At 66.5% G+C, this 91485-nt stretch carries 84 protein-coding genes and 2 pseudogenes (1 of these 86 running past the window's edge); 44 read left to right on the forward strand and 42 right to left on the reverse strand.

The window, feature by feature from the left end:
- The 3 genes from astD to IEW98_RS07690 form a co-directional block, all read right to left on the reverse strand.
- Positions 1-253, reverse strand: the beginning of a protein-coding gene (gene astD, locus IEW98_RS07680) for a succinylglutamate-semialdehyde dehydrogenase (protein WP_188762342.1). 1154 nt of this gene lie to the left of the window's left edge; only the first 253 of its 1407 coding nucleotides appear in the window; its start codon is at positions 251-253; its stop codon lies beyond the left edge, outside the window.
- Between the two features lie 107 nt (positions 254-360).
- Positions 361-1401 carry an arginine N-succinyltransferase gene (locus IEW98_RS07685; RefSeq protein ID WP_188762343.1) on the reverse strand — a complete coding sequence of 347 codons (1041 nt, stop codon included), beginning with the start codon at positions 1399-1401 and terminating at the stop codon, positions 361-363.
- Complete coding sequence (locus tag IEW98_RS07690) at positions 1398-2642, reverse strand: hydrolase (RefSeq protein WP_188762344.1); 1245 nt, start codon at positions 2640-2642, stop codon at positions 1398-1400. Before IEW98_RS07690 ends, IEW98_RS07685 begins: the two co-directional genes overlap by 4 nt.
- Before the next feature lie 212 nt (positions 2643-2854).
- Between IEW98_RS07690 and IEW98_RS07695 the strand changes: the two genes are divergently transcribed.
- Positions 2855-4360 (forward strand): amino acid permease, encoded by a 1506-nt coding sequence (locus IEW98_RS07695; RefSeq protein WP_188762345.1) that lies wholly within the window; start codon positions 2855-2857, stop codon positions 4358-4360.
- Between the two features lie 110 nt (positions 4361-4470).
- On the opposite strand, the gene IEW98_RS07700 is transcribed toward IEW98_RS07695, so the two are convergent.
- A complete protein-coding gene (locus tag IEW98_RS07700) occupies positions 4471-5460 on the reverse strand; it encodes an adenosine kinase (RefSeq protein WP_188762346.1) in 990 nt (329 codons plus the stop codon).
- A gap of 115 nt (positions 5461-5575) precedes the next feature.
- Between IEW98_RS07700 and IEW98_RS07705 the strand changes: the two genes are divergently transcribed.
- Positions 5576-5953, forward strand: a complete 378-nt coding sequence (locus tag IEW98_RS07705) for a hypothetical protein (RefSeq protein WP_188762347.1) — start codon at positions 5576-5578, stop codon at positions 5951-5953.
- A 76-nt stretch (positions 5954-6029) separates the two neighbouring features.
- On the opposite strand, the gene IEW98_RS07710 is transcribed toward IEW98_RS07705, so the two are convergent.
- Entirely contained in the window at positions 6030-6251 is a 222-nt protein-coding gene (locus IEW98_RS07710; protein WP_188762348.1) for a hypothetical protein, read from the reverse strand.
- 133 nt (positions 6252-6384) lie between these two features.
- On the opposite strand from IEW98_RS07710, the gene IEW98_RS07715 reads away from it, so the two are divergent.
- The 5 genes from IEW98_RS07715 (at position 6385) to IEW98_RS07735 (ending at position 10921) form a co-directional block, all read left to right on the forward strand.
- Complete coding sequence (locus tag IEW98_RS07715; RefSeq protein WP_188762349.1) at positions 6385-7593, forward strand: acyl-CoA dehydrogenase family protein; 1209 nt, start codon at positions 6385-6387, stop codon at positions 7591-7593.
- Positions 7594-7695: 102 nt separating this feature from the next.
- The gene (locus IEW98_RS07720; RefSeq protein ID WP_188762350.1) at positions 7696-8826 is read left to right on the forward strand and encodes an acyl-CoA dehydrogenase family protein; all 1131 of its coding nucleotides are present in this window, start codon (positions 7696-7698) and stop codon (positions 8824-8826) included.
- A gap of 346 nt (positions 8827-9172) precedes the next feature.
- Positions 9173-9730 carry a PEPxxWA-CTERM sorting domain-containing protein gene (locus IEW98_RS16155; RefSeq protein ID WP_207792530.1) on the forward strand — a complete coding sequence of 186 codons (558 nt, stop codon included), beginning with the start codon at positions 9173-9175 and terminating at the stop codon, positions 9728-9730.
- Between the two features lie 146 nt (positions 9731-9876).
- Complete coding sequence (locus tag IEW98_RS07730; RefSeq protein WP_188762351.1) at positions 9877-10245, forward strand: hypothetical protein; 369 nt, start codon at positions 9877-9879, stop codon at positions 10243-10245.
- 7 nt (positions 10246-10252) lie between these two features.
- Positions 10253-10921 (forward strand): hypothetical protein, encoded by a 669-nt coding sequence (locus tag IEW98_RS07735; protein ID WP_188762352.1) that lies wholly within the window; start codon positions 10253-10255, stop codon positions 10919-10921.
- A gap of 34 nt (positions 10922-10955) precedes the next feature.
- Here the strand turns inward: IEW98_RS07735 and IEW98_RS07740 are convergent, their stop codons facing one another.
- From IEW98_RS07740 to IEW98_RS07755, 4 genes are all read right to left on the reverse strand, one after another.
- Entirely contained in the window at positions 10956-12062 is a 1107-nt protein-coding gene (locus IEW98_RS07740; RefSeq protein WP_188762353.1) for an SO2930 family diheme c-type cytochrome, read from the reverse strand.
- On the reverse strand, positions 12059-13285 hold the full coding sequence (locus tag IEW98_RS07745) for a parallel beta-helix domain-containing protein (RefSeq protein ID WP_188762354.1): 1227 nt from the start codon (positions 13283-13285) through the stop codon (positions 12059-12061). The genes IEW98_RS07740 and IEW98_RS07745 overlap by 4 nt, the downstream gene beginning before the upstream one ends.
- 70 nt (positions 13286-13355) lie before the next feature.
- Entirely contained in the window at positions 13356-14741 is a 1386-nt protein-coding gene (locus tag IEW98_RS07750) for a hypothetical protein (RefSeq protein WP_188762355.1), read from the reverse strand.
- Entirely contained in the window at positions 14738-15370 is a 633-nt protein-coding gene (locus tag IEW98_RS07755) for an ATP-binding cassette domain-containing protein (protein ID WP_188762356.1), read from the reverse strand. The genes IEW98_RS07750 and IEW98_RS07755 overlap by 4 nt, the downstream gene beginning before the upstream one ends.
- Before the next feature lie 95 nt (positions 15371-15465).
- Between IEW98_RS07755 and IEW98_RS16745 the strand changes: the two genes are divergently transcribed.
- Both IEW98_RS16745 and IEW98_RS07765 read left to right on the forward strand, forming a co-directional pair.
- A complete protein-coding gene (locus IEW98_RS16745; RefSeq protein ID WP_188762357.1) occupies positions 15466-16209 on the forward strand; it encodes an ABC transporter ATP-binding protein in 744 nt (247 codons plus the stop codon).
- On the forward strand, positions 16206-17699 hold the full coding sequence (locus tag IEW98_RS07765) for a hypothetical protein (RefSeq protein ID WP_188762358.1): 1494 nt from the start codon (positions 16206-16208) through the stop codon (positions 17697-17699). The genes IEW98_RS16745 and IEW98_RS07765 overlap by 4 nt, the downstream gene beginning before the upstream one ends.
- A gap of 158 nt (positions 17700-17857) precedes the next feature.
- On the opposite strand, the gene eda is transcribed toward IEW98_RS07765, so the two are convergent.
- From eda to IEW98_RS07790, 5 genes are all read right to left on the reverse strand, one after another.
- Complete coding sequence (gene eda / locus IEW98_RS07770) at positions 17858-18466, reverse strand: bifunctional 4-hydroxy-2-oxoglutarate aldolase/2-dehydro-3-deoxy-phosphogluconate aldolase (RefSeq protein ID WP_243450622.1); 609 nt, start codon at positions 18464-18466, stop codon at positions 17858-17860.
- Positions 18463-19434, reverse strand: a complete 972-nt coding sequence (glk, locus tag IEW98_RS07775; protein ID WP_188762359.1) for a glucokinase — start codon at positions 19432-19434, stop codon at positions 18463-18465. The genes eda and glk overlap by 4 nt, the downstream gene beginning before the upstream one ends.
- 72 nt (positions 19435-19506) lie before the next feature.
- Positions 19507-20955 carry a glucose-6-phosphate dehydrogenase gene (gene zwf, locus IEW98_RS07780; RefSeq protein ID WP_188762360.1) on the reverse strand — a complete coding sequence of 483 codons (1449 nt, stop codon included), beginning with the start codon at positions 20953-20955 and terminating at the stop codon, positions 19507-19509.
- Between the two features lie 53 nt (positions 20956-21008).
- Positions 21009-21317 carry a (2Fe-2S) ferredoxin domain-containing protein gene (locus IEW98_RS07785; RefSeq protein ID WP_188762361.1) on the reverse strand — a complete coding sequence of 103 codons (309 nt, stop codon included), beginning with the start codon at positions 21315-21317 and terminating at the stop codon, positions 21009-21011.
- Positions 21318-21376: 59 nt separating this feature from the next.
- A complete protein-coding gene (locus tag IEW98_RS07790) occupies positions 21377-22729 on the reverse strand; it encodes an MATE family efflux transporter (RefSeq protein WP_188762362.1) in 1353 nt (450 codons plus the stop codon).
- Positions 22730-22894: 165 nt separating this feature from the next.
- On the opposite strand from IEW98_RS07790, the gene IEW98_RS07795 reads away from it, so the two are divergent.
- The 3 genes and pseudogenes from IEW98_RS07795 to IEW98_RS07805 form a co-directional block, all read left to right on the forward strand.
- Positions 22895-23995, forward strand: a complete 1101-nt coding sequence (locus tag IEW98_RS07795; RefSeq protein ID WP_188762363.1) for an NADH:flavin oxidoreductase — start codon at positions 22895-22897, stop codon at positions 23993-23995.
- A gap of 183 nt (positions 23996-24178) precedes the next feature.
- The gene (locus IEW98_RS07800) at positions 24179-24862 is read left to right on the forward strand and encodes an NUDIX hydrolase (RefSeq protein WP_188762364.1); all 684 of its coding nucleotides are present in this window, start codon (positions 24179-24181) and stop codon (positions 24860-24862) included.
- A 118-nt stretch (positions 24863-24980) separates the two neighbouring features.
- Positions 24981-25970: pseudogene (locus tag IEW98_RS07805) on the forward strand (PAS domain-containing protein); the annotation flags it as partial.
- Between the two features lie 79 nt (positions 25971-26049).
- Here the strand turns inward: IEW98_RS07805 and IEW98_RS07810 are convergent.
- From IEW98_RS07810 to IEW98_RS07820, 3 genes are all read right to left on the reverse strand, one after another.
- Entirely contained in the window at positions 26050-26451 is a 402-nt protein-coding gene (locus IEW98_RS07810) for a response regulator (RefSeq protein ID WP_188762366.1), read from the reverse strand.
- Positions 26452-26562: 111 nt separating this feature from the next.
- Entirely contained in the window at positions 26563-28593 is a 2031-nt protein-coding gene (locus tag IEW98_RS07815; protein ID WP_188762367.1) for a transglycosylase domain-containing protein, read from the reverse strand.
- Positions 28590-30158, reverse strand: coding sequence for a peptide chain release factor 3 (locus IEW98_RS07820; RefSeq protein ID WP_188762368.1), 1569 nt, complete (start codon positions 30156-30158; stop codon positions 28590-28592). The genes IEW98_RS07815 and IEW98_RS07820 overlap by 4 nt, the downstream gene beginning before the upstream one ends.
- 176 nt (positions 30159-30334) lie before the next feature.
- Between IEW98_RS07820 and IEW98_RS07825 the strand changes: the two genes are divergently transcribed.
- The 3 genes from IEW98_RS07825 to IEW98_RS07835 all read left to right on the forward strand — a co-directional run bounded on the left by IEW98_RS07825 (position 30335) and on the right by IEW98_RS07835 (position 32902).
- Positions 30335-31333, forward strand: a complete 999-nt coding sequence (locus IEW98_RS07825; RefSeq protein ID WP_243450623.1) for a D-alanyl-D-alanine carboxypeptidase family protein — start codon at positions 30335-30337, stop codon at positions 31331-31333.
- A 115-nt stretch (positions 31334-31448) separates the two neighbouring features.
- A complete protein-coding gene (locus IEW98_RS07830) occupies positions 31449-31829 on the forward strand; it encodes a Rid family hydrolase (RefSeq protein ID WP_243450624.1) in 381 nt (126 codons plus the stop codon).
- Between the two features lie 458 nt (positions 31830-32287).
- Positions 32288-32902 (forward strand): PEPxxWA-CTERM sorting domain-containing protein, encoded by a 615-nt coding sequence (locus tag IEW98_RS07835; protein WP_188762369.1) that lies wholly within the window; start codon positions 32288-32290, stop codon positions 32900-32902.
- A 149-nt stretch (positions 32903-33051) separates the two neighbouring features.
- On the opposite strand, the gene IEW98_RS07840 is transcribed toward IEW98_RS07835, so the two are convergent.
- Complete coding sequence (locus IEW98_RS07840) at positions 33052-33663, reverse strand: Dps family protein (protein ID WP_188762370.1); 612 nt, start codon at positions 33661-33663, stop codon at positions 33052-33054.
- A gap of 112 nt (positions 33664-33775) precedes the next feature.
- On the opposite strand from IEW98_RS07840, the gene IEW98_RS07845 reads away from it, so the two are divergent.
- The 7 genes from IEW98_RS07845 to IEW98_RS07875 all read left to right on the forward strand — a co-directional run bounded on the left by IEW98_RS07845 (position 33776) and on the right by IEW98_RS07875 (position 39292).
- Positions 33776-34198 (forward strand): ABA4-like family protein, encoded by a 423-nt coding sequence (locus IEW98_RS07845; protein WP_188762371.1) that lies wholly within the window; start codon positions 33776-33778, stop codon positions 34196-34198.
- A gap of 32 nt (positions 34199-34230) precedes the next feature.
- Positions 34231-34419: a DUF1289 domain-containing protein gene (locus tag IEW98_RS07850; RefSeq protein WP_243450625.1), complete on the forward strand. Its 189-nt coding sequence runs from the start codon at positions 34231-34233 to the stop codon at positions 34417-34419.
- On the forward strand, positions 34406-35437 hold the full coding sequence (locus IEW98_RS07855) for an LLM class flavin-dependent oxidoreductase (RefSeq protein ID WP_243450626.1): 1032 nt from the start codon (positions 34406-34408) through the stop codon (positions 35435-35437). Before IEW98_RS07850 ends, IEW98_RS07855 begins: the two co-directional genes overlap by 14 nt.
- Before the next feature lie 46 nt (positions 35438-35483).
- Positions 35484-35936, forward strand: a complete 453-nt coding sequence (locus IEW98_RS07860) for a glycosyltransferase family protein (RefSeq protein ID WP_188762372.1) — start codon at positions 35484-35486, stop codon at positions 35934-35936.
- A 5-nt stretch (positions 35937-35941) separates the two neighbouring features.
- Positions 35942-36424: a glycosyltransferase gene (locus IEW98_RS07865; protein ID WP_243450635.1), complete on the forward strand. Its 483-nt coding sequence runs from the start codon at positions 35942-35944 to the stop codon at positions 36422-36424.
- The gene (locus IEW98_RS07870) at positions 36421-37227 is read left to right on the forward strand and encodes an acyl-CoA thioesterase (RefSeq protein WP_243450627.1); all 807 of its coding nucleotides are present in this window, start codon (positions 36421-36423) and stop codon (positions 37225-37227) included. Before IEW98_RS07865 ends, IEW98_RS07870 begins: the two co-directional genes overlap by 4 nt.
- 133 nt (positions 37228-37360) lie before the next feature.
- Positions 37361-39292, forward strand: coding sequence for an alkyl/aryl-sulfatase (locus tag IEW98_RS07875; RefSeq protein WP_188762374.1), 1932 nt, complete (start codon positions 37361-37363; stop codon positions 39290-39292).
- A 95-nt stretch (positions 39293-39387) separates the two neighbouring features.
- Here the strand turns inward: IEW98_RS07875 and IEW98_RS07880 are convergent, their stop codons facing one another.
- The 3 genes from IEW98_RS07880 to IEW98_RS07890 form a co-directional block, all read right to left on the reverse strand.
- Complete coding sequence (locus tag IEW98_RS07880; RefSeq protein WP_243450636.1) at positions 39388-40449, reverse strand: fatty acid desaturase family protein; 1062 nt, start codon at positions 40447-40449, stop codon at positions 39388-39390.
- Positions 40450-40542: 93 nt separating this feature from the next.
- Positions 40543-41298 (reverse strand): phosphatase PAP2 family protein, encoded by a 756-nt coding sequence (locus tag IEW98_RS07885; protein WP_188762376.1) that lies wholly within the window; start codon positions 41296-41298, stop codon positions 40543-40545.
- Positions 41298-42077 carry a phosphatase PAP2 family protein gene (locus tag IEW98_RS07890; RefSeq protein ID WP_188762377.1) on the reverse strand — a complete coding sequence of 260 codons (780 nt, stop codon included), beginning with the start codon at positions 42075-42077 and terminating at the stop codon, positions 41298-41300. The genes IEW98_RS07885 and IEW98_RS07890 overlap by 1 nt, the downstream gene beginning before the upstream one ends.
- Positions 42078-42354: 277 nt before the next feature.
- Here IEW98_RS07890 and clpA point away from each other — a divergent pair, with 277 nt between their 5' ends.
- Positions 42355-44727: an ATP-dependent Clp protease ATP-binding subunit ClpA gene (gene clpA, locus IEW98_RS07895; RefSeq protein WP_188762378.1), complete on the forward strand. Its 2373-nt coding sequence runs from the start codon at positions 42355-42357 to the stop codon at positions 44725-44727.
- Positions 44728-44896: 169 nt separating this feature from the next.
- Here the strand turns inward: clpA and IEW98_RS07900 are convergent, their stop codons facing one another.
- Positions 44897-45520, reverse strand: a complete 624-nt coding sequence (locus tag IEW98_RS07900) for a regulatory protein RecX (RefSeq protein ID WP_188762379.1) — start codon at positions 45518-45520, stop codon at positions 44897-44899.
- A gap of 130 nt (positions 45521-45650) precedes the next feature.
- On the opposite strand from IEW98_RS07900, the gene IEW98_RS07905 reads away from it, so the two are divergent.
- The 5 genes from IEW98_RS07905 to IEW98_RS07925 all read left to right on the forward strand — a co-directional run bounded on the left by IEW98_RS07905 (position 45651) and on the right by IEW98_RS07925 (position 51605).
- Positions 45651-47399 carry a fatty acyl-AMP ligase gene (locus IEW98_RS07905; protein ID WP_243450628.1) on the forward strand — a complete coding sequence of 583 codons (1749 nt, stop codon included), beginning with the start codon at positions 45651-45653 and terminating at the stop codon, positions 47397-47399.
- Positions 47400-47446: 47 nt separating this feature from the next.
- Entirely contained in the window at positions 47447-48310 is an 864-nt protein-coding gene (locus IEW98_RS07910; RefSeq protein WP_188762381.1) for an NAD-dependent epimerase/dehydratase family protein, read from the forward strand.
- A 57-nt stretch (positions 48311-48367) separates the two neighbouring features.
- On the forward strand, positions 48368-48613 hold the full coding sequence (locus IEW98_RS07915; RefSeq protein ID WP_188762382.1) for an acyl carrier protein: 246 nt from the start codon (positions 48368-48370) through the stop codon (positions 48611-48613).
- Complete coding sequence (gene spt, locus IEW98_RS07920; protein WP_188762383.1) at positions 48610-49824, forward strand: serine palmitoyltransferase; 1215 nt, start codon at positions 48610-48612, stop codon at positions 49822-49824. Before IEW98_RS07915 ends, spt begins: the two co-directional genes overlap by 4 nt.
- A 98-nt stretch (positions 49825-49922) precedes the next feature.
- Entirely contained in the window at positions 49923-51605 is a 1683-nt protein-coding gene (locus IEW98_RS07925) for a DUF885 family protein (protein WP_188762384.1), read from the forward strand.
- 45 nt (positions 51606-51650) lie between these two features.
- Here the strand turns inward: IEW98_RS07925 and IEW98_RS07930 are convergent, their stop codons facing one another.
- From IEW98_RS07930 to IEW98_RS07945, 4 genes are all read right to left on the reverse strand, one after another.
- A complete protein-coding gene (locus IEW98_RS07930) occupies positions 51651-52991 on the reverse strand; it encodes a L,D-transpeptidase scaffold domain-containing protein (RefSeq protein WP_188762385.1) in 1341 nt (446 codons plus the stop codon).
- A 17-nt stretch (positions 52992-53008) separates the two neighbouring features.
- Positions 53009-53257: a hypothetical protein gene (locus IEW98_RS07935; RefSeq protein ID WP_188762386.1), complete on the reverse strand. Its 249-nt coding sequence runs from the start codon at positions 53255-53257 to the stop codon at positions 53009-53011.
- Positions 53258-53402: 145 nt separating this feature from the next.
- Positions 53403-56267, reverse strand: coding sequence for a TonB-dependent receptor domain-containing protein (locus tag IEW98_RS07940; protein ID WP_188762387.1), 2865 nt, complete (start codon positions 56265-56267; stop codon positions 53403-53405).
- Between the two features lie 132 nt (positions 56268-56399).
- On the reverse strand, positions 56400-56975 hold the full coding sequence (locus tag IEW98_RS07945; protein ID WP_188762388.1) for a DUF2141 domain-containing protein: 576 nt from the start codon (positions 56973-56975) through the stop codon (positions 56400-56402).
- 146 nt (positions 56976-57121) lie between these two features.
- On the opposite strand from IEW98_RS07945, the gene IEW98_RS07950 reads away from it, so the two are divergent.
- The 5 genes from IEW98_RS07950 (at position 57122) to IEW98_RS07970 (ending at position 62807) form a co-directional block, all read left to right on the forward strand.
- The gene (locus IEW98_RS07950) at positions 57122-58345 is read left to right on the forward strand and encodes an LptF/LptG family permease (protein WP_243450637.1); all 1224 of its coding nucleotides are present in this window, start codon (positions 57122-57124) and stop codon (positions 58343-58345) included.
- Positions 58346-58349: 4 nt separating this feature from the next.
- A complete protein-coding gene (lptG, locus tag IEW98_RS07955) occupies positions 58350-59438 on the forward strand; it encodes an LPS export ABC transporter permease LptG (protein WP_188762390.1) in 1089 nt (362 codons plus the stop codon).
- Between the two features lie 74 nt (positions 59439-59512).
- Entirely contained in the window at positions 59513-60649 is a 1137-nt protein-coding gene (locus IEW98_RS07960; RefSeq protein WP_188762391.1) for an N-acetyltransferase, read from the forward strand.
- Positions 60650-60694: 45 nt separating this feature from the next.
- Positions 60695-61666, forward strand: coding sequence for a 2-hydroxyacid dehydrogenase (locus IEW98_RS07965; protein ID WP_188762392.1), 972 nt, complete (start codon positions 60695-60697; stop codon positions 61664-61666).
- A gap of 109 nt (positions 61667-61775) precedes the next feature.
- Positions 61776-62807, forward strand: a complete 1032-nt coding sequence (locus IEW98_RS07970; RefSeq protein ID WP_188762393.1) for an LLM class flavin-dependent oxidoreductase — start codon at positions 61776-61778, stop codon at positions 62805-62807.
- Positions 62808-62811: 4 nt separating this feature from the next.
- On the opposite strand, the gene hemA is transcribed toward IEW98_RS07970, so the two are convergent.
- Entirely contained in the window at positions 62812-64032 is a 1221-nt protein-coding gene (gene hemA, locus IEW98_RS07975) for a 5-aminolevulinate synthase (RefSeq protein WP_188762394.1), read from the reverse strand.
- Between the two features lie 514 nt (positions 64033-64546).
- Here hemA and IEW98_RS07980 point away from each other — a divergent pair.
- Positions 64547-65389, forward strand: a complete 843-nt coding sequence (locus tag IEW98_RS07980; RefSeq protein WP_188762395.1) for a helix-turn-helix domain-containing protein — start codon at positions 64547-64549, stop codon at positions 65387-65389.
- 69 nt (positions 65390-65458) lie between these two features.
- Here the strand turns inward: IEW98_RS07980 and purH are convergent, their stop codons facing one another.
- The 6 genes from purH to IEW98_RS08010 are packed head-to-tail and all read right to left on the reverse strand — an operon-like array spanning position 65459 to position 72338.
- Positions 65459-67048, reverse strand: coding sequence for a bifunctional phosphoribosylaminoimidazolecarboxamide formyltransferase/IMP cyclohydrolase (purH, locus tag IEW98_RS07985; RefSeq protein ID WP_188762396.1), 1590 nt, complete (start codon positions 67046-67048; stop codon positions 65459-65461).
- A gap of 10 nt (positions 67049-67058) precedes the next feature.
- On the reverse strand, positions 67059-68828 hold the full coding sequence (locus tag IEW98_RS07990; protein ID WP_188762397.1) for a heparinase II/III family protein: 1770 nt from the start codon (positions 68826-68828) through the stop codon (positions 67059-67061).
- Positions 68829-69488 (reverse strand): ribulose-phosphate 3-epimerase, encoded by a 660-nt coding sequence (rpe, locus tag IEW98_RS07995; protein WP_188762398.1) that lies wholly within the window; start codon positions 69486-69488, stop codon positions 68829-68831.
- A 47-nt stretch (positions 69489-69535) separates the two neighbouring features.
- Complete coding sequence (locus tag IEW98_RS08000; RefSeq protein WP_188762399.1) at positions 69536-70201, reverse strand: YoaK family protein; 666 nt, start codon at positions 70199-70201, stop codon at positions 69536-69538.
- 6 nt (positions 70202-70207) lie between these two features.
- Positions 70208-71530, reverse strand: a complete 1323-nt coding sequence (locus tag IEW98_RS08005) for an RsmB/NOP family class I SAM-dependent RNA methyltransferase (protein WP_371870760.1) — start codon at positions 71528-71530, stop codon at positions 70208-70210.
- On the reverse strand, positions 71511-72338 hold the full coding sequence (locus tag IEW98_RS08010) for an SDR family NAD(P)-dependent oxidoreductase (protein ID WP_188762400.1): 828 nt from the start codon (positions 72336-72338) through the stop codon (positions 71511-71513). The genes IEW98_RS08005 and IEW98_RS08010 overlap by 20 nt, the downstream gene beginning before the upstream one ends.
- A gap of 87 nt (positions 72339-72425) precedes the next feature.
- Between IEW98_RS08010 and IEW98_RS08015 the strand changes: the two genes are divergently transcribed.
- Positions 72426-72569, forward strand: coding sequence for a DUF1674 domain-containing protein (locus IEW98_RS08015; protein ID WP_188762401.1), 144 nt, complete (start codon positions 72426-72428; stop codon positions 72567-72569).
- Positions 72570-72693: 124 nt separating this feature from the next.
- A complete protein-coding gene (locus IEW98_RS08020; RefSeq protein ID WP_188762402.1) occupies positions 72694-73032 on the forward strand; it encodes a hypothetical protein in 339 nt (112 codons plus the stop codon).
- A 47-nt stretch (positions 73033-73079) separates the two neighbouring features.
- Here the strand turns inward: IEW98_RS08020 and IEW98_RS08025 are convergent, their stop codons facing one another.
- The 3 genes from IEW98_RS08025 to IEW98_RS08035 are packed head-to-tail and all read right to left on the reverse strand — an operon-like array spanning position 73080 to position 76564.
- Complete coding sequence (locus IEW98_RS08025) at positions 73080-74054, reverse strand: NAD(P)H-dependent glycerol-3-phosphate dehydrogenase (RefSeq protein WP_188762403.1); 975 nt, start codon at positions 74052-74054, stop codon at positions 73080-73082.
- Between the two features lie 30 nt (positions 74055-74084).
- Complete coding sequence (tsaD, locus tag IEW98_RS08030; RefSeq protein ID WP_188762404.1) at positions 74085-75161, reverse strand: tRNA (adenosine(37)-N6)-threonylcarbamoyltransferase complex transferase subunit TsaD; 1077 nt, start codon at positions 75159-75161, stop codon at positions 74085-74087.
- Positions 75158-76564 carry an MATE family efflux transporter gene (locus IEW98_RS08035; protein WP_188762405.1) on the reverse strand — a complete coding sequence of 469 codons (1407 nt, stop codon included), beginning with the start codon at positions 76562-76564 and terminating at the stop codon, positions 75158-75160. The genes tsaD and IEW98_RS08035 overlap by 4 nt, the downstream gene beginning before the upstream one ends.
- Positions 76565-76844: 280 nt before the next feature.
- On the opposite strand from IEW98_RS08035, the gene hemC reads away from it, so the two are divergent.
- Genes hemC through IEW98_RS08050 form a run of 3 tightly spaced genes read left to right on the forward strand, consistent with a single transcriptional unit; the run spans position 76845 to position 79477 of the window.
- On the forward strand, positions 76845-77774 hold the full coding sequence (gene hemC, locus IEW98_RS08040) for a hydroxymethylbilane synthase (protein ID WP_188762406.1): 930 nt from the start codon (positions 76845-76847) through the stop codon (positions 77772-77774).
- The gene (locus IEW98_RS08045) at positions 77774-78451 is read left to right on the forward strand and encodes a uroporphyrinogen-III synthase (RefSeq protein WP_188762407.1); all 678 of its coding nucleotides are present in this window, start codon (positions 77774-77776) and stop codon (positions 78449-78451) included. The genes hemC and IEW98_RS08045 overlap by 1 nt, the downstream gene beginning before the upstream one ends.
- A gap of 9 nt (positions 78452-78460) precedes the next feature.
- The gene (locus IEW98_RS08050) at positions 78461-79477 is read left to right on the forward strand and encodes a hypothetical protein (protein WP_188762408.1); all 1017 of its coding nucleotides are present in this window, start codon (positions 78461-78463) and stop codon (positions 79475-79477) included.
- Between the two features lies 1 nt (position 79478).
- Here the strand turns inward: IEW98_RS08050 and IEW98_RS08055 are convergent, their stop codons facing one another.
- Positions 79479-80156 (reverse strand): YggS family pyridoxal phosphate-dependent enzyme, encoded by a 678-nt coding sequence (locus tag IEW98_RS08055; RefSeq protein ID WP_188762409.1) that lies wholly within the window; start codon positions 80154-80156, stop codon positions 79479-79481.
- 5 nt (positions 80157-80161) lie between these two features.
- Positions 80162-80950: a hypothetical protein gene (locus IEW98_RS08060; protein ID WP_188762410.1), complete on the reverse strand. Its 789-nt coding sequence runs from the start codon at positions 80948-80950 to the stop codon at positions 80162-80164.
- A 241-nt stretch (positions 80951-81191) separates the two neighbouring features.
- Between IEW98_RS08060 and IEW98_RS08065 the strand changes: the two genes are divergently transcribed.
- The 4 genes from IEW98_RS08065 to holA are packed head-to-tail and all read left to right on the forward strand — an operon-like array spanning position 81192 to position 85681.
- Entirely contained in the window at positions 81192-81590 is a 399-nt protein-coding gene (locus IEW98_RS08065; RefSeq protein ID WP_188762411.1) for a DUF3576 domain-containing protein, read from the forward strand.
- A 10-nt stretch (positions 81591-81600) separates the two neighbouring features.
- On the forward strand, positions 81601-84138 hold the full coding sequence (gene leuS / locus IEW98_RS08070; RefSeq protein WP_188762412.1) for a leucine--tRNA ligase: 2538 nt from the start codon (positions 81601-81603) through the stop codon (positions 84136-84138).
- Positions 84128-84643, forward strand: a complete 516-nt coding sequence (gene lptE, locus IEW98_RS08075; RefSeq protein ID WP_243450630.1) for an LPS assembly lipoprotein LptE — start codon at positions 84128-84130, stop codon at positions 84641-84643. Before leuS ends, lptE begins: the two co-directional genes overlap by 11 nt.
- A 3-nt stretch (positions 84644-84646) precedes the next feature.
- Positions 84647-85681 (forward strand): DNA polymerase III subunit delta, encoded by a 1035-nt coding sequence (gene holA / locus IEW98_RS08080; RefSeq protein ID WP_188762413.1) that lies wholly within the window; start codon positions 84647-84649, stop codon positions 85679-85681.
- 2 nt (positions 85682-85683) lie between these two features.
- On the opposite strand, the gene IEW98_RS08085 is transcribed toward holA, so the two are convergent.
- Entirely contained in the window at positions 85684-87060 is a 1377-nt protein-coding gene (locus tag IEW98_RS08085) for a M20/M25/M40 family metallo-hydrolase (RefSeq protein WP_188762414.1), read from the reverse strand.
- 106 nt (positions 87061-87166) lie between these two features.
- Between IEW98_RS08085 and IEW98_RS08090 the strand changes: the two genes are divergently transcribed.
- Complete coding sequence (locus IEW98_RS08090; RefSeq protein ID WP_188762415.1) at positions 87167-88483, forward strand: dicarboxylate/amino acid:cation symporter; 1317 nt, start codon at positions 87167-87169, stop codon at positions 88481-88483.
- On the opposite strand, the gene lysM is transcribed toward IEW98_RS08090, so the two are convergent.
- From lysM to IEW98_RS08105, 3 genes and pseudogenes are all read right to left on the reverse strand, one after another.
- On the reverse strand, positions 88484-88960 hold the full coding sequence (gene lysM, locus IEW98_RS08095) for a peptidoglycan-binding protein LysM (RefSeq protein WP_188762416.1): 477 nt from the start codon (positions 88958-88960) through the stop codon (positions 88484-88486).
- Positions 88961-89026: 66 nt separating this feature from the next.
- Positions 89027-89410: a DUF805 domain-containing protein gene (locus IEW98_RS08100; protein ID WP_188762417.1), complete on the reverse strand. Its 384-nt coding sequence runs from the start codon at positions 89408-89410 to the stop codon at positions 89027-89029.
- A 9-nt stretch (positions 89411-89419) separates the two neighbouring features.
- A pseudogene (locus IEW98_RS08105) lies at positions 89420-90301 on the reverse strand (YifB family Mg chelatase-like AAA ATPase); the annotation flags it as partial.
- Positions 90302-91485 lie beyond the last annotated feature (1184 nt).

Consider the following 91485-nt stretch of genomic DNA (forward strand, 5'->3'; position numbering starts at 1 on the left):
TGCTGGCGACTTCGGTGCGGGTTTCCCAGAGCGGTTTGCCGGTTTCGCGGGCGATGAGGTTGGCGAAAGCTTCGGCGCGCTCGGTGACGATCGATTTGTAGGTGCGGGCGATGGTGATGCGGGAGTCGAGGGGGGCTAGCGCCCAGTTGGGGAGGGCTTTGCGGGCGCGGGCGACGGCGGCGGGGACGTCGCCGGGGGCGCCTTGCCAGATTGTCTCGCCGGTGGCGGGGTTTTGGGATTCAAGGATGGGCATTGTTCGGTCTCATTGGGGTTTGGGAATTAGAAGGAAGAAGGAAGGCACCCGCCCCCGACCCCTCCCTAGAAGTAGGGAGGGGGGAAGTAAGCACCCCTACCGAAAAGTTAGAGGCTGACATGGCGGATCTCGTTGCCGATGGTGACGGCCATGGTTTCGGCTTCGCGAGTGGGGAGGGTGCAGGTGGCGGGGCCTGTGCCGGGGGCGATGTGGCCGATCCAGGCGCGGAATTCGGTAAGTTGGCCGGCGGCGATGAGGGCGGGGGCGAATTCCTGGCCCTCGGGGGTCGGGCCGGTTTCGCAGAGGCGGGTGACCGTCGCCGCGCGCGAATCGCGGACGCTGCGGAGCTGGTCGGTGCGCGCGGTGACGGTGGGGCCGCCATCGAAGATATCGACGTAGTTGTCGTAGGTGAAGCCCTCCGCCTCGAGCATGGCAAGGGCGCCGCGGCCGCAGGCATGGGGTTGGCCGATGACGGCGCGGGCGCTGTCGGGGAGCAAGGCCGTGTAGATCGGCTGGGTCGGCATCAGGTCGGCGATGAACTGGCTGCCATGGACGGCGTTGAAGCTGTCGGCCTCGGGGAAGGTCATGCCGAAGAACTTGCGGCCGAGCGCATCCCAGAACGGCGAGTTGCCGTCGTCGTCGAGGACGCCGCGGAGCTCGGCGAGCATCTTGTTGCCGAAGCGGGCGCGGTGGCCGGCGATGAACAGATAGCGCGAGCGGGAGAGCAGGCGACCGAGGCCGCCGGCGCGCAGATCCGGGTGGAGGAAGAGGCCGCCGACTTCGCTGGCGCCGTCGTGATCGGAAACCAGGCTGAGATACGGCATGGCGAAAGTGCGGCCGAGTTCGCGCGAGCTCTGGCTGAGGGTGCCGAGCTTGTAGCTGTAGAAGGGCCAGCGCGCGCCGATGCGGCTGAAGACCATGCCGCAGCCGGCGATCCGTTGCGTCGAGGTTTGCTCGAGGATGAGGATGTAGAGCTCGTCGTCGGGGGCTTCCTCGAGCCGGGCGAAGCTGGCTTCGGACTTGGCGAGGCGCGCGGCGAGGCTGTCGCGGTCGGCGGGAAGGTTGGTGAAGCCGCCGCCGGTGAGTTTGGCGAGATCGAGCAAAGCATCGATGTCGGCGGTGCGCGCGGCGCGGACTTGCCAGGTCATCGGACCCATCCGGATTGGGCGACACGCATGAGGATGAGGGCCGATAGTTGCGCGCGTTCGATGAGCGAATCAGCGCAGAGGAATTCCTGGGGGGAATGGATGGCGCCGCCGCGGGGGCCGAGGGTGTCGACGACCGCGAGGCCGGTGGCGGCGAGGTTGTTGCCGTCGCAGACGCCGCCGGTGTCGCGCCAGGCGATGGGCAGGCCGATGGCGGCGCCGCAAGTCCGGACGAGATCGAACAGGCGTTGCTGGTTGGCGTCGAGGGGTTTGGGCGGGCGGGCGAAGCTGCCGTGGATGTGGATGGCGACGTCGTGGGTGGCGGCTATTTCGGCGGCGAGCGTGTCGATGGCGGCGGCGGCGCGGGCCTGGGCGACGGGGTTCGACGGGCGCATGTTCCAGCGGAGCACGGCACTGTCGGGGACGATGTTGTTGGGGCCGCCGCCGTCGATCTTTGCCGGATTGACGCTGAGGTCGTCGGCGGTGAGGGCTTTCAGGCGCAAGGCGAGGTCGGCGGCGGCGAGAATGGCGTTGCGGCCTTTTTCGGGCTCGCGGCCGGCGTGGGCGGCGCGGCCGGTGACGATTGCGGAGAAATTGCCCGAGCCTTTGCGCGCGCCGGCGAGGGTGCCGTCGGGGAGGGCGGGTTCGTAGGTGAGGCCGAGGTGGCAGCGATTGGCGGCTTCGATGAGCAGCGGCGCGGAGCCGGGGGAGGAGACTTCCTCGTCGCTGACGATGACGATTTCCCAGCCGAGGAGGGGAGCGAAGGGCGAGGCTTCGAACGCGGATAGCGCGGCGAGCATGACGGCGAGACCGCCCTTCATGTCGGCGGTGCCGGGACCGTTCAAGGTGTCTGCGCCCAGCCATTGGCTGGTTTGGAAGGGGTGGTCGGCGGCGAAGACGGTGTCCATGTGGCCGGTGAGCAGGACGCGGACGGGGGCTTGGGAGCGCTTGGTGATGTGGAGGTTCTGGCCGTGGAGGAGCGGGCGTTCGGTGCCGGCGGTGTCGATGGCGGTTGCGGGGGCGGGATCGCGCAGGGTGGCGGTGCCGCCGAGGGGGGCGAAGGCGGCGAGGAGCTGGTCGGCGACGGCGACGAGGCCGGGGAGGTTGCGGCTGCCGCTGTTGATTGTGGACCAGGCCTCGACCTGGGCGAGCATGGTTTCGCGGTGGTGGGCGAGGCTGGCGACAGCCGCGGTCTCGCTGTCGCTGAGCGTGTTGCGGCTGGAAAGGACATCAAGCTGGGACACCGGGATGGCATAGCCGATGGGGCGCGAGGTCGCCAGCTGCAATGTGATTCAACGAACATCAGACATGCCATGTGATATATGAAACGCGAAAGCATGGTTTCGATACGCCGCATCACGGCTTGACCGCGGCGCGAAGTCCTGCCCTATGTTTAACAACAGGAACGGCCGTGACAGGGCGAACGCCCGCATGCGCCAACCGAAGGGGAAGTTTTTTGGCCAATTGGCGGATCAAGTCGCTCGATACGATTCTGGCGACGGCGGAGAAGAAACCACTGACCCGGTCGCTGGGGGCGTTTCAGCTGACCATGCTCGGCATCGGCGGCACTATCGGTACCGGCATCTTCGTCCTGACCGCCAGTGCCGCGACCAAGGCCGGTCCGGCGATGATGATCAGCTTTGCGATCGCCGGTTTCGTCTGTTTCCTGACCGCGCTGGCTTATGCCGAATTATGCGCGATGATCCCGGTTTCGGGGTCGGCCTATACTTTTACCTATGCCACATTCGGTGAAATCCTCGCCTGGATCGTCGGCTGGGCGTTGGTGCTCGAATATGCCATCGCCGCGAGTGCGGTCGCGGTGGGCTGGTCGGGCTATATGGTCGGCCTGGCGGAGCGCTTCCTGGGGGCGAATATCCCCGACGTGCTGGTTCATGGCCCATTCGACAAGGACCCGGGGCTGGTCAATTTGCCGGCGATGTTCATCGCGCTGGCGATGGCAGCGTTGCTGATCGTCGGGACCAAGGAAAGCGCGCGTTTCAACGCAGTGCTGGTGATGATCAAGATCGCGGCGCTGTTGATGTTCCTGGTGCTGGCAATGCCCGAGATGAACTTCGCGAATTTCTCGCCGTTCATGCCGCGCGGGTTCTTTGCGCACGAGATCGTCGATCCGCACAATGCCAAGCTGATGATCTCGGTGGGCGTGTCGGCGGCGGCGGCGACGATCTTTTTCGCCTTTGTCGGCTTCGATGCCGTGTCGACCGCAGCGGAGGAGACGATCAATCCGAACCGCAACATCCCGATCGGACTGATCGGCGCGCTGGGCGTATCGACCGTATTGTACATGCTGGTGGCGGCGGCGGCGACGGGTTCGGTCGGCGCCGACCCCATGGGCAATCTGGCGCGGTCGAACGAGGCGCTTGCCTATGTGCTGCAGGAGATCGGCTATGGCTGGGGCGGCAATCTGCTGGCGATCGCTGCGGGGCTGGCGCTGCCGTCGGTGATCCTGACGTTGATGTACGGCCAGACGCGCATCTTTTTCGTCATGGCGCGCGACGGCCTCCTGCCGCCGGTGCTGTCGAGGATCCATCCCAAATTCCAGACGCCGCATGTCATCACGGCGTTGACCGGGGGCTTCGTGGCGGTGTTCGCATCGTTCTTCCCGGTGGAATCGCTGGCGGAGATTTCCAATTCGGGCACGCTGCTGGCCTTTATGATGGTCGCGATCGGCGTCCTTGTGTTGCGTCGCCGCGATCCCGATCGCAATCGGCCGTTCCGCACGCCCGTGGTATGGGTCACGGCGCCGCTGGCAGCCGCGGGCTGTGCCTTCCTGTTCTTCTCTTTGTCAAACTATACGCTGATGCTCTTCGTCGGCTGGGTGATCATCGGGCTGGTGATTTATTTCAGCTACAGCCGCAGTCGTAGCCATCAGGGGCGCGGCTTGACCGAAGTTCATGAACTCGATGACGACGTGCCGACGCCGCCGGCACAACCGCTGGTTTGAGGCGGACGTAAAAAAGGGAGTGACTGCAGGATTTGCAGTCACTCCCTTTTTTTGTCGACGGCGGGACCCTCCCCCGACCCCTCCCTTGAAAAAGGGAGGGAGGAAGATGTTCAGCCGAGGCGGGCTTTTACCAGCGCCTTGAGGTCGGCTTCGGGACGGGCGCCGTAGTGGGTGATGACTTCGGCGGCGGTGATGCAGCCGACGCGGGCGCAATCGGGGAGCGAGCGGCCTTCGACGAGGGCGGCCATGAAGCCGCCGGCGAACATGTCGCCGGCGCCGGTGGAATCGACGACCTTGGCGACTTTTTCGCCCGAGATGACGTGGCGGTTGCCGCCTTCGAGGACGATGGCGCCTTCGCTCGAGCGGGTGATGACGGCAATGGCCGTGTGCTTGGCGAGCTCGGCCATGGCTTCTTCGAGGTTTTTCGTCTGGTAGAGCGCGCAGACTTCGTGCTCGTTGCCGAACATCAGGTCGACGTGGCTGGCAAGCAGCTCCTGGAAATCCGCGCGGTGACCTTCGACGCAGAAGACGTCGGAGAGGGTGAAGGCGACCTTGCGATTGTTGGCGCGGGCGACGGCGATGGCCTTTTTCATCGCGGCGCGCGGCACCAGTGGATCCCAGAGATAGCCTTCGAGGTAGAGGATCTCGCTGGCGGCGACGCTGTCGGCGTCGAGATCGGCTTCGCTGAGTTCCTGGCAGGCGCCGAGATAGGTGTTCATCGTGCGGTCGCCATCGGGGGTGACGACGATCAGGCAGCGGCCGGTGGGGGCGCCGCCGGTCGAGGCAGCGGTGGTGTAGGAGACGCCCGAAGCGCGGATGTCATGGGCGAAGACGGCGCCGAGCTGGTCGTCGGCGACGCGGCCGACGAAGGCCGGGCGGGCGCCGAGGGCGGCCATGCCGGCAACGGTGTTGGCGGCCGAGCCGCCGCTGATCTCGCGGCCCGAACCCATTGCGGCGTAGAGGGTCTCGGCTTCGTCCGCGGGAATCAGGCGCATCGAACCTTTGGCGATACAGCGTTCCGACAGGAATTCCGGCGGTGCGGTGGTGATGACATCGACGAGCGCGTTGCCGATGGCGATGACATGATTTCGGGCGGTCATTTGGCAGCCTTGGTTGGTTGGACGCGGTGTTTCTAGTCGCAACATCGCACCGCGTCATCCCCTTCGGCGGCTTGGGACGGCTTGCCCGCGTGCGGTGAGCGGTTATGGATGCGACATGGTAAAAATTTCTGCTCTGCCGCGCCGAATTTTTCTGTCGGTGATGGTCTCGGGGTTGGCGGCATGCGCGACGACACCGCCCCCGCCCCCGCCGCCGCCGATCGCGCCGCCGGCGCCGCCGCCGCCGGGGCTGGGGCTGATCATCGGCAGCGCGGCGCCGGGGGTGATCGCGTTGCTCGGCGCGGCTTCGCTCGATCGCAGCGAAGGCCCGGCGCGGCAGTTGCAGTTTGTCCGGCCGCCGTGCGTGCTCGATGTGTTTCTGTATCCGGGGGCGAATGGCGTGCCGTTGGTGCGCACGGCGGCGGCGCGCAAGGCGGATGGGAGCCGGATCGATCCGGGGGTTTGCCTGGGGTTGATTACGCCGGTTAGGCGGTAGGACTTTTCTGGACGCGGGGGACCCCCACCCCGCTCGGCGACGGCGCCGAGTCGCCCTCCCCGCAAGGGGGAGGGAATTAGAAGATGCCGCCGCCTAGCGTCAGGCGGAGGGCGCCGATGACGATGACGACGATGTTGAGGTTGCGGCCGACGTTGCTTTTCGACATCGCGCCGAGGGCGAGGCCGATCACGGCGACGGGGATGATCACCCAATTGGCCCAGCCGAGGAATGGCAGGAAGGCCGGGATGGCGAGCAGGAGCGCCGTGAGGCCGATGAGTATCGAGAGAATGTTGAGCATGGCAAATGATATGGCACGATTTGCCGGTGCGACAAGGGCGACACGTCGCGGTGGACTTGCCGGGGCGTCGAATCGGGGTTAACGTAAACGTCAACCGCTGCGAAAGTGGCCAGCGTTTCTGGGGAGATCGACGATGGATCTGAATTTTTCGGCTGAAGATGTTGCCTTTCGCGACGAGGTCCGCAGCTTCATCAAGGACAGCTATCCGGCCTCGCTCAACGGCAAGATCGACGAGGGCGAAGAGCTTTCGAAGGAAGATTTCCTGAGCTGGCACAAGGTGCTGGCCAAGAAGGGCTGGATCGCACCGGCGTGGCCGACGCAATATGGCGGCACCGGCTGGACCAGCGTGCAGCGCTATATCTGGTCGGAAGAAACCGCGCGCGCCGATGCCGTGCGTTTGATGCCGTTCGGGCTGAGCATGGTCGGGCCGGTGATCTATACTTTCGGCACGCCCGAGCAGAAGGAGCGTTTCCTGCCCGGTATCCTGTCGGGCGATGTCTGGTGGTGCCAGGGGTATTCGGAGCCGGGCGCTGGTTCGGATCTGGCGAATCTGCGGACTAAGGCCGAGCGTTTCACCGGCGACGACGGCAAGGAATATTACCGCGTCAATGGTCAGAAGACCTGGACGACGATGGCGCAGCATGCCGATTGGGGGTTCTTCCTGGTGCGCACCGATGCGACGGTGAAGGCGCAGGAAGGCATTTCGTTCCTGCTCATCGACATGAAGTCGCCGGGCATCACCGTGCGGCCGATCATCACGCTGGGCGGCGAGCATGAAGTCAACGAAGTCTGGTTGGAGGACGTGATCGTTCCTGTCGACCAGCGCATCCATGAAGAGAACAAGGGCTGGACCTGCGCCAAGTTCCTGCTGGCGCATGAGCGTACCGGGATTGCCGGTGTTGCGTCGTCGAAGCGCGGTGTCGAGCGGATCAAGAACATCGCGCGTGCCGAGCTCGACGAGGGCGAGGCGTTGCTGGCCAACCCGTTCTTCAAGCGCAAGATCGCCGAGCTCGAGGTCGATTTGTCGGCGCTCGAGTTCACCGAGTTGCGGACGTTGGCGGGCGAGTCTTCGGGCAAGGGGCCAGGGCCGGAATCGTCGCTTTTGAAGATCAAGGGCACGGAGATCCAGCAGCGGATCACCGAGCTGGCGCTCGAGGCGGCCGGACATTACGGCGCGCCTTATTATCGCGGTTTCGGCGAGGGCGACAACGAGCACCCGATCGGCCCCGATTATTCGCATCGCACCGCGCCGACGTATTTCAACATGCGCAAGACCAGCATTTACGGCGGATCGAACGAAATCCAGCGCAACATCATCGCGAAGATGGTGCTGGGACTCTAAACTAGAACAACAGGTTGTGCCGGCGCAGGGGTGCGACTCCCCTTCGCCGGCATTTTGCGTAATGATGTGGCGCCTGCACGGCGCGCCCCGGGGAGATTGACCATGGATTTCAACACCACCGACGAACAGACGATGCTGCGCGACACGGTTTCGCGCTATCTCGCCGATACCTACAGCTTCGATGCGCGGATGAAGACGGTACACTCGGGCGCCGGCTGGAACCCGGCAGTGTGGAAGGCCTTTGCCGAGGAGCTCGGCATCCTGGGAGCGCCTTTTGCCGAAGCGCATGGCGGGCTTGGTGGCGGCGCGATCGAGAACATGATCGTCATGGAAGAGTTCGGCCGGGCGCTGGTCATCGAGCCTTATTTGCCGACCGTGGTCATCGCCGGCGGGGCGTTGAAGGCGACGGGCGGCGCGCTGGCCGATGCGGTGATTCCGGAAATCATTGCGGGCAATGCGATCATCGCCTTTGCCTATGCCGAGCCGCAGGGGCGCTACAATCTCGCCGATCTGCGGACGACGGCGAAGAAGGACGGCGGCGGCTATGTGCTCAACGGGCACAAGTCGGTGGTCTATTCGGCGCCCTATGCGACGCATTTGCTGGTGACGGCGCGCACGGGTGGCTCGCAGCGTGAGACCGCCGGCGTGTCGCTGTTCCTCATCCCGGCCGATACCAAGGGTGTCGTGCGGCGTGATTATCCGACCGTCGATGGCTCGGCAGCGTCGGAAATCTATTTCGAGAATGCCGCGATCGGCGCCGACATGCTGATCGGCGCCGAGGGCGAGGCGTTTGCGCTGGTCGAGCAGATCGTCGACGAAGCGACGGCAGCCGTGTGCGCCGAAGCCTGCGGCGTGACCCGCGTGCTGCACGCGACGACGCTCGATTATGCCAAGCAGCGCAAACAGTTCGGCAAGGCGATCGGCGAGTTCCAGGTTATCCAGCATCGCCTCGTCGACATGTTCATGGAAGTCGAGCAGGCGGTGTCGATCACGCTGATGGCGACGTTGAAGCTGGATACGGCGGAACGTGCGCAGGCGGTCTCGGCAGCGAAGTCCAAGGTCGGCAAGGCGTGCAAGTTCACCGGTCAGAACGCAGTGCAGATCCATGGCGGGATCGGGATTTCGAACGAGTTGGCAGTCGGGCATTATTTCAAGCGCTCGACGATGATCGAGAGCCAGTTCGGGTCGGTTGATCATCATTTGCGCCGGTATGAGCGGATTTCGATCGGGTAGAAGGGCCTCCGGCGGCTGGGCCTTGGCCCCAGACCCCAGTTTCAAGGGTCGCTGAAATTGGGTCGTCTGGTCCGGCGGTTTTGGCGGTGCGCGCGCCTTGACCGTCGTTTGGTAAACTCGTGCAATCGCCCTGCGTCCGGTACTGCCTGCTGTTGTGCCGGGTTGTCCTCAGTCCGATCCTGACCGTCGCAGAATGTCAAATTTCTTTACACTTCCGGGTCTTGTGCGAAGCGCAGTATGTGAATTTGTTGTTTCATAACAACGAATTCGAAAGACCGGATCAAGTCGGCATAAATCTTGCTTTATAAGTGTTGGGGCGGCTTTGCGCTCAGCAGGGGTAATATTCATGAAACTCAAACTTCTTGCGGCGGTTGCCGCGCTGGCCGTTTCGGCACCATCGCTCGCCGTGGAACTCGTCGCCAACGGTGGATTCGAGACCGGCGACATTGCGCCGTTCACACTTTCCGGCTATACGGGTTACTCCGATGTCAGCACCTCTGCTGCGCATAGCGGTTCGTTTGGATACAGTAACGGCGCTGTCGGATCGCAAGGCTTTCTGAGCCAGACTGTCGCCACGATCGCCGGCGCTACGTACAACTACAGCTTCTGGCTGAGCAATTCGGGTAGCTACTCGGAATTCAGTGCCACTTTGGGCAACACCACCTTTGTCTCGCTTATCGATCCGGGCAATTTCGGCTACACCAACTTCACCGGTTCGGTAGTGGCGGACAGCAGCAATGCAACACTTACCTTCGGCTTCCGCAACGATCCCGATTTCTACAACTTCGACGATGTTTCGCTGACCTCGATGGTCCCCGAGCCGGCATCGTGGATGCTGCTGATTGGCGGCTTTGCCATGACCGGCGCCGCCATGCGCCGCCGCAAGGTCGCACTCGCGGCCTGATCCTCGTCAATCGAAAAACAATGGAGGCGGTCCGCAATGGCCGCCTCCATTTTTTTACGTTTTCCGAATAATTCGAAGGTCGCGTGGGCGATGCGAGCCAATAATCGCAGCGCCCTAGGCCGGCTGAGGCCCTGGCCATTCGCGTCATGAGCGGCATGGCATTCATGGCGATCCGGCTACGCACCGACTCGCTGTATCCGGGCATGCTGCTGCACGCGGTCTTTGATTTCTCGCTGATGGCGCTGAGCTTCGTGGCGTCGGCGGATCGTACCGCCGGGCCAGGGGGCATTTCCGTGCTGCCGCCGCTGTTTGTCGTGCCCAACCTGCTTTACGGCCTGTGGCTGATGCGGCACGCCGCGCGCGACGAGGCGGATCAGGGCTTGCCGGTGGTCGCAACCGGGGTCGGGAGGGATTCGCCTCGCGCCTCGACCTGGTCGGGATTGGCAGGCCTTTGGTATCTGTGCTTCATGTCGGCGACAGATCTTCAGTTGCGCGAGCTGACGGTTGGCCAATGAGGGTGTCGTGGATTTTTTCAGGCTGCTGAAGTCGCTCGATGATCTTCTGTACGAGGTCATGTCGTGGCTGGTATTCTATCCGATAACCTTGTGGCGAACGGTGCGCCATCCGCAGCGGATGATGGCCTATGCCGACGCCGAGCTCGAGGATGCGGAAGCCGAACAATATTCCGACACGCTCAGCCCGCCGCTGTTCTTGCTGGTGTTGCTTGTGCTCAGCCATGCGATCGAACTGGCGATGGTCGGCGAGAGTCCGCTTGTCACGAGGATGATCGGTTTCGACCGGCTCATCGACAGCGACACGAGCCTGCTCGTGCTGCGCGGGCTGCTCTTCAGCATGTTTCCGTTCGTGATGGCGACGCGGATGGTACGCCGCCAGAAACTCGCGTTGACGCGCCGGACGCTCAGGCCGCCGTTCTACAGCCAATGCTATATCGCTGCGCCGTTTGCCCTGGTCATGGGCGTTTCGGCCACGGCAATGCAGATACCGGCGGTCTGGGCGCATATTGTTGGAATTGCCCTGCTTGTCGTTGCGCTGATGGTTTACGGCACGCTTCAGACACGCTGGTTTGCCTTGCATCTCGGCGTGTCGCACCGACGCGCTTTCGTCGATGCGTCGATAGCGATGCTTGGCTCCGTCGCCATGGTGATGTTCGCGTCATCGCTGTTTGTGTAGGCAGCGCTTGCCGCAACCCGGCAGCCGGCGGCGACTACTTCATCTTCGCGATATACGCCTCGATGATTGCGATGCCTTCGGCGTGGGGGACCGTGCGGCCGAACTGGGGCATTATGATGCCGGGCTCGGTGGCTTGCATGCGGTGGAGGAGGATCGAGGCGGCGGGGTCGCCGGGGGCGATCGAGAATTGCAGGCCGCCGGAACCACGCCCGGCGGCGACGGGGCGTTTGAGGATGCCCTGGGCGGCGGGGTTCTGCTCGTCGTGCTGGAGGTAGAGGCCGGAGTTGGAAGCGAAGCCTTGCCGTGAGTGGCAGTGGCCGCAGTTGACGTCGAGATAGGCGCGGGCTCGGGCGGGGACGGGTTGGCTGGGGTCGTCCCAGCGGGCGAGTCTGGGCGGGGTGGCGGGGAGGCCGGTAAGTTTTCCGGATTTGGCCCAGGTGGTTAGCTGGTTGGGGCCTTGGTTGTTCAGGCCGCCGTTGAGGTTGGCGGCGGTGGGGCCGATGGGCGTCGCCTCGGTGCCTTGCTGGTGGCATTGCTTGCACTGATTGGTGTTGGGGACGGCGTAGTCGATCGATCGGGGTTGGCCGTGGGCGTCTGTGAAAGTGACGGGGATGCGGGTGCCGGCGCGCTTGAGGACGGCTTCGGTCTGGGCGGTGTTCCAGACGTAGGAGATCGGGACCCAGCCCGAGGTGCGGCGGACTAGGAGGCGGGTTTCTATGCGGCGGACGGCTTTGGTCGGGGCTCGGAAGTCGGCGGGGTAGGCGAAGGTTTTGATGAGCGCGGTGCCGATTGGGAAGTCGAGGGCGCCGGTGGGCGTGTAGGCGGCCTTGGTGCCGGGGGGCATCCAGACGTAGCGGTATTTTTCAGAATAGTCGCTGAAAAGGGGGGTGTTGAGGGTGTAGAGTTGGACGCCTTGGGCGGGGTTTTTGCCGGAGGGGTCGGTGAAGAAATTGTAGGCGGACAGGGTTGGGGCGGCTGTGTCGCTGAGGAGGAGGGGGCCGTTTACCTGGGGGGCCGGGGTGGCGGCCAGGGTTAGCAGTGCGATTATGATGGTGCTGTGGGGCCGCCACCCCCACCCGCCGCGCCGAAGGGCGCGAGTCGCCTCCCCCCTCAGGGGGAGGACAAGTGGCGCCGGCCTCATTTGGCTCGGGCTTCCTGGGCTGCTGGCAAGACGACGGTTTCGGGTTCGGGGAGGGTGGCCATCATCATCGAGGTGCCGACGATCGGGTTGGCGGCGCTGGGCGGGGTGCCGTGGGTTTTTAGCTGGAGATTGAGCATCGGGCCGTCGTTGACGAAGATGCCGCCTTCAGGGGTGACGGCGGCGCCGCCGGGGACGGTGAAGGTGGTGATGCCGTCCCACATCACCGGCGGCAGGGTGCCGCCGATGGCAGCGGCGATCTGCTTGCCGCCGGGGAAGCCGGGGGCGGTGCCGTTACCGGCGTAGCGGTTGCCGCGGATGGCGATGGCGCGGGGCAGCGGGTTATAGGCCTTGTCGGTGAATTTCTGGGTGTAGGCGACGAGCATCACGGCGTTGCCGGCGTTGTCCTTGATGTCATTGTCGAAGACATGGACGTTGCGGTTGGCCATGACCATGACGCCGGTGCCGGGGGGTACGCTGGCGACGATGTTGCCGGGGGCGGCGAAGTTGGCGTGGTTGTTGGCGGTGACCTGGTTCTTGAACAGGCGGATGCTGTGGCCGCCCTGTTGCGGCAGGTCGGGCAGGTCGAAGACGAGGATGCCGCCGGTGTTGTTGGTGGCGACATTGTCATGGACGTCGGCGTTGTAGCTGTTCTCGATCTCGATGCCGGCGACATTGCCTTCGGCGCGGCTGTTGCGGACGATGATCTGCTCCGACTGGCCGACGTAGATGCCGGCGTCCGACGCACCCTTTACGAAGACATTGTCGATCAGGACGTGCTTCGACGACACCGGATAGACGCCATAGGCGCCGTTGCTGGCCTTGGGGCCGCCGGTCCATTCGACGCGGAGGTTGACGAAGCTGATGCCGTCGGAGCCCTTGGACTTGATGCCGTTGCCCTTGGCGTTCTCGACGGCGAGGTCGCGGATGACGACGTCGCTCGAGGTGATGAGCAAGCCCTCGCCCTCGCCCTTTTGACCGGTGAAATCGAGGATGGTCTTGTCGGCGCCGGCACCGGTGACGATGACGCCGGGGATATCGAGCGACAGGCCATCGGCGAGAGCGTAACGCCCGGCGGCGATGCTGACGGTGTCGCCCTTTTTCGCATCGAGGAGCGCGGTCTGCAGGCGCTCCTGCGCGTCGGGGCCGGCGGCGACGGCGATGGTGCGGGCGCCCGTGGCCGTCGATACGGCGAGTGCGGTGATCAGCAACGCGGTTCTCAGCATGGTCTTCCCCTCGGTGTTCTTTGTTGGTGGCACTTTCCGCTGCTGCGGCGCCGTAATCAACCGGCAATATCTATGACGAGAGATAGCCGTACCAGAGGATGAGCAGGACCATGCGCGCCGCGAAGGCCGAGCGGCTGATCGCGGCGAGGACGATCGACAGGATCGCGATGATGGCGCCGGTAACGATCGAGTATTGGAGGACGAGGACGGCGGGGGTGGTGAGCAGCGCCGGCAGGGTGAGGAGGAGCGACCAGCCGGTGCCGGCGATGATGAAGGCGGCGCGGCGGAGCCAGTGGGAGATGGGGGCGGTGTTTGTCAGGAGAAGAAGCCCGCGGGCTTCGCTGCGGGCGGCGTGGGCGGTGAGGGCGAAGACGAGGAGGAGCAGCGCGGCGGGGCTGGCGGCGTGGCGGAAATCCTGGGTGGCGGCGGCGATCGCGACGATGACGGCGAGCAGCTTGAACAGGCGGCCGGCGCCGATGAGGCGGAATTCGGCGGCGAGCAGCCCGAGGAGAGGGGCGGCGGCGCGGGGTGCCGGCGGTGCGGCGAAAACGGCGGGGGGCGGGGCGCCGCCATCGAGCCAGCGGCGCAGGCGGCCGGGGACGATGATGCGGCTGGTTGCGCGGTGGGGCCGGTACAGCATGCCGGCGAGGGCGGCGACGGCGATAGCGATGAGGACCCAGACCAGCCGCGAGGGGATATAGCCGGGGGAGAACAGCCCGGCCATGACATCGAGGCTGACGTGGCCGGGGAGGGTGTCGATGCCGCCGATGGCGAAGCTGTTGGTGCCGGGGGGCGCGCCATATTGCAGCGGCCGGAGGAAGCCGGCGAAATCATGCATGTTGGCAGCGAACCCGGCGGGTTGATCCTCGTTGATCGCGGGGGCGATAAGCGAACCCATCCAGAAGATGAAATAGCCGAAATCTCCCCAGCCGCCGCGGGTGAAGGGGATGGCATCGAAGAGGATGCGCAAGGCGGCGAGGCCGAGCAGCGCCGGAGCGGCGACGAGCCAGAGCGCGAGGGTCAGTTGGGCGAGGTTGCGCGGGCCGGTGATGGGGATGACGAAGGCGAGAATCCAGCCGGCGAGGGTGAGCGCGGTGAGCATGCCGAGCAGGACGGCGGCGTCGGCGGCCCAGCGGCCGAGTGCTATGGCGATGCGGGAGGCGGCGGTGACTTCCTCGACCTGCCAGGGTTGGCGGCGGTTGGTGTTCGAGCGGAGGTACATCCAGCCGATGGGGAGCAGCAGGGTCGAGACGATGATGCCGAGCGAGACGCCGAGGAAAGGCGCGGTCATTTCGGGGAGGCGGTCGCCGATGGCGATGACGGTGCCCGAACCGTCGCCGCGGGGAATCATGTAGCGGGCGCCGACGGGGGCGACGAGGAGGAGCAGCCACAGGCCCCAGCTGCGGCTGTAGCGCAGCAGCGAAGTCGTCAGCGAGGAGCGGATGACGGCGTTCATTTGGCGGTTAGGGCGCCGTTTTCGACGCGCAGCATGGCGACGGCGTGGGGGGCAAGCTCGTCGGCGAGGTGGGTGGTCATGATGACAATGGCGTCACGCGCGCGTTCGAGGATGAGGGTGCCGAGCTTGCGCGCGGTTTCGCCGTCGAGTTCGGCGGTGGGCTCGTCGAGGGCGAGCAGCCGGGGTTCGCCGAGCATCGCCTGGGCGAAGATCAGCCGGCGCCGCATGCCGCCCGAGAAACTGGCGATGCGGTTGTTGATGTCGGCGTGGAGCCCGATGGCGTCGGTGATGGCACCGAACTGGGCGTCGGCGGCGGCGAGGTCGAGCCCCTTCAAGGCGGCGATGTGGAGGGCGAATTCGCGCGCGGTAAGGTCTTCGGGGAGATCGACGGCTTGCGGCGCGTAGCCGAGGGTCTGGCGCAAGGGCGTGCGATCGGGCGAGCCATTCCAGGTGATGCGGCCCTTGCCGGGTTTTTCGGCGGTCGCGATCAGGCGCAGGAGGGTCGATTTGCCGGCGCCGCTGGGGCCGGTGAGCAGGGTCAAGCCGGGGGTGAAGACGTGCGAGACATCGGCGAGGACGGTCTTGAGGCCGTAGCGCTTGCCGAGGCCGGAGAGTTCGAGGCTGGTCATGGCGTCCGTATTGGCCGGATAATACGGCAATCGCAAGTTTTGCAGACAGCGCTGCAGAAAACCGCCAGACAGGGGCATCATGTAGCGGGGGCGCGATGCCGGAACTGGCGCTTGAACTGAGTGGGTTGCGCAAGGTGTTTGCCAAGGTTGCGGTCGACGACCTCGACCTGCGGGTGCGCGGCGGCGAACTGTATGCCCTGCTTGGCCCCAATGGTGCCGGCAAGACGACGACGCTGCGCATGGTGGCGGGGTTGCAGCGGCCCGACGCGGGCGGCATCCGGGTGTTTGGCGTGGATGCGCTGGCGGAGCCGATCGCGGCCAAGCAGATCACTGCCTGGCTGCCCGATGAGCCGCTGTTGTACGACAAGCTGAGCCCGCTCGAATATCTCGAGTTCGTGGCGGGGTTGTGGAACGTTGCGCCCGGGGCGGGGCTGGAACGCGCCGAGATATTGTTGCGCCAGCTTGAATTGTGGGACGAGCGCGATGCCCGGTGCGAGGGGTTTTCGCGCGGGATGAAGCAGAAGGTCGCGCTGGCGGGAGCACTGATTCACGAGCCGCGGCTATTGATCCTGGATGAGCCGTTGACGGGGCTCGATGCGGGGGCGTCGCGGCAGGTCAAGGACTTGCTGATGGCGCGGGTGGCGGCGGGGGCGACGATCATCCTGACGACGCATATTCTCGAGGTGGCGGAGCGGTTGGCCGACCGGATCGGGATCATCCGTTCGGGGCGGCTGGTGGCGGAGGGCACGCTGGCGGAGTTGCGGGCGGAGCGGGGGGCCACGGATGGCGCCGCGGCGACGCTCGAGGAGATGTTCCTGGCGCTTGCGAGCCCCGGATGAGGTTCAGGCCGGCGGGGCTGGCGTGGTTAGTTCACCAGCCCGCGGGGCTGTTGTGGCTGGTCTGCCACGAATTGCGGCTGGCGCTGCGCGATGGCAGCCGGGCCGGGCGAATCGGCCGGACGGTGGTGCTGGTGCTGCTAATGCTGTTGCCGGCGCTGGTCGGGATCGGGCTGGCGATCGCCGCGCGCGGGGTGGCGGACGTGCCGGTGCGCGTGTTCGGCATGGTGTCGGCGGGTTATGCCGTGCTGCTGTTGCTGATGCTGTCGGGGGCCTGCGTGTATGTGCTGCGCAGCTTTCACGATCGCGGCGATCTCGATCTGCTGCTGTCGGCGCCGATCCCGGCGGCGCGGGTGCTGGCGGCGAAATCGGTGGCGGTCCATGCATCGGTGGCAATGCCGCTGTTTATCGTGACGGCGCCGTTCTTCGTGACGTCGGCTTTGCTGGGGCATGGCGGCTGGCTCGGCGGCATGGTCATGCTGGCGGTGACGGCGGTGATCGCCACGTCGCTGGCGTTCGTCATCGCCAGCGCGCTGTTTCGTGCCATCGGCGCGCGGCGAGCGCGGACGATTATCCAGATCGGTGGCGGTTTGTTCGCAGCAACGGTGGCGATCAGCGGTCAGATACCCAATTTCGCGCCGCGGCAGTTCGGACAGGTGATGCGATATTTGGCGGCATCACCGCCGGCGCCGCTCGACTGGCCGGCGCGGGCGGTGTTCGGCGAAATGCTGCCGCTTGCGGCGATGGTCTTGATTGCGGCCGGTTTTGCGCTGGCGTCGGCGCGGATGGCTGCGCGATCGATGGCGGATGCGGCGCCGGTCGCTGCGCGGAGCCGTGGGGCGAACCGCGCGACGTTGCGGTTTCGGTCGGGCGCGGCGCGGATATTGCTGGAAAAGGAGTTCCGGCTGTTGTGGCGCGATCCCGAGTTGCTGTCGTCGGTGGCGCTGCAACTGGCGTACATGATCCCGGCGTTCGGGCTGATCTTTGCCGGCGGCGGGGTGTCGCCGGCGCGGCTGGCGGCGGCGTGCGTGCTGTTTTGCGGGCTGCTGGCGTCGAGCCTGGGGTGGCTGACGATCTGCGGCGAGGATGCGCCGGAATTGATCGCCGCGGCACCGGTGCCGGCGGCACTGGTGGCGCGGACGAAGTTGCTGGCGGCGTGTTTGCCGCCGCTGGTCATCGTGCTGGTGCCGGTGGGCTTCCTGATGGGATATCATCCGCTGGCCGGGGCGGCGGCGTTGGTGATCTCGCCGTTGGCGGCACTGTCGGCGGCGGCGCAGCAGGGGTGGCTGGGCCGGCCGCAGCGCCGCAAGAGCTTTCGATTCCGGCAGAAGTCGTCGTTGTTGCTGGCGGTGGCGGAGTATTTGATGGCCGGGGGATGGGCGGCGACGGCGACGTTGATGGTGATGGGGTCGTGGTGGGCGTTGGCGGCGGCCGGGGTGGCTGTGGCGGTGCTGGTCGGGTCCTGGGTGGGGAAGCGGGTGGTCGGGGGTTAGCGAGAAGCAGGAAAAAGGACCCGCCCCCGACCCCTCCCTAGAAGTAGGGAGGGGGGAAGGAAGACGGGCTTGCCGATCTGATTGCGCCAGCATTGATGGGGCGGGCTGGCGGGGCGGTGGATGCTGAAACGAGTTCAGCATGACGATCGTTCGGGGCTTTAGCGTTTGGCGGCGGCTTGGGCGCGGGACTGGACTTCGGCCCAGTCGGTTTCGCCCTTGGTGTAGAGCCAGGAGCCGCCGACGCATTTTACGAAGGGTTGGGCGAGCCATTCGGGGGCTGTCGCCTGGGTGATGCCGCCGGTGGGGCAGAAACGCGCGGCGCCGAAGGGGGCGGCGAGGGCTTTCAGCGCCGGTAGCCCGCCGCTGGCGACGGCGGGGAAGAGTTTGAATCGGGTGAGGCCGTGGTCCATGCCGCGCATGATGTCGGCGGCGTTGGCGATGCCGGGCAAAAAGGGAATGCCGGACTCGATCGCGGCGACGGCGAGGCGATCGGTGAGGCCCGGCGAGACGATGAAGCGCGCGCCGGCGGCGATGGCGGCGGCGAGGTCGGCGGGGTTGAGCACGGTGCCGGCGCCGACGATGGCGCCAGGGACTTTCGCCATTTCGGCGATGATTTCGAGTGCGGCGGGGGTGCGCAGCGTAACTTCGAGGACGGGCAGCCCGCCGGCGACGAGGGCTTCGGCAAGGGGGCGGGCGTGGGCGACATCATCGACAACGAGCACCGGGATGACCGGGGCCAGCTGCATGATGTGGTCGATATCGATCATCCTTGGTCCTTTTGGGCGTAGGCTGCCGCGGCGCCGTAGAGGCCGGGTTGTGGGTGGGTGATGAGCTTGACCGGCATGCGGTTCATCTTGGCCTCGAAGCGGCCCTTGGCGATGAAGCGCTGGCGGAAGCCTGACGTCGGCAAATGATCGGCGATACGGGCGCCGACGCCGCCGGCGATGACGACGGCGGAGGCGCCCTGGGCGAGGGCGATGTCGCCGGCGTAGCTGCCCAGCGCTAGGCAAAAGCGATCGAGCGCGGCGGCGGCGAGGCTGTCGTCGCCGGCAAGGGCGGCGATCCAGAGGGCCTTGTCGTCGGTGGGGACGATCGGGCGATGAGCGCGTGCGGCGAGGACTTCGTGGATCACGGCGAGGCCGGGGCCGGACACGATGCGTTCGGCGGAGACGCGGTTGTGGCGCTTGCGGAGATGGACGAGGAGGGCGTCCTCGATGCTGTCGAGCGGGGCGAAATCGATGTGGCCGCCTTCGGTGGCGATGACGTGGTAGGCGCCGCCTGTGCGGTGGAGCTGGGCGACGCCCATGCCGGTGCCGGGGCCGAGGATCGAGACGACGCCGCTCTCCGGAAGCGGAATATCGGGGCCGCAGATGTGGCGAAAGGCTTTAGGCGGGTTCTGGGCGACGGCGTGGGCGACGGCTTCGAAATCATTGACGAGGGCGTAGGTGTCGACGCCGAGTTTCTGCGGGATGAGCGCCGGGCGGATGATCCACGGGTTGTTGGTCATCTTGAGGACGTCGGAATCGACGGGGGTGGCGACGGCGATGCCGGCGGCGCGGGGCAAGGGGCGGCCGATGATGGCGGCAAAGGCCTCCCAGGCCATTTGCAGGCTGGCGTGGTCGGCGGCGCGCATGACGGTTTCGGGGCCGAGGGCGGTGACGCGGCCGGATTCGACCTCGGCGAGGGCGAAGCGGGCGTGGGTGCCGCCGATGTCGGCTGCGACGATTTCGGTCATTGGGGTGCTTTTGTCGGTAGAGAAGCAACTGGGTCCCGGACCGGGCCCGGGATGACAGGGTTTAGCATCAAGCTAGTCATGCCAGCTGACGCCGTCGCGTTCGGTGAGGGCGATGGCGGCGGGTGGGCCCCAATTGCCCGAGGCGTAGGGTTTGGGGGCGGTGCCGGCGGCGGCCCAGCCGGCGCGGATGGCGTCGATCCAGGTCCATTGCGCCTCGACCTCGTCGCGGCGGACGAAGAGGGTCTGCTTGCCCTCGATGAGGTCGAGCAGCAGGCGTTCATAGGCGATGCGGCGGCGGACGTCGGCAAAGGCGTTGTCCATGCCGATGTCGAGCGGCACCGAGCGCAGCTTGAGGCCCTGGCGATCGAGGCCGGGGGCCTTGGCCATCATCGTCAGGCCGACGTTTTCATCGGGTTGCAGCGAGATGATGAGCTTGTTGGCTTCGAGCTCGGCATTGCCGAACATCGAATGGGGGACCGGCTTGAACTGGACGATGATCTCGCTGAGTCGGGCGGGCAGGCGCTTGCCGGTGCGCAGGTAGAAGGGCACGCCCTGCCAGCGCCAATTGTCGACATGCGCCTTCAAGGCGACGAAGGTTTCGGTGCCCGAGGTGCGGCCGAGCTCGTCGGCATAGGCCTTGACCGGCTGGCCGGCGACGGCGCCGGCGACATATTGGCCGCGGACGCTGCATGCCTCGACGTTGCTGCGATCGATCGGGCGCAGCGAGCGCAGGACCTTGACCTTTTCATCGCGGACGCTCGTTGGGTCGAAGCGCGCGGGGGGCTCCATGGCGACAAGCGCGAGGAGTTGCAGCATGTGGTTCTGCACCATGTCGCGGAGTGCGCCCATGCCTTCGTAATAGTCGCCGCGCGATTCGAGGCCGACGGTTTCGGCGATGGTAATCTGGACATGGTCGATGCCGCGGGCGTTCCACAACGGCTCGAACAGGGCGTTGCCGAAGCGCAGCGCCAGCAGGTTCTGGACGGTTTCCTTGCCGAGGTAATGGTCGATGCGAAAGGTCCGATCCTCGGGATAGGCGGCGGCGACGGCATCGTTGATGGCGCGGCTGCTGGCGAGATCGGAGCCGAGCGGTTTTTCGAGGGCCAGGCGCGCGCCGGCGCCGGCGAGACCGGCACTCGACAGCCCGGCTATGGTCGGGCCGAACAGGCTGGGCGCGGTCGACAGGAAGATGGCGAGGTGGGCGGGGTCGCCGACGGCGGGGGTGAGTTTGGAGAACCCCTCCGGGGTGCTGGCATCGAGCGGGACATAGTCGAGCCGGGCGAGAAAGCGCGCCATGTCGGCTGGGTTGCGGCGCTCGACCTCGACGAACTCCTCGAGCGCCGCGGTGGCGAAGGCGACATAGCCGGCGCGATCATGGCCCGAGCGCGCGGTGGCGACGATGCGCAGGCAATCGGGCAGCAGGCCATCGGCATCGAGCCCGAACAGCGACGGCAACAACATGCGCTTGGCAAGATCGCCAGTGGCGCCGAAGAGCAAAAGGTGGGTGCAGGGATCGGCCATGGACCCGGTTTACCCGGCGCGGGGCAAAAGCCAAACCCGATCTGTGAATTACGTCAGGTGATACCGAGGCGGTGCGCGATGGCGAGGACCGGCGTGTCCTGGGGGATGACCAGGATGGCGCCGGGATCGCCGCTGTGCATGACGGCGACGGCGCCCTTCGGGCACAGCTTGAGGCAGCTGGTCTCGACGATGCGGACGCGGGCGTGCTTGGGCTTGGGCAGGTCGAGCGCGGTGCGCAGCGCTTTGCCTAAAGTGGTCTTGCCTTTGGGGCCGAAGCCGCCGCCGAGCTTCTTGCCGCATTTGCCGCAGATGGCGACGATGCTGGTGGCGGGGGTGCCGATCTGGCGAATGGGCTTGTTCATGACGGGGTGTAACGCGCAGCTTTGCTGTCCGGCCACATCGTGGCAATGCGCTACTGCAGCTACCGTGCTGGCTGGGTGAGCCAGAGGAAGCGGCCCCATAGCAGCCCGGCGGAGAGCAGGCTGGCGATGATGATCGCCCAGATTATGCCGTTGACGCCGTGGCCCATCTGGATCGCGAACAACCAGCCGAGCGGCATCATTACAATGAGATAGCTGGTGAAATGAGTCATGGTCGGGACCCAGATGTCGGATTGGGCGCGCAGGGCCTGGGCGCCGACGACTTGCAGGCCGTCGGCGACGAAGAACAGGCAGGACAGGAGCAGCGCGGCGGCGGTCATTGCCTGGACGGCCGGGTCGCGGGTGTAAGCTGCTGCGATCATGGTGTTTCCGAAGCCGACGATGGCGCAGATCAGCAGGGTGATGGCGACGGCGGCGATGAAACCGCGTTTCGCGGCTTCGCGGACACCGTGCGGATCGCGGGCGCCATGGGCGCGGCCGACCATGACGCCGGTGGCGGTGGCGAGGCCGAGGGGGATCATGAAGATCAGCGCGGCGACGTTGAGGACGATCGCCCAGCTGGCGACGGCGACCGCGCCGATCCAGCCGGCGAAGATCGACATTGCTGCAAAAGCAAGGGTTTCGGTGAAATAGCTGGCCGAGGCGCCGTAGCCGATGCGGCGCATTTCGGTGGTGGCGACGGGGTTCCTGGGCGCCTTGGTAAAGGCACCGAGGGCCTTGGCGGCGGGCCAGCGGGCGATGAGGATCCAGACGAAAATGAGCAGCGCGATGCGCGAGGCGAAGGTCGCCCAGCCGCTGGCGACGGCGCCGTGGACGGGGAGGCCGGAATTGCCGGGGACGAGCCACAGGTTGAGGACGAGGTTGACGATATTGGCGCTCCACATGGCGATGGTGCCGGGGATGGCACGGCCGTGCGCCTCCAGCCAGAAAATGCCGGTGTCGGCGACCAGGATGGGCAGCAGCGACAGTGCGAAAATCTGCAGGACGGGGGTAGCGCCATCGGCAAGTGACTGATTGAGGCCAATATTGTGCATCAGCGGTCCGCCGAGACCGGCGAGGAGGACGGCGGCGGCGATGCCGATCCAGAAGGCGTAGATGCAGCCGCGGCGCAGGATGGCGCCGGTGTCGGCGGCGCGGTTGTCGCCGATGGCCTGGGAGGTCAGGACCTGGACGCCGGACAGCAGCCCGATCGAGGTGGTGAGGACGACGGCGGTGGGGGCCCAGCCAAGGGCGTGATAGCCGAGCTCGGTCGAGGAGTAGCGGCCGACGACGATGGTGTCGACGAGGCCCATGGCCATGATGCCGAGGCGCGACAGCACGACCGGGCCGGCCAGCTTGAGGAGCGGGGCGTAGCCGGTTTTCTGGGGTATTCGGCGGGCGAGTCCCGGGGACATTGGCGGGCTTTCGCGAGCAGGTGAGGGGGCGATTTACGCCGCGAAACCGGGTGCGGCAAGCATGTGGCGGGGGATGGGATAGATTTGCTTGCTCCACGGGCTTCTTGCCGCGGTGCAGCAGGGGCTTTATCTCGGCGGCAACCTGTCGTTTCCAAAGGCTGCAAGATGACCAATCCGCTGTTCCGTCCGTTCACGCTGAAGGGCCTTACCCTGCCCAACCGCATCGTCATGGCGCCGATGACGCGGAGCTTTTCGCCTGGCGGGATTCCGGGCGACGATGTCGCGGCCTATTATCGCCGCCGCGCCGAGGGCGGTGTCGGGTTGATCGTGACCGAGGGCACCGGCATCGAGCGGACTGGCTCGGTCAACGACGACGCGGTGCCGAATTTCTTCGGCGCGGCGCTGCCGGGCTGGGGCAAGGTGGTTACCGAGACGCACGCCGGGCATGGCCTGATCGCGCCGCAGCTCTGGCATGTCGGCGCCGCCATCAACCGCGAGAACAAGAATCCGCCCGAGCAGGAATCGCCGTCGGGGCTGTTCAAGCCGGGCAAGCCATGGGGCAAGGCAATGGCCGACAGCGATGTTGCCGATGCGATCGCGGCGTTTGCGCGGGCGGCAGCGGATGCCAAGCGGCTGGGCTTCGATGCGGTTGAGCTGCACGGTGCGCATGGCTATTTGATTGACCAGTTCTTCTGGACCGGGACCAACCAGCGCGAGGATGGCTATAATGGCGCGACGATCGCCGAACGCGGGCGCTTTGCCGCTGACATCCTGAAAGCGGTGCGCGAGGCGGTGGGGCCCGATTTTCCGGTGATCATCCGGATCTCGCAGTGGAAGCAGCAGGATTACGGCTTCAAGGTGGCGACGAGCCCGGACGAGATGATCGAATGGCTGGGGCCGCTGGTCGATGCCGGGGCGGATGTGCTGCATTGCTCGCAGCGGCGGTTCTGGGAGCCTGAGTTTCCGGAACTGGACGGCGAGGAGGGGCTGAATTTTGCTGGCTGGGCGAAGAAGCTGAGCGGGGTGCCGGTGATCACGGTTGGTAGCGTCGGGCTGTCGGGGGAGTTCATTGCGGGGTTTGGCGGGGAGGCTTCGCAGCCGGCGAGCATCGATAATCTGCTCGAGCGGCTGGAGAAGGGCGAGTTCGACCTGGTCGGGGTTGGGCGGGCTTTGATTGTCGATCCGGATTGGGCGCTGAAGGTGCGTGATGGGCGGATGGGGGAGTTGAAGGACTTCGATCGGTCGGCTTTGGCGACTTTGGTTTAGGGGAAGGCCCCCTCACCCGGGCCACGCCGAGGGGCGTGTCTCTCGACCTCTCCCGCGAGGGGAGAGGTGACGGAAGGGCCCCTCTCCCGGCTCGCGAAGGCGCGAGTCCGACCTCTCCCTCAAGGGGAGAGGTTAGCAAGAGGGAGAGGGGGTGCGGGCGGTCGGGTGGTGTAGGCTGCGCCGATGATCGATGATGCACCCGACCGTAGCCTGCCGCCCATTCGTCCCAAGGACGCAGCCACTTTGCTGGTGATCCGGCGGGATGGGCCGGTGCCGCGGGTTTTGATGGGGCGGCGTGTGGGAGGCCATGCGTTCATGCCCGACAAATGGGTGTTTCCGGGTGGACGAATCCATCCTTCGGATTTCCGGGTGCCGGTCGCGCGCGGATTGGGCGAGGAGACGGCCGGGGCGTTGGCGCGGACGTGTACGATCGAGCGGGCGCGGGCGCTGGCGGCGACGGCGATCCGCGAGACGTTCGAGGAGACCGGGCTGATCGTCGGGCAGCGCGGTGAAGGGCAGGTTTCGAAATCGAGCGAATGGGGCGAGTTTGTCGGGGCCGGGTATCTGCCGGACCTGGCGCCATTGGAGTTCGTGGCGCGGGCGATCACGCCGCCGCTGCGGACGCGGCGGTTCGATGCGCGGTTCTTTACCGTTGGGGCGGAGCATCTGGTGAGCCTGGAGCCGGGGGCCGGGTCCGGGGAACTCGACGAGATTGCCTGGTTCGATTGGGAGGCTGCGGGGGGGCTGGACCTGCCTTCGATTACGCGGGCGATTCTGGGGGAGGTGGCTTTGAGGGAGAGCGAGCGCGGGCGGGCGATTCCTTATCATCGGTTCGATCGGGGGAAGCATCGGTTGCTGGCGGTTTAGGGGTTTTGTGTGGGAGATGGGCCCCGGCCTTCGCCGGGGTGACGGCGAGGGTGGGGACTGAACCCTTGTCCGATGGATGCGTTGAGCGGGCATGACGATCCAATTCGACCCTGGAAGTGCGGCGCTGGCGGGGGGGGACGGGTTTCATGTGCTCGCCAACACCATGCCGCAAATGGTGTGGTCGACGCGGCCGGACGGGTTTCACGATTATTACAATGCGCGCTGGTATGAGTTCACCGGCGTGCCGGAGGGGTCGACCGATGGCAAGGCGTGGAACGGCATGTTCCATCCCGAGGACCAGCAACGCGCGTGGGACTTGTGGAGCGCCAGCCTGGCGACGGGGGCGCCTTACGAGATCGAGTACCGGCTGCGCGATGCGGCGGGGGATTATCGCTGGGTGCTGGGGCGGGCGCTGCCGATACGCGATGGCGAGGGGCGGATCACCCGGTGGTTCGGTACGTGCACCGATATCCACGACCAGAAGCTGGCGATGGAGCAGCGCGAAATTCTGTCCCATGAGCTGAGCCACCGGATCAAGAATATCTTTTCGGTGGTTGGCGGGCTGGTCAGCATTTCGGCGCGCGAGCATCCCGAATTTCGCGGCATCGCCGACGAGCTGCGCGCGCGCATCATGGCGCTGGGGCGGGCGCATGATTTTGTGCGACCGCACAGTGCCGCATCGGCGCGGGCGTCGCACAATCCGGCCAGCCTGAAGGGCATGCTGGCGCAATTGCTGGCAGCGTACCGGACCAAGGGGCGCGAACGCATCGTCATTACCGGCGAGGATATCGATATCGACGATCGCTCGGCGACGCCGCTGGCGCTGGTGTTTCACGAGATGGCGACCAACGCCGCCAAATACGGCGCCTTGTCGGTTTACGAGGGCCAGGTGGCGGTTTCGATCGGGCGCGGGGCCGACGGGGCGGCCGAGATCGTCTGGCAGGAGCGCGGCGGGCCGGCGGTCGCGGTGCCGGGGCGCAGCGGGTTCGGGACGCGGTTGATGGACCTGAGCGTGGTACGGCAATTGGGCGGGACGATTGCGCGGGAATGGCTGGTGGGTGGGTTGCGGGTCGGGATCACGGTGCCGATGACGGCGATGCGGCGGTAGGGTGGAAATAAGATACCCCTCACCCGCTCGCCCAAGGGGGCAAGTCGCCTCTCCCGCAGGGGGAGAGGGGTAGAAAGTGCTAGAAGAGGTTGAGGTCGGGGTTGGTGGTGTCGCTGACGCTGTCGGTGGCGAGGGCGGCGGCGGCGAGGATGGCGGCTTCGGTGAAGGGTTTGCGGATATAGCCGATGGCATTGTCGGCAACGGGCTGGATCTGGGCCGGGTTGGCGGTGACGTAGACGACCTTGGCGCCGTAGTTGCGGGCGATCTCGCAGGCGATGCCGGGGCCCGTGGGGCCGTCGCGCAGGTTGATATCGACAAAGGCAACGGTGACGCCATCGGCCGCGGCCAGCGCCTGGGCGCGGTCGGCGGCGATGGCCGCGACATGATAGCCGGCATCGGCAAGGATACGTTCGATATCCATGGCGACGAAAATCTCGTCCTCCACGATCAGGATGCGCGGTGGGGCCAGCGTTGCAGTCATGTCGTACCTCTCTCGAGACGCAAATGACCGGCAGCGTGAATCGTTCCCTGCTAACTGGTGCCCGCGGCGAAGTGTGTACGGTTTCGCACAGATCGGCTGGACAGGCGCGGATCAGGTGCCGGGCGGTTCGGGGGCCGGTTCCGGTTCGGGAAAGGGTTCGGCGGCCGGGTCGGCGGCGTCCTCGGCGCGGCGGATGGCGTCGCCAAAGGCCTCGGGGTCGAAATTGCCGTCCGCGGCGTCGTTGACTGCATCGGCGGCGGCTTGGGCGGCTTCGCGCGCGTCGCGGCCGGAAACCGATTCGATGACGTCGCCGATGGCGTCTACGGTGGCATCGGCCTGGGGGGAGCGGCGGCGCGCGGTGCCGTTGTCGCGGGCGAGCGCGGCGGTCATGAAGCGTTTCCAGGTGCGCGCCGGCAAGCCGCCGCCGACGACGCCCTTCATCGGGGAATTGTCGTCGTTGCCGAGCCAGACGCCGACGACGAGATCGCCGGCGAAACCGATGAACAGCGCGTCGCGGTAATTCTGGGTAGTGCCGGTCTTGCCATGGGTGGGCACCGACAGCCGGGCGGCGTTGCCGGTGCCGTTGTGGACGGCGGAATGGAGGAGCTCCATCATCGGCGCGCGGGACGGCCAGGGGGTGAGCAGGTTGGCGGCGGTTCTGGCGGTTTCGATGACGCCGTTGCGCGGCGTGCGGGCGATGCCGGTAGCGCGGACAGGTCGGCTGCCGCGGGCGATGGCGGCATAGGCCTGGGTCATTTCGAGGAGGGTGATCGGCGAGGTGCCGAGCGCCATGGCGGGATATTCGCTGATCGGCGCGGTGACGCCGAGCTTGCGGGTCTGCTGGGTGACGGCGGCGGTGCCGAATTCCTGGGCGAGGCGGACGGCGACGACGTTCGACGAGGCAGCGAAGGCGGTGGCGAGACTGATTTGTCCGCGGTAGCGGCCGTCGTCGTTGCTGGGCGAATAGTCACCGATGGTCAGGGGCTCGTCGATGACGATGTCGCCGGGGCGCATGCCGGCATCGAGCGCGGCGAGGTAGACGAACAATTTGAACGAGGAGCCGGGCTGCCGCATGGCCTGGGTGACGCGGTTGAACGGCGTCTTGGCATAATCGGTGCCACCGACCATGGCGACGACGGTGCCGTCACGCCGCATGGCGATGAGGGCGCCCTGGCCGACAATGGCCGATCTGCCGCTGCGGACGGCGTCGCGGATGGCGCGCTCGGCCTCGCGTTGCAGGGTGCGATCGAGGCTGGTGCGGACTTCGACGTCGCCATAGCCGGGGTCGGACATGGTGCTGCGCGCCTGGGGCAGGACCCAGTCGGCGAAATAGCTGCCGGTGGGGAGCGACTTGCGGCCCGGATTGTAGCGGGCGGGGCGGGCGCGATTTGCCTGTCTTTGGGTGATGGCGCCGGTTTCGACCATCGCGTCGAGGACGAGGCGGCCGCGCTGGTTGGCGGCGCGCAGGTGCCGGCTGGGGGCGAGGCGCGAGGGCGCCTTCATCATGCCGGCAAGGACCGCGGCTTCACCCAAGGTCAGGTCCTCGGGGTCCTTGTCGAAATAGACGCGGGCGGCGGCGCGGATGCCATAGGCGCCATCGCCGAAATAGACGCTGGAGAGGTAGCGCGAGAGGATCTCGTCCTTCGACAGCCGGGCTTCGAGCCAGAGCGCGATGATGACTTCCTGGAGCTTGCGCTTGATGCTGCGTTCCGGCGACAGGAAGCTGGTCTTGGCGAGCTGCTGGGTGAGGGTCGAGCCGCCCTGGGCGATGCCGCCGGCCTCGATGTTGGCGGTGAGGGCGCGGGCAATGCCGAGCGGATCGACGCCGAAATGGCTGCGGAAGCGGCGGTCCTCGATGGCGATGAGGGCGAGGGGCACGTATCTGGGCAGGCGGGCAACGGCGACGGGCGCTTCCTTGTAGTCGCCGCGGCGGGCGATGGCGCGCCCGTCGGAATCGGTAATGACAAGCGACGGCTTGGCGGCCGGTGCGAGGGCGCGGCCGAGGGGAGCCGAGACGATGAGCCAGATCAGGATGGCGATGAAGAAACCGCCGAAGATGGCGGCCGCGGGGAGGAGGAGCGGGCGGGTGCGTTGCCAGCGCGTGGGCTGGAGGGCGTCCGGGGCGATTCCCTCCTCGCTCATGCGCGCTCGCGGACGGCGCTGAAGCGGATCTTGGCTTCGCGCTGGATGGTGTAGTTGAGCTCCCACGCGTCGCGCGCCATGAACACGGGCCCGCCGTCGCGGTCCTCGGCCATGGCGGGGCGGTTGTCCTCCATGAAGCGCTTCATTTCGGCAGGGTCGCCGCTGATCCAGCGGGCGGTTTCATAGGGGGACGGCTCGAACGACGCGGCGACGCGGTATTCGGCTTCGAGACGGCTGATGAGCACCTCGAGCTGGAGCTGGCCGACGACGCCGACGATCCACTGGCTGCCGATCATCGGCTTGAAGAGCTGGGTGACGCCTTCCTCGGCCATGTCGGTGAGCGCGGTGCGGAGCTGTTTCGATTTGGTGGGGTCGCCCAGCTTGACGCGGCGCAGGATCTCCGGGGCGAAATTGGGGATGCCGGTGAAGGTGACATCGTCCTTTTCCACGAGGGAGTCGCCGACGCGGAGGACGCCGTGGTTGGGGATGCCGATGATGTCGCCGGGAAAGGCTTCGTCGGCGATCTCGCGGTCCTGGGCGAAGAAGAAGATCGGCGAATTGATGGCGATGGCCTTGCCGGTGGCGACCTGGCGAAGCTTCATGCCGCGGCGGAACCGGCCCGAGGCGATGCGCAGGAAGGCGATGCGATCGCGGTGCTGCGGGTTCATGTTGGCCTGGACCTTGAAGACGAAACCGGAGACTTGCGGGTCGGTCGGCTTGACGGGTTCGGGCAGCGCGGGTTGCGGGCGCGGGCTGGGGGCGAATTCGGCCAGTGCGTCGATGAGCTCCTCGACGCCGAAGTCCTTCAGCGCCGAGCCGAAGAGGACGGGGGTGAGGGCGCCTTTGCGGTAGAGTTCGGGATCGAGGGTTGCGTAGCCGCCGAGCGCGAGTTCGGCTTGGTCGCGCAGGCGGGTGGCGATGGGGCCGCAGAGTTCGTCGAGGCGCGGGTCATCGAGGCCGGTCATCTGGGTGATGGCGCCGGCGGTGCGGGTGCCGGTGTCGTCGGGGGCCTGGAATTTGCCGCTGCGCAGGTCGTAGAGGCCCTTGAATTCGCCGCCCATGCCGGCAGGCCAGTTGAGCGGCGCGACATCGAGGGCGAGCATGTCGGCGACTTCGTCGAGAAGTTCGAACGGGTCGCGGCCTTCGCGGTCGACCTTGTTGATGAAGGTCAGGATGGGGACGTCGCGGAGGCGGCAGACTTCGAACAGCTTGCGGGTCTGGGCCTCGATACCGCGGGCGGCGTCGATGACCATGACGGCGGAATCGACGGCGGTGAGGGTGCGGTAGGTGTCTTCGGAGAAGTCTTCATGGCCCGGCGTGTCGAGCAGGTTGAAGACGGTGCCGCCGCGTTCGAAGGTCATCACCGACGAGGTGACCGAGATGCCGCGGGCCTGTTCGATCTTCATCCAGTCGGAGCGGGCGCGGCGGTTCTGGCCGCGCGCACGGACTTCGCCGGCCATATGGATGGCGCCGCCGAACAACAGCAATTTTTCGGTGAGGGTCGTCTTGCCGGCATCGGGATGCGAGATGATGGCGAAGGTGCGACGCGGTGCGGGTGCGCTCATGGTGGCGGGGCAATGACAGGACGCGGGAGTTTAAGCAAGGCGATGGGGGTTACGCAAGCTTAGGGGGGAGCGGCGAAGCGACGGCGGCGAGCGGCAGGCGGGTGATATGGGGTCTTCGCACGGCGACGTGATAGGGATACACTATACCCAACAGGGATGAGACAGGGATTTGCGCATTGCGCATCAAGCGCTTCGGACATTCGCCTGAGAAGTTGCTTCTGCTGGCGGCGGCGCTGTGGGTAATGATCTCGGCGCCGGCGATGGCGGGCAGCCTGTATGCGGTGCCGAAATATGCAGCGATCATGATCAACGCCGACACCGGCGAGGTCCTGTATGCGCGGCAGGCCGATGCGCAGCGGTTCCCGGCGTCGATTACCAAGGTGATGACGCTTTACGTGGCGTTTGAAGAATTGCGCGCGGGCAATATCCGTGAGGGCGACATGATCCGGATTTCGAGCTTTGCCGCCAGCCAGCCGCCGTCGAAGCTGGGGCTGCGGCCGGGATCGAGCATCAGCGTGCGCGATGCGATGGCGGTGATCGCGACCAAGTCGGCGAACGATATCGCGGTGGCGCTGGCCGAGCATATCTCGGGCAGCCAGACCGATTTTGCCGCCAGGATGACGCGGACGGCGCGGCGGCTGGGCATGTCGCAGACGGTGTTTCGCAATGCGCACGGCCTGCCCGACGCCGGGCATGTGACGACGGCGCGCGACATGGCGACGATGTCGCGGGCGCTGATCCGCGATTTTCCCAAGCGTTACCCGATGTTTTCGCAGGTTTCGGTCGAATATGAGGGGCGGATCATCCAGACTCATAATCATCTGCTGAAATCGTTTCCGGGCTTCGACGGCATCAAGACCGGGTTCACCAATGCAGCGGGGTTCACGCTGGCGGCGTCGGCGGTGCACGACGGGGTGCGGTTGATCGCGGTGGTGCTCGGCGGGCCGAACCGGATGATGCGCGATGGCAATGTCGCCGAGTTGCTCGAAACGGGCTTCAGCGTGCTGACGCGGCGGTCGCGGGGCGAATATACGACGGTGGCGGCGAATTTTGCCGAGCCGGATGATTTGTCCGATAGCGTGATGGACCGGCTGGCGAGCGAGGGGCCGTCGGCGGATGGGCTGGTGATGACCGGGGGGCCGATGCCGGTGCCGGCGATGCGGCGGCGGCCTTAGGCGGACAGCTTCAGCAGCGTGCAGAAGAAACTGGGTCCCGGGTCAAGCCCGGGATGACATTACTTAAAGGGGACATCGTTATGCGGCGCAGCATCCTTTCGGGCGCGGCATTTTCGTGAGACGCAGCATCCTCTCGGGCGCGCCGTGGGAATCGATGGTCGGTTATGCCCGGGCGGTGGTGTCGGGGCCTTTCGTGTTCGTATCGGGGACTGTGGGGCGCGACCCGGTGACGGGGGCTATGCCGGAGGCGGTCGAGGACCAGTGCAGCAATGCCTTGGCGATCATCGCGGCGGCGCTGGCCGAGGCGGGCGCGGGTTTCGCCGATGTGGTGCGGGTGACCTATTATCTGACCGAACGCGCCGATTTCGAGCCGTGCTGGGCGCAGTTGCGGGCGGCGTTCGGGGCGAACCCGCCGGCGTCGACGGTGGTGTTCGCCGCTTTGCTTGATCCTGCCATGAAGATCGAGATCGAGGTTACGGCACACCTGGCAGGGTGAAACCGCCGGGAAGCGACCGCATGGTCGCGAGAGCCGCGAATGGGCGTATCGGCAGATCCGGCGTCTGCCGGCTATGCAAGCATAGATGCTGCGCCGGATGGTTACCTATGCAATTCGGTGCCGCGTATCGATCTGGCCGTTACGGCGATCGGCAATGGCGACAGTCCAGCCTTGGGTGAATATCATTGAACGCGAATGTTATATTTATATGCTTGGTCTTGAAGTCACGTTTGCACCGTCGGTGACTATGCGACACAGGAACTTTCGGAATATCCCGTTGGTTACGATAAAGTGTCGGGCTAGTTTACACTATTGGAAGGCCGTAATAATCCGTGTCCCGAAACGACCGGGAAATTATTGACAATTTCTCATTTGGTTAGTCATGTCATTCTAATTGCGTAATAATGTTGGTACATTTCTTGCTCTGATCTCTGCGGGGGGCTTCAAGGAGATTGAGCATGAAAAAAATTCTGATTGGTATTGCGGCGCTGGCCTCGGCGGCGACTGCACAGGCGAGCATCATTCCAACGCTGATCGGTGCCCCGGTCGCTGTCGGTAACGGCAGTTTCCGTTATACCTATGATGCAACCCTCGCCTCGGACCAGGCGCTGGTCACGGGCAGCTACTTTACCCTGTACGACCTGGTCGGCTTCCAGGGCTTCGGCAATCTGGCTTCGGGCTTCACCGGAACCTCGCAGTTGCTGGGACTGACGCCGGGCAACGTGCTGCCCGACGACGATGCATCGATCCTCAATGTGAGCTTCGTGTACTCGGGGCCGACGGTCAATTTCGATGGCCAACTGTTCGAGCGCCAGCTCGGCACGTTCGAAATCTTCTCGACCATCGGCACCGTCGGTTTTGATGACTTCACCTCGGAAGCCATCCGCAACGCCGGTCCGTCACGCGGTAGCCTGGTGGCCACGATCGGCACCGATGCAATCGGCGTTCCCGGCGACGGTATGGGCAGCACTGTGCCCGAGCCAGCCATGTGGGCGATGCTCATTGCCGGTTTCGGCATGGTCGGCGTGCGCATGCGGACGCGCAACGGCGCACTGCAGTCGGTCAGCGCCTGACACGGACCTGAGGACCGAGACGGTCCTCAAGATCGAGGCGGTAACAACAAGGAAGGAGCCGGCGCATGCGCCGGCTCCTTTTTTTTGTTGATAATCGACGTTTCGGGCAGGCATGCCGCGGCGAGCGTGTGCCCCGCCGCGGCATGACCTCAGGCGTCGGATCGCGTCAGGACGGTTTCGGACAGGTGTTCGGCGATAAACCAGACCTGCGATTCGTTCATGCGGATGATGCTGGCGACGATCATGTCGTTGGTGCCGTCGTCGCCGGCTTCGTCGGCGGCATCGGCGGCGTCACGGGCTTCCTTGAGGATCAGCTCGTGCGCCTGCAGCAGCCGCGACAGCTGGGTCGGGACATCCTCGCGGCCCTTTGGCGGACGCGGGATGGTCGTCAGCTCGGCGACGTCGGGGGCCATGGCGATGCTGACGCCGCCGAGCATCATGATGCGTTCGGCGATGGTGTCGACGACTTCGGCCTGCTCCTCGTAATGCTTGTCGAGCAGAAGATGGAGCTGGTAGAAAGTGGCGCCGGTCATCTGCCAGTGATGCTTCTTGTAGAGATCACGGATGGTCATGGTGTCGGCGAGCAGCTGGTTGAGCAGCGAGACGCTTTGCGTGCGGGCGTTGCCTTCGAGCGCGATGGGGAGATGTTTGAGCGTCCCGAAGGCCTGGATTTCGCGGTAATCGACGCGGAACTGCGGCTGGGCCTCGTCGGTCGAGGGAATCATGTCGGGCTGGGTTTTCGTTGCTGATTTCTTGGCCATGGGGCACCTTTTTCCGGTCGGGGGAACGAACAGGAACGTTGCGGGGGTGCGCCGGTTCCCCTTGCGATGACGCCGGCTTGACCGGTGCGGCGACGGCGCGCACCATGAAATCATGGATCTGGAAACGCTGTTTTCCATCGCCAGCGCCGTAGCGCTGGCCGGGTGGGTGATGCTGGTGCTGGCGCCGTTGCGGCGGCCCTGGGCGGTTGCCGGGGCGCGGATTGTCGCCGTCGTGCTGTGCGGCGGCTACCTGTCGCTGGTGGCGGCCGGGCTGGCGGGCGACGGCATGCCGGCGGGGTCGGGGTTCGATACGCTGGCCGGGGTGCGGCTGCTGTTGTCGACGCCGGCGGCGCTGCTGGCGGGATGGGTGCATTACCTGGCGTTCGACCTGTTCGTCGGCAGCTGGCAGGTCGAGGACGCGCCGGCGGCCGGAATCCCGCACTGGCTGGTGGTGCCGTGCCTGGTGCTGACCTTTATGGCAGGGCCGGTCGGGCTGTTCGTATATTTCATCATCCGGACGCTGCGAAACCGGTGACAAACGCTGCGCACCGCGCCATATCGGCGGACGTGACCCTGTTATCCCCCTGCACCAATGTCTGCCGCATCGACCCCAAATCGGGGCTGTGCGAGGGTTGCCGGCGCACGGTCGACGAGATCACGCGCTGGCCGTTGGCGAGCGAGGACGAGCGCGCGGCGATATTGGCCGAATTGCCCAGCCGGCCGGCATCGCGGAAGCGGCTCGGTGTGCGATGGTAACTTTGCGGTGATCCTGTCGGTGCTCGACCAGACGCCGATTGCGGCGGGGACGAGCCCGGCACAGGCGCTGGCCAACAGCATCGACCTGGCGAAGCATTGCGAGGCACTGGGCTATCACCGGTACTGGCTGGCCGAGCATCATGCCTCGCCGGCGCTGGCGGGGAGCGCGCCGGAAATCCTGATCGCGGCGATTGCGGCGGCGACGACGGGGATGCGGATCGGATCGGGCGGCATCATGCTGCCGCATTATTCGCCGCTGAAGGTCGCCGAGCAGTTCAGCCTGCTCGCGGGCCTGTATCCGGGGCGGATCGACCTGGGGCTGGGGCGGGCGCCGGGGAGCGACCAGCGCACGGCGGTGGCATTGCAGCGCGACCGGCGGCAGCAGGCGCCGCATGATTTTCCGCAGCAGCTGGCGGAATTGCTCGGGTATCTGGAGGGGACACTGCCGGCCGAACATCCGTTTGCGGCTTATGCGGCGACGTTGCCGGGGTTGCCCGAAATGCCCGAGCCATGGGTGCTGGGATCGTCCGCGGACAGCGCGGTTTTTGCCGGCGACCTGGGGCTGCCTTATTGTTTTGCCGATTTCATCAATGCCGGCGGGGCGGCGATCGTGGCGGACTATCGGCGGCGATTTACGGCGCGGCATGCGGGCGATGCGCCCAGGGTGATGACGGCGGTGTGGACGGTTGCGGCGGGCAGCGATGCCGAGGCGAACTGGCTGGCGGGGCCGGCGCGGATGATGTTTGCCCATATGATGATGGGCAAGTCGATCGCGGTGCCCGATCCGGAGACGGCGGCGAAGTGGCTGGCGGATCATCCCGAGATGGCGAAGGGCCGCGCCGGGCGGCGGGTGGTGGCAGGGTCGCCGGCGACAGTGCGCGCCGGGTTGCTCGCGGCGGCCGCGGAATATGGGGCGGACGAGGTGATGCTGGTCAATATCCTGCATGGCCATGAGGCGCGGAAGCGGAGCTATACGCTGGCGATGGATGCGATGGCGGGAGTCGCGGTCGCGGCTTGACTCTGGCGGTGCCAGCCGGCTTTTGGGGGCAAGCGCTGGAGGCCAAGTGACGAAACCTAAACGTATTCTGGCGATTGCTTCGGGCGGTGGCCACTTTGTCCAGCTGCTGCGGTTGCGACCGGCGTGGGAGGGGCATTCGGTGACCTATGCGACCGTCCATGCCGCATCGGCGGTGGACGTGGCGCCGGCGCCGTTGCTGACGTTCCGCGATGTCAGCCGGGCGGATTGGTGGCGGTTGCCGCTGACGCTTTGGGACATGGCGGCGATCCTGCTCAAGGTGCGGCCGCAGGTGATCGTGACGACGGGCGCGCTGCCGCCGCTGGTCGCGATGGCGCTGGTCAAGCCGTTCGGGGTGCGGACTTTGTGGGTCGATTCGATCGCCAATTCGGAAGTGCTGTCGGGATCGGGGCGGCATGCGGGAAAGGTTGCGGGGCAGGTGGTGACGCAGTGGCCGCAGCTTGCCGAGCCGGGCGTCGATCATTGGGGTAGCGTGCTTTGAGCGGGGTGTTCGTGTCGGTCGGGTCGATGATGCCTTTCGACCGGCTGGTGCGGGCGATGGACGAATGGGCGGCGGCGAACCCGCGAGTGCCTGTCGAGATCCAGATCGGGCGGGGCAAATACGAGCCGCGCCATGCGAAGTTCGTGCGGTTGATGCCGGTGGGGGAGTATCGCCAGCGGGTGGCGGAGGCGCGGCTGTTCGTGGCGCATGCGGGGATGGGGTCGATCATCGCGGCGATCGAGGCGGGCAAGCCGATGCTGATGCTGCCGCGGCTGCAGGCGCAGGGCGAGCATAATACCGATCACCAGCTGGCGACGGCGGCGACCATCGGCGCGCGGCCTGGACTGCATGTGGCGGGCGATGCCGAGGATCTGAAGCGGCGGGCGACGGTTTTGCTGGGGGATAGCGGTGCGGCGCCAGCGCCGATCTCGCGCTATGCGGAAAGCGAGTTTACCGATCGCATCCGGGCGTTCATCGAGGCGCCATGACAATCCTCTCCCCGACCGCCACCGGCGACCCGTTGCGCTTTACCTTCGATGTGACGCCGGGGCTGTGCGTCGGCCATCCCGACAGCCAGTTCCTGTTCGGCGGGGCGGGCATGGCGGCGGGGTTGGCGGCGATCGAGGCGGCAACGGGCCGGGATACGGTGTGGGCGGCGGCGCAATATCTGTCGTATGCGCGGCCGGGAACGCAGCTGAGCCTCGATGTCGAAGTGCCGGTTTCGGGGAAATATACCAGCCAGGCGCGGGTGACCGCGCGTGATGGGGATGGGAAGGAGATATTGACCGTCAATGCGGCGCTGGGCGACCGGCCGGGGTTTCCGGAGGCGCAATGGGCGCAGATGCCGGAGGTGCCGGGGCCCGGGGATTGTCCGCCGATCGAGTATAACTGGGTCCGCAACGCCGACGATATCAATTCGGTGTTCGACCAGCGGGTGGCGGTCGGACGGTTCGGCGCGGCGCGAACCGAGGGTGGGCCGAGCCCCGATGGCATTTCGCGGATGTGGGTGCAGCCGCGCGGCCAGGCCGAGCCGATCGACCGGGTGGCGCTGGCAATCATGGCGGATTTCTTGCCGTCGGGGGTTGGTAACGCGCTGGGGACAAATGCGGGGGGCAACAGCCTCGACAATACGATCCGGTTTTCGCGGATGGTGCCGACGAAGTGGGTGCTGGCGGATATCCGCATTCATGCGGCGGCGCAGGGGTTTGTGCATGGGCGAGTGCATCTGTTTGCCGATAATGGGGTGTTGCTGGCGACGGCTAGCCAGTCGCTGATTTTGCGGGTGCATTGAGGTTTGTTATGGCGGGATTGGCCGCGCGGGTGGGCTGGATGCCAGCCTGCGCTGGCATGACAGGGGGGAGAAGAGGGCGTGCGCGCGTTAATTGATTAGTGACGGGAACGTGATGACCGGGGTAGAATCGGTCATGATCAAATTTATCGTGCCGTTGCTGATGGGTATTTCCTCGGTCGCGCTGGCGGCGCCGGGGGCCAGTCCGGCGACGGTGGCCACCAACAAGGCGTTGGCGGCGACGCTGGCGTGGGACGACCGGCAGGATTTCGATTTTGCGGCGCGGGGGTTCGTGGCAGGGCCGGTGGCGGCGGTGGTGCGCGACAAGGCTGGCGCGGTGCTGCGCGATTTCGGCGAGGATGCGCAGTTTTCGGGGGCGGCGCCGGCGACGGTGAACCCGAGTTTGTGGCGCAATGCGGTACTGCTGGCGAAGGCCGGGCTGTTCAAGGTGACCGACGGGATCTGGCAGGTCCGCGGGTATGACCTGTCGAACATGACGGTCATCAAGGGCAAGACCGGGTGGATCATCGTCGATCCGTTGACGACGACCGAGGCGGCGGCGGCGGCGTTGGCGCTGGTCAACAAGACGCTGGGCGCGCGGCCGGTGACGGGCGTGATCTATACGCATTCGCATGCCGATCATTTCGGTGGCGGTTTGGCAGTGGTGACGCCGGGCGATGCGGCGTCGGGCAAGGTGCCGGTGGTGGCGCCGGCGGGGTTCATGGCGGAGACGATCGCCGAGAATGTCATTGCCGGGCCGGCGATGCAGCGCCGGGCGGAGTATATGTTCGGGATATTGCTGCCGCGCGGGCCGGAGGCGCATGTTTCGTCGGGACTGGGGCCGACGCGGTTCGGCGGCGGTATCGGGTTGGTGCCGCCCAACGACAGCATCGCGGCGACGGGTGATGTGCGGACGATCGACGGGGTGCGGTTCGAGTTCCAGATGACGCCGAATACCGAGGCGCCGGCGGAGATGAATTTCTACCTGCCCGATTTCAAGGCGCTGTGCATGGCGGAGAACGCCAACGGCGCGATGCACAATGTGCTGACGCCGCGCGGCGCGCTGGTGCGCGATGCCAAGGGCTGGGCGGATTATCTGCTGCAGGCGCGGCGGCTGTATGCGGGCAAATCCGATGTGGTGTTCACGTCGCATTTCTGGCCGCGCTGGGGATCGGCCGAGGTCGGGCGGTATTTGCTGTTGCACGCGCAGGCCTATGCGTTCGTGCATAACGAGAGTGTGCGGTTGATGAATAATGGCCTCAATGGTCCCGAGATTGCCGAGGCGATCGTATTGCCACAGGCGTTGGGGCGGGCGTGGTTCAACCGGCCGAATTATGGCTCGCTGAAGTTCAATGCGCGGGCGGTTTACCAGCGGTATTTGGGCAATTTCGATGGTGATCCGGCGACGCTCGATCCGTTGCCGCGGGGCGATGTGGCGGTGCGCTATGTCGCAGCGATGGGGGGTGCGGGCAAGGTGATGGCGCTGGCGCAGGAAGCGGCGGCGAAGGGTGCGAATCGCTGGGCGGTGACGCTGTTGGGCCATGTCGTGCGCGCGGCGCCGGACCATGCGGCGGCGAAGGAGGCGCTGGCGGCGTCGTTCGAGCAGCTGGCGTGGCAGGCTGAGGCGTCACCTTGGCGGGATTTTTATCTTTCGGGGGCGCTCGAACTGCGGAACGGGGTGAAGCCACCGGTGGCGGGTGGGTTGAACGGGATTGCGGCGAATTTGCAGGTGGCGAGCCTGCTCGACATGATGAGCGTGCGGGTGGTGCCGGAGCGGGCGCAGGGCAAGCCGTTCACGGTGGCGCTGGTGATCCCGGACATGAAAGAGCGCCATCTGGTGACGGTGGCCAACGGGGTGATGATCCACGAGATGGGCGTGGGTGACGCGGCGGATGCGACGCTGACGATCCCGCGGCTGGCGCTGCTGGGGCTCGTTGGCGGGCGGGTGAAGGCGGCGGACCTGTTGCAGGCCGGGACGATGCAGATTTCAGGTGATCCGGCGGTGTTGCAGCGCTTGCTGGGGCTGTTCGAGCCGCCTAAGGCCGGGTTTCCGCTGGTTACGGGGTAGCCGGGCCCTTGGCGGTTAGCTCGGGCGCGACGGGTGATCTGGGCCTTGCGGGCGATGGATGCTGAAACGAGTTCAGCATGATGAAGCCCTTCTTGTCACCGGGGCCGGGTGGCCTTGATCGAGCCGGTTACCAGCTTTGCGACGAGGCCCGAAAGGCCGGGGTGGTTGGCGGTGTGGTAGGCGGAGGTGGCGGGCATCGCCGTGATCAGGCGACGGTGAGCCTCGGCGAGGTTGTGGTATGGGACACCGGGCAAGAGGTGATGCAGGGCGTGGTAGCGCAGGCCGACCGGCGCCCATAGCGCCGGCAGGTAGCTCGGCGGCGGCACGTTGACGGTATCGAGATACTGCGCGGTGACGCTGATCGCTTCGCCGTCGTTTTCCCAGAGGTGCGCGACGAGGGTGCGGACCTGGTTGAGCAGGGTGACGGCCGACGCGATGCCGATGCCGGTGAGGAAGGCCGGGAGCGGCAGGATGCCGGTGGCGGTGGTGACCAGCAGGGTGATCGCCCACAGGCTGGCGAGGGTTTCCCACAGCGCCCAATGGCGTGCGAAGTCGCCATCGGGCTGCTTGCGGCGGAAGGCCGGGTTGATCGACAGGGCGGAATAACGCTCGGTGAGGAGGCGGCGGAGGCGCGGCGAGACCAGCGACAGCGGCGCCAGGATGCCGAAGCGCAGCAGCAGCGCGATCGGCGCGAGAATGGAGACCACGACGAACAGCGCCAGCGTCTGCGGCGGCATCAGCGCGAGCGGCAGGTACTCGGGGTCCTCCGAAGTGCCGTAGCGGGTGCGGGCGTGGTGGAGGTTGTGGACGCCGTCGTACATGAACGACGGCACCAGCAGCGGCACGCCGATGATGAGGTTCCACGCGGTGCGGAAGCCGGGGACGGCCGATGGCTTAAGGTGGGTCAGCTCGTGGATGAAGCTGCCGGCGCGGTATAGCGCGAGGATGGCGACGAGGACGCCGGCGGCCTGCAGCCAGCCAGAGGCGCCGATGGCGAAGCCGAGACCGGTGTAGCCGATGAAGCTCGAGGCGAGAAAGTCGGCCCAATAGATCGCCGGCTTCGCCGCATTGAGTTCGCGCGTCAGCTTTGCCGCGGTGCGAATCATGTCGGCATCGTCGGTGCCGGGAATCGGGATGGCTCGGTGGGAGTTCATCATTGTCCCTGCGGGATTATCGTCGGTGTAACGCATGACGTGAATATATGGTCGTTATGTGGCGAAATGGGGTCGCCGCGGCGGCATTACACCGGTTCAGCAGCCGGTGGCGGGGGGTGCGGCGATGAGTTCGGCGCGGGCGGCGGCGACGTCGGCGCGGTAGGCGGGGACGCTTTGCAGCCGAGCGACGACGGCATCGGCGAGCTTGCGGCCGGCGGCGACGTCGCTGGGCCAATGGACGCGGCAGAGGATGCGATTGGCGCCGAACTGCTTTCCCCAGGCAGTGACGGCGGCGGCGCGTTCGGGCCAGGCCTGGGCGATGGCGAGGGCCCAGGCCTCGCCATAGGCGGCATGGCCGCTGGGGTAGGAATGGCTGAGCGTGCCGCCGGTCAGGCCGCCGAGTTGACCCAGCGTGAGCGGGTCGCAGGTGCGGGTATCGGCGGCGCCGACGAAGGGCCGGTCGCGGTGGTAGAAGGACTTGGCCTGTTCGGACGGGATGCGGACGTCGGCGCGGACCTTTTCGATGAGGCGCAGGGTGGCGGGGGTGGTTTCCGGCGACAATTGCCGGTCGATGGCGCAGCCGATCTGGTGGGGGATCGCCGATGAGGTGGTGAAAACCTGGCTGCGGGCGCGGGTCCACGCCGGGGAGCCGATGCCGGCGATGGCAGCGGCGATGGCGGCGCGGTCCGCCTTGTCTTGGCGGCTGCCGGGGGCGGGGGGCGGCGGCACGATGCGGAAATCGACGATGGGAGAATTCGGGGCGCCGTAGCCGGGGGCGGAGTCGGTCCCGATCGCATAGGCGGCGAGGCCGATGAGGACGGCCCCGCCGAGGAGGAAGATGCGGCGGTCCATCAGTTGCAGGTAAGCGGCGTAGCCTTGGCGAGCTCGGCGGCGACGCGGGTGGTATCGGCCCTGAATTCGGGGCGGTCGGCGAGGCGCGAATAGACGCTGGTGGCGAGGACACGGCCATAGGCGACGTCGCTGAGCCAATGGACGCGGCAGGCGATACGGAGGTCGCCGGTGGCCTGGCCGAAGGCGCGGATCTGCGTCGCATGGGCCGGCGCTGCCTGGGACAGGACCAGCGCCCACAGCCAGCCGATGCCGCTGTGGCCGCTGGGGTAGGACCAGCCGAGTTTTTCACCGACGCCATCGTTGCTGATCGGGTCGCAGGCGCGGGACTTGTCGGTGGTGAACGGGCGCGGGCGTTTGTAGGCGGCCTTGGCGGTGGCCATGACCGGGAAGAAATCGACGCCGCTGCGGGCGAGCATGGCGAAGGTCATAGGCGTGGCTTCGGGGGAGATTTTGGCGCCGACCGCGCACGAGAGTTCGCCCATGAATTCGGGGCTGGTCGGGTTCAATTGCTTGACGGCGCTGTTCCACGCCGGGCCGTCGATGCCCTGTGCGCTGGCGGCATAGGTGATGCGATCGGCGATGTCGGCGGCGGAGCCGGGAGCGGGCGGAGGCGGCAGCAGCGCAGCGATGTCGATGGCGGGCTGGCCGGCGAGATAGCTGGGAGGCATTTTCGCGGGTGCTGCAGAAGCAGTTTTCATCGCCTTCATTGTCATCGCTTGCGAGTGGAGCGGCGACGTGCCGAGCAGCGCGGCGGTAACGGCCAGGAGCAGGTGCTTCATTGCGATATCCCCGAGTTGGCACCGTGTTCAGCTGCGCATGCCTGCGTTCAAGCTGCGAATGCCCGTGTCGTTATCCTATTGCAAGCACGGCAAAGCGCCAGTTCCGGCGGCATCGCGCAGGATTTGCCGCTGCGCTGCGGCGTAGCGAAGTGTCGCAGTCGAAACGCCCCTTGATGTTTGGTGCGTTGAGGGTGACATTCGGATGTCAGCCCGGTCGATCCGGCCGGGCGCATCTTAGGGTCTCGTTTCGCAAGCGAAACCCGCAGCGGAGACAGGCATGCCCTCTTTCACCCGCGAGCTGGAAAAGACCTTGCACAACGCGTTGGCCGAGGCCGCGCGTCGCACACATGAATACGCCACGCTCGAACATCTGCTGCTCGCCCTGACCAGCGACAGTCACGCCCTTGCTGTACTGAAGGCCTGCAGCGTCGACATCGACGAATTGCAGGGCCAGCTGGCACGTTACCTCGATACCGAACTGACCGCGCTGAAGGCCGATGCGTCGGTCGATCCGTCGCCGACCGCCGGATTCCAGCGCGTTGTCCAGCGCGCCATCCTGCATGTCCAGTCGTCGGGCCGCGAGGAAGTCACCGGCGCCAACGTCATCGTCGCGCTATTTTCCGAGCGCGAGAGCCATGCGGTGTTCTTCCTGCAGCAGCAGGACATGACCCGGCTCGATGCCGTCAGCTTCATCAGCCACGGCATCGCCAAGTCGGGCCAGAGCGAGACCCGCGCCGTCAAGGGCTCGGGCGGCGGCGGCGACAAGGACAAGGACGACGACAAGGCCGAGCGCGGCGAAAAGGCCGAGAAGGGCGAAAAGGCAAAAGGCGGCACCGAGTCCGCCTTGAAGCAGTTCACCGTCAATCTGAACGAGAAGGCCAGGATCGGGAAAATCGACCCGCTGATCGGTCGTCACGCCGAGGTCGACCGGACCATCCAGATCCTGTGCCGCCGTTCGAAGAACAATCCGCTTTATGTGGGTGATCCCGGCGTCGGCAAGACGGCGATCGCCGAAGGTTTGGCGCGCAAGATCATCGAAGGCTCGGTCCCCGACGTGCTGTTGCCGGCAGTGATCTATTCGCTCGACATGGGCGCGTTGCTCGCTGGCACGCGGTATCGCGGCGATTTCGAGGAGCGGCTGAAGAACGTCGTCAACGAGCTCGAGAAGCTGCCGCATGCGGTGCTGTTCATCGACGAGATCCACACCGTGATCGGTGCCGGCGCGACCAGCGGCGGGGCGATGGACGCGTCGAACCTGTTGAAGCCGGCGCTGAGCTCGGGCGCCATCCGGTGCATCGGTTCGACGACCTACAAGGAGTTCCGCAACCATTTTGAAAAGGATCGCGCGCTGCTGCGCCGGTTCCAGAAGATCGACGTCAACGAGCCGTCGATCGAGGATAGTGTCAAGATCCTGATGGGGCTGAGGCCGTCGTACGAGGAGCATCACAAGCTGAAATACACGCCCGAGGCGATCAAGGCCGCGGTCGAGCTTTCGGCGCGGTACATCAACGACCGCAAGCTGCCCGACAAGGCGATCGACGTGATCGACGAGACCGGCGCGTCGCAGATGCTGCTGCCGCTTGCCAAGCGCAAGAAGGTCATCGGCGTCAAGGAAGTCGAGCAGGTGATCGCCACCATGGCGCGGATTCCGCCGAAAAGCGTGTCGACCGACGATACCAAGGCGCTGGCGTCGCTCGATGCCGATCTCAAGCGCGTGGTGTTCGGGCAGGACAAGGCGATCGAGCGGGTGGCGTCGGCGATCAAGCTGTCGCGGGCCGGCCTGCGCGAGCCCAACAAGCCGATCGGGTCGTATCTGTTCTCGGGACCGACCGGTGTCGGCAAGACCGAGGTGGCCAAGCAATTGGCGGCGATCCTCGGCATTCCGCTGACGCGCTTCGACATGTCGGAATATATGGAGCGCCACAGCGTTTCGCGGCTGATCGGTGCGCCTCCGGGCTATGTCGGGTTCGACCAGGGCGGGCTCCTGACCGATGCCGTCGACCAGCAGCCCCATTCGGTGCTGTTGCTCGACGAAATCGAAAAGGCGCATCCGGACCTGTTCAACATCCTGTTGCAGGTCATGGACAACGGCAAGCTGACCGACCACCACGGCAAGACGGTTGATTTCCGCAACACGATCCTGATCATGACGACCAATGCCGGCGCCGCCGACATGGCGCGCGAAGGGGTCGGGTTCGGATCGACGCAGCGGGTCGGCGAGGACGAGGAGGCCATCAAGCGGATGTTCACCCCCGAGTTCCGCAACCGGCTCGATGCCGTCGTGGCGTTCGATTACCTGCCGCCGGAAGTCGTCGCCCGGGTCATCGACAAGTTCATTCTCGAACTCGAGATGCAGCTGGCCGAGCGCGACGTCCATATCGCGCTGACCGACGAAGCCAAGGCGTGGCTGACCGAGCGCGGTTATGACAAGCTGTACGGGGCGCGTCCGATGGGCCGCCTGATCCAGGAGAAGATCAAGCAGCCGCTGGCCGAGGAACTGTTGTTCGGCAAGCTGGTCCATGGCGGCGAGGTTCGCGTCCACCTGAAGGACAACGACCTGGTGTTCGAGATCGTGGCGGCAATGCGCAAGGCGCCGCGGATCCGGCGGAAAACCACGCCGGCATTGCCGCCGCCGACCGTGGACGCCTGAACTTCGACTGAGGATTGATGAGGACGGCGAGTGGGGTGACCTGCTCGCCGTTTTCGTTTTTGAGATGGGAGTATTGAGCTTAGCAAGAAAGCACCCTCCCCCGACCCCTCCGTTGACGCGAAGGCGTCGCCTGCGGCTGAAGAAGGGAGGGGGGAAGTGATTAAGAAGGTCAGTCTTCCAGCAGCGCGAGGGCGGCGGCTTCGTTGGGGGCGGTGATGACCCGGCGGGCGGTATCGAAATCATGCCCGGCGCGGGCCATGGCGGCGAGCTCGCGGCGTTGGCGGGCGGAGTCGGTCGAGGACCCGTCACGGGCGAAGGGTCCGAAGCGGCGGCGGCGGGCGAAGGCGATGGCGGCGGTGCAGGGGTTGTCGGGGACGTCCTCGTCCTCCGGGGCGAGGGCGGCGGCGGCGTCGTCGCGGCTGACGCCGGCGGCGGAGAGCGCGCCCTGGACGCGGCGCTTGCCGAAGCCGCGATTGCCGAGCTCGCGGGCTTTCGATGCGGCATAGGCGCGGTCGTCGACATAGCCGAGATCGGTGATGCGGGCGACGAGGCTGTCGATGTCGGCGGGTTCGGCGGGGATCCACAGGCGTTCGCCGAGCTTGCGGGCGAGGTAGCGGCGCAGCTTGGCGGCGGTGGTAGCGTAGCGCGCGGCGTAACCGACGGCGAGTTCCTGGAGCTGGGCGGCGTCGAGGGGGCGGGGTTCGCGGGGCTTGTATTCGCGCGGTTTCGGCGCGCGTTTCGAACGGCGCGGACCGAAGTTTTTGTCGCTATCTTCGTCGCTGTCGGGACCCATGCCTTGTTCTTGCCATGATCGGGCCGGAATTTGAACTCCCGCACCTGCGATGGAATAAGATTGTATGTTGATGCTGCCTTGATGGATGCCGGGAATCGGCGCTATTCTGGCAGAAAAGGGAGATAGAGGCTTGTCCAAGAGCCTGATCGCACTCGCACCGACTCCGACCTTCGACGCGCTGGCCTATCGGCGAGCGGCGTTCGACACGGTCGGCGAAGCGCTGGACTATGCCGCGCTGGGCGAAAAGGGCATGAATTTTCATGATGCCCGCGCCGACCTCGTGCGCGCCTATCCTTACGCCGAGCTCGCCGCCGATGCGCGGGTGCGCGCGCTGCGGCTGCTGGCCGATGGCGTGCGGCCTGGTGACCGGGTGGCATTGATCGCCGAGACCGGCGCCGATTTCGCTGCCGCGTTCTTTGCCGCGATCTATGCCGGCGCCTATCCGGTGCCGCTGCCGTTGCCGACGAGTTTCGGCGGGCGCGAGGCCTATGTCGAGCAGATCGCCACGCAGTTGCGTAGTTGCGAGCCCAAGCTGGTGCTGTCGCCGGAGGGGCTGTTCCCGATGGTCGAGCAGGCGGCAGCGGGCCTGTGCCCGGCGCATGACTGGACGCCGTATTTCGCGGTGCCGTCGCCGGTTACCGACCTGCCCGAGGCGGTGAAGACCGACATCGCCTATCTGCAATATTCGAGCGGCAGCACGCGGTTTCCGCATGGTGTCGCGGTGACGCACGAGGCGCTGCTCGCCAATTTGGCCGGCCATGCGTATTGCATGGAGGCCGGCGACGGCGACCGGGTGGTCAGCTGGCTGCCCTGGTATCACGACATGGGGCTGGTCGGGTGCATGCTGGCGCCGCTGGCGAACCAGATTTCAGTCGATTACCTGGCGACCGAGGATTTCGCGCGGCGGCCGTTGAGCTGGCTAACGCTGATCAGCCGTAACAAGGACGCGACGCTGAGCTATTCGCCAACCTTCGGCTATGACATCTGCGCGCGGCGGATCTCGGCGTCGATCGACGTCAAGGAGCGCTTCGACCTGTCGCGCTGGCGGGTTGCCGGCAACGGCGCCGACATGATCCGGCCCGAGGTGATGCAGGCGTTCGTCGATGTGTTCGATGCCGCCGGGTTCAAGGCGAGCGCTTTTCTGCCGAGCTATGGGCTGGCGGAGGCGACGCTGGCGGTGTCGATCATGCCGCTGGGCGAAGGCATCGTGTCGGACCTGATCGACGAGCGGACGCTGTCGGGTAGCGGCGGTGGGCGCACCGACAAGCGCCAGCCGACGCGGTTCCGGGCGATCGTCAACTGCGGCAAGGCGGTGCCCGGGCTGACCATCGAGATCCGCAGCGAGGACGGCGTTATCGTGCCGGATCGCAAGATCGGCCGGGTGTTCGTGCGGGGGCTGGGCGTGATGGCGGGCTATTTCCGCGACGAGGAAGCCACAAGGGCGGCGCTGTCGCCCGATGGCTGGCTCGATACCGGTGACATGGGATATTTGTCGGCAGGGTCGATCTTCATCGTTGGCCGCGCCAAGGACATGATCATCATCAACGGCAAGAACCATTGGCCGCAGGATATCGAATGGGCGATCGAGCAATTGCCGGGGTTCAAGGCCGGCGACATCGCGGCGTTCGCGATCACCACGCCATCGGGTGAGGAAGCGCCGGCGGTGCTGGTGCAGTGCCGGACGACAAACGTCGACGAGCGGGCTGTGCTGCGCGAGGCCATCCGGTCGAAGGTGCGGGCGATCACCGGCATGGCGTGCGTCGTCGAGCTGGTGCCGCCGCGGACTTTGCCCAAGACATCGAGCGGCAAGCTGAGCCGGTCGAAGGCGCGGTCGCAATATCTTTCGGGTGAAATCCAGCCGTTCGACGTTGCGGCATAGATGACCGGGCACAGGGGCGCGTGCCCCTGCCGGTCAGTTTATCTGCGATGATCTTGGCGATTACCGGCGGTAGCGGCTTTGTCGGCGGGCGTGTGCTGGCGCTTGCCAAGGCTCCGGTGCGGGCGTTGATGCGGCGACCGCAGGAGGAGCGGGCGGGTGCCGAATGGGTGATCGGCGACCTGGCCGATACGGCCGCCCTGGCGCGGCTTTGCGCGGGGGCGGATACCGTCATCCATATCGCCGGGGTGGTCAGTGCGCCCGACAGGTCCGGATTTGACGCCGGGAACGTCGCGGGGACGGCCGCTGTGCTCGCAGCTGCCGGGGGGAAACGTTTCGTCCATGTCTCCAGCCTGGCGGCGCGTGAACCTAGGCTGTCGATGTACGGCGCGTCGAAGGCCGCAGCCGAGACGCTGGTGGCGGCGAGCGATGGCGACTGGGTAATCGTCCGGCCGCCGGCGGTCTATGGGCCGGGCGACCGCGAGATGGTCGATATCTACCGGTTGGCAGCAAAAGGCCTGGCGGTGGCGCCGCCGGGGCGCATTTCGGTCATGCATGTCGACGATCTGGCGCGGGCCTTGCTGGCGCTTACGGGCGGCGGGCCGTCGCGGGTGACGCTCGAGATCGACGATGGCAGCGGCGGGCTGTCCCATGCCGAATTTGCCCGCGCGGTCGGGGCTGGCATCGGGCGGCAGCCGGTGATCGTGCCGTTGCCGGTGGCGGCGGTCGGGCTGGCGGCGCGGCTGGGGATCTCGGCCAAGCTGACCCGCGACCGGGCGGCGTATATCGCGCATCCCGACTGGACGGCGCGCGGCGGCAATGCGGCGCTGGCCGGCATCTGGACGCCGCAGGTGACGCTGGCGGACGGGATTGCCGGGACTGTGGCGGATTATCGCGCTAGGGGATGGATTTGACGCCGCGCTTTGGCCATTTTGTGCTGGCAGAGCACGCCGAACCGAAGGATTCCCCACATGACCGACCGTGCCGGCATCTATGCCCGTATCATCGAACTGATCCAACCGCTGAATAGCAAGTCGATCGTCTTGACCGAGAACACCAGTTTTGCCGGTGACCTCGAGATGGATTCGCTGACCGTGATGGATCTGGTGGCGAGCATGGAGGACGAGTGGGATATCGTCATGCCATTAAATATGTTGCCTGATCTGGAGACGATCGGCCAGGTTGCCGATGCGGTGATGCGGCTTGTGACCAAGTGAGCGACCTGCTGTCGAAGTTCGATGCGCTGGCGGCCGAGCGCGCCGGGGTGCTGACCGCCGGGGTGCGCGATCCGTTCGCGATCGTCATGGAGCAGGTCAAGTCGCCGACCGAGGCGGTGATCGACGGGCGCGACACGATCCTGCTTGGCACCTACAATTACATGGGGATGACATTCGATCCCGACGTCATCGCGGCGGGGCAGGAGGCGCTGGCGAAATTCGGTGCCGGGACGACCGGGAGCCGCGTGCTCAACGGCACCTACCAGGGCCACAAGGCGTGCGAGGAGGCTTTGAAGGACTTTTACGGCATGGATCATGCCATTGTCTTTTCAACGGGTTACCTTGCCAATTTGGGTATTGTCTCCACGCTGGCGGGCAAGGGCGATTATATCATCCTCGATGCCGACAGCCATGCGTCGATCTATGACGGCTGCTATCTCGGCAATGCCGATATCGTGCGGTTCAAGCATAACAGTGCCGAGGACCTTGAGAAGCGCCTGCGGCGGTTGCCGCCGGAAGCCGGCAAGCTGGTCATTCTCGAAGGCGTCTATTCTATGCTCGGCGATATCGCGCCTTTGAAGGAGCTTGTGGCGATCGCCAAGGCGCATGGCGCGATGGTGTTGGTCGACGAAGCGCATGGCATGGGCTTTTTCGGCGAGAATGGCCGCGGCGTCTATGAGGCCGCCGGGGTTGCCGACGACGTCGATTTCGTCATCGGGACGTTCTCGAAATCGGTCGGGACGGTGGGCGGGTTCTGTGTTTCCAACCATCCCAAGTTCGAGATCCTGCGGCTGGTGTGCCGGCCTTATGTGTTCACGGCGTCGTTGCCGCCGGCGGTGGTGGCGTGTGCGGCGACCTCCATTCGCAAGCTGATGCATGCGCACGACAAGCGCGCGCGGCTGTGGGACATGAGTCGGAAATTGCATGGCGGGTTGATTGCGCAGGGCTTTCGCCTCGCCACGGCGACACCGGAAAGTGCAATTGTTTCCGTGCTCATGCCCGACCAGGAGACGACGGTGCGGATGTGGCAGGCGCTGCTCGAGCTGGGAGTCTATGTGAACATGTCGCGGCCCCCGGCAACGCCGGCGGGCGTGTTCCTGCTGCGCTGCAGCCTGTGTGCGGCGCATTCGGCCGAGCAGTTGGAAGCCGTGTTGCAGCATTTCGAACGGGCGGCGGCGGAAACCGGGTTGTTCCGGCAGGCGGCGGAATAGTCGGCGCGCCGTTTCGGGATTTCGCGGGTGAGCAGGCGGCGATTGACCACTGCGAGCGGGCAGCGCACGATTGAACCTTGATAGGCAGGGGACGATTGATGGCGCGGCGGGTTCTGGGGTTGGTGGCGGTTTTGCTGGCGAGTGCGGTGCCGGGGCTGCCGGTGCAGGCCGCGCCGATGGCGGCGACGGCGATGCCGGCGAATTACCCAGTGCTGGTCAAATTGTTCGCGGACTGGCGGCGGACGGTGTTGCCGCCGGTCGCCGATGGCAAGCCGGACTACAGCCCGGCGGCGATGGCGAAGCTGGGCAGCGACCTGAAGGCGTTTCGCGCGCGGCTGGCGGCGATCGACCGGACGGGTTGGGCGGTGACGGCGAATAACGACTACAGGCTGGTCGAGGCGGAACTGAATGGCCTCGATTTCGATTTGCGGGTGCTGACGCCTTGGGCGCGCGACCCGACCTTTTATGCCAATGTCTTTGCCGACTGGAGCGATGTGCCGGCGCACGAGGGGCCGTATGCGCACCCGAACATCGACCTGTACGCCTTCAAATATCCGCTCAATGCCGCCGACGAGGCGCGGTTGACGACCCTGATCGCGGCGATCCCGGCGAATTTGGCGGCGGCGAAGGTCAATCTGGCGGGAAGCAATGCGCGCGACCTGTGGACCTATGGCGGGCGGGCCTTTGCCGAGCAGAGCGATACGCTGGAGAAGCTGGGGGCGGGAACGCTGGTGATGCGGACGCTCGACGGGGCGCGGCCGGCACCGATTACGGGCGCCGGGCCGAAGCTGGTCAAGGCGATCGCCGATGCCAGGGCGGCGACCGACGATTTCGCGGCGTGGGTTGCGGCCGAGGCGCCGAAGAAGACCGGCGCGGTCGGCCTCGGCAAGGAACACTATAATTGGTACGTCAAGAACGTTGAACTGCTGCCTTATGACTGGGATGCGCAGGTAGCGTTGCTGCGGCGAGAGCTCGACCGGTCGATAGCGGCGCTGCGGCTCGAGGAGGTGCGCAACCGCGACCTGCCGCCGATCGTGCCGTTGACCGATCCGGCGGCCTATGCGCGGCTGGTCAAGGCGAAACAGGCGCGGTTCAGCCAGTTTTTGGCAGATACGGGCCTGATCCCGGACGCGCCCTGGTCACGCAAGGCGATCGCCGACCAGGCCATCGAGTATGAGGCGCCGGAGAAGCGCAACTTTTTCACCCATGTAAATGCCTATGATCCGCTGCCGCTGCTGTCGCATTTCACCCATTGGATCGACTTGGCGCGGATGCGCGCCGAACCGCACGCCAGCCCGATTCGCCGGGTGTCGCCATTGTTCACCATTTATTCGAACCGGTCCGAAGGCTTTGCCACGGCGTTCGAGGAGGTGGCGATGCAGGCCGGGCTGTACGACGATGTCCCGCATGGCCGCGAGCTGGTGTGGATCATGCTCGCCAACCGCGCGGCGCGCGGGCTGGCGTCGCTGTATGTCCAGTCGAACGAGATGGATCTGGCGCAGGCCGGCAAGTTCCACGCCGAATGGACGCCGCGCGGCTGGTCGGATGCGGCGAGCCCGCTGGTCGGCTTCGAGCAGCTGCTATATGCGCGCCAGCCGGGATATGGGCCGAGTTATGTAACCGGCAAGCTGGAGCTCGATCGGTTGCTGGCGGACGTCTCGCATGCCGACGAAGTGGCGGGGCGGCCGTTCGTGATGCGTGATGTGATGAAGCGGGTGATGGATGCGGGGATTATCCCGGTGGCGCTGATCGGGGAGGAGATTATTCCGGCGGGGAAGTAGTTGGCCCCTTTTGTGGGTAGGGCGGGCTACCCTCACCCGCTCGCCTCAGGGGCGAGTCGCCTCTCCCTTAAAGGGAGAGGGAAGGGTCGGTTTTCCGTCGCGGTTGTAGATGTCGGCGCGGAACTGGATGCCGGCGGGGCCGTCCTGGGCGGTGAAATAGGTCAGGTAAATCGGGACGGGGGCGGTGAGGGGTACGGCTTGCTCGGGGGTGCGGGCCGCCGTGCGTATCGAGCGGCCGAGCAGCCATTTGCCCAGGGTGGCAGCGTCTTCGAGGCGGATGCAGCCGTTGCTGAAATGGCGGTCGGATGCGGCGAACAGCGCGCGGTCGGGGCTGTCGTGGAGGTAGATGCCATCGTCGTTGGGGAACATGAACTTGACGCGACCCATCGAATTGGACGGGCCCGGGCGCTGGCGGACGCGAAGCTCCTGTTCGCCGGCGGCGATCGACGGCCAGTTTATGGTGGCGGGATCGACGGGGCGGGGGTCGGCGCTCCAGTCGGACAGGGCTTCGTAGCCGAGCGATCGCATCGACTTGCCGGCGAGGATGCGGGGGGCAACGAGGGTCTGCACTAGGCCGACCGGGATGTTCCAATAAGGGTTGAGGATGGCGTACTGGAGCATGCCGGCGAGCATCGGGGTAGGCGTTTCGGGGCGGCCGACGACGACGCGCATGGTGCCGGCCTGCTTGCCGGCCTGGTAGAACCACAGGTGTCCCGAGGCGGCATCTACGACGATATGATGGGTGAAGGGCCCGGGCAGGACGCGGGCGCGATCGAGATTGATGCGGCTGCGCGCGATGATTTCCGGGTCGCCGGAGGCGCGGGCGCGGGCGGCAAGGCCGCGCTGCTGGACATAGTGCGGGCTCATCCATGCCATCGACGTGATATAGTGGGCGAGGGACGGCGGTAGCGCGGCGGCGCGGAGCACGGCCTGTATATCGGGCTTTTTGGGTTTGAGGCGCGGGTCGAGGAAGGTCATGTCGAGCTTGGGCGGGCGGCGCATGTCGCGGGCGTAGCGGGCGAAAGCGTCCGACAGCTTGAGTTCGGCTCGGGCAAGGTCGCGGGGGTCCCCCGACCGGGCGGCGGCGAGTGTTTCGTGGAGCTTATCGAGCTTGAAGGACTTTGGCTTGAGGCCGTCGATGTCGGAAGTGGCGAGCCAGGCGAGGAGGGCGTCGGCCTCCGGGCCGATGCGGCCGGCCTGTGTCCAGAGCGGGGCAAAGGCGCGCGCGGCGTAGAAGGACTTAAGCTTGCCGCGGGCCTGTTCGCGGATTTCGGCGGTGACGGCTTGCGGGGCAGTCACCGCTGCGGACGCAAGCTGGGCGACGGCCGGCGAGGGTATCGCCAGCATGGCAAGGACGAAAATCAGCGGAATGCGGACGCGCCGCATTCCGCCAAGCGACAGGCTCAGCCTCGCTCTCCGCGGCGAGTCGGCAGCGGCGGTGGTGCCGGGGGCGGCGGAACGTAGTTGGGGTGATAGATGCCGTCGGCCGAATAATAACCGTCGATCATGCCGTCACCGTCGCGGTCGGCGGCGACGCTGCCGGCAACGGCGCCCGGTGGCGGCGGCGGTGCCATCGCGACTTCCTGCTTTTGCGCGCAGGCAGCGAGGGTCAGGCCCGATAACGTCAGAAACGCCAGGGTTTGAGTACGCAATACAACCTCCTCTTGGCCGGTGCCTCAGTCTCGGCACGGGACGGGAGGCTATGCGCGGCGCCTGGAGGAAGGAATGCGGCGGGTACCGCTGCGGCGGCGGGCGGTGTCGAATCCGGGGCGAGGGGATGCCTCGCCCCGGCAAATGCTACATCTTGTAGCTGATGCGCAGGTAACCGAACTGGCCTGGGACATCGTAGGTGGTGGGGTCGAAGTTGGGGCCGGTGCAGCTGAAGCAGGCTGGTGGATCGACGTTGAAGACGTTGTTGACGCCGATGGTGAAGGCCAGCCGGCTCTCGAGGAACGACGGCGTGTAGCTAAGCTGGATGTCGGTGTAGAAAGTGCTGTCGAGCTTCTTCCCGTCGGCTTCCTCGACGGCGTCGATGTAGCGGCCGGTTACCGATGCACCGAAATCGGCAATCGTCCAGTCGATGACGCCGGTGCCCTTGAACTTGGCATACGACTGATCGGGGAAACCGCGGGTCAGGCCGCGATAGTCAGTGGTGGTGAAGCCCGTCTGGGCGGGCACGGTCTCGGTATATTCGAGCAGGAAGTTGCCGTTGAGCGACAGGCCGAAGATGCCCGCCGAGGTCTGCTGCGAGCGATAGTTGATCGTCGCATCGATGCCGCTGGTCTGGATCTCGCCGATATTCTGGAGAAGGCCGTTGACCCGGCTGATAAGGCCGTTGGGGGTGCGGGCGATCGAGCCGCAGCTGAGCGCGTCGCCGGAATTGGCGCAGCGGGCCAGCGTGATGGCGGCGTCGATGGGCGCGATCGCGCCTTCGACCTTGATGTCGTAGTAGTTGGCTTCGAAGGTCAGGTTGCTAGCGAAACCACTGTCACGCGCCCAGGTCGGGCTGAACACGGCACCGAACAACAGCGTCTTGGAGGTTTCCGGGTCGAGCGCACTGTTGCCGCCGGTGGTCACCGAGACCTGGCCGCCGTTGGGTTCCTGGTAGCTGCCGTTGGCCGGCACGCCGTTGGCGATGCAATTGGCGCGGACTGTGGCCGAGGTCTGCCACGGCGAACCGGGGACATTGGTGCACGGATCGTCGATCGGGGCGTCGCTGCGCGAGGCGGCACCGAACAATTCGCCGATGCTGGGGGCGCGGAAGCCGGTGGCGTACGAACCGCGCAGCAGCAGTTGCTCGACGGGCTTCCACAGGACGCTGCCGGTGTAGGTCGTGCTGGCCTTGCTGGTCGAATAATCGGCGTAGCGGATGGCGCCGCTGACATCGAGCGCGTGGAAGAACGGCGTGTCCTTCAACAGCGGCACGCGGATTTCGCCATAGACTTCATCGGAGTTGTACGAACCGCGCGCCGGCAGCGACGGGATGTCCGAGCCAAGGCCGGCGGCGATGATCGGATCGGGATCATAGCTGCCGAACTGGTAGCGGTGCTCATAGCCGACGGCGAAGCCAATCGGCCCGGCGGGAAGGTCGAACAGGTCGCCGGACAGGTTGGCGGTGTAATCCTGCAGTTCCTGCTTGCTGCGGCTGCGCTCGTCAAAGGTGACATAGGCGAGCATGGCCGGCGTTACCGAGCCGACGCCGCCGAAGATGTTGAAGGGCACGCAGCCGCCGGTGCAGTTGGCGACGGGGCCGAGCGCGGTGGCCAGCTTGGCAGCGTTGACGTTGCCGGTGAACAGCTGGCGGGCGTCGTTGAAGGCGACGACGGCGGTGGCATCCCAATACCATTTGCGCGTCCCGACATCGAATGAGCCGTCGAAGCCGCCGGTCAGCGACATCGTGTTGACCTCCTGCGAGTAGGTGCGCTGGCCGGCTTCGACGAGGCGGCGCCGGACGGTGGAGTAGTTGGCGGGGGCCTCGCCGGGCTTGCCGGCCGACAGGGTCACGCCGAACGGGTTGAACGGGTTGGTGGCGTCGATCGAGATGATGTCGAGCAGATTGCCGTTGCCGGCATCGGGGCCGACAAACAATGGCAGGAAGGCCGCCTGATTCTGCGAATTGCGGCGGTTATACAGCGCCTTGACGCGGAAGTTGACGTTTTCGCCGAGCTCCTGCTTGGCGCTGATCCAGCCGCCATAGCGTTCGGACGGCGTCAGGAAATAGTTGAGCGGCGCGAAGTTGAAGCGATCGGCGGCGGTCAGCCGTTTGAAGTCGCTGTTGGGGCCGGTCGGGTCGAGCGGATCGTAGCGCGGGCGACCTGCAACCGGTGCCTTCAGCGTCAGATTAGGACCGCCAAGCACCGAGAAGAAGCCGTTGGGAGTCGCGCTGGAACAGCCGCCGATCGGATCGGCGCAGCTTGTCTGGCCCGGGTTCGGAAAGCGCGAGGTGTCACGATCCGCAGTGCGGACGGCGTCCTGCTTCACATAGTTGGCGCCGAAGACGACGCTCGTGGTCGGCCCCTTGATGCCGTAGCTGGCGCTGTAATCCTGGGTATGGCCGTCGCCCTGGCGGAAGGTGCCGAACTGGGCGGCGGCCTGCAGGCCTTCCTGTGATGATTTGGTGATCAGGTTGACGACGCCGGCCAGGGCATCGGAACCATAAAGCGGCGACTGGCCGGACTGGAGCACTTCGATGCGCTCGATCATGTTGGCCGGGATGGTATTGAGATCGACCGTCGACGGAATGCCGCTGGCGCTCGAGCCGTTGACGAAGCGGATACCATCGACAAGGACCAGGGTGCGCTTGGCGCCGAGGTAGCGCAGGTCGATCTGCGACGAGCCGGCGCCGACGCCGCCGCCATCGGGCGGATTGCCGATGTTGCCGCTGTTATTGACCTTGGTGTTGAGGCCGCCGGCGGCGCTGGGCAGGCGCTGGAGAATGTCGGCGACCGAGGACAGGCCGGTGCGTGCGATCGACGCCTGGTCGAGGACGATGACCGGCGCGCTCTGCGACAGGGGATCCTGGCGGATGCGCGAGCCGGTGACGATGATGGCTTCGGATTCGCCATCGGGGACGACGACGGGCGAGACCGATTGCGCCGCGGCGCCCGTGGCCATCAAGGCGGCGAAGGTGACTCCGGCCGCCAAAGTCGATTTGAAACGCATTGCCCACTCCCCGGCTATTGAAGGGGCATGTTTTGCCAAATAGGACGGTTGCGCAAACACTCTTGTGCGCTGCGACATGGTTTCAGGAACAGTGAAGCAAAATTGTCACAATGTCGGTGGCTGGGCCAGGGGTCAGTCCAGCGGCTTCACCGATAGCCCGCGGCGATAGTTCAGGACGATACGGACGGGGGTAACGCCGGCGCCGAAGGGGATGACGGTGTCGAACGGGGCGGGCTTGGCGAGCTTCAACCGGGGATTGCCGGTGAAGCCGATGCCGTCGGACCAGATCGACAGCTTCCCGTTGGTGTCGCGGTCGTGGAGCGCGACGATGACATAGCTGCCGGGGCCGGGGAGTGACAGGCAGACCGTCATGCCGCCCGAAGCGGTCATTGGGACGTCGTGGCGCTGGAGATATTTGCCGGATTCGAGATATTCGCCGTCCTTGCCGGTGTAGTCCTGGATGCGCAGTTGGCCATCGCGGTCCTTGAAGCCGTGGACGGTGACCAGCGCCGCCGTGCCTGTCGCGCCGGGACGGCAGGCGGCGGCTTCGGGGCCGAGGACGGGGTGGTGCGCTGCCCCCGCCGGCTGGGCGAGCGCTGCCGCTGCGGACAGGGAGACGAAGAGCGCCGACGCCAGGGCTGTCGATACCCGTGCTGCCGACGCCCGTCCAGCCGACAGGGGGGCCGCCGACAATCGCGAATATGCCATGACCTGATTGTTTCACCGGGCTATAGGGGTGGGGAACTGCCGGGTGATAGCCATTACCGGGTGGTTGCAATATGGTGAAGGCTTGCGGCGAAACTTGGGCGCGGCAGTGTCGACATCAAGGGACTGGATTGTTCGCCGCCTTGATCGTGCTTGCCCGTTTTGATCGCTACCTCGCGCGGTTGATCATCGTGCCCTTGCTGGCATCGCTGGTTATCGCCGCGATGCTGCTGCTGCTCGATCGCATGTTGCGGCTGTTCGATTTCGTCATGAACGAAGGCGGCCCGGTCAGCGTCGTATGGCGGATGCTCGGCAATCTGCTGCCGGAATATCTGTCGCTCGGGATCCCGATCGGCGTGATGATGGGCATATTGATGGCGTTCCGCAAACTCGCGACGACCTCGGAGCTCGATGCGCTGCGGGCGGTGGGGATCAGCTATAACCGGCTGCTGCGGGTGCCGATGCTGATCGCGCTGCTGTTCGCCTGCATCAATTTCGGCATTGTCGGGTTCCTGCAGCCGGTGTCGCGCTATGCCTATGAAAATTTGCGTTTCGAGCTGCGATCGGGAGCGCTGGGGGCGTCGATCAAGGTCGGCGAATTCGCCGTGCTGGGCAAGGGCATCACGCTGCGCGTCGAGGAAAGCAAGAACCAGGGCGCCGATCTGCGCGGGCTGTTCGTGCGCGCCGCCGGCAAGAACGGCGAAAGCGTCGCGGTGACCGCAGCAAGCGGCACGTTCCTGTCGACCGACGATCCCGACGTCATCCTGCTGCGGCTGCGCAACGGCACGCTGGTGCACAATGCCAATCCGGCGGGCGTGCCGCGGGTGCTGACCTTCGTCCAGCACGACCTGCCGGTGAATTTGCCCACGATGGGAGCCTTTCGGAAACGCGGCGAGGGCAATCTGGAAAAGACACTGCCCGAACTGGGACGGATGATGTTCGACGCCGAGGCGACCCCCGAGGCGCGGCGCGATGCCAGCGCGACATTCAACCGGCGGCTGGTGCAGTGCCTGGTGATGTTCGTGCTGCCCTTCCTCGCGGTGGCGCTGGGGGTGCCGCCCAAGCGCAGCACGTCGGCGCTGGGGGTGTTCATCGCGCTCATCGGGCTGGTGACCTTCCACAAGATGACCGAATATGGCGAGCGGATGGGCAGCCTGGGGCGGGTCGATCCGGTGCTGGCGCAGTGGCTGCCGTTTGCGGTGTTCATCGCCGCGTCGCTGTGGCTGTACCGGACGCTGGCCTATGTGCCGGGCGGCCAGCCGATTGGTGCGCTCGATCGCTGGGCGGCCAAGGTCGGCACGGTGCTGCGCGGCTTTGCAGCGCGCGTGGTGAAGCGCGAGAACTGGCGCGACGACGCCCTGTCGGCGGGTTAGGCCGATGCGCATGTTCCCGTCCAACACGATTGCCTGGTACACGGCGAAGATGTTCGTCGTGCGATCGGCGGCGTTCCTGATCGGGCTGATCGTCATCCTCGAATCACTCGACCTGCTCGGCGAATCGGGAAAGATCCTGGCGGCGGCGGGCAATGGCGAGGCCGAGCTATGGACCTATGTCAGCCTGCGCGTGCCGCAGCTGGTGCAGCTGTTCCTGCCGTTCTCGGTGCTGCTGGCGACGCTGGTGACGCTGGCGACGCTCAACCAGAACAGCGAAGTGGTGATCTTCAAGGCAGCCGGGATTTCGGCGCATCAGATCCTGGCGCCGTTGTTCATCGCGGCGTTCGTCATCGCGGTCGGCAATTTCGCCTTCAACGAGGCCGTAACGACGCGGGCGACAGCGCAGCTGAAGGCGTGGCAGGACAATGAATATCGGCGCACCCCGGCGGCATCGACGCCGGTGCAGGAGAGCTGGGTGAGGGGCGGCGACGACCTGTTCCGGGCGACGAGCGTGGCGGGTGTCGGCGATGCGACCTTGCTCAAGGGCGTCACCATTTACGACCGGGTCGACAACAGGCTGGTGCGCATCGTCATGGCCGATACGGCGCAGCCGGTGGCGGACGGCTGGCGGCTGGCCAATGCGCGCAGCTTCGACGTGGCGAGCGGGACGGTAAAGACGGCGCCGACGCTCGATTTCGCCAGCGTGGTGGTGCCGCGCCAGTTCACCACGACGAGCATCAACCCGGCGTTCCTGCCGCTGTGGGAATTGCGCCCGCAGATCGCCGAGCAGCGCGCCGCGGGCAAGCCAGTGGATACGCTGGTGGCGGCGGCTTGGCACAAGATCTCGGGGCCGCTATCCACGGTGCTGATGCCGTTGCTGGGGGCGGTAGCGGCGTTCGGGCTGGCGCGGTCGGGGCGGTTGTTCGTGCGCGCGGTGATCGGCATGTTCCTGGGGTTTGCATTCTTCGTCGCCGACAACTTCATGCTGGCGATGGGAAATTTTGGCGCCGTGCCGCCGGTGATGGCGGCCTGGGCGCCGTTCGTGCTGTTCCTGCTGATCGGCGAAGCGGTGTTGATTCGTACCGAGGAATGAGCCCCGCCCCGAAGTGGCCCATTTTGGCCGCAATGGGCCGGTAGCGCTGCGGATTGCGCATCGGGGACGTGGGAATGTTGAAAATCATCGCGGTCGAGAGCGCCGCCGACAGGGTGCGGTTCGTCGAACTGCCTTACCGCCTGTACGCCAACGACCCCAATTTCGTGCCGCCGCTGCGGGCCGAGGTCCATGCATTGATCGGCGGCATCAAGGGCAATCCCTGGTTCGAGCACGGCCGCGCGGTCATGTGGCTGGCCGAGGAGGGCGGCGATGTCGTCGGGCGGATTTCGGCGCAGGTCGACACGCTCGTGCTCGAATATATGGGCGCCGGTACCGGGCATTGGGGGATGTTCGAATGTGTCGACGACCAGATTGTCGCCGATGCGCTGCTGCAGACCGCCGAGGACTGGCTGCGCGGCGAAGGCATGACGCGGGCGCAGGGGCCGTTCAGCCTGTCGATCTGGGACGAGCCGGGGTTGCTCGTCGATGGCTTTGGGCAACCGCCAACGGTGATGATGGGGCATCACCTGCCCTATTACCGGCGGCTGATCGAGGCGCGCGGCTATGTCGGCGTCAAGGACATGCACACCTGGGGGCTGTCGATCGACAAGCCGTTTCCCGAGATCGTCCAGCGCATCGTCGCGGCAAGCGAGCGCAACTCCAAGCTGGTGACGCGGCGGGTCGACAAGTCGCGCTTTGCCGAGGAAGCGGCGCTGATCCTCGACATACTGAACGATGCCTGGTCGACCAATTGGGGCTTCGTGCCATTGACGCCGGCCGAGGTTGCCCATGTCGGCAAGAAGCTGAAGGCGATCGTTTATGAAGACCTGATCCGGATCGCCGAATATGAGGGGGTACCGGTGGGGTTCCTGATCTCGCTGCCCGATATCAACGAGTTGACGCGCGATCTGGGCGGCCGGCTATTCCCGTTCGGCTGGGCGAAACTCTTGTGGCGACTGCGCAAACCACAGGTCAAGCGGCTGCGGGTGCCGCTGATGGGCATTCGGAAAAGCCTGCAGGGACACCGGGTGGCGTCGTTGATGGCGTTCCAGATGATCGAATATATCCGCCGCGATGCAGTCGAGAAGTTCGGCGCGATCGAAGGCGAGATCGGCTGGATACTCGACGACAATGGCCCGATGCGATCGATTGCCGATGCCATCGAGAGCAAGGTGACGCGGACCTACCGGATATACGAGCGGTCGTTGTAAAGCGCTGGCTGGCCGACCCGGCGACCCGGCGGCTATACAGGCGGCATGAGCCAGCCCGAGATACTGATCGCCGCGCCGATGCTCCCGGTCGTCATGGACGCGCTGGCGGCGCGATTCCGTGTCCACCACCTGTGGGAACAGCCCGACAAGGCGGCGTTCCTGGATGAAACGGGACTGCGAATTCGCGGCCTTGCCGTCAGCACCCTGTTCGGGCGCGTCGATGCCGCGCTGCTCGACCGGCTGCCGGGGCTCGAGATCATTGCCAGCTTCGGCGTAGGCTATGACAATGTCGACGCAGCAGGCGCGGCGGCGCGCGGCGTCATCGTCACCAACACGCCGGGCGTCCTCGACGAGGAAGTCGCCGACCTGACGCTGGGGCTGTTGCTGGCAACCTTGCGGCAGATTCCGCAGGCCGATCGCTATCTGCGCGAAGGCCGCTGGACCGAGCGGTCGTTTCCCCTGTCCGCCACCCTGCGCGGACGCCGCGTCGGCATCATCGGGCTGGGCCGCATCGGCAAGGCGGTGGCGCGGCGGCTGGCGGCGTTCGATGTCGAAGTCGCCTATCATGGGCGGTCGCGGCAGCCCGGCGCCCACTATGCCTTTCACGCCACCGCGATCGAACTCGCCGCTGCGTCGGACGTGCTGATCGTGCTGGCCCCCGGCGGCCCGGCGACGAGCCATATCGTGGACGCCGCGGTGCTGGCGGCGCTCGGTCCCGGCGGCGTGCTGGTCAACGTCTCGCGCGGCAGTCTGGTCGACCAGCCGGCGCTGATTGCCGCGCTGCAGACCGGCGTCATCCTCGCCGCCGGCCTCGACGTCTATGACGACGAGCCCCGCGTTCCGGCGGCCTTGATCGCACTGCCCAACACGGTGCTGTTGCCGCATATCGGATCGGGGTCGTTCGCCACCCGCAACGCCATGGGCAGTCTCGTGGCCGACAATCTCATCGCCTGGTTCGAGACTGGCCGCCCGCTGACCCCCGTTGCCGAGACGGCGCATTTGTCGCCGGCCAGCTGATAGGCTGGCTTGTCGGGGCGATGGAAACGCCGCGCCCGGTCTATCCCGCCGAGGCATGGCGATAGTCGGAGCACGCGCCTATATCCCGGGTCAACCTCGGGTAGATCCTATGACCGCCTTGTCCATTCTCGATCTTGTTCGCGTCACCGAAACCACCGATGCGCGCGGCGCCATCGACAACGCCCGCGACCTTGCGCGCCATGCCGAAAACTGGGGCTACCAGCGCTTCTGGGTCGCCGAGCACCACAACATGGCCGGCATTGCCAGCGCGGCGACATCGATCGTGCTGTCGCATATCGCCGCCGGCACCAGCACCATTCGCGTCGGTGCCGGCGGCATCATGCTGCCCAACCACGCGCCGATCATCATCGCCGAACAGTTCGGCACGTTGGCAAGGCTATATCCCGGCCGCATCGACCTCGGCCTTGGCCGCGCGCCGGGCACCGACCAGCTGACGGTGCGCGCGCTGCGCCGGACGCTGACTGATGCCGATGATTTCCCGCGCGACGTGCTCGAGCTGCAGGCCTATTTCCAGCCGGTGCAGCCGGGCCAGCGTGTCCAGGCCGTGCCCGCCGCGGGCACCGACGTACCGCTGTGGATTCTCGGTTCGAGCACCTATGGCGCGCAACTGGCAGCCGAATTCGGCCTGCCCTATGCGTTCGCCTCGCATTTCGCCCCCGACCTGCTTCTGCCGGCGCTGCAAATCTATCGCGCGCGCTTCAAGCCTTCGGCGCAACTGGCGCGGCCGCACACTATGGTCGGCGTCAACATCGTCGCGGCCGAGACCGATGCCGCGGCGCGCCGGTTGGCGACCACCCAGCAGATGTCGTTCGCCAATATCTTCCGCGGCGCGCGCACCCTCAGCCAGCCGCCGATCGACGATATCGAAACCTACTGGACGCCGATCGAAAAGGCCCAGGCCGGCGGCATGCTGGCGCGGTCGATCGTCGGCTCGCCGGAAACCGTCCGTGACGGGTTGCGGGCATTGATCGCCGAGACCGGTGCCGACGAGCTGATGATCGTCTCCGATGTCTATGACCACCGCGAGCGGCTGCGGTCGTTCGAGCTGATCGCGGCGGCCGGGAGCGAGCTCGCTACCGAGCGCGCACCCGGCACAAGGCACGCCGAATCGATCGTCTAGCGGGTCAGGCGGCCGCCTCGATGCGGTGAAGCGCGCACTGGCCCCAGATATCGCTGAGCGCCTTCACCAGCCGGTCGATATCGTCGTCCGAGTGCACCGGGCCGGGGGTGATTCGCAGCCGCTCGGTGCCGACGGGGACGGTCGGATAGTTGATCGGCTGCACATAGATGCCATGATTTTCCATCAGCCAGTCGCTGATCATCTTGGCCTTCTTGGCGTCGCCGACCATCACCGGGATGATGTGGCTGGGGTTCTCGATTTGCGGGATGCCCATCGCGCGCAGCGCCGAGCGCACCTTGGCGACGCGCTCCTGCTGGCGCTTGCGCTCGAACGGCGAGGCCTTGAGATGCCGGACGCTGGCCAACGCACCGGCGGCGATCGCCGGCGGCAGCGCGGTGGTGAAAATGAACCCCGAGGCAAAGCTGCGAACGAAATCGCACATCGCACGTGACCCGGCGATATAGCCGCCGACGACACCGAACGCCTTGCCGAGCGTCCCCTCGATGACCGTCAACCGGTCCATCAGGCCCTCGCGTTCGGCGACGCCGCCGCCGCGCGGCCCATACATGCCGACGGCATGGACTTCGTCGATATAGGTCATGGCGCCGTGCTTTTCGGCGACCTCGATGATGTCCTTGATGGGGGCGATGTCGCCGTCCATCGAATACACGCTCTCGAACGCCACCAGCTTGGGGCGGCCGGGTTCGACCGATGACAACAGCCGGTCGAGGTCCTCGACGTCGTTGTGGCGGAACTTCAGGCACTCGGCGCGGCTGTGGCGGATGCCCTCGATCATCGAGGCATGGTTGAGCGCATCGGACAGCACGACGCAGTTCGGCAGCTTGGCCGCCAGCGTGCCGAGCGCTGCCCAGTTCGAGACATAGCCCGAGGTGAACAGCAGCGCGTCTTCCTTGCCGTGCAGGTCGGCGAGCTCGATCTCGAGCTGGCGATGGACGTGCATGGTGCCCGATATGTTGCGCGTGCCGCCGGCGCCGGCGCCCGAACGGTCGAGCTCGTCGTGCATCGCCTCGATGACGGCAGGGTGCTGGCCCATGCCGAGATAGTCGTTGGAGCACCAGACGGTGACTTCCTGCGTGCCGGTGTCGGTGTGGCGCGTGGCGCGCGGATACTGGCCCTTGTGGCGCTGCAATTCGGCAAAGACGCGGTAATTTCCGCGTTCCTTGAGGCCGTCGAGCGCGGCCTGGAAGTGGGCTTCGTAATCCATTCTGGTCTCCACGCCCCTCATGCCCCGCCGGTTCCGCAGCGGCAAGAGTAGCCGTTCTGAATAACGCGCGTCGTGCTGATCGATTCTACCGCTCACAGGCCGGCATACGCACCGGCGAGCAACGCCATATCCTGTCGCGGACCAACAATAAAGCCATACTCAAGAATCAAGCGCAGGGCGCGCCGCGCGAACCGTCGCAGTCGGGTCGGAGGCTGGTCGAGTCGATTTGCTGCAATTGGCCAGGACTCGACGCCGTCCAACGTCGTTTTGTCGGAAACTTACAATCTTTTCGTTTGGCCCCCGACTACTACGGCAATGCGACCCGAAGGGAGCGTCGTCAGGGCGATCGGTCCTCACCACGCATCTCTTACTAACGGCCCGGAGCAGGCTTTCCTGCCCGGGCCGCTTTTTTATGGAGGCTATCCCCATGCGCTGCCCCAAAACATGGGTGTTGCCTGTAACAAATCTAGTCGATACACTGTCGATATAATCGCGTCGCAAGGGGCAACGTCCCGTGGTCAGTATTCGCTATTTCGCTCCTTCACCGGAGCTCAGGCCGTATCTTTCCTCCTATTACTGGTTCGAATCGAACCTGCCGGTTTTTAGCGACATGATGCGTGCCGAACTCCCGCAGATTCGCATTGCGACGGTCGGCTCTGCGTATAATTACTACGCGAACGGCAAGGTTCGCCGCGCGACCCAAGCCATGCTGCAAGGACCGACCAGCGGCCATGTCCGTTTCGTCGCGAATGGCCCGTTGCACCTGTTCGGCGTCGGCCTGCTGCCGCAAGGCTGGGCCGAGCTTATCGGTGAACCCGCCGATCGCCTCGCCGATGACGCGGTCGACCTGACCGACGTCGTCGGCAATTGCGCCGACGAGGTCGTCGCCAACATGGCAATTGCCTGCGACGACGCCGCCCGCGTCCGTGCCGCCGACGCTTTTTTCCTCTGCCTGCTCGCCCGCGCCCGCAAGTCGCCGCTGTGGTTTACCCGCATGACCGACCAATGGCTGACGGGCACCGCCAACCCCGATGTCGACGCCCTCGTCCGCGCGTCGGGCATGTCGGCGCGCTCGGTCGAACGCATGGCCAAGCGCATCTACGGCGCCTCGCCGAAACTGCTGGCGCGCAAATACCGCGCCCTCGGCGCCGCCGTCCGGATCGGCAACGCCGAGGCCGACAATTGGGCCGATCTCGGCGCCGGCTTCTACGACCAGTCGCACTTCATCCGCGAATTCAAGACCTTCGTCGGCATGACCCCATCGCGTTTCCAGGACGAAGCGGCGCCGGTGACAAAGCTCACCATCGCCCGGAAAAAACTGATGCCCGACATGGCCCGGTTGGCGCTCTATAGCTAAGGGCCTCCGGCGAGCATCAGGGCCTCCGGCGGCTGGGGCCGCAGGCCCCAGACCCCATTCATCCGATTATCAGTGTCGGAAATGCCGCATCCCGGTGAACGCCATCGCCAGGCCGCGCTCGTCCGCCGCTGCGATGACATCCGCATCGCGAATCGACCCGCCCGGCTGGATGATCGCCGTCGCCCCGGCCTCGGCCGCCGAGATCAGGCCGTCGGCGAACGGGAAAAACGCGTCCGACGCCACGGCGCTGCCGATCGTCCGCGCCTCCGGCCAACCCGCCGTCCGCGCCGCATCGCCGGCCTTTACTGCCGCGATTCGCGTCGAATCGAGCCGGCTCATCTGCCCGGCGCCGATACCCGCTGTCGCGCCGTCCTTCGCATAGACGATGGCGTTCGATTTCACGTGCCGCGCCACGGTCCAGGCGAACAGCATGTCGGCCCATTCGGCCTCGGTCGGCGCGCGCTTCGTCACCACCCGGCAATCGCCGCGAGAAACCGCGCCGTTGTCGCGTGACTGCACCAGCATGCCGCCGCCGATCTGGCGCAGCGTCAACCCTGGCCGCCGCGGATCGGGCAATTCGCCGGTCAGCAACAGCCGCAGATTCTTCTTGGCCGCAAACACCGCCAGCGCGTCGCCATCGGCATCCGGCGCGATCACCACCTCGGTGAAGATGCCGGCGATCGCTTCCGCGGTCGGGCCATCGAGCCGGCCGTTGACGGCGATGATCCCGCCGAACGCCGAAACCGGGTCGCAATCGAACGCCGCTCTGTACGCCTCCGCCAGCGTCGTTCCCGTCGCGACGCCGCACGGATTGGCATGCTTGATGATCGCACACGCCGGCCCGCTGTCGCGAAATTCGGCGATCAGCTCGAGCGCGCCATCGGCATCGTTGAGATTATTGTAGCTGAGTTCCTTGCCCTGCACCTGGCGCGCCGCTGCGACGCCGCGCGCGCCGGTCTGCGGCAAATACAGCGCCGCCGACTGGTGCGGGTTCTCGCCATAACGCAGCGTGTCGGCCCGCGTCAGCGCCACCGGCAGCACCGCCGGGAACTGCTCGCCCTGGTCGGCAAAGGCGAACCAGCTTGCGACCGCGGCGTCATAGGCCGCGGTATGGGCGAACGCTGCTGCCGCCAGCCGCTTGCGCAGCGCGAGGTCGGTCGCGCCGTCATTGGCATTGAGCGCCGCGATCAGTTCGGCATACTGGCCGGGATCGGTCAGGATCGCCACGTCGCCGTGGTTTTTCGCCGACGACCGCACCATCGCCGGGCCGCCGATATCGATATTCTCGATGATCTCGTCCCGCGCCGCGCCCTTCGCCACCGTCGCTGCGAACGGGTAGAGATTGATCACCGCAAGGTCGATCGGCACGATGCCGTTGTCGGCCATCGCCGCCACATGCGCCGCGTCGCCGCGCAGCGCCAGCAGGCCGCCATGGACCCGCGGGTGCAGCGTCTTGACCCGGCCGTCCATCATCTCGGGGCTGCCGGTCAATTCGGCGACATCGCGCACGTCATGGCCGTAACCGCGCAGTGCCGCCGCCGTGCCGCCGGTCGAAACCAGCTCGACGCCGTGCCGCACCAATGCCGCCGCCAGTGCTTCCAGCCCGCTCTTGTCGCTCACCGACAGCAGGGCCCGGCGAATTACTACAGTGTCACTCATCTTCGTCTCTCTATTTGCCGGCGCGCCGAAAGCTCCAGCCGATGCTGGCCGCCGCCTTGTCGGTACGGCCGGATATCACCAGTTGCTGGGTCTTGTGAACCGTGCCGGCCGGATCGATCCACAGCGACGGCTCGATCGTCACCGCCCCGCTGCGCGTCTTCATCGCCCAGACGCGGCCCAGCGGCAGCTTGAGCAGCGCGCCCGCGCCATCCGCCGTCGGTGTCGCCGCAACCCCCGGCCCGAGGTGGAACCGCACGGCGAAATCGCGCTCCGGACGGCGCTGGAATCCCGATTTGGGCGCCGGCTCGATGACGTCCTCGCCGCGCAGGTCCTGGCCATCGGGCGACAGGAACAGCCGCCGCGCCACCATCATGCCGAATCGCCGCGCATAGCCGTCGTGCCCGGCCTCGAGCCACTGGCCCTGCTCGCTGCCGCGCACCTGGCACGTCACTTCCTCGACGCCGACCCCGAGCGCGCCCACCTCGCCCGTGCCGGTACCCGCATCGCGGATGCGCGTGCTGTTGGTATCGGCGATGGTCAGCGTCGAATGCGCCGATGTCGTCCGCAGGCCCGCCGCCAGCGCCGGCGACAACGGCACCAGCAAACCCCGGCTGCCACCGCAATTGGTGATCACCCGCTCGGACCCGTCGCTCAATTCGAACGCCAGCGTCCCGGCATGGCCGCCTGCCGCGACGCGCGCGAGCGGCGGTGGTCCCGCATCGACGACGACAATTGTTTTCGCCGCCGACAGCCGGTGATAGCCCGACCAGCGCCCGCCGCGGGTCAGCGCCGCGCCGGTGGCGGATCGCTTCGCCAGCATGTCCAGCCGTGCCGGCGCCATCGCCGCGCCGCCGTGCCACGCCCCGACAATGCCGTCGCCAAGTGCCAGCCCGCGCAAATTGGGCACCAGTCGCGACAGCGTATTGGCAAACAATGGCGGCGCCCGCAGCGACACCGCCGGGCAGCAGCCGGCCGCGAACAACAGCAGTTCCGCCAGCGCCTGCGCATCGACCGGCGCCCGCGTCGCGATGCCGCCATCGGGCAACACCAGCGCGCCCAGCAGATTGTCCAGCCCGGCCATGGCCCTGGCGGTCCGCGCCTCGCCGCCCGGAATCAGCACGCCGGCGGCATATAGCCCGGCCAGCGCCCAGGCCTTGGGCATCCCGTCGGGCAACCGGAACGCCGCCCGGTCGAGATGCCGCGCCCAGGTCGCCAGCGCCGAAAGCACCGCCGACCGATAAACCTGGTCGCTCGACGACAGGATCAGCGGCGCATGCCCAAGCGCGAACAGCAATCGCCGGCCGGTGACATCGGCACGCCAGGCATCGGCGTTGAAATCGCCGAACTGCGCCAGCCAGCATTTCACGATCGGTTCCGCGACCGCCGCGCCGGCCTTGCGATCGGAAGTGTGCGCCGCGAGGTCGCGCAGCCAGTCCCAGCCATTGGCCCAGTCGCGCCACGCGGCGCCGTGCGCCCGCTCGGTGAAATCGATGGCGCGCACCATCACCGTCTGCCCGGCATGGACCATCCGCCCCGCCGCAATCCGTTCGCCGACGCCCGCGTCGCCCGGCACCGGATCCTCCGGGACCCCGAGCAATTTCAGCGGGAAGCGCCCGCGCAGTCGCAACCGGTGCAGCGGCGTCGCATACAGCGAAGCACTGACCCGCGCCGCCAACCGTTCCGACAGCGACAGTCCGTGCCCGCCGCCGACGCGCAACAGGCGCCCGCCGTCGTCCCCGGTGTCGAAATCGTCGTCCGGCGGATCTGCGCGCTTGGCCATTTATCCGCGCAGGCCGGCGATATTGGCGGCATACTGGCCGGGGCCACCCTTGAACGTCGCGGTGCCGGCAACCAGCACATCGGCGCCCGCCGAAATCGCCGCGACCGCGGTGACCTGGTCGATGCCGCCGTCGACCTGCAGGTCGATCACCTTGCCGGTCTTGTCGATTGCCTTGCGGATCGCCTCGATCTTGCGCAATTGGCTGTCGATGAAGCTTTGCCCGCCGAACCCCGGGTTGACGCTCATCACCAGCACCAGGTCGATATCCTCGAGCACATAGTCGAGCATCTTGGCCGGCGTCGCGGGGTTGAGCGACACGCCCGCCTTCTTGCCCAGCCCCTTGATGCGCTGGATCGAGCGGTGCAGATGCGGTCCCGCCTCGGGGTGGACGGTCAATATATCGGCCCCCGCGTCGGCGAACGCATCGAGATACGGGTCGGCCGGCGAGATCATCAAATGGACGTCCATGACCAGCGACGTGTGCGGCCGGATCGCCTTGACCACCATCGGGCCTATCGTGATGTTGGGCACGAAATGCCCGTCCATGACATCGACATGGATATAATCGGCGCCGGCGGCCTCGAGGGCGCGGATCTCCTCGCCCAATCGGGAAAAATCGGCCGACAGGATGGAGGGAGCGATGCGGACGGCTTGTTGCATCCGGATGCTCTAGCAGCGCCGGCCACCGCCGGGTAGGGCCGCTGCGCCTAAATCGGCTCGTCGACCGCGAGCGCGTCTTCTCTGCCGCCCGGCAAGGCGCGAGCGTACAGGGTCAGCGCCAGCATCACGCCGCTCGCGACCCACAAGGCGCGCGATCCGATCGCCATCTGGGTGATGCCGCCGAGCATGGCGCCTGCCACCATGCCGAGGAACAGCGTCGCCGGTGCCACCCACCCCAGCCGGTCGCCGCCGAGGATGGCGGTGGCGATGCGCTTGCCGACCCGGACCAGCGCCCCGGTCATATAGGTCAGGCCGACCTTCACCTCGCCGTTTTCGGCAAAGACCGTATTCTTGGCGCCCATGCTCGCCGCCAGCACCAGTACGGCGGGCACCATCAGGCCCAGCTCGAGACCGAGCGCCGCCACGGCCAGCATCCCCGTCACCAGCCACAGCACGCCGGCGCGCTGGCGTTTGCCGGCGGCGCGGCCGACGAGCGATCCGGCGACCACACCGCCGACGAAGGCGGTGATCAGGCCGGCACCCAGCGCCAGATTGCCGAGGCGCCCGGCCAGCCCCAGCCCGACCTTGGTGACGTTGCCGCTCATGAACGACACGAACAGCCCGCCCGATGTCAGCCACCCGACCGCGTCGACAAAGCCTGCATTCGCCGAAAGCATGGCGGCAAACAATCGCGTCCGCCGATCTTCAAGCATGGCTGTTCACGCCAGTTTGCGAAACCGCGAGATGAAAAACCCGTCCATGCCGCCTTCGTTCTCGAGCATTCCCGGCAACGTCCGCAGCCAGCCATCAGCGGTCGCCTCGAGCCCCAGCGGCAGTTCGTCCGCCGCGAACGGCGTCCGCGGCAGCGTCGCCACCACCCGCTCGGCGACCCGCTCGCCCTCGCGCGGATCGAGCGAGCAGGTGGCGTAAACCAGCGTCCCGCCCGGCTTCAGCCACGCCGCCGCCCGCCGCAGCAACGCCGCCTGCAACAACGTCAGCGGCGTCAGGTCGCGCGAGCCCTTCAGATGCAGCACATCGGGGTGCCGCCGAAAAATCCCCGTCGCCGAACACGGCGCATCGAGCAAAATCCGGTCGAACAGCCGCCCCGGCTCCCAGCGCAGCGCGTCGCCGACCACCAGTGTCGCCGACAGCCTCGTCCGCGCCAGATTCTCGCGCACCCGTTCGAGCCGCGCCTCCGACACATCGACCGCCGTCACCTCGGCCCCCAGCGCCGCCAATTGCAACGTCTTGCCGCCCGGCGCCGCGCACAGGTCGAGCACCGATTCGCCCGCCTGCGCCCCCAGCAATCGCACCGGCAGGCTCGCCGCCACATCCTGCACCCACCAGGCACCCTCGGCGAACCCCGGCCATTCGGTCAGGGCCCCGCCCAGCTCCTTGTGACGCCGCACCCGCACATGCCCCGGCAGCAGCGAAACCCCGCCCAGCGCCTCGGCCCATTTCGCCGTCTCGGCCGGATCGCGCAGCGTCAAATCGGTCGCCGGCTCCTCGGCCAGCGATCGCGCCGCCGCCTCGGCCACTTCCGGACCCCAATCCATCGCCCAGCGGATCGCGAACAGATCCGGCAGATGCGGCACTTCGGGCAGGATCGCCTCGCCGCGCATCAGATTGCCGAGCACGCCATGCACCAGCCGCCGCGGGCCACCCTCGACCAGCGGCAACGCCGTCGCTACCGCGGCGTGCTGCGGCGTGCCCAGCTTCAGCCAGCCCGCCAGCGCGATCCGCAGCACCATCCGCGCCCGTGCATCGTCGGGCAACGGCTTTGGCGTCGCCGAATCGATCAGCGCATCGAGGTCGGGCAACCAGCGGAGCACCGTCGACGCCAGATGCCGCGCCAGCGCGCGATCATTGGCCATGGTGATGCCATCGAGGCTCGAATCGATCGCCAGTTCCAGGGGCGACCCGCGCCCGAGCACCGCCATCAACAGCCGCAACGCCCCCTTACGCGCCGGCACGCCTTGCGTCGCCTGGACCGGCTTTTCCTTCTGCGCCCGGGGTTCGAAACTAGCGATTACCGCCTCCAATGAATGCGCCGATGCGCTTGAAATAATTGACCGGAAACAGCCGCGTCATCAAGTCGATGAATCGCGCATCGGACCCGATCAGCACCCGGTGCTGCCGCTTTTCCATGCCCGCGACGATGATCGCAGCTGCCTGCTGGGGCGTCGTCTTTGCCGCTTTCTCGAATTCCGCGGCAAAATCAAGGTCCGTCCGTTGTCCCGGCATGCCGGCAATGCGCTTCGAATTCCGCGCCACATTGGTGCTGACACCGCCCGGATGCACCCGGATGACGCAGATGTTCGGGTCGGTCACCCCCAGTTCGAGATACAGCGCCTCGGTCAGGCCGCGCACGGCATATTTCGAGGCATTATAAGCACTTTGCGTCGGATAACCCATCATCCCGAACACCGACGAGATATTCACCAGCCACGCCCGGTCAGCTTTCCGCAGATGCGGAATCGCCGCCCGGCAACCCTCCACAACCCCGCCGAAATTCACCGCCATCACCCGGTTGAAATCCTCGCGCGGACAATCGGCGAACGGCGCCACCACGGACAGTCCGGCATTGTTGATGATCCCGTCGAGCCGCCCGAATTCGGCCGCCGCCCCATCGACCCACGCCGCCAGCGCCGCCGTATCGGTTACATCGAGCACCGTCACGCTAGCCGGCCGATTGCCCAGCAACCGCTTCGTCTCGGCCAGCCCCACAGCATCCATGTCGGCGAGCGCCAGCACCGCGCCCTTGCCCGCCAGGTCGATCGCCAGCGCCCGCCCGATGCCGCTACCGGCGCCGGTCACCGCGATCACCCTGTCCTCGAACGATCCTGCCACGATGCCGCTGCCCCTTCCGCCGGCGTCCAAGCACGCCTATTCTGTCCGCCACCTAGCGCACCCGCGCCTATTCCGGAAATTCATCTGATGACCGACGAAAAACCCGTGGAGCCGGTAAAGCCCGAAACCCCGCCCCCTGCGCCCGAACCAAAGGAAGTCGGAGGCCGCCCCGGTCTCGACCCCGTCCGCTACGGCGACTGGGAAAAAGGCGGTATCGCCGTCGATTTCTGACGCCCTGGCCGCTGTTGCGTCGGCGCCGACAACCGCGAGCCCCCCCACGCCGAAAAGGCTGGTGTGTCATTACGGACCGCTCCGCTATAGGCAGGCGGCGCATCTTCAGAAATCAGGCAGACGCATGGCCCGCAGACAGTCGAGACAGGATCCCTACGGCGACCTGCAAGCCGAACAGGAGCCGCCGGTGGTGGCGCCGCCCTGCTGGCTCTGTGGCCGTCTGACCGGCAAGACCGTCATCGCGCATCATCCCGTGCCCAAGAGCCGCGGCGGGCGCGATGTCGTTCCCATGCACCCCATCTGCCAGCAGATGCTGATCGCCAACTTCACCAATTCGGAGCTGCAACGTCACGGCATGGACGTGGAAGGGCTGCTGGCCGAACCCGGCGTGCGCAAATTCGTCGACTGGGTCGCGAAAAAGGACCCCGATTTCACCGCGACCCTGACCAAGAAGCAGCGCTGACCCGAAGTCGGCGTTCCGGCGTGTCCGGCTCCGCCTTCACTGCCCCGCTATTCGGCCTTCAGCGGCCGCGCCAGCAACCGCGCCACCGTCTCCCGTATCGGTGCCCCCGCCAGCAACGCCGCCACGCCTTCGGCGATCGGCATCTCGACCCCGACGGCGCGTGCCGCCTCGACCAGCACCGGGGCGGTCGACGCGCCCTCCGCCACTGTCCGCGTCGCCGCCAGCAAGTCGGCCACCGTCTCCCCCCGCCCGATCCCCAGCCCCAAAGTGAAATTCCGGCTGTTCGGCGACGAGCACGTCAGCACGAGGTCGCCCAGCCCTGACAGGCCGGCCAGCGTCTCCGCCCGCGCCCCCCGTGCCAGCCCGAAGCGCGTCATCTCGGCAAAGCCGCGCGCAATCAACGCCGCCCGTGCATTCAACCCCAGCCCGGCGCCCTCGACGACCCCGCAGGCAATCGCCAGCACGTTCTTCACCGCGCCGCCGATCTCCGCCCCGGTCACATCGTCCGAATAATACGGCCGGAACGCCGGCCGCGCCAACCGCGCCGTCAGCGTCTCGCCCAAGGCCTCGTCGGCGCACGCCAGCGTCACCGCCGTCGGCAGGCCGCGCGCCACTTCGCCGGCAAAGGTCGGCCCGGACAAGATCGCCACCGGCAAATCCGCCCCCGCTACATCGGCGACAACCTCGGCCATCAGCAGCAGCGACCCGGCCTCGATGCCCTTCGCACACAACACCAACGTCGGCTGGTGCTCGAGCGGACTCGCCGCCAGCACCCGCCGCAAATGCTGTGCCGGTGCCACCACCAGCCAGGTCGACACGCGCGCCAACTCGCCCATGTCGCCGGTCGCATGGATGCGCGGGCTGAGCGTCACCCCCGGCAGGAAGTCGCGGTTTTCGTGGGCGTCGTTGATCCCCGAGATTACCTCGGGCTCGCGCGCCCACAACAGGACATGCTCGGTCTCGGCGAGGACCTGCGCCAGCGCCGTCCCCCAAGCGCCGCCGCCGATCACGCCGATGGTCATTGTTCTGTTCCTAACACCGCAACAATCCGCCTACGCCCGCACGCCCGCGCCCCGCACCGCCTCCGCCCCCGGATCGAGCGGCCACCGTGGCCGTGCCGGCGTGTCCATGCCATCGCCCAGCCCCAGCGCTTCGCGTTCGGCATCACCCAGCGCCAGCCGCTCGGCCCCCGCCCAGGCAATCATCGCCGCGTTATCGGTGCACAGCCACAACGGCGGCGCGACAAATCCCAATCCCTGCGTCTCGGCCAACCCCGCCAGCGCTCCCCGGATATGCTGGTTCGACGCCACGCCGCCCGCCACCACCAGCGCCGTCGCCTGCGGGAACGCCGTCATCGCCCGCCTGGTCCGGTCGATCAGGCAATCGGTCGCCGCCGCCTGGAAACCCGCCGCCAGATCATCGCGGTCCTGCGCGGTCTTGTCGGGCAGCGCCGCCCACGCCCTCAGCACCGCCGATTTTAGCCCGGCGAACGAAAAATGCGGTTCGGCACTGCCGAGCAACGGGCGCGGCAAGGCAAACCGCTTCGCATTGCCCGATTTCGCCGCCCGCTCGACCGCCGGCCCTCCCGGAAAGCCGAGCCCGAGCACCTTCGCCGTCTTGTCGAAAGCCTCGCCGATCGCATCGTCGATCGTCGTCGCCAGCCGCCGATAGCGCCCGACGCCCTCGACCCCGAGCAACTGGCAATGCCCGCCCGAAACCAGCAGCAGCAAATACGGGAACTGCAGGCCCGCATCCGCCAGCCGCGGCGACAGCGCATGGCCCTCGAGATGGTTGATCGCCAGCAACGGCTTGCCGGCGCCCCACGCCAGCGCCTTACCGGTTACCAGCCCGACCATGACGCCGCCGATCAGCCCCGGCCCCGCCGTCGCCGCCACCGCATCGACATCGGCGAGCGTGACGCCCGCCTCGGCGAGCACCTCCGCCACCATCGGCGTCAACCGATCGGCGTGCGCCCGCGCTGCCAGTTCGGGCACGACGCCGCCGAACGGCCGGTGCGCCTCGTCCTGGCTGGCGATGCGCTGCGCCACGATCGTCCGGTCGCCGCGTACCAGCGCGACGGCGGTTTCGTCGCACGACGATTCGATTCCCAGGATCAGGCGATCATTCACCCGGTGCTGATAGACCTCGCCGGGCCGGGGGTCGACTCCCCAGCCTCTTCGCCGCCAGCCTCTTCCCCCCAAGACGTCCGCACCATCGCCGTCACCGACGCCAGGCCATATGCGACCAGCGCCGTGCCGATCAGCGCGAAGATCGTCCACAGCGGCGCATCGGTCGACACCAGCCACCAGCCGCCGATCGCGACGACCGCCAGCCGCAACGTCCCCGCCAGCACCATGCCGCCGACCCGCCCCGCCGGCATCGACGAGAAATACAGGCAGATGCCCGCCCCGAAAAACCCATAGGCCGGCCCGACCCAGCGAAAATACTGCGAGGTCGTCGCCAGCGTCGCCGGATCGCTGGTGAACATCGTCGCCCACAGGCCCGGGAAGATCGCCAGCACGACGCCGATCGTCGCCAGCCCGCCGCTGGCCACGCCCGCGGCGATCCACGCCACCCGCCGCGCCCGCGCCACCATGCCGGCACCGATCGCGGTGCCGACCAGCGGCACCGACGCGACCCCGATCGCAAACGAGATCGGCGTCAGCAGGAATTCCAGCCGCACGCCGATGCCGAACCCGGCCAGCGCTGTCGGGCCGAACTTGGCGACCAGACCGTTGAGGATGACGATCGTCGCCACCACTTGCAGCGGCGAGATGCACGCCGTGCCGCCGACCCTCAATATGTCGGCGAAATACCGCCACTCCAGCGGCACCGAGACCAGCCGCACCCGGGCACGGCCCGACCGCAGGTAGAAATACAGGAACAACGCCCCCAGCGACGCCGCCACGACCTGGCCCGCCGCCACGCCGGGCATGCCGAGCCGCGGAATCGGCCCGAGCCCGAGCCCGAGCACGCCGCCGATTGCCACCTGCGCCATCGCCATCACCAGCAGGGTCACCGATGGCACCCCCATGTTGCCGGCGCCGCGCAGCACCGACGCGAACAGATTGACCAGCCACACCCCGATCGACCCGGCGAACGCCACGCTGGCGAACGCCGCCGCCTGTTGCAGCGCCTCGCCGCGCCCGCCGATCGCCGCCAGCAACGTCGGCGCCAGCGTCAGCATCAACACCGTCGTGCACCCGCCGATGATGATGCCGATCCACATCGTGTGCACCGCCAGGATATTGGCCTTGTCGGTATCGCCGGCCCCGAGTGCCCGCGCGATCGCGCCCGAAACGCCGCCGCCCATCGCGCCCGCCGACAGCATCATCTGGAGCATCACCAGCGGAAACACGAGCGCCATGCCAGCCAGTGCCGGCACGCCGAGCGCGCCGACATACGCCGTCTCGGCCACCGCCGCGACCGACCCGGCCAGCATCGCCCCCATGTTGGGCAGCGCAAAGCGCAGCAGCACCGGCAGGATGGGTCCCGACAAAAGCGGGTTGCCGGCCGGGCCGGGCGCCTGCATCAAAATCTCGCCGCCATCCGCCACATCAAATCCAATTCGCCGTCGCTGCAGCTTTGCGCCGCCGGAAATCAGACGACAAGCTCGCCAAAACGGAGCCGCGCATAGAAAAACCATCCGGCGGCGCCGGCTAAAATCGATCCGGCAAAGGCCCGTCGCCGCCAACAGGCCGCCGCCTTGCCTCGAAACACCCCGCCGAATACCCCGGACTTCCCGTTCGCGGGTGCAAACGACCCGGCCGCCCGCCCTTGCCAAGCCCGAGATACCCTCTAACAAGCGCCCGATGACGGCTCCAGCTCCCGCTTCATTCAAGCTCGGCACCCGCGGCTCGCCGCTCGCCCTCGTCCAGGCCCGCCTCGTCGCCGCCGCCCTCACCGCCGCCCATGGCTGGGGCCCGGAGGTGGCCCAGATCGTCGCCATCACCACCACCGGCGACCGCGTCCAGGACCGCCCGCTCGCCGAAATCGGCGGCAAGGCCTTGTGGACAAAGGAACTCGACGCCGCGCTCATCGACGGCCGCATCGATTGCGGCGTCCATTCGATGAAGGATGTCGAGACCCAATTACGCGACGGCATCGCCCTTCTCGCCATGCTGCCCCGCGCCGACGTTCGCGAACGCCTGATCGGCGCCGAAAGCATCGACGCCCTGCCACACGGCGCCCGCGTCGGCACCTCCAGTCCCCGCCGCACCGCCCAGCTCCTGTCGCTCCGCCCCGACCTGCGCACCGAAACCATCCGCGGCAACGTTGCCACCCGCCTCGCCAAGGTCGGCAGCGGCGAACTCGACGCCACTATCCTCGCCGCCGCGGGCCTCGATCGCCTCGGCTATGCCGACGGCGCCACCCTTTCCATCGACGTCATGCTCCCCGCCAGCGCCCAGGGGGCCATCGGCATTACCGCCCGCGAAGGCGACTGGACGACCGCGCCGCTACTGGCGGCGATCAACGATATCAATACCTTCTCCGCCGTCAGCCTCGAGCGCGGCTTTCTCGGCGGGCTCGGCGGATCATGCCACAGCCCAGTCGCGGCGCTCGCCACGATCGCCGGTGGCCGGGTCTATTTCCGCGCCGAGATCATGACCGAGGACGGCACCGAGATCGAACAAGGCGGCTTCGAATCGACTCTTGAAGACGCTCCGGCGCTCGTCGCCGCACTGGCCGCCGACATGCTGGCAGACGCCAGCCCGGCGCTGCGATCGCTTTTTTCGGCCTGATGCGGATTCTCGTTACCCGGCCACTGCCCGGCGGCGAAAGGAGCGCCGCTCGCCTGCAAGCCCATGGTCATAAAGCGCAATTATCACCACTGCTGGCCACCGAAGCCGTCGCCTGGGCACCCCCCGAGACGGCGCACGCCGCCATCATGCTGACCAGCGCCGCCGCTGCGCGCCTCGCCGGACCAACTGCCGTCGCCTACCATGCGCTGCCGGTTTACACCGTCGGCGCCGCCACCGCCGCGGCCGCCCGCACCGCCGGGTTTATCGATATCCGCGATGGCGGCGGCACCGTGTTTTCGCTGTTGAAAACAGCCGCGGCCAATGGCTTGACCGACATCCTCCACCTCGCCGGCGCGCACCGCACCCCCGCCGAAGTGCCCCCCGGGCTCACTGTTGAAACCCTGGTCGTCTATCACGCCCGGCTAATGCCGCTGTCGGTGACCCCCGATGCCGACTGGGTCCTACTCTACAGCCCCCGCACCGCTGCGCATTTCGCCGCCGAATGCGACCGCCTCGGCTTCCCCCGCGCAGCCATCGCCATCGCCGCGGTCAGCGAGGCTGTCGGCGCCGCCGCCGGCTCCGGCTGGCGGGCCGTCGCCCTCGCCGGGCACCCCGCCGAAGAGGCACTGCTGGCGGCAATCGGCGCGACGTGCCAAAAGGCGGCGACCAACCCCTGAGGGACTTTCATGGACGCGCCTTTCGATCGCGGCGAAGTCGATCGCGCCAGCCTGGACGCGACCGAACGGCTGCGCGCCCGGCTTTCCGGCCGACCGTTGGCGCCCGAAAAACGACCCGGCCGCAGTATCTTGCCGTGGGTCATTGCTTCGTTGCTGTTCGTTTTCCTCGCCGGCCTGATCGCCAACCCGTGGTTCGAGCGCAGCGTCCGCAGCCGGCTGCCGTTTGCCGGCGTCGCGGTCGTCGAACCTGCCGCCGAAGCCGAAGTCGCCGCCCTCGAGCAACGCCTGCGCCAACTCGAGGCCCGCACCGGACCGGCGGATGCACCGGTGCCCGTCGAGCGCCTCGCCCGCACCGAAGCCCAAATCGAAACCGGCGCCGACCAACTGGCGCGCGAGGCCGAGCGCATCGACGGGCTGACCGGCGACGTTGCCGGCCTTGCCGCGCGCCTGGACGCCGACCGCGAGCGTGCCGAAGTGGCGACGGCGACCGCCAACGCCGCCGCCAGCCGCGCGCAGGCCATGCTTGTCCTGGTCATCGCGCGCCGCACGGTCGACGCCGGGCGTCCGTTCGGCACGCTCGACCCGGCGCTGCGCCGTTCGTTCGAGGACCGCTATCCAGACGCCGTCAAGGCCATCACCGCGCTCGGTGCGGCGCCCGTCAGCCTGGCCATCTTGCGCAGCGATTTCAACGCGATGCGCCCGGCGATCGGGGCGGCGCCGATCGCGCCGCCGCGGCAGACCTGGTGGGACGCGCTGACCGGCACCATCAGCTCGGCGGTGTCGCGTCCTGCCGACAGCGCCGTCGCCGCTGCACCCGATGCTGCCGCTGCGGCGCTCGCCCGCGGCGATATTGCCGGTGCCGCAGCGCAACTTCGCCGCCTGCCTTCGCCGCGTCCAGCTGCGCTGAGCAACTGGCTGGCCGCCTATGATCGCTTGCAGGCCGGGTCACAGGCACTGGCCATGCTCGAAGCCGCGATGGTCCTGCCGCCGCCCGAGCCAATCACCGAAGCGCCGCCTGCGCGCTGAGTTACTGTCGACCGCCGAACAGCGCACTGCCGACACGAACGACAGTCGCGCCCAGCATGACGGCCGTCTCATAGTCGCCCGACATGCCCATGCTGAGGCCGCCAACACCATGATCACGCGCCAGTTTTTGTAATAGTGCAAAAAAGGGCGCCGCTTCGGTATCGGCAGGCGGCACGCACATCAATCCGGCGATCGGCAACCGCTCGGTGCGTGCCAGCGCCAGCAGCCCGGACAGGTCACCGATCGCGCAACCGCCCTTTTGCGGCTCGGCGCCGATATTGACCTGGATGAAACAGTCCGGCGCCTTGCCCGCCGCCGCGATGCCGCGTCCGAGCGCCGTTACCAGTGACGGCCGGTCGACCGAATGGATGACATCGAACAAGGCGATCGCTTCGGCGGCCTTGTTCGACTGCAATTGCCCGACGAGATGCAGCCGCAAGCCGGAGGTCGCCGCCCGCAGGCCCGGCCATTTGTCCTGCGCCTCGGCAACGCGATTTTCGCCGAAGCTGCGCTGCCCGGCGGCAATAAGCGGCGAAATCGCCTCGGCCGGCCAGGTCTTGCTGACCGCGACAAGCTCGATATCGGCAACTGCGCGACCGGAATTTCGCGCTGTACGCCCAATGGTTTCGTGAACCGTGCCCAGCCGATCGGCGGCGCTGTCGGCAATACTATCCGTCATTGCGCTCAGAAAGCGAAGTTGGTGCCGAAATACACCGACCGGTCGGCGGCGTCGATGTCGAGCAGCGATGGCACCGTCGGCGCCAGCTTGTAACGCACGCCGCCCGTCACCGAAAGCCGCGGCGCCACCGAATAGGCGCCCTCGAGCTCGACCGAATAACGCCGCTCGATCGGCGCAAACGACAGCAGCTGACTTTCCTCGGCAATGCCCTGGAGGCTCGTCTGCCAGTTGCGACCGCGATAGCTGACGCCAATATCGACGGCTTCGCGGCGACCCGCCAGCAACGCCGTCGGCGCCGGTTCGGCACGGCTGAAACCGGTGTTGATGGCAAAGCCCTTCCAGGCCACCGTCAGGTCGACGTCATACGCCGTCGGCAAGGCGGCCAGGGTCTCGGTCGGCACGACAGCACGCGAACGATCGGGGGTCGCCGCCGTCATCCGGGTGTTGACGCCGAGCGACAGTGCCTTGCGGTTGTCGCTTTGCCCCGATGGCGTGAACCGGAACGCGCGTTCGACCGTCTGCAAGCGCGCGCTCGATGCACCGGTGCCGGCCGCCGTGAAACTGAACTTCGATGCGTCGCTGACCGGCGACTGGAACGGCGTGACCGGGGTTTCGAAGCTGAAGCGCTGCTTGACCGGCTTCGTGGGGGCCTTGGTCGTGCCGGCCGCGAGCACGGGCATCGCCGCCAGCGAAGCCGCCGCGAAGGACGCAAGCAGGCGCACGCCGACAGCCGGAAATATCCGGCTGATGGTAATGGCGCGTGTGTCCCCGCGCGACTCGCCTGCCCCTATCATCGTTTCATCCTATCAGCCCGCAATCGCCGCGCCCAGATATTAACGACCACCCGGCCGGCATCTCCCGGAATATTTCGGGGCACTGTGATTAGATTCCCACAATCGAGCCGCAAACCGGGGCTTTCACGCCCGTTCGACAAGGCTTGGCGCATTGGCTTTGCCGCGCCTATAAGCGCCGCAACATTGTTTGGAAGGTTCGCCTGTGCGTCGCGTCGCTATTATCTTGGTTGGTCTGACGTTGATGGCCCCGCTCGCGGCTTGCGGCGGCAAGGACAAGCCGCAGCCCGGCACGGCCGAGGCACCGGCCCGGCTGACGACGATCGGCGTTAACGCCTATCTGTGGCGCGCTTCGCTCGACACAATCGGATTCATGCCGTTGTCGCAGGTCGATTCCAACGGCGGCGTCATCATCACCGATTGGTACGCCACCCAGCAAAGCCCCAATGAGCGCGTCAAGGTGACGGTTGCCATCCTCGACACCGACCTGCGTTCCGACGCCATCAAGGTGACCGCCATCCGCCAAACTCTCGCCGGCAGCGGCTGGATCGATGCGCCGGTGCGCGCCGGCACCGTGCAAAAGCTCGAGGAAACCATCCTGACCCGCGCCCGCGACCTGCGCCGCGCCCAATTCAGCGGCTGATCAGCGGCCGATGGCGACGCGATTCGATCACAAGGGCGCCGAAACGCGCTGGCAACAGGCATGGGACACCGCCGGCAGCTTCGTCGCCGACGATGCCAGCCGCAGGCCCAAGGCCTATGTGCTGGAGATGTTTCCCTATCCATCGGGACGCATCCACACCGGCCATGTCCGCAACTACACGATGGGCGATGTCATCGCGCGCACTCGCCGCGCCCAGGGTTTCGAAGTCCTTCACCCGATGGGCTGGGACGCCTTTGGCATGCCCGCCGAAAACGCCGCCATCGAGCGCGGCATCCACCCCGGCGGCTGGACGCGCGACAATATCGCGGCGATGCGCGCCCAGCTGAAGCGTCTCGGTTTCGCCTTCGACTGGAGCCGCGAGCTCGCCACCTGCGAGCCCGAATATTACGGCCAGGAACAGGCGCTGTTCCTCGACCTCCTCGCCGCCGGTCTGGTCTATCGCAAGGAATCAGCGGTCAACTGGGACCCGGTCGACATGACCGTGCTTGCCAATGAACAGGTCATCGACGGTCGCGGCTGGCGCTCGGGTGCCGTCGTCGAACGCCGCCGGCTGAGCCAATGGTTCCTGCGCATCACCGATTTCGCCGACGACCTGCTCACCGGCCTCGACGCGCTCGAGAACTGGCCCGAAAAAGTTCGCCTGATGCAGGAAAACTGGATCGGCAAGTCGCAGGGCATGCGCTTCACCTTTGCGGTAGCCCACTCCGAGACACGGTTCGACGTCTTCACGACGCGTCCCGACACGCTGTTCGGCGCCAGTTTCGCAGCGCTGGCGCCCGATCACCCGATCAGTCAGTCGCTGGCCGAGAACAACCCGGCGCTGGCCGCCTTCATCGCCGAATGCCGCGCCGGTGGCACCTCGACCGCCGACATCGAGGGCCAGGAGAAAAAGGGCTTCGACACCGGGCTCAGCGTCATTCACCCGCTCGACCCGACCATCCGCCTGCCGGTGTTCGTCGCCAATTTCGTGCTGATGGACTATGGCACCGGCGCCATCTTCGGCTGCCCGGCGCACGACCAGCGCGACCTTGATTTCGCTCGCAAATATGCGCTGCCGGTGATGCGCGTCGTCGCCCCGGAAGGCGAGGCCGACACGCCGATCCAGGCCGAGGCCTATACCGGCCCGGGCACGCTGATCAACTCGCGCTTCCTCGATGGCATGACCATCGATGCCGGCAAGTCGGCAGTCATCGCGCGCGCCGAAGCCGAAGGCTGGGGGCAGGGCACCATTGTCTGGCGGCTGCGCGACTGGGGCGTATCGCGCCAACGCTATTGGGGCACGCCGATCCCGATCATCCACTGCGACGGCTGCGGCGTCGTCCCGGTCCCGCACGACCAGCTGCCGGTCGTCCTGCCCGAAGACGTGACCTTCGATGTGCCGGGCAACCCGCTCGATCATCATCCGACGTGGAAGCATGTCGACTGCCCGGTCTGCGGCAAGCCGGCCCGGCGCGAAACCGACACGCTCGACACGTTCGTCAATTCGTCGTGGTATTTCATCCGCTTCGCCAGCGCGCCGACGGACCAGCCATTCGATCGTGCAATCGCCGAAAAATGGCTGCCGGTCGGCCAGTATATCGGCGGCGTCGAGCACGCGATCCTGCATCTCCTTTATGCCCGGTTCTGGACCCGCGCGCTCAATCGCATCGGACGTCTTGGCGTCACCGAGCCCTTTGCCGGCCTGTTCACCCAAGGCATGGTCACTCACGAGACCTACTCGCGCGACCAAGGCGAAGGTCATGCGCCGCTGTATTTCACCCCGGAGGAAGTCGATCGCACATCGGCCGGCGCGACGCTCAAGGCCGATGGCGCGCCGGTCGAGGTCGGCCGCATCATCAAGATGTCGAAGTCGAAGAAGAACGTCGTCGACCCCGATACGATCATCGAAACTTATGGCGCCGACGCGGTGCGCTGGTTCGTCATTTCGGATTCGCCGCCGGAACGCGACCTGGCCTGGTCCGAAGCCGGCATCGACGGCGCCTGGCGCTTCGTCCAGCGCGTCTGGCGTCTGGCGGAGGATTGCGCGTCGACCGAACCTTTGGTCGGCGGGGAGCCCGATCTGAAGCTGGCGCGCATTCTGCACCGCGCTATCGCCGCGATCACCGTCGATATCGACCGGCTGCAGTTCAACAAGGCGATCGCCCGTTTGTATGAACTGGTCACCGCCATCGAACGCGCGCCGGTATCACCGACCCGTCTCGAGGCTATCCCGGTGCTGCTGCGGCTGATCTCGCCGATGACGCCGCACCTTGCCGAGGAAAGCTGGGCGCTGCTCGGCCAGCCCGGCATGGTCTGTGATGCTGCCTGGCCGGTTGCCGATCCGGCGCTGCTCATCGACGACACCGTCACCATCGCCATCCAGGTCAACGGCAAGCTCAAGGACAGTTTCGAGACCGCCAAGGGCGCCGACCGGGGTGCGCTCGAGATTGAAGTCCTTGGTCGCGAAAAGGTCGTCCGCGCTCTCGAGGGCCGGGCGCCCAGAAAAGTCATCATCGTCCCCGACCGGCTGGTGAACCTTGTCGCCTGATCGCCGCCTCCGCGCCGGACTGACTGTCCTGCTTTTGCTGGTGTTGGCGGCTTGCGGCCTCAAGCCCGTCTATTCCGGCGGCAGCAAGAGCCCCGCCGCGGTCATGTTGACCCAGGTCGAGATCGCGCCAGTCCCCGAGCGCGCCGGCTTCCTCGTCCGCCAGGCGCTCATCGATCGCTTCGGCACGCCGGTGGCCGCACCCAGCTACCGCCTCGAAATCGAGCTCGACGACCAGATCGTCGCCTTCGGCGTCCGCGGCGACAACAGCGCGGCGCGCGAACGCCGCACCCTGCGCGCTCGCTATCGCCTCGTCGATGTCGCGAGCAACGCGGTCGTGCTCGATGCCACCGCCGGCGCCGACGCCGGTATCGACCGGGTCAGCTCGAACTATGCCGTGGTTGCGGCCGAAACCACCGCGCTCGATCGCCTGTCGGTCGACATTGCCCGGCAGATCACTGCCCGCATCGCGCAATTTTCGCGCGTTGCTCCCGATGTGCCAAGCTGACGGGTGAAGGTCGACACCGCCCGCATTCAGGCGCTCTACCGCCGCTGGCCCGATGATGTGCGGCTCGTCCTGCTCCACGGGCAGGACGCCGCCGCCTCGCGCGACCATGCCGACCAACTCGCGCGCCAGTTCGCCGATCCGGCCAATCCGATGGCGGTCGAAACCCTGGCCGGCAACACAGTCTCGTCCGACCCGCAAAGCCTTGTTGCCGCCGCCGGCATGATGTCGATGTTCGGCGACCGCACCCTCGTGCGCGTCGAAGGCCTCGAGGAGGACGGGCTCGCTGCGATCACCGCGCTGCTCGATAGTCCGGCCGGCAACCCCGTCGTCGCCATCGCCGGAACCCTGAAAAAAGGCTCCAAGCTCCAGGCTTTTGCTGAAAAGACCGCGCAAATCGCCTCGTTGGTCAGCTACGAACCCAGCCTGCGCGATGCCACGCGCCTCGTGGGCGAAATCGCGGCCCCGATGGGCCTGCGCGCCAGCCGCGAAGCCGCCATCGCGCTATTCGAAGCCGCCGCCGGCGACCGCACGTTGATCCGCCGCGAAGTCGAAAAGCTCAGCCTCTATCTCGACAGCGATGCCGACCGGCCGCAGCCGCTCGAGGTCACCGACGTCGCCGCGCTCGGTGTCGGGGCAGGGGACGCCGACCAATACGCCCTTGTCGCCGCCGTCGCCGGTGGCCGTCCCGCCGCGGTCGTCGACCTGCTCGGGCGCCTGCCCACCGGCATCGGCATCGTCGTGCTGCGCGCCATCGAACGCCGCCTGACGATGCTGCTATCCCTGCGCGGCATCGTCGATGGCGGCGCCAGCGCCAGGACCGCCGTCGAAGGCGCCCGACCGCCGATCTTCTGGAAGGAAAAGGACGCCGTCGCCATCGAGCTGACGCTGTGGACCACGCAAGGCATCGTCCGCAGCCTAGGTGAAATCCTCGCCGCCGAGCGCGCCATCAAGACGAGCGGCAGCCTGGGCGAAACCCTTGCCGACACGGCGATCCTGACCCTCGCCCGGCGCGCCGCCGCCGGCCGCCGAGCGCACTAGGCCTATTTCGCCAGTTCGGTGATGAGGACCTGCCAGTGCCGCAGTGCCGGCGCGATCGCCGCCAGCGGAATGCGCTCATTGAGACCATGGGCAAAGGCGTCCTCCTCGCGCATGAACAGCGCGCTGGTCCCATATGAGGGGATCCCCAAAGCCCGGTAGAAGACGCTGTCGGATGCGCCCGAATCCATCACCGGCGTCACCGCCACGCCCGGCCGGTTGGCGGAGACGGCCTTGCCGACCGCCGCCATGATGTCGCCCCGCAGCGGCGAAGGCGGCGGCGATGGCCATTCGAGCACGGCTTCGATTTTGATCGCCGGGTCGCTGATCAGCGCCCGCAGCTCCTGCGTTACCGCAGCCACGGTGAAGCCCGGAAAAATTCGGCAATTGATCGTCAGCTCGGCCTTTTGCGGCAAGGCATTCGGCGCATGGCCGCCGGTGATCATCGTCGGCACGCACGTCGTCGCGATCTGCCCGATGCCGCCCGGCGCGGCGCTCAATGTCGCGATCGCCGCGGCGTCTGACGGGTTTTTGGCGAACGCCAGCATCGCTGCGCCCATGGCACCGCCGATCTTGGTCCCTTCCGCCGTCAGCGACGCCCTTGTGATGTGGTTGATCTGCGGCTTGAAGCGATAGTCGCTGATTTTGCCGGCCGCGGTGCCGATCTGCGCGATGGCGTTGGGGCTGGTCGGGCGGCTGCTATGGCCACCCGGATTGGTCACCGTGATCCGGTAGTCGACATAGGTTTTTTCGGCCGCCGACAGGCCATAGCCGATGGGCGTGTTGCCGGTATCGAGCGCGCCGCCGCCGCCATCGCTGTTGAGCATGAAATCGACCCCCGCCGCCTTGGCTTGCTTTGCCTGCAGCACGGCCGTCGTGCCGTCGGTTTCCTCGTCGCCCGAAAGGAACAGATGAATGTCGCGGCCCGGTACAAAGCCGCTCGACTTCAGTTTCGCCAGCGTCGCCACGACCATCGACACGTCGAACTTGTTATCGCCGACGCCGCGCCCGAACAGATAGCCGCCATCCTCGATTGCCTTGAACGGATCGCGGACCCAGTCCTTGGGATCGGCCTCGACCACGTCCATATGCCCGGTGATGGCCATCGGCGGCTTGTTGCCCTTGCCCTTCCAGACCAGGTGCAGATTTGCCGTTTCGCCGACCGGCTCGATCGCGATGTCGCCGGCGGCAAAGCCTGCGCCGACAAGCGCCGATTTCAGATATTCGGCATAGGCCGGCACCTTGCCGCGACCCTTGACCGTGTCGAATGCAACGCCTTTTTCGAGGATGGCCCGGGCGTCGGCGGCGTCGCCGGGTGCCGCCTGCCCCGGTCCCGCCGCGATCAGCATTGCTAGGACGGGCACGGCAGAGAATTTGATCATCCGATGTTTCTAGAGCAATTCAGCGCTACCGCCAGCAGGGGCCGGTATTTTGCCCGCAGCAAAATCGCTTGACCCGAACCGCCTCTCCCCCGAAGCCTACGCCCCCATGGCCACCAATCGTCTGACCCGCTGGATCCTTATCGCGCTCGTTGCCGGGTTGATCACCGGCTATGCCATCAATCGGCTCGCCGCGACGCCCGACCAAGCCAAGGAGGCGGCCTACTACCTCGGCATCGTCACCAACGTCTTTCTCCGCCTTATCAAGATGATCATCGCGCCGCTGGTGCTGTCGACGCTCGTCGTCGGCATCGCGCACATGGGCAGTGGCGGTGCCGTCGGCCGCACCTTCATCCGCACCATTGCCTGGTTCATCGCGGCGTCGGTCGTGTCGTTGTCGCTCGGCATCTTCATGGTCAATCTGCTCGAACCCGGCGTCGGTGTGGGCCTCGCGCTGCCGGCCGCCGATGCTGCCTCGGGCATCGCCAAGACCAATTTCGACCTCGCCAAGTTTATCGAACACATCGTGCCGAGCTCGATCATCGATGCCATGGCGACCAACGAAATCCTCCAGATCGTGGTGTTCTCGCTGTTCGCCGGTACTGCGCTGATCGCCATCGGCGACGCCGGCAAGCCCATTGTCGCCGGCCTCGATGCGGTGATGCACATGATGCTCAAGATCACCGGCTATGTGATGAACGTCGCGCCCGCCGCGGTCTTTGCCGCCATCGCGTCGGCGATTGCTGTCGAGGGCCTCGGCATCCTGCTTGTCTTCGGCAAGTTTATCGGCGGCTTCTACCTCGCGCTCGCGGTGCTCTGGGTCGTGCTCCTGGGGGCCGGATCCGCGGTCATCGGCTTTCCCGCCATCCGCCGCCTGATCCCCGCCATTCGCGAGCCATTCCTGATCACCTTCGCCACGGCATCGTCCGAGGCCGCCTATCCCAAGCTGCTGCAATCGCTCGAGCGCTTCGGCGTGCCGAACCGGATCGCCAGCTTTGTGCTGCCGCTGGGCTATTCGTTCAACCTCGACGGCTCGATGATGTACTGCGCCTTTGCCAGCATCTTTATCGCCCAGGCCTATGGCATCGAGCTTTCGCTTGCCCAGCAGGTCTTCATGCTCGGCATGCTGATGATCACCTCGAAGGGCATCGCCGGCGTCCCGCGCGCCAGCCTGGTGGTCATCGCCGCGACCTTGCCGTTCTTCGGCATCCCCGAAGGCGGCCTTGTCCTTATTCTCGCGGTCGATCACTTCCTCGACATGGGGCGCAGCGCCACCAACGTCATCGGCAACGCAGTCGCCACTGCCGTCATCGCCAAATGGGACACCGGCGTCGTGCCGGTCGCCACCATCGAGGCGGTTGCCGGTAGAAACGAAAAGGGGCGACACCGAAGTGCCGCCCCTCGCCGAACGTCTGTCAATCCGTGATCAGAGCGGCGGAACGCGCAGCACCTGGCCCGGATAGATCTTGTCCGGATGCGTCAGCATCGGGCGATTGGCCTCGAAGATCTTGTTGTACTTGTTGGCATCGCCGTACAGCCGCTTGGCGATCGCCGACAGCGTGTCGCCCTTTTCGACGGGGTAGAACACCACCGCGTCCTCATCGGCATGATCGTCGCCCTGTGCCGGGGCTGGCGCGGCGCCGGCCGGTGGCTGGATCGAGGACAGCGGCACCCGCATCTGGTTGTTGACCTTCTGGATGCCGTCGTTGTTGCCGACCGCCATGACGATCTTGGACGCTTCGGCGCGATTGACCGCAAGCCCGGTCACTGTCGCGACACCGTCGGCGATCGTCACGCCGAAATTTTGCACCTGAAGCCCAAGCGTCTTGACCTGCGCTGTGATCTTGTCGGGATCGGGCCCACCGACACCGAGCTTTTCCTTGATGAAACTGTAGATGCCCATGCGACTTCTCCTTGGGTTTGGATGTCTAACGCAAAATTCCTGCTAACGGTCCTTCGTGACGATCTGTCAGGCGACAGGATCGGGCCCGAAGCGATTGACGCCCACGGTACCACGCTGGACGTACCAGACCAGCAGAATGATGCTGCCGATAATCGGGATCAGGCCGAGCAGCAGGAACCAGCCCGATTTGTCGCGATCATGCAGGCGCCGGATGCCGACGGCAATGCTGGGAATGATAAATGCCAAGGCCGCCAGCCCGGTGAACGGCCCAGCGCCATATTCGACATAACGATCGGTGCCGATGACCATCGCATCGACCATGCCCAGCACGGCGATGACAATCACGGTGAACAGCCAGAACCACCAATATTCCTGGCGCCGCGCGCGCCCCTCGAACGTCGCATATTTGCGCAGCGGCTCGATCATCCACCGCGTCACGGGCTTGTCCATGGTGTCCCCCTAGTTTGTCGGCGCGCGGCGACGGTAACTCAACGCCTCGGCAATGTGAATGCGGGCCACCGTTTCGGCACCGCCAAGATCGGCAAGCGTCCGCGCCACCCGCAGCACCCGGTGATAACCGCGCGCGGAGAGCCGCATCGATTTCGCCGCTTGCGCCAGCAGCTTGGCCCCCGCGGCGTCGGGCGTCGCCGCCGCCTCGAGCACCTTGCCATCGGCCTCGGCATTGGTCCGCACCTTGACCCCGGCATAGCGCGCCGTCTGGATGGCGCGCGCCGCCGCCACGCGCGCCGCGACATGCGCCGATGTTTCGGCCGGCGGGGGCAGCGTCAGGTCGGCGGCGCTCACCGCCGGCACGTCGACATGGAGATCGATGCGGTCGAGCAGCGGCCCCGAAATCCGCGCCTGGTAGTCGGCGGCGCATTTCGGCGCCCGCGAACACGCCTGTGATGGGTCGCCCAGGTGCCCGCACCGGCACGGGTTCATCGCCGCGATCAACTGCACCCGCGCCGGATAACTGACATGCGCCGCGGCGCGAGCGACCATCACCGTGCCGGTTTCGAGCGGCTGGCGCAGCGAATCGAGCACGCCGCGCTGGAACTCGGGCAGCTCGTCGAGGAACAAGATCCCCAGATGCGCGAGGCTGACCTCGCCGGGTCGTGCCCGCGCCCCGCCGCCGACCAATGCCGGCATCGAGGCGCTGTGATGCGGGCTGCGGAACGGCCGCGTGCGCACCAGCCGGCCGCCCTCGAGCTCCCCCGCCATCGACGCCACCATCGACACTTCGAGCGCTTCCGCCGGCGTCAGTTCAGGCAATATCCCCGGCAAGGCCGCCGCCAGCAACGACTTCCCCGACCCCGGCGGCCCGGTCATGAGCCTATTATGTCGTCAAGACCCCTTCTTTTTGATTGCTATGCGGTGATGTGGGAGCTCACACCGACTAGGCGATAAGTTGTTCTCCTCTGGCTAAGGTTCAGGTGTCACAAAGAGCCAGCGCCAAAGCCAAACGAGGAAAGCGAGAGGTATTGTAATCGCTAGAAGCGCCAGCAATCCAAAGAGCGCCAGAAGTAGCCGCTCTAATTGTGCTTCACTCATACAGTCCCCCTGTCAGCTACGCGCCACCGTAGAGAGGCGAACCAACAACAACAACTGGCAGGCTTTAGCGGTGTTTTTGAACACAGGGGGAGGCAGGCTTCAGGGACTCAGGCGAGGCGGCGAAAGGGGACCCAAGGCTCGATAGGCGGCGATCACTATACCGTGAGAGGGTCGGACGCCCTTCGTCGCTAGTAGCTTCTCCATCCTTCTACAGTCCGCACTGAAGACCTAGGCGTCACGGCCATGGGAGGTGGGGTCTATGCACTGTTCCAAGTTCCTGAAGGCGAGGAGGCCGCACAACAGCTCATCCTAACAGAGGGCCAGGTCCAAGGGCTTGCGGCTAAGGTTGCTGAAGCCAGCCGGGAATGAAGTTAGCCGGGGAGAGGTCGGCCTCAAACATCGACGCTACGGTGTTTCACACAAGGCTAGCTCTTGGAGTTTGAAGCACGCGGGGGTCGGGTGGGGGGTAGGTGCCACTTGGAGTTATCCACAGCCAACCTACTGTGTTCTTCTATGCTATCTCCCGCCGCCCACTGCGCCCTAGGTCGAAGCCATCAATCGGCCCTCCTAAGCCGCCGTCTAGCCGCCCTCGAAACAGGGGTGCATATTACTACACGTGTGCGGGCGGTGCGCGGGCCTGCGTCATAGTCAAAAGAACTTAAGTAACTTAAGTAGGCTCAGGTCGTAAGGCTTAAGCCTTTCGCTACTTAGGTAACAGATAGAAGAAAGAAAGAACTTAGGTAGCTTAAGGGGCCTTGGTTCCTCATTGGGTCAATCTCTAAACCCCCTAGTTCCTTTAGGCTTGAGGTGTGGAGGTCATCTAGAGTCATTCTCCCAATAACTTTCAGCTGCTTTCGCTGCCGCTCAGGCGTAAGCATCCGGTGAGAACCGCATGGGGCGGCGCCGTTCAGGCTTTTCGGCGGCTCCATCGACGTCCGAGGGCTTCGAGGGCTTGATCGATAGCGGCGGTATCG

Source organism: Sandarakinorhabdus glacialis, assembly GCF_014643455.1.
Taxonomy (GTDB): Bacteria; Pseudomonadota; Alphaproteobacteria; order Sphingomonadales; family Sphingomonadaceae; genus Sandarakinorhabdus; species Sandarakinorhabdus glacialis.

Coding starts and splice junctions, on each gene's coding strand:
- IEW98_RS07685 (WP_188762343.1), bottom strand. CDS start 1,401: ATGACCTGGCAAGTCCGCGCCGCGCGCACCGCCGACATCGATGCTTTG.
- IEW98_RS07700 (WP_188762346.1), bottom strand. CDS start 5,460: ATGACCGCCCGAAATCATGTCATCGCCATCGGCAACGCGCTCGTCGAT.
- IEW98_RS07705 (WP_188762347.1), top strand. CDS start 5,576: ATGGTAAAAATTTCTGCTCTGCCGCGCCGAATTTTTCTGTCGGTGATG.
- IEW98_RS07710 (WP_188762348.1), bottom strand. CDS start 6,251: ATGCTCAACATTCTCTCGATACTCATCGGCCTCACGGCGCTCCTGCTC.
- IEW98_RS07715 (WP_188762349.1), top strand. CDS start 6,385: ATGGATCTGAATTTTTCGGCTGAAGATGTTGCCTTTCGCGACGAGGTC.
- IEW98_RS07720 (WP_188762350.1), top strand. CDS start 7,696: ATGGATTTCAACACCACCGACGAACAGACGATGCTGCGCGACACGGTT.
- IEW98_RS16155 (WP_207792530.1), top strand. CDS start 9,173: ATGAAACTCAAACTTCTTGCGGCGGTTGCCGCGCTGGCCGTTTCGGCA.
- IEW98_RS07730 (WP_188762351.1), top strand. CDS start 9,877: ATGAGCGGCATGGCATTCATGGCGATCCGGCTACGCACCGACTCGCTG.
- IEW98_RS07740 (WP_188762353.1), bottom strand. CDS start 12,062: ATGAGGCCGGCGCCACTTGTCCTCCCCCTGAGGGGGGAGGCGACTCGC.
- IEW98_RS07745 (WP_188762354.1), bottom strand. CDS start 13,285: ATGCTGAGAACCGCGTTGCTGATCACCGCACTCGCCGTATCGACGGCC.
- IEW98_RS07750 (WP_188762355.1), bottom strand. CDS start 14,741: ATGAACGCCGTCATCCGCTCCTCGCTGACGACTTCGCTGCTGCGCTAC.
- IEW98_RS07755 (WP_188762356.1), bottom strand. CDS start 15,370: ATGACCAGCCTCGAACTCTCCGGCCTCGGCAAGCGCTACGGCCTCAAG.
- IEW98_RS16745 (WP_188762357.1), top strand. CDS start 15,466: ATGCCGGAACTGGCGCTTGAACTGAGTGGGTTGCGCAAGGTGTTTGCC.
- IEW98_RS07765 (WP_188762358.1), top strand. CDS start 16,206: ATGAGGTTCAGGCCGGCGGGGCTGGCGTGGTTAGTTCACCAGCCCGCG.
- eda (WP_243450622.1), bottom strand. CDS start 18,466: ATGATCGATATCGACCACATCATGCAGCTGGCCCCGGTCATCCCGGTG.
- glk (WP_188762359.1), bottom strand. CDS start 19,434: ATGACCGAAATCGTCGCAGCCGACATCGGCGGCACCCACGCCCGCTTC.
- zwf (WP_188762360.1), bottom strand. CDS start 20,955: ATGGCCGATCCCTGCACCCACCTTTTGCTCTTCGGCGCCACTGGCGAT.
- IEW98_RS07785 (WP_188762361.1), bottom strand. CDS start 21,317: ATGAACAAGCCCATTCGCCAGATCGGCACCCCCGCCACCAGCATCGTC.
- IEW98_RS07790 (WP_188762362.1), bottom strand. CDS start 22,729: ATGTCCCCGGGACTCGCCCGCCGAATACCCCAGAAAACCGGCTACGCC.
- IEW98_RS07795 (WP_188762363.1), top strand. CDS start 22,895: ATGACCAATCCGCTGTTCCGTCCGTTCACGCTGAAGGGCCTTACCCTG.
- IEW98_RS07800 (WP_188762364.1), top strand. CDS start 24,179: ATGATCGATGATGCACCCGACCGTAGCCTGCCGCCCATTCGTCCCAAG.
- IEW98_RS07810 (WP_188762366.1), bottom strand. CDS start 26,451: ATGACTGCAACGCTGGCCCCACCGCGCATCCTGATCGTGGAGGACGAG.
- IEW98_RS07815 (WP_188762367.1), bottom strand. CDS start 28,593: ATGAGCGAGGAGGGAATCGCCCCGGACGCCCTCCAGCCCACGCGCTGG.
- IEW98_RS07820 (WP_188762368.1), bottom strand. CDS start 30,158: ATGAGCGCACCCGCACCGCGTCGCACCTTCGCCATCATCTCGCATCCC.
- IEW98_RS07835 (WP_188762369.1), top strand. CDS start 32,288: ATGAAAAAAATTCTGATTGGTATTGCGGCGCTGGCCTCGGCGGCGACT.
- IEW98_RS07840 (WP_188762370.1), bottom strand. CDS start 33,663: ATGGCCAAGAAATCAGCAACGAAAACCCAGCCCGACATGATTCCCTCG.
- IEW98_RS07845 (WP_188762371.1), top strand. CDS start 33,776: ATGGATCTGGAAACGCTGTTTTCCATCGCCAGCGCCGTAGCGCTGGCC.
- IEW98_RS07870 (WP_243450627.1), top strand. CDS start 36,421: ATGACAATCCTCTCCCCGACCGCCACCGGCGACCCGTTGCGCTTTACC.
- IEW98_RS07875 (WP_188762374.1), top strand. CDS start 37,361: ATGATCAAATTTATCGTGCCGTTGCTGATGGGTATTTCCTCGGTCGCG.
- IEW98_RS07880 (WP_243450636.1), bottom strand. CDS start 40,449: ATGATGAACTCCCACCGAGCCATCCCGATTCCCGGCACCGACGATGCC.
- IEW98_RS07885 (WP_188762376.1), bottom strand. CDS start 41,298: ATGGACCGCCGCATCTTCCTCCTCGGCGGGGCCGTCCTCATCGGCCTC.
- IEW98_RS07890 (WP_188762377.1), bottom strand. CDS start 42,077: ATGAAGCACCTGCTCCTGGCCGTTACCGCCGCGCTGCTCGGCACGTCG.
- clpA (WP_188762378.1), top strand. CDS start 42,355: ATGCCCTCTTTCACCCGCGAGCTGGAAAAGACCTTGCACAACGCGTTG.
- IEW98_RS07900 (WP_188762379.1), bottom strand. CDS start 45,520: ATGGGTCCCGACAGCGACGAAGATAGCGACAAAAACTTCGGTCCGCGC.
- IEW98_RS07910 (WP_188762381.1), top strand. CDS start 47,447: ATGATCTTGGCGATTACCGGCGGTAGCGGCTTTGTCGGCGGGCGTGTG.
- IEW98_RS07915 (WP_188762382.1), top strand. CDS start 48,368: ATGACCGACCGTGCCGGCATCTATGCCCGTATCATCGAACTGATCCAA.
- IEW98_RS07925 (WP_188762384.1), top strand. CDS start 49,923: ATGGCGCGGCGGGTTCTGGGGTTGGTGGCGGTTTTGCTGGCGAGTGCG.
- IEW98_RS07930 (WP_188762385.1), bottom strand. CDS start 52,991: ATGCGGCGCGTCCGCATTCCGCTGATTTTCGTCCTTGCCATGCTGGCG.
- IEW98_RS07940 (WP_188762387.1), bottom strand. CDS start 56,267: ATGCGTTTCAAATCGACTTTGGCGGCCGGAGTCACCTTCGCCGCCTTG.
- IEW98_RS07945 (WP_188762388.1), bottom strand. CDS start 56,975: ATGGCATATTCGCGATTGTCGGCGGCCCCCCTGTCGGCTGGACGGGCG.
- lptG (WP_188762390.1), top strand. CDS start 58,350: ATGCGCATGTTCCCGTCCAACACGATTGCCTGGTACACGGCGAAGATG.
- IEW98_RS07960 (WP_188762391.1), top strand. CDS start 59,513: ATGTTGAAAATCATCGCGGTCGAGAGCGCCGCCGACAGGGTGCGGTTC.
- IEW98_RS07965 (WP_188762392.1), top strand. CDS start 60,695: ATGAGCCAGCCCGAGATACTGATCGCCGCGCCGATGCTCCCGGTCGTC.
- IEW98_RS07970 (WP_188762393.1), top strand. CDS start 61,776: ATGACCGCCTTGTCCATTCTCGATCTTGTTCGCGTCACCGAAACCACC.
- hemA (WP_188762394.1), bottom strand. CDS start 64,032: ATGGATTACGAAGCCCACTTCCAGGCCGCGCTCGACGGCCTCAAGGAA.
- purH (WP_188762396.1), bottom strand. CDS start 67,048: ATGAGTGACACTGTAGTAATTCGCCGGGCCCTGCTGTCGGTGAGCGAC.
- IEW98_RS07990 (WP_188762397.1), bottom strand. CDS start 68,828: ATGGCCAAGCGCGCAGATCCGCCGGACGACGATTTCGACACCGGGGAC.
- rpe (WP_188762398.1), bottom strand. CDS start 69,488: ATGCAACAAGCCGTCCGCATCGCTCCCTCCATCCTGTCGGCCGATTTT.
- IEW98_RS08000 (WP_188762399.1), bottom strand. CDS start 70,201: ATGCTTGAAGATCGGCGGACGCGATTGTTTGCCGCCATGCTTTCGGCG.
- IEW98_RS08015 (WP_188762401.1), top strand. CDS start 72,426: ATGACCGACGAAAAACCCGTGGAGCCGGTAAAGCCCGAAACCCCGCCC.
- IEW98_RS08020 (WP_188762402.1), top strand. CDS start 72,694: ATGGCCCGCAGACAGTCGAGACAGGATCCCTACGGCGACCTGCAAGCC.
- IEW98_RS08025 (WP_188762403.1), bottom strand. CDS start 74,054: ATGACCATCGGCGTGATCGGCGGCGGCGCTTGGGGGACGGCGCTGGCG.
- IEW98_RS08035 (WP_188762405.1), bottom strand. CDS start 76,564: ATGCAGGCGCCCGGCCCGGCCGGCAACCCGCTTTTGTCGGGACCCATC.
- hemC (WP_188762406.1), top strand. CDS start 76,845: ATGACGGCTCCAGCTCCCGCTTCATTCAAGCTCGGCACCCGCGGCTCG.
- IEW98_RS08045 (WP_188762407.1), top strand. CDS start 77,774: ATGCGGATTCTCGTTACCCGGCCACTGCCCGGCGGCGAAAGGAGCGCC.
- IEW98_RS08050 (WP_188762408.1), top strand. CDS start 78,461: ATGGACGCGCCTTTCGATCGCGGCGAAGTCGATCGCGCCAGCCTGGAC.
- IEW98_RS08055 (WP_188762409.1), bottom strand. CDS start 80,156: ATGACGGATAGTATTGCCGACAGCGCCGCCGATCGGCTGGGCACGGTT.
- IEW98_RS08060 (WP_188762410.1), bottom strand. CDS start 80,950: ATGATAGGGGCAGGCGAGTCGCGCGGGGACACACGCGCCATTACCATC.
- IEW98_RS08065 (WP_188762411.1), top strand. CDS start 81,192: ATGGCCCCGCTCGCGGCTTGCGGCGGCAAGGACAAGCCGCAGCCCGGC.
- leuS (WP_188762412.1), top strand. CDS start 81,601: ATGGCGACGCGATTCGATCACAAGGGCGCCGAAACGCGCTGGCAACAG.
- IEW98_RS08085 (WP_188762414.1), bottom strand. CDS start 87,060: ATGATCAAATTCTCTGCCGTGCCCGTCCTAGCAATGCTGATCGCGGCG.
- IEW98_RS08090 (WP_188762415.1), top strand. CDS start 87,167: ATGGCCACCAATCGTCTGACCCGCTGGATCCTTATCGCGCTCGTTGCC.
- lysM (WP_188762416.1), bottom strand. CDS start 88,960: ATGGGCATCTACAGTTTCATCAAGGAAAAGCTCGGTGTCGGTGGGCCC.
- IEW98_RS08100 (WP_188762417.1), bottom strand. CDS start 89,410: ATGGACAAGCCCGTGACGCGGTGGATGATCGAGCCGCTGCGCAAATAT.